We start from the raw sequence: 115,343 nt of genomic DNA on the forward strand, positions 1-115,343 counted from the left end.
TTCAGGCCCGATCCTTGGTCGTGGGCGTACACGGTGCGCACCTTCTTGCCCGCTTGTTCCAGCTTGCGCAGTTCGGCGATCGCGGTCGTCGCGGTCGCATAGTGACGGACGAGCGGTTCGCCCTGCACCCAGATCTGCGTGAGGTGGCGGACGTCGGTGATCGGTTTGCCGGTGACCGCGTCTTTGGCTTTCAACGGCAGCTTGTCGTAGTTCTTCAACTGCCGGTCGTAGTCCAGGCCCGCCTGCTTGAACGCCGTGCGGATGTAGGTATCGTCGATGAAGCTGTCGACGTCGATGTCGGACTCCGTCCGCTTCAGCAGGCGCAGGGTCTCGATCGACGTCTTCACCGCCTGGCGGTATTCCGGCTTCCATGTGAAGTCGCGCGTCTGCAGGCCGAGCGGGCCGTGGAACAGGTAGTTCACTTCTGCCTCGATGCCGGTGACCTTCGCGATCAGCTCACTGTATTTTTCCGGCTCGGCCGCGATCAGGCGGTCCGCCTCGATGGCCGCGCGCAGGTAGGCGACGACGATCTCCGGATACTTCTTCGCATAGTCCGCTTCGACGAGGCTGCCGTGCAGCGTGGGCGCCTGCGCTTGCGAACCGTCGTAGATCTTGCGGGCGAAGCCGCGGTGCGGGAACAGCTCCGCGAACGGGACGAAGTCGGCGTGCGCGTCGACCTTGCTGCCCTGCAGGGCGGAGCCGGCGACTTCCGGCGCCTGCGTCGTGATGTTCACGTCCTTCTCGGGATCCCAGCCCTGCGCCTTCACGGCGCGCAGCAGCATGCCGTGAGCGGTGGACGCGAACGGCACGGAGATCGTCTTGCCCTTCAATTCCGCCAGCGATTGCACGGGCGAGTTCTTCGGCACGACGATGCCGTTGCCGGAACCGAGCACGCTGCCCGACAGGACGCTGATGAAGAGGCTCTTCTTGCCGGCCTTGGCGTGCGCGGCGCCGTTGAAGGAGCCGGGGAAGTCGGCCATCGCACCGAGGTCCAGCTTACCGGCCACCATCTCGTTCGTCAGCGGCGCGCCCGACGTGAAGTTCTTCCACTCGATGTCGTACTTGACGTCCTTGTACTTGCCGTCGTGCGGCAGGTATTTTTCCAGCAGATGCAGCTCGCGGATCAGCAGGCCGCCGGTGGCGCAATTGATGGTCGTGTCCTGCGTGCCGATGGCGACGCGGATCGTCTCCGCGGCGTGCGTGCTGCCGAAGGCGAGCAGCAGGGACAACGTAACGAGTTGATGGTGCAGTTCCAGCAGTTTCATTCCTTTTGTTCTCCAGAGTTAGCGCAGCAGATACGGGATGTCGACGTGGACGGCACCGGTCGGGCAGTCCTTCTCGCACGGCATGCAGTACCAGCATTCGTCGAACTTCATGTAGGCCTTGCCCTTGACCATGTCGATGGCCAGAACGTCCAGCGGGCAGACGTCCACGCACACGGTGCAGCCCTTGTGCGCGATGCATTTGTCCTCGTCGACGGTGACGGGAACGCTGGTGATGTTGATGGTGGTCGGCATGGGTTCTCCTGGTCAGGCCGCGAGGGCCTCGGTCTTGTGTACGCGCAGGCGGCGGTATGCATCCTTCTCGCTGTCGTCGAGCGGGACGATGTATGGCGCGATCGGGCGCGTGAAACAGGTCATCTCGCCGTCCTGCTTTTGAAGCTGCACGTGCACGAACCAGTCGGCATCGTTGCGCTGCGGGTAGTCGACGCGGTTGTGGTACAGACCCCAGCGGCTCTCTGTCCGGTACAGCGAGGCGCGCGCGGCCATCTCGGCACAGTCGCGGATCGCGTGGATTTCCATCGCGCGCATCAACTCGTGCGGATTGCGCGCCTGCAGGCGATCGAGGTCGGCGCGGATCATCTCGAAGCGCTGCAGCCCGATCTCCATCTTGTTCGTGACCTTCGGCGGCTGCAGGTAGTCGTTGACCATGCGGCGCAACTTGTACTCGACCTGGTTCGGCGGCAGCCCGTCCTCGCGCGACAGGGGCGCCCACACGCGGGCGCGCTCGCGCTCGACCTGGGCCTCGTCGACGGCAGGTAGCTCGTGCGCCGCGCAGTAGGCGGCCGCGCTTTCGCCGGCCAGGCGGCCGTAGACGAACGCGCCCAGCATGTAGTTGTGCGGGACGCAGGCGAGGTCGCCGGCCGCGTGCAGGCCCGGCACCGTCGTGCGCGCATGCTCGTCGACCCACACGCCGGACGCCGAGTGGCCGCTGCACAGGCCGATCTCCGAGATGTGCATCTCGACCATCTGCGCGCGGTAATCCGTGCCGCGGCCCTCGTGGAAGCGGCCGCGGCTCGGACGCTCGTTCGTGTGCAGGATCGTCTCGATGGTCTGGATCGTTTCCTCGGCCAGGTGGTTCATCTTGAGGAAGACGGGGCCGTTGCCGCCCTGGAGTTCGTCGTGGAACTCCTGCATCATCTGGCCGCTCCAGTAATCGCATTCGATGAAGCGCTCGCCCTTCGCATTCGTCGTGTGGCCGCCGAATGGGCCCGTCACGTAGGCGCAGGCGGGGCCGTTGTAATCCTTGATCAGCGGGTTGATCTGGAAGCATTCGATGCCGGACAGCTCGGCGCCCGCGTGATAGGCCATGCTGTAGCCGTCGCCCGCATTGGTCGGGTTTTCGTACGTGCCGAACAGGTAACCGGAGGCGGGCAGGCCGAGGCGGCCTGCGGCGCCCGTCGCCAGCACGACGGCCTTCGCGCGGATCACGTGGAAGTCGCCCGTGCGGCAGTCGAACGCCATCGCGCCCGCGATGGAGCCGTCTTCCGCGGTCAGCAGACGCGTGGCGACGAGACGGTTGGTGATCTCGACGCGGGTGCGCTTCAGGCGGCGGTACAGCACTTTCTTGATGTCGTGGCCCTCGGGCATCGGCAGCACGTACGTGCCCATGTAGTGGACCTTGCGCATCGCGTAGTCGCCCGTCTCGTCCTTCTCGAACTTCACGCCCCAGCTGTCCAGCTCCTCGATCATTGCGTAGCTGTTCTGCGCATACGCCATCACGGTGGCCTGGTTGACGATGCCGTCGTTGGCGATGGTGATCTCCTTGACGTACTGCTCGGGCGTCGCGAAGCCCGGCACGATGGCATTGTTGAGGCCATCCATGCCCATCGAGATGGCGCCGCTGCGCTTGACGTTGGCCTTCTCCAGCAGCAGCACGCGCAGCTGCGGGTTCGCTTCCTTGGCTTTGACGGCCGCCATCGGGCCGGCCGTGCCGCCCCCGATCACGAGCACGTCGACGGTTTGAATATGCGTTTCCATATCGGTTCCTGGTTCAAAAAATGTTCAGGGGTGGCGCGGCAGGCGCAGCGCATATTGAAAAGCTTCGCCGCGGACGTACAGGTATTCGAAGTCGAGCGGCACGCCGTCGGCCGTCCACGTCAGGCGCTCGATGCGCAGCAGGGCGGCGCCCCGTTCGACGCACAGCGCGTCGGCCAATGTGGCATCGGCGTTGATCGCGTCGATCCGGACGTCGGCGTGGCCCAGTGCGATGCCGTAGTCGGCTTCCAGGATCAGGAAGATGTCGCGCTCGGCCAGGTTCTCGCCGCGCAGCCGTTCGCCGATCGTCGTCGGCACGTACGTGATCTCGAACGACACGGGCGCATGGTCGAGCCGGCGCACGCGGTGGATTGCCGTTACGGGCGTCCCCGGCGCCAGGCGCAGACGCGCGGCCACGTCGGGCGGCGCGTCCACCTGCACGTGCTTCACGACGCGGTTGACGATCCGGTGGCCTTTGCGTGCCATCGCTTCGCCGAAGCCCTCCAGCCGCGCCAATTCCTGGCTGGGCCGGTTCGTCGCGACGAACGTGCCCTTGCCGGGCACCTTGACGATCACGCCTTCCTTCTGCAGGTCGCCCAGCGCCTGGCGCACGGTGATGCGGCTGACCTTCAGCAGCGCGCCGATCTCGTGCTCCGACGGCAGGCGCGCGTGCGGGGCGTAGGTGCCGTCGACGATGCGTTCGCGCAGGCGCTCGCGCACTTGCGAATACAGCGGGACGGCGGAGGGTTCGATGGCGCGCAATAGAGTCATGGTCTGGTTTCTCCCGTCATGACAAGTCATGATTGCGACGATGGTATCGACGCGTGCCGCCTGCGAGAACGAATGGTTTCGTGCTTGCACATGCGGAAAACGCCTGAGTCGGCGGGCGCATATCGATATGCGCGCGATGCGCTAGACTGTGCGGTTTTCGGAGACTCCTACACACGATGGATCCGCTGATCGTCCTGCTGCACGGCGTAGGCCAGGTACCGGCCGACATGGCGCCGCTGGCCGACATGGTTGCCGCGCGCGACCCGCGTGCGCGCGTGGCGGTGCCCGCCGCGACCGACCGTTGCGACCGCGGCGGCGCCGGCTTCCAGTGGTTTTCCGTGGACGGCATCACGGACGACAACCGGGCGGACCGTCTGCACGCGGCGCTGCCGGCGTTCGTCGCGGCGATCGAGGCGCTGCAGCGCGCGCACGGCGCGGCGCCGGCATCGACGGTGCTGGCCGGCTTTTCGCAGGGCGCCGCGATGGCGCTGGCCGCATGCGAAGAGTGCTTTCTCGCGCGCCACGTCGTCGCCATCGCCGGCCGCTGCGCGCCGCCTCAGGCCTGGACGCACCCCACGTCCGTCACGTTCGTGCACGGCCGCATGGACTGGACCGTGCGCGTGCAGCACAGCGAACGGGCGTTCGAGCGCCTCGCCGCGCTGGGGGCCGACGTGCGGCTCGACGTCGTGCCGCGCGCCGTCCACCTGCTGGCGCCGCCGCTGCTGGAACGTGCGTGCGACGCCGTGTGCGCGCCGCTACCATGACATTCTGGCAATGTTAATGACTTGTACTCATCATTTTCGTTTCCAAGCTGCTCAAGTTCGCGTAAATTAGGGTTCTTGCTGAAGGGGAACCACACATGCACGAGCGCGGCGCCAGTGTGCGCGAACTCATCGCCGAGAACGAGGCCTTGCGCCGCCAGCTGGCCAGCCTGCTGGACCAGGCCGAGGGCAACCACGCCATCATGATGCGGCACCAGGCGTTCGACCTGGAAATCGTCGGCGCGAGCACGTTCCAGGAACTGGTCGGCACGATCTTCCGGCTGCTGCCCGTCGTGTCCGACCTGGACGCCGTCACGCTGTCGCTCGTCGACACGGGCGCCGACATCTACACCGTCATGCACAAGCTGGGCGTGGATTTCGAGGCGTTCCCGAATCTGCTGTTCCACGAGAGCTTTGAAGTGCTCGGGTTCGACGTGTCCGGCACCCGCGCGCCCAAGCCGCGTCTCGTGCCGTTCGACCTAGCCACGCAGCGCCATGCGTTTCCCCATCCGCCCGGGGGTCTCGCCAGCGTGGCGATGGTGCCGCTGCTGCGGAATAAACGGCTGATCGGGAGCCTGAACCTGGGCAGCCGCGATCCGGGCCGTTTCACGCCGCTGCTCGGCACGGACTTCGTCGAGCACATGGCATCGATCATCGCGATCTGCCTGGAAAACGTGATCAGCAACGAGATGCTGAAGTACATCGGCCTGACCGATGCGCTCACGGGCGTCTACAACCGCCGCTACATGGACCGCCGCCTCGTCGAGGAAATCTCGCGGGCGCGGCGCCAGTCGTACCGGCTGTCGTGCATGTACATCGACATCGACTGGTTCAAGCAGGTGAACGACACGTACGGCCACCTGGCCGGCGACGACGTGCTGCGCGAGGTCGCGGCGCGCATCAAGGCGGAGCTGCGCATGACGGACGCGCTGGGCCGCTTCGGCGGCGAGGAGTTCGTCGTGCTGCTGATCGACGCCGACCTGGAGAACGCCAGCATGGTCGCGCAGCGCATCCGCGCCAGCGTGGCCGAGCGGCCGTTCCTGCTGCAGGAGGGGCAGACCCTCGCCGTGTCGGTGTCGATCGGCGTGGCGACGCTCGACGATTTCGAGCGTGACCATGCGATCGAGGGTGTGGCGCAGCAGCTGGTCGCGCAGGCCGACCAGGCGTTATACCAAGCCAAGGAAGGTGGGCGGAACAGAGTCGTGGCGTCGACGTAGGGTGGGCACCCTGTGCCCACGCGGACGCGTGCGTCATGCCGGCCTTCGCGTGGGCTCGGGGAGCCCTCCCTACGAAACTACCGCAATAATCTACCTTCGGCGCGGGTCACGGCGTTCCCGGTCCCGCGCAACACCACCACATCCCCCGCCCGCAGCACCGTCTCCGCCGTCGGCTCGATCCGGTCGTTACCCCGCCGCACGGCCGTGACTTCGGCGCCGACTTCGTCCAGTTCCAGGTCCGCGATGCTGCGCCCGACGGCGCCCGCATCGTCGCGCAGCGACACCGAGTGCAGGCGCACATAGCTGTGTTCCGTGCCGTCGGCGACGTCGCTGGCGCCGTGGAAGAAGCCGCGCAGCGACGCGTAGCGCTCGTCGCGCGCGGCCTGCACGCGGTGGACGACGCGGCGCAGCGGCACGCCCATCACGACGAGCGCGTGCGACGCGAGCATCAGGCTCGATTCCAACGCTTCCGGCACGACCTCGGTGGCGCCGGCCTTCTTCAGCACGTCGAGTTCGCGGTCGTCGTGCGCGCGCACGATCACGGGCAGCTTCGGCGCCAGCTCGTGCACGAGGTGCAGCACCTTGACGGCCAGGCGCGTGTCGGCGAACGTGATCACGAGGGCGCTGGCGCGGTTGATACCGGCCGCGATCAGCGCTTCTCGCCGCGTGCAGTCGCCGTATGACACGTTGATGCCCGCGGTGCGCGCTTCCTGCACGCGCTCGGGGTCGAGGTCGAGCGCGTACCACGGCAGCTTTTCTTCCGACAGCAACGTGGCCAGCGACTGGCCGCTGCGGCCGAAACCGGCGATGATCACGTGCTTCTGCGTGGCCATCGTGCGGCTCGCGATCTGCGTCAGCTGCAGCGACTGCAGCATCCATTCGTTCGCCGCGATCTTCATGACGAACTTGTCCATGTTGGCGATGACGAACGGCGCCGCCAGCATCGACAGCACCATCGACGCGAGTACCAGCTGGATCAGGAACGGGTCGATCAGCTTCGAGCCCGCCGCGAGGTTCAGCAGCACGAAGCCGAATTCGCCGGCCTGCGCGAGCGACAGGCCCGTGCGCATGGCGACGCCGTCGGACGAACCGAATGCCTTCGCCAGCAGGGCGATCAGCACGAATTTCAAGATGACGGGTAGAAGGAGCAGCATCAGCACGAGCGCCCAGTTCGCGAACACGAGCTTCACGTTCAGGAGCATGCCGATCGTGATGAAGAAGAGGCCCAGCAGCACGTCGCGGAACGGCTTGATGTCCTCTTCCACCTGGTGTTTGTACGGCGTCTCGGAGATCAGCATGCCGGCCACGAATGCGCCCAGCGCCAGCGACAGGCCCGCGTGTTCCGTGATCCAGGCGGCGCCCAGGGTCACGAGCAGCAGGTTCAGCATGAAGAGTTCCTGCGAGCGGCGCTTGACGACGACGTTGAACCACTTGCGCATCACCATCTGGCCGAAGAACAGCAGCAGCGCCAGTACGGCCGCCGCCTTGACGCCCGCCCACGCGAGGGTCATCGCCAGTTCCTCGGGCGGCTTGGCCAGCGACGGGATCAGGATCAGCAGGGGAACGACGGCGAGGTCCTGGAACAGCAGGATGCCGATGATGCGGCGACCATGCTCGCTTTCCAGTTCCAGCCGCTCCGTCAGCAGCTTCGAGACGATGGCCGTCGACGACATCGCGAGCGCCCCGCCCAGGCCCAGCGCCGCCTGCCAGCCGATGTGCAGGGGTGGCGGCAGGTAGCGCGTCAGCAGCGACGCCAGCACGGTGATGGCGATCGTGAGCACGACCTGCGCGAGCCCGAGGCCGAACACGATGCGGCGCATGGCGCGCAGCTGGGCCAGCGAGAATTCCAGCCCGATCGAGAACATGAGGAAGACGACGCCGAATTCGGCCAGGCCCTGCGTCGTGGTACCGTTGTCGGCGAGGTTCAGCGCGTTCGGGCCGATCAGCACACCCACCGCCAGGTAGCCCAGCATGGGCGGCAAGTGCAGCATCCGGAACGCGACGACGCCGAGGACGGCGCTGCCCAGCAGGAGGAGGGTGAGTTCGAGGCCTGAGGTCATGCGGAGCGACGGCGAGGTCCCGGAAATATGTTGTTTGTTACGTCTGGCAAGTTTTTTGCTTTCTCAATTCGGATATACTTTGGTTATGAGTGTAACCGATGAAAAAATAATGCTGACAAGTTTTAACGACGCCCAGGCGCGCCGGGCGCTGGAACTGGCCCGCGAGGCGCTGGACGTGGAAGGCGAGGCGATCCGCAAGCTGTCCGCGCGCCTCGACCGCGACGACAGCGTGCCGCGCGCCGTCGCGCTGATGATGGCGTGCAAGGGCCGCGTCGTCGTGTCGGGCATGGGCAAGTCGGGCCACATCGGCCGCAAGATTGCAGCGACGTTGGCATCGACGGGCACCCCCGCGCTGTTCCTGCACCCCGGCGAAGCCGCGCACGGCGACCTCGGCATGGTGACCTCGCAGGACGTCCTGATCGCCATCTCGTATTCGGGCGAGAGCAGCGAACTGGCCATCGTGATCCCGGCCGTCAAGCGGATGGGCGTGCCCGTCATCGCCATCACGGGCAAGCCGGAATCGAGCCTCGCGCTGGCGGCCGACGTGCACCTGGACGTCTCCGTCGAGAAGGAAGCCTGTCCGCTGAACCTGGCGCCCACCGCCAGCACCACGGCCACGCTCGCGCTGGGCGATGCGCTGGCCGTTGCGCTGCTCGAGCTGCGCGGCTTCAAGTCGGACGATTTCGCACGCTCGCACCCGGGCGGCGCGCTCGGGCGGCGCCTGCTCACGCACGTGCGCGACGTGATGCGCAGCGGCGACGCCGTGCCGAAGGTCAAACCCGACGCGCTCCTCACCGACGCGCTGCTGGAAATCTCGCACAAGGGCATGGGCATGACGGCCATCGTCGACGATGGCGGCCGTCCCGTCGGCGTGTTCACGGACGGCGACCTGCGCCGCCTGATCGAGAAAGTCCAGGATTTTTCCAAGCTCGTGATCCGCGACGTGATGCACGCGAACCCGCGCCGCGTCCATCCGGAACAGCTGGCGGTGGATGCCGTCGCCGTGATGGAAGAATTCCGCATCAACCAGATGCTCGTCGTGGACGCCAGCGACGTGCTGGTGGGCGCGCTGCACATCCACGACCTCACGCGCGCCAAGGTGATCTGATGGTGACGCCACTCGCACACATGGAGCGCGCCGCGCGCGTGAAGGTCATGATCTTCGACGTCGACGGCGTCCTCACGGACGGCAGCCTGACGTATGGCCCGGACGGCGAAGTGACGAAGACGTTCTACGTGCTGGACGGCCTCGGCATCCAGCTGCTGAATAAAACGGGCGTGCAGACCGCGATCATCAGCGCGCGCACGTCGCCGATCGTCATCAAGCGCGCCGCCGACCTCGGGATCACGCACGTGTTCCAGGGCCAGCACGACAAGCGCCTCGCGTTCGCCGACCTGCTGGCGAAGACCGGCGTGACGGCGGAGGAGTGCGGCTACATCGGCGACGACGTCATCGACCTGCCGCTGTTCACCCGCGTGGGCTTTGCGGTCACGGTGCCGAGCGGGCATCCGGAAGTGCAGCACCGCGCCCATTACGTGACGAAGAATCCGGGCGGCCGCGGCGCCGTGCGCGAAGTCTGCGACATGGTGATGCGTGCCCGTGGCACCTACGAACAGGCGCTTGCGCCTTACTTCGGATAACAGAGATATGGCTGCCGCAAGCTACAAGCGTACCGCGCACCGCTGGCGCCTGCTCCTGCTGATGCTGTTCGCCGTGTTCTGCGCGTTCGGCAGCTTCTGGCTCGTGCAGGTGATGCAGGGCGACGACAACACGCCGGGCACCGGCGCGGGCAACGAGCCGGACTACATCATCGACAACTTCAGCTGGGTGCGCATGTCGGAAGCGGGCAAGCCGCGCTACGTGATCTCGGGCGACCGCCTGACGCATCGCCCGGCCGACAACACGGCCCTCGTCGACAAGCCGGTCGTGCAGAACCTGACGACCGACCATCCGCCGATGACGATGACGGCCGAGCGCGCGCTCGTCAGCCAGAACCAGAACCAGATCGACCTGACGGGCAACGTCGACATCCAGCGCCCGGCCGGCACCGATTCGCAGCCGCTGCGCATCCGCACGCAGGCGCTGACCGTGCTGCCGGACGAGGACATCGTCAAGACCGACCAGCCGATCGACATGAAGCTGGGCGCGTCGTCCGTCAACGGTGTCGGCATGCTCGCCAATAACGCCACGCAGCAAGTGCACCTGGGCGGACGCGGCCAGATCATCTATCCGCCGCGCGCCTCGCGCTGACGCCCTCAATAACAAGGACGAGATCCATGAAAAAATACCTTGCCGTCGCCATCCTGTCGCTTGCCTCGCTGTCCGCGTGGGCCGAGCGCGCGGATTCGCTGAAGCAGGCCATCATCAAGTTCGACACGCTGGACGTGGACGAGGTCAACCAGACGCGCATCCTGACCGGCAACGTCGTGCTCACGCGCGGCACCCTGACGCTGAAGTCCGACAAGGCCGTGCTGAAGGAATCGCCGGAAGGCTATATGAGCGTCGTGCTGACGGCGAACGCGGGCAAGACCGCGAGCTTCCGCCAGAAGCGCGACGGCGGCCCGGACCTGTGGGTCGAGGGCCAGGCCGAGCGCATCGAATACGACGAGCGCACGGAAATCGTGAAGCTGTTCTCGAACGCCATCGTCAGGCAGCTCGAGAACGGACGCCTGTCGAGCGAAGTCGATGGCGCCTTCATCTCCTACGACAACCGCACCGAGGTCGCGAACGTGCGCAACGACGCCAGCGGCCAGACCAAGCCGGGCCAGGGCCGCAACACCTTGATCATCGCGCCGCGCCGCACGACGGCACCGGCAGCACCCGGCGCCCCTGCTGCGGCCGCCCCTGCCGCCGCCGCACCGGCGGGCAAGCAATGAGGGAGGCCGGCACGATGGACACGAGCACGCAAACCGCGCCCGTCGAATGCGGCGGCAGCACGCTGGTCGTCAAGGGACTGCAGAAGAGCTACGGCAAGCGCCTCGTGGTGCGCGACGTGTCGCTGCAGGTCGCCTGCGGCGAAGTCGTCGGCCTGCTGGGCCCGAACGGCGCCGGCAAGACGACGTCGTTCTACATGATCGTCGGCCTCGTGCCGTCGGACGCGGGCAACATCGACATCAACGGCACCGATGTCACGAGCCTGCCGATCCACCGGCGCGCGCTGCTCGGGCTGTCGTACCTGCCGCAGGAAGCGTCCGTGTTCCGCAAGCTGACGGTCGAAGAAAACATCCGCGCCGTGCTGGAACTGCAGCGCGAAAACGGCAAGCCGCTGACGAAGGCGCGCATCGCCGAGCGCCTCGACGAGCTGCTGGCCGAGCTGCAGATCGAGAAGCTGCGCGAAAACCCCGCGCTGTCGCTGTCGGGCGGCGAGCGCCGGCGCGTGGAGATCGCGCGCGCGCTCGCGACGAACCCGCGCTTCGTGCTGCTGGACGAGCCGTTCGCCGGCGTCGACCCGATCGCCGTGATCGAGATCCAGCGCATCGTGCGCTTCCTGAAGGAGCGCGGCATCGGCGTGCTGATCACGGACCATAACGTGCGCGAGACGCTGGGCATCTGCGACCGCGCCTACATCATCAACCAGGGCGCGGTGCTCGCGTCGGGCCGGCCCGACGACATCATCGCCAACGAATCGGTCCGCCGCGTCTACCTGGGCGAACACTTCCGAATGTAGACATGAAACAGACGCTGCAACTCAAGACTTCACAGCATCTCGCACTGACGCCGCAGCTGCAGCAGTCGATCCGCCTGCTGCAGCTGTCCACGCTCGAGCTGCACCAGGAAATCGAACAGGTGCTGAGCGAGAACCCGCTGCTCGAACGGCTCGACGATCCGCTCGACCGCTCCGTGCGTCTGCTGGCCGACGGCGCCATCAACAGCGCGCCGTCTTCGCAGGCGGGCGAGGCGCCGGCCGCGCAGGGTTCGGGCGAGGAGGGCGGGGCGCCCGCCGAGGGCGGCAATGGCGAGGCCGGTGCCGATGCCGGCGGCGACAGCGGCGCGGAGGGCGGCAGCGAGGGCGACTCGGGCGACTGGGGCGAAGGCAGCCGCAGCAGCGGCAGCGGCGGGGACGACGAGGATGGCCGTCCGCAGCTGGAAGCGAGCCCCGTCACGTTGCGCGAGCATTTGATGGAACAAGTGCGCATGACGTGCTGCGCCGCGCGCGACTGCGCGCTCGTGGAACTGGTCGTCGACGCGCTGGACGACAACGGCTACCTGGAAGAGCCGCTGGAAGACATCCACGCGCGCATGCCGGCCGAGCTGGAGATCGACTTCGAGGAATTGCGTACGGCGCTGGCCCTCGTGCAAAGCATGGACCCGCCCGGCGTCGGCGCGCGCAGCGCGGCCGAATGCCTGGCGCTGCAGATCCGCCGCATGCCCGGCGTGCCGCTCGTCACGCGGCGCATGGCGCTCGTCATCGTCGAGAAATACCTGACGTGGTTCGCGCAGCGCGAGTTCAACAAGCTCAAAAAGGCGCTCGACTGCGACGACGAAGACCTGCGGGAAGCCCAGGCCGTGATCCGCCAATGCAACCCGCATCCGGGCGCGGAGTTCGCGTCGGACGTCTCCGATTTCGTCGTGCCCGACGTGATCGTGCGGCGCGCCAAGGATGGCTGGAGCGTGCAGCTGAATCCGGAAGTGATGCCGCGCCTGCGCGTGAACAGCCTGTATGCGTCGCTGATGAAGCAGGGCAAATCGGAAAGCCAGCTGGGTGCACAGTTGCAGGAAGCTAAGTGGCTTATCAAGAACATGCGCCAGCGCTTCGATACGATCCTGCGTGTGGCCCAGGCAATTGTCGATCGCCAGCGCAACTTTTTTTCCCATGGCGCAGTGGCGATGCGGCCCCTTGTTTTACGTGAGATAGCTGATACACTAGGTCTACACGAGAGCACTATTTCTCGAGTCACAACTCAGAAATACATGCTGACCCCGCACGGCATGTTCGAGTTGAAGTATTTCTTCGGGAGTCACGTTGCCACCGAAGCGGGAGGCGAAGCATCGTCGACGGCAATACGGGCCCTCATCGTACAACTCACAGGAGCAGAAGACCCCAAGAACCCTTTATCCGACAGCAAGATCGCGGAGATGCTAGGGGAACAGGGAATGGTTATCGCGCGGCGCACGGTCGCCAAGTACCGTGAGGCGCTGAAGATCCCTCCCGTCAGTCTCCGCAAATCACTGTAGCAAGCTCTTGCAACAACACTGTCCCAGTGCGCTGCGCGCGCACGGTGGCAATGCATCTTCAAAGGAGTGTGTATGAATCTCACTATCAGCGGACATCATCTCGATGTAACCCCAGCAATTCGAGAGTACGTACAGAACAAGCTTGAACGCATCACCCGCCATTTCGATCAAGTGATCGATTCCCACGTCATCCTCTGCATCGACAATCTCACCGAGAAAGAAAAACGCCAGAAAGCCGAGATCAACCTGCGTCTCGCGGGCAAGATCGTCCATGTCGCCAGTGCCGCGCACGACTTATACGCCGCGATCGACATGTTGATGGACCGCCTGGACCGCCAGGTCGTCAAATACAAGCAAATGCTCAAGGATCATGACAACGCGTGTATCAAGCGTATGTCCGAAGGTGGGGAGGAAGAGCCCGCCGCGGCGTAACGCCACGCGTGCAGTAGCACCAAGGAGTGAAGGGCGCATCGGCGCCCTTTTCGTTTTTCTGGCCGCCCTTTTCTGGCTTATCTACGGGCGTTATACAATGCGGCTCTCATTATTCAAACAACAAGAGACATGACCGACTACGTACGCACGCGGGTTGCCAACCGCACCGGCATCATCGCCCTGGACCGTCCGAAGGCCTTGAACTCGCTGTCGCTGGACATGGTCCGCGCGCTGACGGGCACGCTGCTGGCCTGGCGCGACGACGCGGGCATCGATGCCGTCGTCATCACGAGCACGAGCGAGAAGGCGCTGTGCGCCGGCGGCGACATCCGCTTCTTCCACGAAGCCGGCCGCGCCACGCCGCAGACGGGCAGCCCGCTGCTGGAAGATTTCTTCACCGAAGAATACGCGCTCAATCATCTGATTCATTTTTATCCGAAGCCGTACATCGCGCTGATGGACGGCGTCGTGATGGGCGGCGGCATGGGCATCGCGCAGGGCGGCCCCGGCTGCGGCCTGCGCATCGTGACGGAGCGCTCGAAGATCGCCATGCCCGAGGTGAACATCGGCCTGTTCCCGGACGTGGGCGGCAGCCACTTCCTGTCGCATGCGCCGGGCCGGCTCGGCCACTATCTCGGCGTGACCGGCGTGACGATCGGCGCGGCCGATGCCATCTACGTGGGCCTCGCCGACGTGTTCGTGCCGAGCGCGCACCTGGATGCGCTGCGCGCCCTGATCGATGCGACGCCGGGCGCCGGGCTGCCTGCCGCGATCCGCACGTTCGCGGCGCCGTTCGCGCCCGACGCCGGCGAACTCGCGGCGCAGCGCGAGACGATCGACCGCCACTTCGGCGCGGACTCCGTCGCGGCCGTGATGGCGTCGCTGGAAGCGGATGCGAGCCCGTTCGCGCAAAAGACGCTGGCCACGCTGCGCCAGCGCTCGCCGCTGATGATGTCCGTGACGCGCGAGATGCTCGTGCGCGGCGAAAGCCTCGGCGTGGCGGACTGCCTGCGCATGGAGCGCTCGCTCGTGCGCCGCACGTTCGAGCATGGCGAAGTGCTGGAGGGCGTGCGCGCGCTCGTGATCGACAAGGACAATGCGCCGCGCTGGAATCCGCCGCAGCTGGCCGACGTTACACCGGAAATGGTCGCGTGGTTCTTCGCGCCCGTGTGGCCTGCGCACGCGCATCCGCTGCACGGCCTGCGCGATCCGGCCGGGGCGTGATCACGCCCGCGGCATCACGGCTGCTCGCGATGCCGCACGACGACCCGTTCCGTGTCGCCGAAATACGCGCCAAGGCGCTCCGCCATGTACACGGACCGGTGCTGCCCGCCCGTGCAGCCGACGGCCACCGTGAGGTAGCTGCGGTTGTCCTTCTTGAACGACGGCAGCCACTTGGCGATGAACGCGCGGATGTCGGACAGCAGCTCGGCTGCCTGCGGCTGCGCGTCGAGGAAGGCGATCACGGGGGCGTCCTTGCCGTTCAGCGGGCGCAGCGTCTGGTCGTAATAGGGGTTCGGCACGGCGCGCACGTCGAACACGAAGTCGGCGTCGAGCGGCACGCCGCGCTTGAACGCGAACGATTCGAAGTACAGCGTCAGCGGCGCGTACGTGACCTCGGCCAATTCCTTGACCCACGCGCGCAGCTTGTTGGCCGACAGTTCGGACGTGTCGATCACATGGCCCATCTTTTCGATCTGGCCGAGACGGTCGCGTTCTTCCGAAATGCATTCGATCAGCGTGCGGCGCGACGCCGGATTCTCGCCCGGCCGCAGCTCGTGCGACAGCGGATGGCTGCGCCGCGTCTCGGAAAAGCGTGCGACGAGCGAGTGCGTGCTGGCGGTCAGGAAGATCACCTTGACCTGGTGACCATCCTCGCGCAAGGTGGCCACCGTCGTCGGCAACTCGGCCAGCGATTCGGCGCTGCGCGCGTCGACGGCGACGGCGATGCGCTTGGTCTCGCCGCCGTCCATCGTGCCGACGAGGGCCGGCAGCAGCGCGGGCGGCAGGTTGTCGACGCAGTAGTAGCCTGCGTCTTCGAGGACGTTCAGGGCGACGGATTTACCGGAGCCCGAGATACCGGTGATGAGTAGGATGCGCATGCGCCGATGATAGCACCGGCGCGTATTTGCCGCATCGCACAAGCCGTATGGATGAGGTCTTTGCAACAGCGCGTCAGTCGCTGGACATTGCCTGACGTTGACGTTCCATGAACTCCTGCAGCGTATCGATCCCGCGCAGCTGCAGGATCGTATTGCGCACTGCAGCTTCGAGCAGCACGGCGATGTTGCGGCCGGCCGCGACGGGAATGACGACCTTGCGGATCGGCAGACCCAGCACGTCCTCGGTGGGGAAGTGGAACGGCAGGCGTTCGACTTCTTCGTCCAGCGCGCCGCGCTTGACGAGGTGGACGATCAGTTTTAACCGCATCTTGCGGCGCACCGCCGTCTCGCCGAAGATCGCCTTGATGTCGAGCAGGCCAAGGCCGCGCACTTCCAAGAGGTTCTGCAGCAGGGGCGGGCAGCGGCCCTCGATCATGTTCGGGGCGATGCGCGAAAACTCCACGGCGTCGTCGGCGACGAGGCCGTGCGAGCGCGAGATCAGTTCCAGGCCCAGCTCGCTCTTGCCGAGGCCGGAGTCGCCCGTGATCAGCACGCCCACGCCTAGCACGTCCATGAACACGCCGTGCATGATGACGCGCTGCGCCAGCTTCTTCGACAGGTACACGCGCAGGTAGTCGATCACCTGCGCGGCCGGCAGCGGCGTCGAGAACAGCGGGATGTTCTGCTCGTCGCAGATGGCGAGGATGTCGGGCGGCGTGTCGAGGCCTTGCGCGATGAACAGCGCCGGCGGGCCGCCCGCGATCAGTTCGCTGATCACGTGGCTGCGCGAGCCGGATTTCAAACGCTGGTAGTAATTCAGTTCCTGGTGGCCGAACACCTGCATGCGGCCCGGGTGGATCAGGTTCAGGTGGCCGACCTGGTCCGCGGCGGAGACGGCGTCGCCCGAGATCTGGCGTTCGCCGCCCGGGAATCCGGCAAACCAGCCCAGTTGCAGGCTGTCGCGGTTGTCGTCGTACAGCCGTTGGATGGTCAGCGGGGTTTGCAGCATGTTCGCTTTCGCAGGTCAGCCGAGGGCTTGCAGGCTGGGCTGCCAGTTGATGATGCGTTCGTAGACCGACTTCGGATCGGTGTCCGTCGCCAGCGCCGTGCGGATCGCTTCGTCCGAGAACAGTTCCGCGATCTCCGACAGGATCTCGAGGTGCTGTTGCGTGACGTGGTCCGGGATCAGGAGGAAGAACAGCAGCTTGACCGGCTGTCCGTCCGGCGACTCGAACGGAATCGGCTCGGCCAGGCGCACGAAGGCGGCCAGCGGCGCTTTCAGGCTCTTGCTGCCCTTGATGCGCCCGTGCGGCACGGCGACGCCGTGGCCGAGCCCCGTGGACCCGAGGCGCTCGCGCGCGAACAGATTGTCCGACACGGTGGAGCGGGCGATGCCGCAGTTGTTCTCGAAGATCAGGCCGGCCTGCTCGAATGCGCGCTTCTTGCTCGACACTTCGATGTCGAGTTGCACGTTCTCGAGCGAGAGGATTTTGCTTAGATTAGTCATAACACGCTTCTATTGCGGTGCACCCTGGGGTGCTTGCGAGCGGGAATTATAGGCCGGTTTTATGGCCGTGTAATTCGATTTCGCATGCCGGGGGCGCTCGTCAGATTTCGCCCGCCAATGCGGTGCGACCGGACCGTGCAGCCGGCTGCCAGGCATGCGCAATTTCCGCCACGAAATCCCGGGTTTCACGCATGAAACATCCGCCCGGGGCCTCTTTTGCCGATTTTTCTAGCGCTAAGTGATCGCTTTGCACATCCGGCGGCAGTGCCGCGGATGTCGCCGGAAACGTACAGTGTAGATGGGGACGAACGGCAAAAAATCACCCATCCGCACCATTCATTGACGCGCGGCACGCAAATTCGGCGGTTTGCCCGTGCTGAAATTGGCGCGCCAGGGATTGATGTCCAGGCCGCCGCGACGGGTGTAGCGCGCGTACACGGCCAGCTGGCTCGGCTTGCACTGGCGCAGGATGTCCGTGAAGATGCGCTCGACACATTGCTCGTGGAATTCGTTGTGCTCGCGGAAACCGATCAGGTAGCGCAGCAGGCTTTCCTGGTCGATCTGCGGACCGGCGTAGCGGATCTGCACGCTGCCCCAGTCCGGCTGGCCCGTGACGAGGCAGTTCGATTTGAGCAGGTGCGACACGAGGGTTTCCTCGACCGCCGCTTCGTCGTGGTTGGCCTTGAGCAGTTCCGGCGAGGGATTGTAGTTGTCGATCTCGACGTCGAGGCGGTCGATCAAGAGGCCGTCCAGCTCGCCCATCTTCAGCTTGCCGAAGTCCTCGGGCAACGTGAGCGCCGCATGCACGGGCGCGCCGAACGCGTTCGACAAGTCGTCGCGCAGCAGCGCGAGCAGGGCGTCCGTGTTGGCGAGGCGCGTCTGGTTGAACGAGTTCAGGTACAGCTTGAAGGACTTCGATTCGACGATGTTGGGCGAATCGGCAGGCACGGTGAACGTGGCGATGGCGACTTGCGGCTTGCCGCGCATGTTCAGCCACGACAGCTCGTAGGCATTCCAGATGTCGACCCCGAAGAAGGGCAGGGTGCCCGTCAGGCCGAGTTCGTCGCGCTTTTGCACGCGCGGGATGGGAAACAGCAGCTCCGGTGCGTATTCGGTCTGGTAGGCCGAATTTTTACCGAGAGGCGATTGTTCAGGGGTATTGGTCATGGTGTTTTCTCGATGCCGGCCATGCGACGCGGGGTGGCCGCGTGCATCCCGTGAGGGTGAGTCGATGCCGGTCCGGCGGCGGCAAGGCGGCGTATCGTACACCTTTCCGGGATTGGACGTGTGTCCCGTTAGCGCATGCGTTCAGGGTAGGGTGGACGGGTCTCCCGTCCACGCGGTGATAGTTTGCGCTAGCCGGATCGCGCACGAGAACGGAGCCGCCGTGTATCACCGCGTGGACGGCAAGCCGTCCACCCTACGGATCCGGTTACAGAAACAGCTTGTAGACCGGATTCGCGCTCTCGTCCCAATAGCGATACCCGAGCGTCGCGAGGAACTGGCGGAATTCGTCCATCTCGCCGGACGGCACTTGCAGCCCGACGAGGATGCGGCCCACGTCGCCGCCCTGGTTCCGGTAGTGGAACAGCGAGATGTTCCAGTTCGGCGCCATGCTGTCCAGGAAGCGCATCAGCGCGCCCGGGCGTTCCGGGAATTCGAAGCGGTACAGCAGTTCGTCGTGCGCGAGGCCGCTCTTGCCGCCGACGAGGTGGCGCACGTGCTGCTTCGCGAGCTCGTCGTGCGTGAGGTCGAGCGTGCGGAAGCCATGTTCCTCGAACGTGCGCGCGACGGTGCCCGATTCGCTGCGGCTGCCGATCTGCACGCCGACGAAGACGTGGGCTTCGGCCTCGTCGCTGATGCGGTAGTTGAACTCGGTGACGTTGCGCGGGCCGATCAGCGAGCAGAAACGCCTGAAGCTGCCGCGCTGCTCGGGGATCGTCACGGCGAACACGGCTTCGCGCGCCTCGCCCAGTTCGGCGCGTTCGGCCACGAAGCGCAGGCGGTCGAAGTTCATGTTGGCGCCGCACGCGACGGCGACCAGCGTCTCGCCGCGCACCGGGTTCTTCGTCATCTGCGAACGCTCCACGTACGCCTTCGCGCCCGCGATCGCGAGCGCGCCGGACGGCTCGACGATGCTGCGGGTGTCCGTGAACACGTCCTTGATGGCGGCGCACAGTGCGTCGTTGTCGACGATGATGATTTCGTCGACCAGTTGCTGGCACAGGCGGAACGTCTCGGCGCCGACGAGGCGCACGGCGGTGCCGTCCGCGAACAGGCCGACGTCGGACAGGGTCACGCGCTCGCCCGCCTTCAGGCTGCGCGCCATCGCGTCCGAATCGTTCGTCTGCACGCCGATGATCTTGATGTCGGGACGGATCTGCTTCACGTACGCGGCCACGCCGCTGATCAGGCCACCGCCGCCGATCGCGAGGAAGATCGCGTGGATCGGGCCCGAATGCTGGCGCAGGATCTCGACGCCGATCGTGCCCTGGCCGGCGATGACGTCCGGATCGTCGAACGGATGCACGAACGCGAGCTTCTGTTCCTTCTCCAGCATCTGCGCGTGGTTGAACGCGTCCGTGTACGACTCGCCGTGCAGCACGACTTCCACGTTGCTGCCGCCGAACGCGCGCACCGCATCCACTTTCACGCTGGGCGTCGTGGTCGGCATGACGATCACGGCGCGGCACTTCAGGCGGGCCGCCGACATGGCGACGCCTTGCGCGTGGTTGCCCGCCGAGGCGCAAATGACGCCGCGGTTCAGTTGCGACTCCGACAGGTTCGCCATCTTGTTGTAGGCGCCGCGCAGCTTGAAGCTGAACACGCTCTGCATGTCTTCGCGCTTCAGGTAAATCTTGTTGTCGGTGCGCTTCGACAGGCTGGGAGCGTATTCCAGCGGGGTTTCGACGGCCACGTCGTAGACGCGCGCGGTGAGGATTTTCTTGAGGTAGTCGGTAGTCATGATCGATGCGGGCTGTTCGGGTTCCGGGGCGACGCTGACTGTCCTGCTTGGTGGGTAACCGAGGCGAGCAGTGCGGCAGCTTGGCTTGGTAGAGCCTGGCGTACCGTGTCGGTGCGAGATGTTTCTCCTCATTATAATGTACTCAACTTATCGTTCTGCCGTCCATTCTTTTTGCCGATGATCGAATCCGCCGTCCTGTGGCTGCTGAAATTCCTTGCCGTGCCCACCGTCGGGCTCACGTCGGTATTCCTCATCGCCTTCGTCTCCGCCACCCTGCTGCCGCTCGGCTCGGAACCGGCCGTCTTCGCCGTCGTGAAGGCGAATCCCGCCATGTTCTGGCCCGTGATCCTCGTCGCCACGCTGGGCAACACGCTGGGCGGCGTCGTCGACTACTGGATCGGCTACCGCGCCAAGGTCGCCTTCGCGAAGGAACGCACGTCGCGCTGGTTCCACTGGCTGAAGCGCTACGGCGCGAAGACGATGCTGCTGTCGTGGGTGCCCGGCATCGGCGACCCGCTATGCACCCTGGCGGGCTGGCTGCACCTGCCGTTCTGGCCCAGCGTGATCTATATGGCGATCGGCAAATTCGGGCGCTACGTCTTCATGACCGTGACCTTGCTGTACATCCCGAACGGATGGTGGAAGTGGCTGGGGGAGATGAGCAGCAGGCTGTTCGGCTGAGGGCGCCGCCATCCGGCGTGGATAAGATGCCTCTTCTTTCATCAAGCCGAGCTTTCGGCGGAAAATCTGTCGTTCAGCCAAAACAAATTTGAGCAGAAGCGTCGTTTTCTGTCTGTTTCTGCTTTCCTGGCGTTGCAAAAATTATTCCTTCCCCAGCGTGGTGCATCGCAATAAGCTAGAATAGACAGTCCTACGCGTCTGTACGACAGTCGATCTCTCCATGAACGCTCCTGCCAATATCCACGCCCTGCTCGAAGAAAACGCGCCGATTCGCCTGCGCGAGATCCCTTATAACTACACGTCGTTCTCCGATCGCGAGATCGTGATCCGACTGCTGGGCGAGTCATCGTGGCAGCTGCTGGACGAATTGCGCGGTGCCCGCCAGACGGGGCGCTCGGCGCGCATGCTGTACGAGGTCCTGGGCGACATCTGGGTCGTGCGCCGCAACCCGTACCTGCAGGACGACCTGCTGGACAACCCGAAGCGCCGCGCCAAGCTGATCGAGGCACTGCACCACCGCCTGGCGGAAGTCGACAAGCGCCGCCTCACGGTGGACGCGGGCGAATCCGATCCGGCCACGGCCGCGCGCCGCAGCGCCGCCGTCGAACAGCTGCTCGTCGCCGCCCGCAAGGCCGTCGACGACTTCGGCAGCGAGTTCCGCCAGACGTACGACCTGCGCAAGCGCGCGAAGGCCGTGCTGGGCCGCTACACGGATAAACGCAACATCCGCTTCGACGGCATGCACCGCACGTCGCACGTGACGGACGCCACCGACTGGCGCGTCGAATACCCGTTCCTCGTGCTGCTGCCCGATTCGGAAGACGAGATGGCCGGCCTCGTGAAGGGCTGTATCGAACTCGGGCTGACCATCATTCCGCGCGGCGGTGGCACCGGCTACACGGGCGGCGCGATTCCGCTGTCGCCGATGTCGGCCGTGATCAACACGGAAAAGCTGCTGCAGATGGGCGAGGTCGAGATGACGCGCCTGCCGGGTGTCGACCGCGACTACGCGACGATCTACACGGGCGCCGGCGTCGTCACGCAGCGCGTGTCGCAGGCCGCTGAAAAGGCCGGCTTCGTGTTCGCCGTCGACCCGACCTCCGCCCACGCGTCCTGCATCGGCGGGAACATCGCGATGAACGCGGGCGGCAAGAAGGCCGTCCTGTGGGGCACGGCACTGGATAACTTGGCGTCGTGGCGCATGGTCGACCCGAACGGCGACTGGCTCGACGTCACGCGCATCGACCACAACCTGGGCAAGATCCACGATGCCCCGGTCGCCACGTTCAAGCTCGAATGGACGCACCCGTCCGAGAAGGGCGCGCCGAAAGGGGCGCCGTTCCGCACGGAGACGCTCGCCATCGAAGGCCGCCGCTTCCGCAAGGAAGGCCTCGGCAAGGACGTCACCGACAAATTCCTCGCGGGCCTGCCGGGCATCCAGAAAGAGGGCACCGATGGCCTGATCACGTCGTCGCGCTGGATCCTGCACAAGATGCCGAAGTTCACGCGCACCGTCGCGCTGGAATTCTTCGGCCAGGCGCGCGATGCGATCCCGTCGATCGTCGAGATCAAGGATTACCTGGACAGCCTGCCGAAGAGCGGCAAGCCGGAATTCGAAAGCCTGCGCCTCGCGGGCCTCGAGCACCTCGACGAACGCTATCTGCGCGCCGTCGGCTACGCGACGAAATCGAAACGCGGCACCCTGCCGAAGATGGCGCTGTTCGGCGACATCGTCGGCGACGACGAGAACGCCGTCGCGCTGGCCACGTCGGAAGTCGTGCGCCTCGCGAACACGCGCGTGGGCGAGGGCTTCGTTGCCGTCAGCCCGGAAGCGCGCAAGAAATTCTGGCTCGACCGCTCGCGCACCGCGGCCATCGCGCGCCACACGAACGCCTTCAAGATCAACGAAGACGTCGTGATCCCGCTGAACCGCATGGGCGAGTACACGGACGGCATCGAGCGCATCAACGTCGAACTGTCGATCAAGAACAAGCTGCAGCTCGTCGAGGAACTGCACGCGTACTTCGCGGCCGGGCACCTGGAAGTGACGAAGGCGGACGATGCGACGGGCGAAGGCGTGTCGAAGGAAGAGATCCTCGGCGACCGTCCGCAGCAGGCGGACGACCTGCTGGCACGCGTGTCCGCGCGCTGGACGTGGATCCTGGCGAACCTCGACCAGCCGTTGGGTGACGTGCTCGGTCAACTGGCCGACCATGGCCTCGATGGTTTGAGCGGCACGTTCCAGGCGCGCCTCGCGCAGCAGCCGGACGCGAAACTGTTCGACGTCGTGCAGGACCACACCGTGCGCGTCTCGTGGAAGCAGGAGCTCCGCGCGCCGCTGCGCCACATCTTCAACGGCGCGGCCTACGAACCGATCCTCGCCGAAGCCACCGCGATCCACAAGCGCGTGCTGCGTTCGCGCGTGTTCGTCGCGCTGCACATGCACGCGGGCGACGGCAACGTGCACACGAACCTGCCGGTGAACTCGGACGACTACGCGATGCTGCAGGACGCGCACAAGGCCGTCGAGCGCATCATGAAGCTGGCGCGCTCGCTGGACGGCGTCATCTCGGGCGAACACGGCATCGGCATCACGAAGCTGGAATTCCTCACCGACGACGAGATCCGCGACTTCCGCGACTACAAACAGCGCGTCGATCCGGAAGGCCGCTTCAACAAGGGCAAGCTGCTGAACAGCGACACGGCGTACGCCGACCTGCGCAACGCGTACACGCCGTCGTTCGGCCTGATGGGTCACGAATCGCTGATCATGCAGCAGAGCGACATCGGCGAGATCGCCAACAGCGTCAAGGACTGCCTGCGCTGCGGGAAGTGCAAGCCCGTGTGCACGACGCACGTGCCGCAATCGAATTTGTTGTACTCGCCGCGCGACAAGATCCTCGCGACGTCCGCGCTGATCGAGGCGTTCCTGTACGAAGAGCAGACCCGCCGCGGTGTGTCGATCCGCCACTGGGAAGAATTCGAGGACGTGTCCGACCACTGCACCGTGTGTCACAAGTGCGTGACGCCGTGCCCGGTCAACATCGATTTCGGCGACGTCTCGATGAACATGCGTAACCTGCTGCGCAAGATGGACAAGCGCAGCTTCAAGCCGGCGCAGCGCGCGGGCATGTTCTTCCTGAACGCGACCGACCCGACGACGATCAATGCGATGCGCAAGGGGATGATCGACTGGGGCTACAAGGCGCAGCGCCTGGGCGCGACGGTGTTGAAGGCCGTCGCGAAAGAGCAGACGAAGGCCCCGCCCCCGACGACGGGCAAGGCGCCGATCCGCGAGCAGGTGATCCACTTCGTGAACAAGAAGATGCCGGGCAACCTGCCGAAGAAGACGGCGCGTGCGCTGCTGGACATCGAGGACGACAAGGTCATCCCGATCATCCGCAATCCGAAGGTCACGAACGCCGATACGGAAGCCGTGTTCTATTTCCCGGGCTGCGGCTCCGAGCGCCTGTTCTCGCAAGTGGGCCTGGCCACGCAGGCGATGCTGTGGGAAGTGGGCGTGCAGACCGTGCTGCCGCCGGGCTATCTGTGCTGCGGCTATCCGCAGCGCGGCGCCGGGCAGTACGACAAGGCCGACAAGATGATGACGGATAACCGCGTGCTGTTCCACCGCATGGCCAACACGCTGAACTACCTCGACATCAAGACGGTCGTCGTCTCGTGCGGCACCTGCTACGACCAGCTGGCGACGTACGAGTTCGAGAAGATCTTCCCGGGCTGCCGCATCATCGACATCCACGAGTACCTGATGGAGAAGGGCGTCAAGCTGGAAGGCGTCACCGGTACGCGCTACATGTACCACGAACCTTGCCACAACCCGATGAAGCTGGGCGATTCGATGAAGACCGTGAACGCGCTCGTGCAGACCGTCGACAACGTCAAGATCGAGAAGAACGACCGCTGCTGCGGCGAGTCGGGCACGTTCGCCGTGAGCCGTCCGGACATCTCGACCCAGGTCCGCTTCCGCAAGGAGCAGGAGATGGTCAAAGGTGCCGACAAGCTGCGTGACGACGGCTTCAAGGGCGACGTCAAGATCCTGACGAGCTGCCCGTCCTGCCTGCAGGGCCTGTCGCGCTACAACGACGATTCGGGCACCACGGCCGACTACATCGTCGTCGAGATGGCGCGCCACCTGCTGGGCGAAAACTGGCTGCCGGACTACGTCGCCAACGCCAACAACGGCGGCATCGAGCGGGTCCTCGTATGACGACGCGCGTCGCTGGCTGCGAGCTGTGCGACCTGTCGGCGCCGACCGTCGTCGACAACGACAAGTTCGCCGTCATCCTCGTCGACGATGCGAACTACCCCGGCTTCGCGCGCGTAATCTGGAAGGACCACGTGCGCGAAGTGAGCGACCTCGCGGATGAAGACCGCCTGCTGCTGAACGACGCGGTATGGAAACTGGAGCTTGCGGTGCGCGACGTGATGCAGCCGTTGAAGGTCAACGTGGCGAGCCTGGGCAACGTCGTGCCGCACCTGCACTGGCACGTGATCCCGCGCTACGCCGACGACGCGCACTTCCCCGCGCCCGTGTGGGCGCAGGCCGCGCGCACGACGCCGGACGCGGTGCTGGCCGAGCGCAGGAAGCGCGTGCCGCAACTGGCGGAGGCGATCGCACGCCGCTTCGCGAGCCGTTAGAATAGGCTTTCGCTTACGGATCACGCCATCATGCCGACGCCCACCAACCTCACCATCCGCCAGCAATCGAAGGTACTGGAAATCGCCTTCGACGACGGCGCCGCGTTCTCCATCCCGTTCGAGCTGCTGCGCGTGTACTCGCCGTCGGCCGAAGTGAAGGGCCACGGCCCGGGCCAGGAAGTGCTGCAGGTCGGCAAGCGCGACGTGGGCATCCGCGGCGCGGAACCCGTCGGCAACTACGGCGTCAAGCCGCTGTTCACGGACGGCCACGAGTCCGGCATCTACACGTGGGATTACCTGTACAAGCTGGGTAACGAGCAGGACAGGCTGTGGCAGGACTACCTGGGCCGCCTGCACGCGGCGGGGTATGAAGGCGACAGCGGCCGCGACGCGCAGGCAGTGCCTCCGCCCGGCCGGCACGGCGGTGGTTGCGGCGGCCACTGACCGCGCAACGATGGTTGCGAAAACCGATATCCCATCCGCCAGCGCGGTGCGCGCGCTGCAAGCAAAGGCCGATTACTGGGACGCCTACGAAGTCGAATCCGCAGGCCGTGCGCCCTCGGCGCTGCATGCCTACCTGGCGTTTGCGCAGCGGACGCCGACATGGATCGACTTCCTGATGGCGATCCGTAACGCGGCCGTCCGGCTGCTGGGGCTGAAGAACGTCGGCAACCTGGCGAACGTCCCACCGCCATCGGCCGCGCCCACGCTGAAGCCGGGCGACCGGGTCGGCATCTTCACGATCCGTTCCGTGTGCGACGACGAGGCCATCCTCGAGATCATCGATTCCCATCTCGACGTCGTGCTGTCCGTCTACCGCCACGACGGCATGCCGCAGCGCCTGACCGTCAGCACGCTCGTGTTCTATCACAACCTCGTGGGGCGCTTGTACATGGTGCCCGTGGGTCCCATGCACAGGCTCGTCGTGCGCTCGATCTTGTCCAACCATCCCGTGCAGATGGCCACGTAAAACGAAAAAAGCGCCTGTGCGATACACGGCGCTTTTTTCTTTGCCGGCCGGGTGGGCCTGCTTGATCCGGTCTGTGTCCCGGTCGGGGATTATTGCGGCTGGATGTTCGCCGCCTGCTTGCCTTTCGGGCCGGAGGTGACGTCGAAGCTCACACGCTGGTTTTCAGCCAGCGATTTGAAACCGGCCGAGTTGATGGCCGAGAAGTGTGCGAACAGATCGTCGCCACCATCGTCCGGTTTAATGAAGCCAAAGCCTTTTGCGTCGTTGAACCATTTCACGGTGCCAGTCGCCATGTTTCTCTCTCTCAAGAAATTTTTTTAACAAGTAATGAGGTTTTGCTGGCGGCACATGGTTAAGCGATAAGGCATCCCTGTTCCGAACTGTGCGCAAGCAAAAATCATTATAAGCAGAGTTTTAACAATCGCGATGCACAATTGCTATCGTGTGTGGTAAAGCCGACATCGGTTGTGGACGGGGCGATTTCGTGGCAGAGACGCGCGATTGCGGGCTAACGTTGGCGCTTGCATTGTGCGAGCAGGTGAGGCGATATCGCGGCTTTCTCCTCTGCCGACTTGTCCGCCTCACAGGCCGTCTCGAGCTCGTACGATTCGACCTCGGGATCGAAGTGGATGATCCGGTCCTGCGGTGGGGTGGCCTTCGCCGACGGCACGTAGGCGCCGTGCGCCTTGAAGAACGCATAGACCGCGGCCGCCTTCGACCCGGGCGCCCATTTGTCGAGCGGGCGCAAGGTGTTCTTGCCGGTGTCCCAGGCGAGGATGCGGTAGCCGGGAGACTCGTAGCGCCGCACGTGACGGCTGTACAGGGCGGTGACGATGTAATTGGTGGCGCCGGCCGCGTCATGGATCACGGCCGGTTCCTCGCCGAACAGATAGCGTTCCTGCTCGGCGTCGGCATTGCCGAAACCAAGTTCGTCGGGTTTATTGTCGGGCAGCGTGGCGCCGATGCGCGACCAACCACTGCCTTTGCCCAGGTAGAGCGTATTGATCGTGTCGTCGTCACCGCCTGTCGACATGGGGGCCGATGCATTGACATACCAATCGCACCAGCCGTCGTTGTTCACGTCGATGCGGGCAAAGGCGAATCAGGAATGGATCGATGAACCGTCGATGCGCTCCCAGCCGTTGCCACCGGCGAACTCGTCGTTGCGGGTGACCTGCCGCAACCAGGCGAAATCCGTCCACTTCCTGGCCAGCTTCCCGTATTTCGCCGGCAGTACCGGGCCGTCCGGCATGCGGCACGCGGGAATCTCGGTCGTCAGCCGCATGTCTTCTGCGCGCGTCGTGGCGCAGGCCAGCGCCAGCAGGAGGCAGCTCGTGCGAATGGCGCGGGCGTTCATTGGGCCGGCACCGGTGAGATGCCGGCATCGACGTCGCGCGCCGCGAACTCCAGGGCGCGGATGCGATCGCGTTCGGCCGGCGTCTGCTTGTCGGCCGGCGTGCGCGCTGCCAATTGCGCCGCGAGCGCGCGGTAGAGCTGGCTTCTTCCCTGCTTGACGGGCACCAGCGAATACTGATGGACCATGGTCGGGTCGGTCGTTTTCCACTGGCCGCGCACATAAGCCGTCGGCACGATGCTGCCGATGATGTTGTCGATGTCCGTATCCGGGGCCGTGAGCAGGTACGTCTGGCCGGTGCTCGGCGAGCGGAGGATGTAGGGGACAAGCTCCAGACTGGTTACGAAGGGCACCCATTTGCCGCGGTAGACATGGCGGAAGCTGTGCTCGAGCGTACGCATGCCCGGCGAATCGCTGTCACCGATTCGTTCGACCCACACGTCCATCAGCACGCAGGTGCCGCTGCCGTCCAGGTCGAAGTAGCGACGCCGGACGTTGTATCGTTGTGCGCTTTCCCGGATGGGTGGCGGTGGGGCGACACGGGGTTTCTTGCATGCGTTCGCATCGGCCAGCACGAGGTCGGCGGGGATCGCGTCCGAGGCTTGTGCGGCGCCAGCGCATGCGGCCAGGAGAACAAGGCTGGCTGACAGGTGTTTCGTCATCGGGAATGTCATTGGTCGTCTTGAGCGTTCAAGGATGTTTTGATGCCGGCGCCATCGTGTTCAGCGCGGAGAATGGCTTCGGTGACCCAGGGCGCGCAGACGAAGATTTCGAGCGGATGAGCTGGGTTCGTGACGTCCGGATTCATGAAGTCCTGATTGCTATAGTTTTTCCCGACACAGTAGCTTCGCTGCCAAAACTTCATGACCGTTGCGAATTCGCTGTTGCCGACCTGTTGGGGAGTGTCCGCCTCGCGGTTCCATTTGTACACCTTGTAGGCATCGCCATCCCCCAATACTCGGGGAACGCGCTGGAGAGCCCTGCGAAATACGGCACCGGGTCGTTGCCGGCATAGGCGACCAAGGGCGGTGCCATGCCGGTGGCCCCGTCCGGTATAGCGAGATTGCCTAGTCCTCGCGGATGCTTTTTCCAGTACTGCTTCAGGCGGGCGACGTCTCCAAACGTTCGCGCGTCGCTGGCTGTACCCAGCAGGATCGCGTCGCGCGCACCGTATTCCTGTCCTTGCGTATTCGTCGGATACGGCAATGGCGTAATCCAGTCGCACCAGCCGTCGCCATTCAGATCGATCCTGGTCGAAGGCGTCCCCGCGCTGTCCGCGTGCACGGTGCCCTTGGTTCTCGGGGCAGGGCGCCCCGCACCTTTGCACGCGGCCGGCGGGTGCAGGCTCAGTGTCGACGCATCGAGCGACTGCGCTTGCGCCGGGCCCAGGATAGCGAAGCACGAAAGAAGGATCAGTGCGGTCGTTTTCATCGGCACCCGTGTCGCTAGCGCTTGCACTGGTTCAGCAGATAGGGCGATACCGGATCGTTCGATTCCGGGAACGACCGTTGCGGACTATCGGGATTGCATGCCTGCTCGAGCTCGAACACTTCGATGTCGGGATCGAACCGGAGAATGCGGTCCTCCGCCTTGGTAGCTCTAGCGGAAGGTACATACGCACCATGTTTTTTGAAGAACGCGTAGACCTCAGCGCCTTTCGAGCGTGGTTGCCATTTGTCGAGCAAACGCAGGCTCATCTTATCGGCATCCCAGACGAAAATCCGATAACCTGGTTTGCTGTCGCGTTGCACGTGTCGATTGAAAAACGCAGTGATGAGATAGTTGATGTTGGTGGGGCCATCGTGGACGACGCCCAGCTCCTCCCCAAACAAATAGGGGGCCTGGTTCGCGGTCGTACTGCCGACGCCGAGCTCATCCGGTTCGTCATCCGGCACCTTGGCGCCGATTCTCAGCCACCCATGGTTTTGACCAAGATAGAGCGTATTGATGGAGTCGCGATCGCCACCCGTCGATACAGGCGCGGACGCATTCAGGTACCAATCGCACTGGCCGTCGTTGTTGACATCCAGGCGAAGAAACTCGAGCCAGTCGAACATCGACGAGCCATCGGCGCGTTCCGATCCGTTGCCGCTGATGGCGTCGTCGTTGTGGTTTGCCTTTGCCAACCATCGGTACTGCTTATCCTTTTTCGCCAGTCTTTTGTATTTTTCCGGAATGATGGTCCCTGGCGAGATGGCGCACTTCGGGATCGTGGTGGCCAAACGCATGTCCTGCGCGTGCACCGTGCTCCAGGCCAGCGCCACCACCAGGCAGCTCGCGCGACGGTGGCGCAAGTTCATCGTGCCGACTCTTGGGAGGCGTCCGCGGCCGCGTCGCCCGCCGCGAACTGCAGCGCGCGGATGCGGTTGCGCTCGGCCGGCGTCTGTTTGGCGGCTGGTGTCCGTGCCACCAACTGCGCGGCGAGCGTGCGGTAGATCTGGCTGGCACCCTGGTCGACCGGTACCAGTAAATACGCATGGGCCATGGTCGGGTCGTTCGTATCCCACTGGCCGCGCACGTAAGCGGCCGGCATGACGTTGCCGGCGATGTCGTCGGTCTCAGTGTCCGGAGTGACGACCAGATAAGCCTGACCCGTGCTCGGCGAACGGAGCAGATAGGGGAACAACTGCAGATCGGTTTCGAAGGGTACCCATTTGCCATGGTAGAAGTGCCGGAAGCTGTGCTCGAGCGTACGCGCGCCCCACGAATCGCTGCCGCCTAGCCGTTCGACCCAGAAGTCCATCACGACGCATGTCCCGCTGCCGTCCAGGTCGACGTAGCGGCGCCGGACGTTGTATCGTTTGCCTTCCTCCTTGATGGGCGACGGCCGGGCGATGGCGGGCTTTTTGCAGACCGCCGCATCGGCCAGGGTGAGGTCGGCGGGGACGGCGTCAGGAAGTTGCGTTGCACTCGCGGACATGCAGCCGCTTAGCAGCACGAGTCCGGGAAGTGCACGCGCTATCGCTGCGAAGGTCATACGCTGTCCCGATAATGCACTTAGCGTTTGCATTGCTTCAGGAGGTAGGGCGATACCGGATCGTTCGATTCGGGGAACGACCGTTGCGGACTATCGGGATCGCATGCCTGCTCGAGCTCGAACGCTTCGACGTCGGGATCGAAGGTGAGAATCGTGCCTTCAGCCTTGGTGTCTTTGGTGGAAGGCGAATACGCGCCGTGTCGTTTGAAAAATGCGTACACGTCGGCGGCTTTCGAGCCAGGCTGCCATTTGTCGAGCAAACGCAGGTTTTTTTTGTCCTGGTCCCAGACGAAAATTCGATAGCCCGGCTTGCGGCTGCGTTGGTCGTGGCGGTCGAAAAACGCAGTGACGAGATAATTGGTGTTGCCGGAGGCATCGTGGACGATGCCAGGTTCTTCGCCGAACAGATAGCGCTTCTGGTCCGCAATCGTACTGCCGAAACCGAGTTCATCCGGTTTATCGTCCGGGACGGCTGCACCTATTCTCGACCATCCATTTGGTTGCCCGAGGTAGATCGTGTTGATGGAATCGCTGTCACCGCCCGTTGACAGCGGCGTTGAGGCATTCAGATACCAATCGCACTTGCCGTCGTTGTTGATGTCCAGGCGAAAAAAATCAAGCGTGTCGTACATGGACGAGCCGTCGGCCCGCTCCGACCCATTGCCACTGATTCTGTCATCGTCGACGTTCGTCTTTGCCAGCCATCGGTATCCCTTGTTCTTCGTCGCGAGCTTTTTGTATTTTTCTGGAATGGTTGTCCCCGGGAATGCGCTGCACTTTGGAACTGCAGTGGTCAAGCGCATCGTGTCGGCATGGGCAAGCATATTGGATGACGCCAGTAGTGCAAAATTTAAATAGCAAGTGATCTTTTTCATGTCGAATTAATTTAATTGCAGGGGCTTGAATTCCAGGCCGCCGATACCTTTCCCGTCGGTTCCCTTCTTGACAGTTCTGTTGCCAAAGGTCTCCGTGCATCGCAAAGACTTCCAATCACCTTTGTTCAAGTGATGTGCCGGTGTGCCCAGAAAATTTTTAACGTAATCATATTTGTCGCTGGACGTCAGTTCCTGAAGCGTGCGCTGCCAACGACCGCCATTGTGTGCACGTGCCACCATGGCTGCCAGATATTCTTCGGACGCTGCCGAACTGTACCCCAATGCGGCATTCAGGTTCTTCCGCATCAGAGCATGGCCCATCACGGTGAATTTATCGAAGTCCTTGAATATTCCCATCAAAAAATTCTTCATGCTGGTATCGCTCATGATTGCGCTGGTTACCAATGCTTGTTTCGCGTCGCCAGAAAGATCCGCTCCGGCCGAGTTCCTGGGTGGCTGGGTCTTGATGCGCACCATGTCCGTGTAAGCTCGCTCTCCCAAACCAGTGTCCGCAGTGAACTTCGCCTTTTTCGCGGCCGGCAGGTTGGCCCAAGCTCGATTCGCGTTCGAATAGCTACTCGCGGCGGGCGTGTTCTCCCACCATTCCACCATTTTGTTGCCTCGGGTCTGCGCATCGCGCAGAGGCTGCTTCATCGCCGGAGTCAGACCTAGTTGAGCGGTTTCTTGGGCCGTGAAGGAGTTGTATCCTCCTAGCAGTTCGCCGACTAGCGTACTTCCGATGAATTGCGAGCGCCCAAACGACGGCGTGTAGACGGGCTCGGCAGTTTGCGGTGGCCCGTACGCCAACTGGTCGCGAGGCGAAAAGCATTTCGTCGCGTCGCAGTAGTAACCGATGCCCGGGCAGCCGTCCGCCGAGCAATTGCGGTTGATTCGCGCCGTTTCGTTGACCTCGGCGGCAGCTTCATACTTCGCAACGCGGCGCTGTTCGAGATTGGACGAGGATCCATCGCCACACGCGAGAATGCGTTCCTTGTGCGCGCCGTTCGCCGTCGCATTCGTCACGTCGATATTCGCTTCGCCCGTCGCAAATTTAATCTGTGGTAGCAGGAGCGAGCGCGCCGGACAGGTATTGCCCAGCACTTGGCGGTCGGCAGCGACGTAACTGGCGATGAGCTTCGTCGCATCGTTGTCGTCCATCGTGATGGTGAACTCCGGAATGCTGATCAGATTGCTACCGTAGTGATTGGTAAACATGTCGGCCATGCCGTCGCCCCCGGTCCAGGTAGCGGCAGACTGTCCTGCAGCGAGGAAATTACCGTTCACATCGACCAGCAGGCCGGTACCGTTCCGCGCGTACTCGTTACGTTTTTGGCCGAGCGCGTCGCCACCGATGCCTGCCTGGACGTTATCCACGATGAAGGCCCAGCGCGCGACGGTGTAGCCCTGGTTCGTCCCCAGCGCCGCGCCCTTGGCGCCGCCCACCGTGATCGCGAAATAACGTATCCGCGCCGCCCCGTCGGGATCGAAGAATTCATCGGGCCGCCCGCCCGCATACGCGTACAGGTCCAGCAGCAGCGGGGCGGGCACGCCGCTCGTCGCGTCCGCGATGCCTGCCGGGTCGGGGCTCAGGAAGCGGCCGCTGCCCGGTTCGAAATAGCGGGCGCCGTGGTACGTGAGACCGCTCTCGTCGTCGAAGTACTGGCCGACGTAGCGCAGCGGCTGATGCACGCCCGCGAACGACACGCCGGCAACACGCCGCAGCGGCGGCTCCTGCGCGTTGCGGTCGCGCCAGATCGTCTTGCCGTCCTGCGTCATGTCCGTGACCTTGCCCGCCCGGTCCGTGTGCAGGTGGCGCACCGGCGCGCCGAACAGCCAGCGCCGCAGGGTGCTCCACCACGATCCGTCGCGCAGGTCGAGCTGCGCCAGCGGGCGCCAGCCGAGATAGGCGTACGCGTACTGCATCCGTCCTTGCGCATCCGTTTCGGCGACGAGCTGGTGGTCGTGGTGGAAGAACAGCGTCGCCGCCGCGCGGCCCTGCGCATCCGTCACGATGCGCGCGACGCGCTGGCCCTGCGCGTCGTAGACGTAGTGCGTATTGCCGTCGGCGCGGACCGCGCGCGCCAGGCGTCCGGCCGCGTCCCACGCGAGATGCTGGTCGGCCGTCGCCGTCGTGATCGCGGCGGGGAGGCCGGCGGCGTCGGTGTCGCGGCCGGGCGAGCGGCGATTGAGGCTGCCGTCCCCGATGTCCAGGCTCGCTTCCTGGAACCGCGGCGCGTCCGGCGCTGCCGGGGCGACAGTCACATCGAATGCGTCGACGCTGCCGTCGCCGTGTGCGATACGTCCCGCGAACGGGCCGGTTGGCAAGTCCTTCCAGCCGATGGCGGCGACGACGACGCGGCCCCCGCCCAGTGCGTCCGGCAGCACGCCATGCGTCGCGATGCGCGTCGTGCGGCCTTGCTCGTCGCTGTCTTCGCTCAGCTCGAACGTGGCACCTGCGCCATCGGTGAACGTGCGGGCGACGAGCCGGCCGCGCGCGTCGTAGCGCCAGCCGTGGCGCAGCGTCACCGGTTTCGCCAGCGCGGCCGCGATGCGTGTGGACGGCGTGATTGTCAGCGTTTGCGCGACGAGGCGGCCTTGTGGATCGAACTCGTTGCGGGTGACGCGGGTGCCGTCGGCATCCGCGATGTCCAGCTCGCGCGGCAGCGAACCCGTGTAGCGGTAGGTGACGGTCTGCTCCGCGGCGCTCGCGCCGGGCGCGTAGCGGACGAGCTTCAGCAGGCGTCCGCCCGCATCCCATTCCGCGTGCTGGCGCGCGCCGCGCGGGTCGATGCCGTCGACGATGCGTCCCGCCGCGTCGTGTTGCGCGACCTGCCAACCCTGGTCGGGATTGCGGATTGCGACGACGCGTCCGAAGTCGTCGAGCAGGCGCTCGGCGCGCGCGCTGCCGGCGGTGATGGCGAGCAGCGATGCCTGCGCCGCCGTGCCGGGCGCGCCCCAGTCCGTGCGCACGGCAACAGCGCCGCCCGCGTCATGCCAGGCGACGGGGCGGCTCTCGGGATCGCGGTCGACCGCGATGCCGGTCAGCACCGCATCGAGTGCCGGCTGAATGTCGGGCGCCGACACGCCATCCGCGTCGAGTGGCCGGCCGTTCACGTCGTAGCGATGGCGCACGGGCGACGTGCCGGCGATCTCGACCTGCTCCGGCTGTCCGCGCCAGTTCAATGAGAGCGTCACGGTGCGCACGCGGTCGCCGTCGCTGATGCGCACGACGCGGGGGCGCAGCGCGGCATCCCGTTGCAGCACTTCTTCCATGCGATTGCCGGGGTGGACGATGCGCACGGGGAGCTTCGTGACCGGATCGAAATCGATCCGCGTGATGTCGCTGTTGGACGCCGTCGCGCCGAGCGAAGCGTTGGCCAGCGGACCGTCGATCCGGGCTACTTCGCCGTTGGCAGCGTAGCGATAGTCCACCGTGCGGGTGATGGTCGCGGCGGGACGGTGCGGGTCCGTCGACGGCACGAAGCCGTCTTCGCGGACCGACATCGGCTTGCCCGCGGCCGCACCCGTTTCGGCATAGGTGATGGTGACGATGGCCTGCTTGCCCGCGACGACGCTGGGCCGCAGCACGCGCGCCGGCTGCGTCGCCGCGCCCGCGTACTCGTAGCGCGTCTGCCATTGCGGCGCGCCGGGGCGGCCGCCTTCGTAGTCGATGCGGCTCACCGACGCGGGTCGTCCGCGCGCGTCGAAGTCCGTGCGCATGCCGGCCAGCGGCGTGCCGGCGGCGTCGAGCGTCGTCGTCTCGACCAGCCTGCCCTGCGCATCGTAGCGATAGCGGACGTTCGACGGGCCGCAATTGGCGCAGCCGGGGCCACGAACTTCCAGCAACCGGTATTCGCCCGCGATGACGGCGTGACGGAATACGGTGGCCTGCCCGCGTTCGTTGGTGACGGTCGTTTGTCCGGCCTCGGCGAAATCGAGCGTGACCTGGTCGATGCCCGTGCCCGCGACGAGCCGCGCCGGACGCAGGATCGCGCCGTGCGCGTCGCGCGCGAGCGTGGCGGGCCGCCCGCGCACGGACAGGCTGCCCTTGCCGTTGGCATCGTAGCCGTACGTCGAGACGCGCTGCCACGCCAGATGGTGGCTCGCGTCCGTGGCCAGCTCGCTGATCCCCGTCAGCAGCGTGGGAAAGCGCGCGTCCTCGTAATGGTAGTAGCGGCTCCCGGTAGGCATGTCGACGCGGACGAGGTTCGCCAGCAGCAGCTGCTTGTCGATCTGCGCCCCTTTCGGCATCGGGCTGCCGTAGTGATACGTGAACTTGCCGACCGGGCTCGTGATCGCTTGCACGCCGCGGAACGCATCGCCTGCGCGGGCGCTAGCCTTGTCGAGATAGGTCAGGTTCAGGCTGCGGCCCTGCGGATCGGTGACCTTCACGAGCAGGCCCGCGCTGTCGTGCTGCAGGCTGACGAACTGTCCGCCCGGCGCGAGGATCTGCGTCAGGTGCCCGCGCGTGTCGAAGCGCAGTTCGCGCCCGTTCGTCCAGCGCCACACATACTCGTCGCCATGCGCGCCCTTGACGATGTCGATCGTGCCGTGGGCCGGATCCGCGCTGGCGCACTGGCTCGGGTCGCGCGGATCGCGGCTGAAGATGATGCGCGTGCCGTCCGCCTGCACGACCTGCAAGGTGCGCCCGGTGGCATACAGGTCGGTCTCGTACGACAGCTTCCAGCCGCGCCCCACGAGGTTCGTCGACGCGCCGGGGCGGCTGGACGTGCTGTTGTAGTGCCGGACGATCTCGAGGCCCAGCGTGCCGGGCAGCGGCGCCATGTCCACTTCGCGCTGGTACTTGTTGCCGTTGATGACGTTGATCGGATTGCCCGCGCCGACGTTGACGCCGGTGCCGCTGCCCAGCGTGGCCGGCCCCGCGCCGCCGCACGTCGCGCCGCCGTTGCCCGGGCCGCAGGTGCCGGGTGGCGTCGGTGGCGTGGTCGGCGGCGTCCCCGGTGCGCAGCTGCTGTTGGGCGGGCAGGCCGGGGGCTGCGACGGGAACAGCGGCAGGTCTGCACGGGCGGGACTTGCCATCATCAGGCATGCGAGCACACAGGACAGGGAGGCCAAGCGGGACCATCGGCTGGGCATGAGAACTTCCTTTCTAGTTACCTTGTGGAGGACGTGGGCTGCCGGACTATGCGCAGCACGTACCACACGTTTGCGATGACGAACGGGGCGAACACGAACAGCGCCGTGCCCGGCTGCGCGGCGAGCCGGATGAACTGGTCCCTCGTGTCGACGATCAGGTCGGGGGAGCGGTGCAGATAAAACGGCGTCGTCACCAGCGCCGCGAATCCGTAATGCAGCGCCAGCAAAACGAGGCCCACGCGCCGTCGCCGCGCCAGCGCCGTGTACGCGTACGTGCAGTACAACGCCATCGCGACCAGCGGCGACAGCGCTGCCGCGAACGGCGCGTAGCTGAAGAACAGTGCGCCCACCAGTGCGTTCCCGATGTTGTAGTGGCCTTGCGCGTGCGATGGCGCCGGGATGGCCATGTCGGCCACGAACAGATAGAGCGCGAACGCGGCGCCGGACGATGCGGCAAGCGCTGTGGTGCGGGACGGGCTTGGCGTCGATCGTGCCGTCATAGGTCTTGTGCCGGATCTGCGCCAACGGGTGCCTGCGGGCGGTATGACGTCATCTGCTTTTCTCCCGGTCGTCCACGATCGAGAAATCGCTCTTGTCGTCCCACGCCTTGACGAGGGTCTTGATGCCACGCAGCCGGTTGTTCTCGATCACGACGCCTTTGCTGTCGACCAGCGCGATCGCCGCGGCGGGCGCCTTGCCGAACATCGGGGCGTCGATCACGATGTCGTTGTTGCGAATGATCGTCCCGTCGGCCTGGTGCAGCTTGATGGCGGCTGCGCTTTCGAATGCGGATTGGCCGCGGAAGATGATCGTGTTGTTCTCGATGACGTTGCCCGGGCCGAAAAGATAAATCGCTGCGTGGCCATCCGTGATCTCGATGGTGCTGTTGCGGATGATGTTGTGGCTGCCCTTCATGCCGATGCCGACTGGTCCCCCGACTCCGGACCCGCCCCCGGTGTTCGCGCGCACCTTCATCTTGTCGATGACGTGCTCGGTCAGCGGGTACTGGTCGACCGTAAAGCGCTTCAACTTGGCAACTGCAAAATCGGCAAGCTCCACATCGCCTTGATACATGGTCAGGAAATCCGACAGTAGACTGCCCTCAGAAAATGCGAAGCGGATCGCGCCGTCGGTACGCGCCGCGACTGTCCCGTCGTGTATCGAGATATGCGCAGCAGGGCGTCCTTGTGCATCCAGCGGAAACAGACGAATGCCGCTCATGTCACTGGTGTTCGCAATGATGGAATGCCCCTGCAAGTCGACGTCGGCATTTGATGCCGTGATGTCAAGCACGGGCTGGTCGCTGCCGTGGAGCTCCCCATCGATGCCGTACTGGCGCGGGCTCTCGATATTCTCGGCGAGGCAGTATTTTCCTGGCGTGCCGATGGGTTGGGCCATCGTCAGGTTGATTGCTCCCGGCGGGATTTTCCTGATCTCCCGACAGTCGTCCGAAGCTTGTGCGTGACCGAGGACGCTGCCGAGCAGCCAGATCACGGTGAGTTTGCAACGTCTCACCTTGGACAGGCCGTCGCCGGAAGAATAGTCCCGGGGTAATCTTCTTGCCTGAGACGGTTGCCGTTTTGATCGCATAAGTTGTTTTCCCTGTTCGTGTTACCAATACTTGCACTGTACTGATCCAGGCCTCCAGCGCGCAGGTCGATCTCGCGCGTATTGCCGTTCGCATCGTGTGCTGTGTATTGCCACTGGCTCAGCGTACTGGTGAGCAACGCGAGTTTTCTTCGGAAGTGGTGTTCGTCGCCCTCGTGTTCTGTGATCGCGTTGAATTGTCTGACTTTCTCCTCGACTTTAGCCCAGGTCTGGGCGGTGCCGGAATGCGGCAACGCGCTGAGTTTCTCGAACACTTCCTTTTCCATTTCCAGCGTCCTGTCCGATCGCACAAGCCATAGCCGCGATCTGACGATCGGGTCGTTGCCGGCGTAAACGTCGTCATAGGTGTAATCGGGGTCGGAGCCGGACAGTCCGTGCCCGAAACCGTTGTTGACGCCGTACGGCACGTTGTTCTGGTTCCGGTGCGAGAACGTGTCCTCGAACGCGTGCAGGTACTCGCCGAAAAACTGGAGTTTCGCGCATTGCGTGGGCGCGTTTTCGGAGGCGGCGAACAACTGGTCGAGTTGCGTGCTCTGGTGATGGGTGACGTCGGTGTCACCGCTGAAGACCGCCCGGCCATTGGGCTGCTGTTCCCAGAGGACGAAGTGATACCGTGCCAACTGGTTCTGGTTCCAAAAAGGACTGAGCATCTTGGTCAGTACATTACTTTCATCCAGCGGCCTGGTGACCGGATTATTGTCGACATACTGCGTCGCCAGCGCGATGGTGCGGGCATCCGCATAATCGATACCCGCGGCCATCGCCAGGAAAAAGGTCATGTAGTAATGGATGTCGCTCTGGTACAGGCCCAGCGGGTCGACGTTGGTCAGCGGATTGTCGCCCACGTACAGGTACGGATTGATACCGCCAGCCAGCCCCATCGGGTCCGGCGTCGTGTACCGCCCCAGCGCCGGATCGAAGTCGCGGAAGTAGTTTTGGTGCAGGCCCGTCTCGGCATCGTAGACCTGGCCGGGCAGGCGCAGGTTCATCTCGAATGCGTTGCCGACGTCCGCACGCGCGCTCGCGTGCACGATGCGCGCCTGTCCGAACGGCGAGATCCGGGCCTGCCAGACGATGGCCTGGGCGGCGTCCGTGACGGCTTGCGGTACACCCAGATGGTCGGTGTGGATGGCATAGATCGTGGCCGTGCTGGCGCCGGTGGGTGGCCGGTCCGAGGTCGTGCGGCCGATGGCGCGTACCCATTGCCACAGCGCGCTCAGGAACGAGTCGTCCGGTACCATGTCGATCCTCGCGACGGGCTTGCCGTCGAGGTAGACATAGTGGGCCGTGATGCGGCCGGTGCCGTCCGCTTCGGCGGCAAGGCGCTGGTCGCGGTAGAGGCTATAGGTCGTGGTTGCGCGGCGCCCGTCCACGAGGGACGTGCGCACCAGCCCGCTGGCAGGGACGGTCGAACCGTACACGGTTTTCGCCACCCGCTGGCCCTGCGCGTCGTACACATAGGCCGCTCGCAGGCGGCCATCGGCGTCGTACACCGCGGTCGGACGGTGCGCGCCGTCGTAGACGATGCGGCGCGTCGCCTCAGGCGAAGAAAATCCGATGCGCGCGAACGGCGCGCCGCCGGCCCGGTAAAACCACGCGCTGTCGAATAATTGGCCCACGCTCGCGACGCGGTTTGCGGCCTGGCCAGCGACAGAGTCCAGGCCGGGACGCGTCAGTCCGACCAGGCGGTTGCTGCCCGGCGCGTACAGGTAATGGCGGGTGCCGGTGGCGGCAGACGGCACGTTGGCAACCGTCCGCACCGGCACAGCCTGAACGGTTTCCGCCGTACGGTTGCCGCCCTTGTCGTAGGCGTAGCGGACGGCCGTGCCGTCGCTCGCACCCGCGCCCGTCAGGCGGTCCAGGGCATCGTATTCATAGGTTTCCGAGACGCGCCGCAGCGGCAGCGTTCCGGCCTGCCCCAGTGTGCGCGCGATATCCACGAGGCGTCCGGCCTCGTCGTAGCGGTTGTCCTGAGCATAGACGGTGCGCGTGCCCTGGGTGGTGCCGCCGCCGAACCAGCCACGCATGCGCGCCAGCCAGCCGGGCGTGGGCGCGCCGGCGACTGCGCGCACGGCCGTGATCCGCCCGCGTGCATCGCGTTCGATTTGCTGGCGGACGCCGTTGGCGGTCGCGAACGCGTTCACGCCGGCAGGACCCTGCACGATGCCGTCGACGACCGGCGTGTCGTCGAACAGCACCGTCTGCAGGGCTCCCTTCGCACCGTACCGGTACGTCAAACGGTGGCCGTCGGACAGCAATTGCGTGACGAGCCGCCCGGCTGCGTCGTAGCTGTTCGTGGTCGTGAACGTCAGACCTGTCCTGTCGCCCCGTACGTCCGCGCGTGCGAGCCAGCGCTTTTCCTCAAGCACGTGGCCGAATGCGTCGTAGCGATAGCTGGTGCGCTCCGTCGCATGCGATGCGTCGCCGTCGGGCGTTGCGAGGACTTCCATCAGCCGGCGGCCGACATAGCGATAGCGCGTGAGTTCCGGCGCGGCCGCGGTGCCGACGGCCACCACGTGGTGCTGCAGGTCGTAGCGGTAGCGCGCCTCGTTGCCGCGTCCATCGTACCGTGCCACCACCTGGCCGGACGCATCGTACTGGAACACGGTCACGCCGCGGTCCGGATTCGCCTCCACGACGAGCCGCCCGAAGTCGTCGAAGCGGCGTACCGTCTTCACGCCGTTGGCATCGGTCAGCTTGATCTGGTGGCCATGTACGTCATGGTCGAAGCTGACGGTGGCCTCGTCCGGCGTGCCCGGTGCGCTCGTCCGGCTCGCGAGCATACCGTCCGCGGCATAGTCGAACCGCGTGGCGACGCCGATGGCATTGACGACTTCGGCCACCGCGCCATCCGCGGTGTACGTCGCGTGCGTGACGGCGCCGAGATCGTCGCCGATGCCGGTCATGCGGCCGGCGGCGTCGAACTGATAGCGTGCGGTGCCGAGGCGGCGGTTGTCCGCATCCTGCAGCGTCGCGGCCGTGCGCCTTCCTTCGGTGTCGTAGGCCGTAGCGACCGTACTGCCGTCCGCGAGCGTCCTGCCCGTCGGGCGGCCCGCGGCGTCGTAGGTGAACCGGGTCGTCAGGTCGCCCGGTTCGGTCGAGGCCACGAGTTTCCCGTTCAGGTCATGCACGTAACGCACGGTTTGCGACAGCGCCGGACCGCCATCGGCCGGGGTGCTGTCGATGCGTACCTCCTCGGGCTGCCCGCGCCAGTTGTAGCGCACGCGGACGGTCTGCACGGCCGAGGCGTCGGTCGTCCTCGTGACGGTCGGCCGCAGCGCGGCGTCCCGTTCGAGCACCTCCATGGTCACGCCGCCCGGCGCATCGACGCGCACCGGCAGCTTTGTCCGCGCATCGTGGCGCACCCGCGTGATGTCGCTGTTCTGCGGCCCCGGATCGTTCGCCGCATTCGGCAGCGGACCGTCGATCTCCACGCGCTGGCCGTAGCCGTCGTAGCGATAGCGCAGCGTGCGCGCGATCGTGCCGGCCGCGCCCGTGCCTTCCAGCGTCGGCAGATAGCCTTGTTCCGTGATCTCGGCCGGCAGCCCGGCCAGCGCGCCACCGCCGGCGTACCGGAACGCCGTGACGTAGAAGCGTCCCGGCACGACGCTCGGGCGGACGATCAGCGCGGGGTACACGCCGTCGCCGTCGTATTCGTAGCGCAGCTTCAGGCGCGCGGGCAGGGCTTTGCCGTGCGCGTAGGCCAGCGTGCTGACGGACGCCAGGCGCCCGCGGCGGTCGTATTGCTGGTGTTCGGCCGACAGCGGCTCGCCCGCCGCGGACAGGCGCGTCGTCGTCTCGAGGCGCGCCAGGTTGTCGTAGGTGTAGCGGACATTCGTCTCGCCGCAGGCCGAGCAGCCCGCGCCGCGCACCTCGAGCAGGCGGTATTCGCCGGCCAGCACGGCGTGGCGGTACAGCGTCTTCTGGCCAAGGCTGTTGGTCACAATGGTCTGCCCCGCCCCGAATTCGAGCGTGACCTGGCCGATGCCCGTGCCGGGGACGAGCCGCGCAGGCTGCAGTGGCTTGCCGTCCTTGCCCAGCGCCAGGCGGGCCGGCCGGCCGCGCACGGACACGTTGGCCTTGCCGTCGTGGTCGTACGCGTACGTGCTGACGCGCTGCCACGCGGGCTTGCCGTCCGCGCCCGTGACCAGTTCACTGATCCCGGTGAGGAACGTGGGGAACTCGGCCTGCTCGTAGTGATACGTGCGCGCACCAGCCGGCATCTCGACCTTGACGAGGTTGGCCAGCAGCAGGCGCTTGTCGATGTCGGCGCCGGCCGGCTTCGGGCTGCCGTAGCGGTAGACGAAGCGTCCGACCGGGCTCACGATGCTCTGCACGCCGCGGAAAGCGTCCTGCGCGCGCGCCTGTTCCTTGTCCGGATACACCAGGTCGAGGCTGCGGCCCTGCGGATCGGTCACGCGGGTCAGCAAGCCCGAGGGGCTGTAGCGCAGGCTGACGAACTGCCCGCCCGGCGCGAGGATCTGCGTCAGGTGGCCCTTGCTGTCGAACGTCAGCTCGCGCCCATTGGTCCAGCGCCAGACGTATTCGTCGCCGCGCGCCGTCTTGACGATGCTGACCGTGCCGTTGGCCGGATCGGCGCTCGCGCACAGGCTCGCATCGCGCGGGTCGCGGTTGAAGATGATGCGCGTGCCGTCCGCCTCGATGATTTGCAAGGTGCGGCCGACGGCATACAGCTCGGTCTCGTACGACAGCTTCCAGCCGCGACCGATCAGATTCGTCGACGCGCCAGGGCGGCTGAACGCGCTGTTGTAGTACCGGACGATCTCCAGGCCCAGCGTGCCGGGCAGCGGTGCCATGTCGACTTCGCGCTGGTACTTGTTGCCGTTGATGACGTTGATTGGATTGCCGGCGCCGATGTTGATGCCGCTGCCGTTGCCGTTCGTCGCCGGTCCGCCGCCGCCGCACGTCGAGCCCGCGTGGCCGGGGCCGCAGGTGCCCGGCGGGGTCGGTGGCGTGGTGGGCGGCGTGCCCGGTGCGCAGCTGCTGTTGGGCGGGCAGGGTTGGGGCGGGAACAGCGGCAGGTCGGCGTGGGCGACACTCATCATGCCCATCAGCAGGGCGACAACGGCGGGCAGGGCGGTCAGGCGGAGCGAGCGGCTTTGCATGGGTTTTTTCTTCAGCTGCTGGAAAAGCACGTGCGGATGTGTGATGTGCCGTTACAGGCACTTCGCAACGCCATTGAGGCGAGACAGCTCCTGGTGTTTGTCGACGATCTCGCGAAACGATGCCGGCCGTTCGGCGAGCGATTTCCACGTCCTGTTCAGGAGTTCGGTGCAGAATTCAGCCGACAAAGGCGCCTCTTTGGTGAGGCAGGTTTTGGCAGCATCCACCTGGCGCGACAATTCCGGAACGCCCGACATCATGGCGCCGAGCGGGGTCGTCGCCAGCGCCGGGTGTTGCCTGACGCAGATGACGGATACGGGCGGCATCAGAATGGCGTCTTCCTCCGCGGCCAAAGCGGGGACGAGCGCGCACAGTCCTATGAGGCCGAGCATGATGTGGGGGTATTGCATTCGGATTCTTTTGTTGTGGGTGTCTTGTCGGATCGTCATCGGTTCACGCGTCCAGGTGCCGTCGTTCCCGCCGGAGGGATACGTTCCCAGCCGGGTTCCACGACTTTGCCGTTAAAAATTTGGTCTTCGCGGAAGTCGCCGCCAACCATGTAGTAATGCATGCCGCTGTCGCCGTCACCCGGCTTCCAGCCTTCTACCGACACGTATTTTTCGACATCCCAGCCGACGAGCACGGAGCCGTCGACCACGCGGATTTTCAGCCGCAGCGAGCCTCCGTTTTTGCGCATGTAGTCGAAGACCGCCTGCGGGATGCGCTCGGCCACCGTGGCCGTGTAATCGCCCATGAGGGTTCCGCCCTCCCAGGCGCCCTCGCGGGTGAGGCGATAGTTACCCGTGCGCCAGGTGGCACGGATGAAACGAGGAATGCGCCTTGGACCGCCATGGTCATTTTGAACAATCCTCTTGTTTAACCGCGATGCGGCGGCGATGGCATCACCGTATTCGTTGTAGATCGTGACCCCGGTTTTTTCAGGATTGGCGTCGAGCATGAGCGAGCTGAATCCGGGTAGTCGGTCAGCTGCCTGATCGTTGCTGGCCGGAGGTGCCGCGCAAGCGCTCAGCAGGGGAAGACTGAACAGGCCAAGCAAGCGGAACATCGACCGCAGTGGTCCGTGTATTTTCATCGTAAACATCCTGTCATTGAACGGTCAGATTGATTCGATAACCGTTTTGGTTCAACCATGCAAGGTAAGCCCGCATATCGACACTACCGGTAACAAAGTCAGGCCGCGGATTGCGCACCTGATTCCCGTCGGCGTCCGTCGTGCCGGGCAGGTAAGAAATGAACTGCGTCGTATCGGAGAAGTGCATCTTGATGTCGCCGCCCATATTGCGTTGTGTCGTCGTCGTGCCATCCCGATAGCGCACCTGCCGGTCTTCCTCGTACGCCGCAGGCGCGCCCGTCGGGGTGTACTGGTTGTCGCTCTTGTCGTGCAGTACGGGGTTCGCCGATATCGTACCTGCGGTAGCGTGGATCGGAACGCCAGCATTGACGGCCTGGCCGATCATCCAATCGAGAGCGACATTGGCCAGATCATTTTGACCGGTCGCGAAACCGCCGCCGATATCGGCATGCGAGCCGATGAAACCGCGCTCGATGCGGGTCGTGTTTGCCGGCGTCGGGCGCCCGGCGATCGATTCCAGCGGAAAGGCGCCAAACGAATGCGGCAGGGCACGCAGCGCCGATCCGCGATATTCGTTCAGGGCCACCGCCTGTGCGACGTAGGAAAACTGATCCGGTATGCCAAGTTGGTAGGCGGGACCGGAGCCCCAATCCGTGCTGAGCACGGTATCCCACAAGCCCATGAAGCGAAATCCCACGCGCTGGCATCGGGTGACCGTCGTACCGTTTTCGGTTGCCGAATAGCGGTACCAGCCAGTGTTGGTGTTCGCCACGATCCGGTTGGCAAAATCCCTGGCTTCGGCCGCGCCTCGGCTGAAGCCGATGATGTCCACCATCATCGTATCGTTGTCGTCCGCAGAGTCGGCTTCGAGGTTGAAGTACTGCTGCATCCGCTCGATCCGGGCCCGCCCGGAATAATTGGCCCCCATATCGCCCAGTTCTGCCGTCAAAGGTATGTACCAGGGCACGTAGTCCGACGGATTGATGTCGGGGAATCCATCTGCGTGGTCGACCGTACCGACGCCGGAGACATAGCGCTTTCGGTCCTCATACGCGCTTTCGAACATCGCCACATTCGAGAGCGAACTGCCATGTTGCCGTAGCCATTCAGTGTCTCGTGTATTCCCCGTCCCATCGAACGCAAACAGAACCAGCCCTTCCGGATCCACATTCTTGAGCGGATTGCTGTCGACATAGGCATAGGCATTCGCGGCCGCATGAAGCCCCAGCGGATCCGGGCTCAGATAGCGGCCCGTACGCGGGTCGTAATAGCGGTGGTCGTTGTAGTACAGGCCCGTCTCGTCGTCCTGGTACTGGCCGGGCAGCCGCAGCGGCTGCCGGAATGCCGTGCGCACGCCGTCGTCCGGCAGCAGGCTGCCGAAGGCGGCGTAACGTGCTTTCCAGACCAGTTTGCCGGCCGCATCGGTCGCCGCTTCCGGTGCGCCGAGGTGATTCGTGTGGAGGTAAGTCACGCGCTGGCGCGCGCGCCCGAACCACGCGCCCGCGGCCGTTGCGACGTCGTGCAGCGCCTGCGCGAACGCGGAAGCAGGCGGCGACGCAGACGCAGCGCCATCGTCGCTGTCGATGACCGCGACGGGCCGGCCCGCCAGATACACGTATTCGCGCATCACCCGGCCCGCCGCGTCCAGCTCGGCGGTCACCTTGCGTCCGCTGTAGAGGTAGTAGGTAGCGCCGCCGCGCACCGTCTTGCCGACCCGTTCGCCGCGGTGGTTGTAGCGGTAGGTCGCCAACACCTGGCCACCGTCGCGTACGCCGGCCAGCCTGCCGGCGGCATCCCAATCGTAGGCGCGATCGCCGACGGCACGCGGCTGGCCGCTCGCGTCGTAGCGGGCGGCGCCTGTGTCGTCGGACTGCCCAAGCCAGCGGTTGCTGCGCGGCGCATAGGCCGTCCGCAGCGTTGCGCCTTCCTGGCCGAGGACACGGTTGCCACTATTGTCGTAGAAGTAGCGGGTGTCCGAGCCGTCGTCGAGCGCCGTCTTGCGCAAGCCGTCGCGCAGGTCGCGGCGCGATTCGACGATCAACCGGTCGTGCGCATCGTACGCCTGGTCACGCACGCCGGCCGCATCGGCCAGGCGCAGCAGGTTGCCTTGCACGTCCCACAGATAGCGGTAGTCGAGCACCGCCAGCTTGTCGAACGGGATCGCCAGCGGCGTCGCCGTGTGTTCGACAGTTGCGGCGTGCGCGGGCGCGATACCCAGCAACAGCGCCAGGCTCGCGTTGGCGGCCGTGGACGGGCTGTGCGTGCCGGCCGCCGGCCGGTACACGACGCGCGCCAACGCACCGGCCGCACTGCGCTGGTAACGGGCCTGGATGCCGTTGCCGTAGTCGAACGCGCTGACGTCAACCTGGTCGCGCCGGATGTCCTGGACGAGCGGCTCGGCGGGCAGGAGCCAGCGCAGCCACGGCGTCAGGATGCGCTGCCGTTCCAGGGCGACGACCTGGTTCAGCCCATCGCGGCGTACCTGCAGCAGGCTGCCGTCGGCCAGCGAGACGCTGCTCGGCTGGCCCGCGGCATCGTACTGATAGCGGGTGGTGTTGACGATCGGCGCGGCGCCTTCACGCTGCAGCGTCACCGTCTTCGCGAGCAGGCGGCCCTCGGGGTCGTACGTATAACGTTCGCTTTGCACCGGATGGTCGACCGCGACCAGCAGCCTGCTCGCATACGTCCACGTGGTGACGAGGGGGCGTCCGCCGTCCTTGCCGGTCACGCTCTGGCGTACGATACGTCCCGCCGCGTCGTACCGGTATTCGGTCACGTTGCCGAGTGCGTCGGTGGCGGCGACGAGGCGGTTCGCTTCGTCATAGCGGCGCGTGGTCACGCCGCTGTCCGGGCTGTCGATCGCCAGCACGCGGCCGAAGTCGTCGGTGACGTACCGGGTCTGCGCGCCGTTGGCAGCGATCACCGCCGTCGTCTGGCCGAGCTCGTCGCGTTCGATGTCCGTTGCCTGTGCCTGCCACGTGTTGGCCGCGTCGATCACCTCGGCCAGCTGTCCCGACGCGTCGTAGCGATAGCGTTGCGCACGGCCCAGCGCATCGATGCGGGCTTCGACCCGGTCCGCCGCGTTCCAGGCGATGCGCACCGTGCCGCCGTCGACGTCGTGTATGCTCGTCGGCCGGTTGGCGTCGTCGTACGTGATGCGACGCACGCGCGCCTCCGCGCCCGCGCGCAGGCTGCTCTCGCGCAGGCGGCCTTCGGTGTCGAATAGCTGCTGGCGCAGTTGGCCGGTCGACGTCACGCTCCACGCGTTCAAGCCGCCCAGGTCCGCGCCGTTGCGGCGCAACGCCATATACTTGCCGTCACGGGTGTATCCCGTTTCCGCGATCCGGTCGAGCGCGTCGTAGCGTGTCTGCCAGACGACGTCGCCCGTCGCCACGGTGCTGCGCCGGCCGCGTGCATCGTAGCCATACCGCGTGACGGCACCGCCGTCGCCGCTCACCTGCGCGATGCGCCACTGCGCGTCGTAGTCGATCCGGCTGTGCGCGCCGCCCGGAACGGTCAGCGCGACCGGGGCGTTGCCCTTGGCATCCCATTCGATGTCCGTGACGTCGGAATCGGCCGGTGTCCCGCTCTTGCCGTTGGCGAGCGGCCCGTCGATGCGGGACAACAGGCTGCGGCCGTTGATCGTCCGGTAGACGTAGCGCGTCGTGCGCGTGATCGACACCGGCTTGCCGCCTGCGTCCGGTGCCCAGCCGCTTTCGCTGATGCTGAGCGGCTGCGCCGCGGCGTTGTATTCGATCCGGACCAGCGCTTGCTTGCCCTTCACGACACTCGGCCGGACGATTAGCGTCGGGGTGTCGAACCGGCCGTACTCGTAGCGCGTCACCAACTCGGTTCGACCGGGCCTGCCGTCGACGTAGGCGATCTGCCGGATCGCCAGCGGCCGGCTGCGCGCATCCAGTTCCGTACGCAGCGCCCGCAGCGGCCGGCCATCGCGATCCAGCTTGACGGTCTGGATCAGGCGGCCCACCGCGTCGTAGTCGTAGCGCAGATTGGTTTCCCCGCATTGGCCGCAACCAGGGCCGCGTATCTCGAGCAGGCGGTACTGGCCCGCCAGTACGGCATGGCGATAGACGGTCTTCTGGCCCAGGCTGTTCGTCAGCGTGGTCCGGCCCCCTACGCTGAAGTCGAGGTCGACTTTCTGGCTGTTGCCGGCGTGGCTGGTCGAGATGGCCTTGCCATCGGCATCATAACGATAGGTCGCGTAGCGTTCGGCGCGATTCTGCTCCTTGAGCACGCTGATGCCGGTCAGGTAGGTCGGCCGGAGCGCGTCTTCGTAATGGTAATCGCGTCCGCCGGTACCGTTCGGATAGCGCACACCGACGAGGTTGGCCAGCAGGTCGCGCGCGCCAGCCGACGTGCCGCGAGGTGGCGCGCTGCCGTGCAGGTAAGTGAAGCGCCCAAGAGGGCTGTCGATCGATGCCACGCCGGCAAACGCGGTGCCCGTCCGGCCGCGGTAGTTCAGGCGCAGGCTGCGGCCCTGCGGATCGGTCACGCTCAGCAGCAGCCCGTTCGGGTCGTAGCGCAGCGTGACGAACTCGCCGCCCGGGCTCAGGATCTGTACGAGCTTGCCCTTCGTGTCGAAACTGAGCTTGCGGCCATCGGCCATGGTCCAGAGATACTCGTCGTCACGGCCCCGCGTGACGATTTCGATGGTGCCGTCCGCGGGATCGCCGCTGGCGCACAGGCTCGGATGGCGCGCATCGCGGCTGAAGATGATGCGCGTGCCGTCGGCCTGGATGACTTGCAGCGTCGTGGCCGTCGCATACAGCTCGGTTTCGTAGGAGAGCTTCCAGCCGCGCCCGACCAGATTGGTCGAGTTGTTGCGGCCACTGAACACGCTGTTGTAGTGACGTACGATCTCGAGCCCGAGCACGCCCGGCAGCGCCGGCATGTCGACTTCGCGCTGGTACTTGTTGCCGTTGATGATGTTGATGGGATTGCCGGCGCCGACGTTGATACCTGTCGTGCCACCGCCGGACGCGGGACCACCTGAGCCGCACGTGTTGCCGCCCGGGCCGGGGCCGCAAGTGCCGGGTGTCGTCGGCGGCGTCGTGGGAACACAGCTGGTGTTGGGCGGACAGGCCGGCGGCAGCGGAAACCCCGGAATGGTCTGGGCGCCGGCCGGTACCGCCAGCGGCGCCAGCATCAGCGCGGCCCGCAGCATCGATGTCGTCAACGGTCGAAATAACATGGATGTCGTCGGTTTCAAGTTAAAAATGAGTCAGCCACCCGAGCACACGGGACAATCGCTCCCCGTGCACGGCGTTCCCGGATCGACGGGGTCATGGGGCGTGCAGCCGATGCCGGTGCAGGTCGGCGGCGGGTTCTGGCTCACGGGCGGGTCGCCCGGGTTCGTCGGCGTGCCGTTGTTGCCCGCGCCCGGTGAGCTTTCCGGCGTCTGTTCGATCGCGTCGGACTGCATGTGCATCGTGACGTTGATCGTCAGCGGAATGCGGCCCGCCTGCACGAGGGCCGTGTATTCCGGGTCGTTGCCCGGGTCCATGGCCTTCAGGTAGGCGACGAACACGGTGCTCGCCACCGGAATCTTCGGCAGGTAGCCGTGCAGGATGCGCAGCTTGAGCAGGTTGGCGTCGTAGATCGTCTGGCCGGAAGTGGCCCCGATTCTCTGGTCCTTGGAGCTCAGGTTGGCGTTCGGGATCACGAGCTTGCCGCCCGTGTTGTACTTCACCGCCAGCTTCGGCTCTTTCCAGTCGGCGAAGCTTTCGGCGGTCGGGTTGAGCATCCTGATCCGCGCGACGTTGTTGACGTTGATGTCGGTGGTTGCCTTGGCCAGCGCCGTGGCGATCTCGGTGGGGCTCGTCCCGCCACCGTACATCGGTACCAGCGCCTTCGCGTATTCGGCCTTGATCGTGGCGAGGTTCGCGTGGTCCATGGTCCCCGCGCGCGCCGCCATGAACGTCGCGTGATTCACCTGATTCTTGGCAAAGAAGATCATCGCGTACTGCAGGATGCCCAGCCCGATCAGCGTCAGCATCGGGCCCACCACGATGAATTCGACCATCGCGATACCGCTTTGCGCATGCGCGCGCAGGCGCGGTGCGTCCCTGCGTGCGAGGCCGGGGTGGACGAGGCGGTCGCCCGGACGGATGCCCAGGCGGTCGATGGCGCCGGCCGCCAGTTCGAGCGTGTGGCGCGCGCCGCGCTGCGCGCTCGCGCGCCACGGCTTCAGGCGCGGCACGCACGCGAGGACGATGCCGTTTGCGTCCAGGTACACGACGTCGATGGCCTGGCGCATGAAGGCGCAGTGCACGCTGGCGCAGCGGGTCAGCAGGAGGCCGGCGCTTGGTGCGAGCGGCGGCGCCAGCATCAGGCCGCGCAGGCGCGACCAGAAACCGTCCGCGAGCGCGATGTCGAGCGGGTGCGCGCCGCTGGCCGTGTGAAGGATCGTACGGTCCGTCATGGTCTTACAGTCCCTCCTGCATGAATTTCATCGCGATGGGGAAGAACAGCACGATGAACGTGCATGGAAAAATGAAGGCGATCAGCGGGAACAGCAGCTTGACCGGCGCTTCCATCGCCAGCTTCTCGGCGCGCAGGAAGCGCTCGCTGCGGCGCTGGTCGGCCTGCGCGCGCAGCACGGGGCCCAGGCTCATGCCCATGCTTTCTGCCTGGATCACGGCGCCCGTGAACGTGCTGACGCCCGGTTCGTTGAGGCGCTCGGCCATTGTGCGCAGCGCCTCGGCGCGGCTGCGGCCCGCACGGATGTCGCGCAGCACGCGTTGCAGCTCGTCGCGCAGCATGCCCTTGGGGCCGCGCGCGACGGCCTGGCTCAACGCGCCCTGCAGGTTCAGGCCCGCCTCCACGCACAAGGTGATGATGTCCAGGTAGAACGGGAGGCTCTTGAGCAGTTCGCTGCGGCGCAAGGTGACGCGGTCGCGCAGCCACATCGCCGGATACGCGTAGCCGAACAGCGCCCCGGCCGCGGCGACCTCGAGGTACACCGTCGCGCTGGCGCCGTTGGCGAACATGTCGGGGCGGTCGAACGACCCGAGCACCCACCAGCACAGCAGCGCGACCAGCACGGCGCTGACGAGACGCGCGCCGAGGAACTGGCTGGGCGTCAGCGCGTAATCGAGGCCCGCCTTGCGCAGCCTGGCCAGCGTGTCGCGGTGCGATTTGTCCGACAACAGCGGATCGATGAAGTAGGCGGTCCAGTGGATCGGCCACCATACCGCGCGGAACGCCGGCGGCGGCGGGTCCTTGAAGGCGCGGTCTTCCTGCGGCACGTCGGCCACGGTGCGGCTCAGGAGCCAGCCGGTCAGCGCGGCCGCCAGGCCGATGGCCACGGCCAGCAGCATGAGCACGAAGTCGGGATGCTTGAGCAAAAAGTTCAACATGGCGTCCTCACACGTCGATGGCAACGATCTTGCGGATCACGTAGATGCCCAGGCCCTCGAACACCGCGAGCACGGCGAGCGTGGCCCAGCCGATCCGTTCGTTCCACAGGTGAGACATGGCCTCCGGCTCCATCCGGTTCAGCACGAGCATCAGCGCCACCGGCAGCGCGCCGACGACCCAGGCCTGCAGCTTGCCCTGCGCCGTCAGCGCACGGATCTTGCCTTCCATTTGCAGGCGGCTGCGGATCGTGTTCGCGGTACGTTCGAGCGTCTCGGCCAGGCTGCCGCCCGTCTCGGTGGCGATGCGCATCGCGGACACGACGAGCGTTGTCGTCTGCGTCGGCACGCGGCGCGCGAGGTTCGCGAGGCTCTGTTCCAGCGGCAGGCCGAGGCGCTGCTCGCGCAGCAGCAGCGAGAATTCCTGGCCCAGCGGCGCCGGTGCCTCGGCGACCAGCTGGACCATCGCGGCGTTCAGGCCGATACCGGCGCGCATGCCGCCCGCCAGCATCATGAGGGCGTCCGGCAGCTGTTCCTCGAACTTGTGCATCCGGCGGTTGCGCATCCACGCGTACAGCGCGCGCGGGAAGAGGCCCATCATCAGCAGCACGGGCAGCGCCAGCATCATGCTGCCGGAGGCCATCCACACCAGCAGCGGCACCAGCGCCACGACGGCCATGTTGGCGGCGAACAGCTTGCGCGGGTCGATGAACAGGAAGAACTCGCGAGCCTGGAAGTTGGCGCGCTTGGTGAAGCTGGTGCGGTAGCGCTTCAGCGTCGCGGTGCCCATGTCGATCACGAACCAGGTCAGCACGGCGGCCGCCAGGGCGATCACGAGGCTGAACGACATCAGGACGGTGCTGCTGTTCATCGCCGTGCCTCCGCCTGCAGGTGGGTCACGCGGCCGTCGTCGTCGTCGTCGCGCTCGTCGGGGTGCGGCGTGAACAGGGCCATGTCGAGTTGTGCTCCAGTCGCGCGCAGCTCTTCGTAGAACGTGGGAACCATGCCGCAGCCCGTGAAATAGCCCTGGATGCGGTGCGTGCCGCGGTCGCCGGCATAGCCGCGGCTGACGAAGCGGAACACGTCCTGCAGCTGGATCTTGCCGCTCTCCATGCCGGTGATCTCCGTGATGCACGTGACCTTGCGCGAGCCGCACGAGAAGCGGGTCTGCTGCACGATGATGTCGACGGCCGATGCGATCTGCTCGCGGATGGCGGTCAGCGGCAGGTCCATGCCGGCCATCAGCACCATCGTCTCCAGGCGCGCGAGGCCGTCGCGCGGCGTGTTCGCGTGCAAGGTCGTGAGCGAGCCTTCGTGGCCCGTGTTCATCGCCTGCAGCATGTCGAGCGCCTCGGCGCCGCGGCACTCACCGACGACGATGCGGTCGGGGCGCATCCGCAGCGTGTTGCGAACCAGGTCGCGGATGGCGACCGAGCCCTTGCCCTCCACGTTCGCGGGCCGCGATTCGAGGCTGATCAGGTGGTCGTGGTGCAGCTGCAGCTCGGCCGCATCCTCCACCGTGATGATGCGTTCGCCGTCCGGGATGAAGTTCGACAGGATGTTGAGCAGGGTGGTCTTGCCCGAGCCCGTGCCGCCGGAGACGATGATGTTCTTGCGCGCCTCGACGCACACCTGCAGGAATTCCGCCATCTCCGGGCTGATGGCGCCGAAGTCGACGAGGTCGGACGCGCTCAGCTTGCGCTTCGCGAATTTACGGATCGTGAGCGTCGGGCCTTTCAGCGCAAGCGGCGGGATGATGGCGTTCACGCGCGAACCGTCCTTCAGGCGCGCATCGACCATCGGCGACGATTCGTCGATGCGGCGGCCCAGCGGCGCCACGATGCGCTCGATGACGCCCAGCACGGCGCGGTCGCCCGTGAACGTGAGCGGGTGGCGCTGCAGGCGGCCGTTGCGTTCCACGTAGATCTGGTCGTAGCGGTTCACCATGATCTCGGAAATGCTGTCGTCATCGAGCAGTTCTTCCAGGGGCCCGAGGCCGATGGCTTCGTTCAGCACCTGGCGGCTCAGCAGCGCCGGGTCGAGCTCGCGCGGCAGCTCGCCGGCCAGTTCTTCCATGATGGCGTCGATGAGGGCGCCCGTTTCGCTGCGCAGCTGCGCGTCCGACATCGCCGACACGTCGCGCCGGCGCAGGTCGATGGCGTCGAGCAGCTTGTTGTGGATGCGCTTGCGCCATTCGAATTCCAGTTCCTTGACCGGCGTGGCGGCGACGACGACGGGGAAGCCGTCGGCCGGGCGCTCGTCGGCGCGATTGCGCAGCACTTCTTCCTGCGCCTGCACGGCCTGTTCGCGCGAGGCGCGCAGCGCGTCGCTGGCGTTCTGGTTGCGCTGCGTGGCGGTGCTCGAACGCGAGCCGGGCGCCGCGGCCTGCGCGAAGCCGGCCGGTGCGACTTCGAGCACGCGCAGGCGGTACGGGCCGATGGCGATCACGTCGCTGCCGCGCAAGGGGCCGTGCTGCACGGCGATGCGCGACTCGTTGACGAACACGCCGCCGAACGCGCCCATGTCTTCCAGCAGCACGCCGCCGGGCGTGCGGAACAGGCGCGCGTGCTCGCGGCCGACGCGCCAGCTGTCGAGCCGGACCTCGCTGTCGCGGCCCTTGCCGATGACGCAATCGTCCGGCGCCTGCACGAGGCGGCGCGCGCCGTCCGGGTCGGTGATCTCGATCTGTAGCATGGCTCCTCCTCGCGCTTACTCGGTTGCGGTGTCCGTCTGCGCACGTGCGGCGGGCGGCGCGGGCGGCAGCGCCGGCACGGCCTGGTTGACTCTTTCGGCCGGACGGCCCGGCTGCAGCGGATCGCTCAGGTGCGGCGGCCCGTCGAGCCGCTCGGACAGGCGCTGGTTCGTGCGCTGCACGCGGTCGACGAGGCCGGGCGTGCGTGAATCGACGATGGTCGGGGTCACGAACACGACCAGTTCCGTCTCCTTGTTCTGGTAGCGCTTCGAGCGGAACAGCGGGCCCAGTACGGGCAGGCTGCCGAGGAAGGGCACCTTGTCGACATCGCTGCTGATGTTGCGCTGGAGGAGGCCGGACAGCACAATCGTCTCGCCGTCGTGCGTGTTGAACTCCGTCTTCGTCCGGCGCGTCAGCAGCGCCGGGCCGGCGGCCGTCGTGACGGACGGGTCGATCGAGCTCACTTCCGATTCGATCACGGCGCGGATGACGCCGTCGCGGCCGATCTTCGGTTCGATGTCGAGCTTGATGCCGTACTGCTTGAACAGGATCGTCACGCCCTGCTGTGAGGCGACGGAATACGGGAACTCGCCGCCCGCGAGGAAGCTGGCCTTGAAGCCGCTGCGCGCCGACAGCTGCGGTTCGGCGAGGACGCTCGCGGTGCCTTTCTGTTCCAGCAGGTTGAGTTGGGCCGCCAAGCCCATGTTCACGCCGCTGAGGATGTTCAATGCCGACGGCAGCGTCGCCGTCGTGCCCGCGCCGCCGCCGGGCTGCGAGTCCGTGACGGGCAGGCCGTTGCCGGCGCCGCTGGCGGGGATGTCGATCGTGTACGGACCATCCTTGCCGCGCCGGATCGGGCGCCATACGCCGGCCAGCGCCGCGCCGCCCGTGGACGTCCATTTCATACCGATCTCGCTCAGCTGCGTCTTCGGGAATTCCACGACCTTCACGTCCATCATGACCATCTTTTCCCAGCCGACGGCGCTGGTGAAGTTGACGATCTGCGGATAGCGCTTGGCCAGTTCGGCCACCTTGTCGCGGTCTTCGTCGGACAGCGCGTTGCCCTCGACGATGACCTTGTCGCCGACGACCGACGTCTTGACGTTCGGGATCGTGGCGAGGAAGGTCGCGACTTCGCGCGCGACGCGCGCCATGTCGCCCGGCACGATGTGGACCTTCACGCGCTGGTAGCGGCCGTTGCCGTTCCAGACGAACAGTGTCGTCGTGCCGGGCGCGTTCGCGAACAGGATCACTTCGCGGTCGTCGAGCGCGGACGCGGACAGGATGTTGCCGTTGCCGACTGCGATCCGCGCGAGCCCCGGCGCCGGGAACACGCGCGACTCGCCGACGAACATTTCGACGTCCGGCACCATCGCGTCGTCGGCGCTGTCCGTCTTGCCGATCGGCGCATACGGCACGTCCGCGGCGGCGCCGCGGCGCGCGGCCGGGCGGGCGTGGCTGACGTCGTCCAGCACGTTGCGGCGCGTTTCGGGCGCAGGCGTTGGTGCGGCCGCGGCTGCGGGCGCGGGCACGGCCGCGACGGGGCCGGCCTGGGCGGACGGGATGGACGGGGCAGTGGCGCAGGCGAGGGCCACGCAGGCGGCGAGGACGCCGCGCAGCGGCAGGCGGGTCGATGTCGGTACGGTCGATGTCATAAAGGTTGTGCTGGGAAGTTGGCGCCGCCGCGGTGAGCGGCAGCGGTGAATTCAAAACGCCGGCGGCCTGCGTGTCCGCCGGCGGCAAATCAAATGGGCCTGCGGACGGTCACGGTGCGCCTGCGGCCTGCGCGGCCGCGCTGCCTGGCGCCGGCGCCGGTGCCGGTGCGGACCCGGCGTCCGCCGTGTCGGCACCCGGACGGGGCGCGAGGCGCAGCGCGTCCGGCGGCAGGTTCTTCATGCTGCCGCCGTACAGGACCGGGATCTCGCGCCGGCCGCGGCCGCCGCCACGCACCGGGGCCGCACCGCCGAGGCCCAGCAGGGCGGCCACGTCGTACTTGCCGGCGATCGGCTGCTTGTCCTGCGGGTTGCGCAGCAATGCGGTCATGCGGCCCCCGTCGCGCGCCGCGATCAAGAGGCGCGCTTCCTCCGGGCTCGTGTTGATGGTGACGGTCGAGTACTGGCGCGGCCCGCCGGACTTCGGATCGTCCAGCGAGCGCTGGCCGGTGGCCATCACGGCCACGTTCTGCATGACGGGGAACGTCGATTTCTTCCCCTCGCGCTCGACCGTGACGAGCAGGTCGATCGTGTCGCCCGGTTCCAGCATGCCGGAGATGGAATTGATCTCGTCGACGGGAACCGTCATCGCGCGCCGGCCCGCTTCCACGCGGGCGGAGAACGTGGGCATGCGCTGCGTCTCCATCAGGCCCCACAGGATCATCTCGCCGCTCTTGACGGGATACGCGAGGCGCTGGCCGTCGACGCGCTCGAAGTCGTCGGGCAAGAGCGCGGCCGAGTGCGCGTATTCGGCCGGGATCGGGCGCAGCGCCATGTTTTCGGCGGACAGCGCCGCGCCTTGCGGGATGTCGTGCTTGGCCACGATGACGGTGACGGTCTTGCCTTTCGACGTCGCCTCGATGGCCTGCATCTGGCGCGTGAGGTAGCTGCGCGCGGCCAGTGCGGCGAGCACGCCGATGGTCAGCGCGACGCCCAGCAGGATCCAGGTGCGGTTGGGACGGAATTGGCGGATGCGTGTAACGGTGGCTTTGGCAGTGGAGTTCATGGCATGACTTCTTACGAGGGCAGCGAAAGGGCGTAGCTGAAACGGTCGTAGGCATTACGGAAACCGTCGAGCAGGATCTGGACGGCGGTGCGCGGCGCGCCGGTGCCGCCCGTGTCGCCCAGGCCGGGCAGCGGAACGAACAGCGCCAGCGCCAGCGCGGCGCAGACGACGACGTATTCCATCAACGATTGGCCGCGCTGGCGCGCCGGACGGCGTTTGTAGTTCATTTGATTGCCTCCACGAGGTTGGTGGTCTGGATCACGATGCTGGTGTAGCCCTCTTTGATGGCGGGGCGGATGACGGCCATCGCTTCCTTGTTCTTCCCCTTGAAGAACAAGGTGCGTCCGGCAGCCAGCGTTTCCGGCAGCGAGGGCGCCCGCGCCGTGTCGGGGCGCGCTTCGCGTTCGAGGACATAGCCTTCCGCCTGCAGTTTGTCGACGAGGTAGTCGCGGTTGAGCTGCGGGCTCTGGCCGTTCTCCGCCATGACGTAGGCCGTGGCCTTGCCGCGTTCCGTCGACGTCATCTGGTTCACGAGGCGCGTGCCGTACGGCAGGCGCGCGAGCAGGTGTTCGTTGACGGCGCGCGTCGCGTCGCGGCGGTCGTAGGCCGTCTTCAGGTCCGACACGGTGACCGTGCCGCGCGTGCCGGTGCGTCCGTTCGGCAGCGCTTCCAGCATCACCGACACGTAGTAACCGCCCCTGGCCTGGCCCAGCACCAGCTTGTCCATCACGACGTCCTCGACGAGCGGCTGGCCCAGGCTGCGGCGGAACCATTCGGCCGTCTCGAGCGGCGCCGTGTTCGTCACGAAGCCCTGCAGCCGCATGGGATAGCCGCCGACCGACAGTTGTTCGCCGATCTGGAACGGCTTGGCGCCGGACGGCAGCGCCACGCTCGGCCAGGATGCGGCCGGTGCGGCGGCGCAGGTTGCGCCGGCCAGCAACAGCGCGGCGGCGAGCGCGCACGCGCGGGCGCGGGACGGGCGGTGGAGGGAGGTGGCGTGCGTCATGGTGTCAGTGGACGAGACGGTCGGCCGGCACCTCTTCGCGCCAGTAATCGAGCTGGCCGATCTTCGGGCCGCAAGTCATGCAGACCCCGCCGGGCAATTCCATCAGCCCGACGGCGGGATCGATGATCGGCTTTAACCATCCGAGCGCGGCGCCCGGGTTGACGATCCCGCCATCGATGTGGCTGATGACGTCGTTGGGGTCCCGCGCCGTCCAGGCGTCCGGGACGAGGTCCACGTGGCGCCGGAGCACGAGGTTGATCGCCTTCAGGCCGTCGTAGCTGTGCGTCGGGCCGTTCAGCGTCCCCGGCAGGTTGGCGACCGTCACGCTCACGTTACCGCGGAAGATGCCGCGCGCATTCAGGTCCAGTGCACTGTGGTGGAAGAAGACCGTGTCGTCGGACGCGCCGCGGAATCCGGCGGCGCGGTTCGTGCTCGCGGTCTCGCCGAAGCTGACGCCCACGTCGTTGTCGAAGCTGCGGATCAGCGAATTGTTCAACGGATCGCGCCAGAACAGGTTCTGGTGCGCCTTGAAGTCGCCGGGCACGTCGTTGGTCTTGATGGGCGCGGTCGGATTGCTGAAGAACCGGCGCCGCACCTCGCCCGCGAGCTGGCCGTCCGGCTTCCAGCCGCCGTTCGCGGCGTCGTTGCGGATGGTCGCGTCGAACGCGACGTAGCGCGCGGCCATCTCCGTCGAATGCACCATGTCCTGGTATTTCGCGATCATCGGCAGCAGCAGGAAAATGGGGACCAGGACCAGCGCCAGACCGAGGAATTCGACCAGCGCCTGGCCGCGCGCGACGCGCCGGTGGAGGTGCCGCGGGCTCATTGGTCACGCCCCGACGTGATCGTGTATCCGCCGGACAGGTAAGGCGTGAAGATGGCGGGGTCGACGGGCATGTCGAACTTCACGTCGACGGCCTTGATCTTTTCCGGGCCGAAGATCTCCATCAGCACGACGCCTTCGGTGCCGGCGGCGGGAATGAAGCTGCCTTCCTTGCTGACGCAGGCGCCGGCGCCGCCGGGCGTGGGTTGCACGACTTCGCAGACGTGGCCGGCGATGGTCAGGCGCTCGGCAGCCGCCGCCGCCCCCGGTGCAAGGCCCGTCAACTGGCGCACGGCGTTCATCCGCTCCGTCAGGCGCGGGTCGGCCGCGAGCGCCGCAGTGGTGGCGTCGTACTGCGCGCGCGTGGGGCTGCGCGGGCGGGGCGCGGCGTTCGCATGGCCCCTCGCATCGCATTCGCCTTCGGCCTTTTTGTCGACGAGGTCGATGCGGCACTCGCCTTTGGTGGAACTCAGCACGGCGCTGCGCCGCTCGATTTCGTACAGGCTGCAATCTTCGGCCATTTGCACGCCGTAGCTCACCGAGTAGACGATGTTGCGGTTCGGCGCCGAATAGTCGAAATTATGGACGCGCAGGATCTGGTCCGGGAACGCGGCGGGGGGATGCGCGGGGCGGCCCAGGCGCCGGTTGGCTTCGACGCAAACCGCGACGGCATGCTTGAAGGTCTCCCGCAGGCTGCGGAAGTGCGGGCTGTTCGCATACTCGTCCTTGCGATGGACGTAGTGGACGGTGACCGGCCTTGCGGCGCGTCCCAGCGCCGTGTGGGGCGCGCTGGCGGCGTCGACTTGCCGTTCGACGGCGGTCATGGCGGGTGCCAGCGGCGCGGCGAGCGTGAGGATGAGTGCCGCGCAGGCGCGGGAACGGATGTGATTCATGGTGTTGCGACTCCTTGCAGCGCAGTTGCGGCGGCCACGACGGCGGTGGAGTTGCCGACGAGGTGGACTTGCCAATACGGGTTGAACAGGCTGCCCAGCTCGGTGGCACCGTCCTTTTCTCGCTCGTGGTCGAAATAGACTTCCGACGTCGCGACGGCGGCCAGCACGCCGCCGGCCGCGGCGCCATCGAACATGTGCAGGCGGCCGCCCGGCTTGACGGCCGACGTGCCCGCCGACGTTCTCGTCTGGTTCATGGGACGCGTGACGCGGATGGCGAATTGCAGCCGCGGATCGGGGTGGCTCGACCCCGTCGGCGTGTAGTTGAGCGCCGCGTCGGACAGCTCGTAGAACTCGGGCACGCCGCTGTAGTACCAGGCGCTGCTGGGATTCGACGTCGTCTTGCGATGGCCGTTGCCGAGTGAGTAATTGGCGGTTGTGACGCAACGGAGGCTCAAGCCGCGGAATCTCTTTTTGCGGATCTCGAAGTGGGCCTGGTCGCGGGCTTCCCACGAGTTATAGCCGTTGAGTACGGTGCCGCCGGAGCGGTCCGCGGTGCCGCTCGGGACAGCCGGGTTGCAAGGCCAGGGCGACGATGACGTCCACGACCGGTTATGCACGAAATCGTCGCTATTGACGACGTGGACGATGAGGTCGCGCATGCGCTGGCGCTGGTTCCCCGTATGACGGGAAATGAAGAAGCCGCCGCCCTGGAATGACGTCCAGTCGTCCTTCAGCGGCAACGGCGTGACGGACACGCTCCCGTCGTTGCGGTAGTTGGCGTCCGCGACCTCCTGGACCAGGGCGGTGCGCGCGTACAGGAAACCGGCGAACATGGTCGCCTGCATCGCTTTCAGTTCCGCTTTGGCGACCTCGGCGGCCGCCACGGCGATGGCGCCTCCACCCAAGCCCCCGCCCGTACCGTTGACAATGCTGTCGGCGTAGTTCACCACCGTGTAGCCGGCAGGATAGGACAGCGCATAGCACAGCGGTATATAGGTCGTCGTCGCCAGTGCGACCGGCACCGAATACTGCGAATAGCAGTACAGCGGCGGCACGCCCTGCACATGGCCTTTCGAATACTGCAGCCACGACGAGATGCTGACCATCTGCGCGATCGTCGCCTCGTTGGCAATCAGCGCACGGTTCGTGTAGGCGTCGAAGTTGAGCGCGCGCGCGTGCATGACACCGGCGCTGTACGCCACCGCGTCGGCCGTGTTCACGAGCTTGGTCTTCTCGGCAGTCAATTGTCCGGTGTTAAAAACATAAAACGTCGCGGCGGCCGCGCCCAGCAGGACCGCGATCCCGAAAACCAATGCCTGGCCGCGCTGCCGGAGGGACAGGCGCGGACGGCGGGCGGATGATGTGAAGTCGGGCATGGTTGATGCGGTTGTTACGGGCCGTCATGCCGCCGCCGGAGCGGCGGCGTTCGGGCCGGGTTACGTCGCGATGGGATCGACCGATCAGTTCGTACCGGCGGAACCGGCCGTCTGCTGGTTGCCGTAGGTCGACAGCGAACGTTTCGTTTGCGCGGTGGTCGCTGCCGTCGAACCGGCGGTGGCGGCGCGCGTGACGTCGGCTTGCGCGTCATTACCGCCGACCTCGCTGGCGATCGCGCCCATCTGGGTGCGGACCGTGGTGCCGAACAGCTGGGTCACGGCGATGGCGGCGACGGCGATCAGGGCGACGATGATGATGTATTCGGTCATGCCCTGACCGGATTCTTTACGGTTGCGGCGGTTGAGACGGGTCACAAAATTGTTTCGCATGAGAGCCTCCTTGTTGAGAAAGCGCAAAGACTATCACCCGAAACAATGCTTCTCAATAAAACTTCTTATTCTAAATTTAACTATTTGGTGCAGTGCGGTAACTCCGTTTTCCTAGGGAAAAAGAAAAACACACACGCTCGGCAGTACCCAAACTGTGAAATTTATTGTAGTAAATTGAACAAGTGAAAGTTTCCGGTCGGGTCAGTGTGAAATTTCACACTGATTCAAAAGATTTAAGCAGGACAAGTTTTATTGTTAAATGGATTTCATTCGCGTTTGTAACAACTGTGTGTGATTTGGTGAGAATGGCTGAGTTCGCTCAGTCGGCTTTCTCACCGGCGCGAGGAGGGCGCCTGCGCGGTCGCGAACGGCCCGGAACGGGCCAAAAATCATGCAAAAAAAATTTTCTGGCCTGTGCTATTCATGCAACATAATCGTGTGGTCCTTGCGAGCTCATCCATTTTGTGCTTGGTGCATATTTCGGCTTTCGGAAACGCGCTTGTAGCCGGACGGTAAGGCACCTTTAAGGTGGGTTGCACACCCCCCTTGTATAATGTGGCAACACTCAACGGCTCGCTACTTATGACCAACACCACCCATTTCGGCTACAAGACCGTCTCCGAGGACGAGAAGGTCCACGAGGTCGCCAAGGTATTCCACTCGGTCGCGTCCAAATACGACGTGATGAACGACCTGATGTCCGCCGGCCTGCACCGCGTGTGGAAGGCGTTCACCATTGCCCAGGCCGGCATTCGCCCCGGCTTCAAGGTGCTCGACATCGCGGGCGGCACGGGCGACCTGTCGAAGGCGTTTGCCAAGCAGGCCGGGCCGAGCGGCGAGGTCTGGCTCACGGACATCAACGAGTCGATGCTGCGCGTGGGCCGCGATCGTCTATTGAACAAGGGCCTCGTCACCCCCACCTTGTTGTGTGACGCGGAAAAGCTGCCGTTCCCCGACAATTACTTCGACCGGGTCAGCGTCGCCTTTGGCCTGCGCAACATGACGCACAAGGATGCGGCGCTGGCGGAAATGCGCCGCGTGCTCAAGCCGGGCGGCAAGCTGCTCGTGCTGGAATTCTCGAAAGTCGCGGCGCCGCTGCAAAAGCCGTACGACGTGTATTCGTTCTCGGTGCTGCCTTGGCTGGGCCAGCGCATCGCGGGCGATGCCGACAGCTACCGTTATCTGGCGGAATCGATCCGCATGCACCCGGACCAGGAGACGCTGAAATCGATGATGGAGACGGCGGGCCTGGAACGCGTCCAGTACTACAACCTGACGGCCGGTGTGGCCGCACTGCACACCGGCATCAAACTCTGAGGTGAACTCATGAAGAAGTTTTTGGCCAGCATGTTGATCGCGGTGATGGCGCTGTCCAGCGTCGCCGATGCGCGTCCGCTCGGCGGCAGCCGGTCGTTCGGCCGCCAGTCGCAGTCCGTGAGCCGGATGCGCACGCCGGCACCGCCGCCCGCGCCTTACCAGCAGCCGTCGTACCAGCGTCCTGCGCCGGCGCCTGCCGTACCGGCGCCGCTGCCGGTGAAGCGTCCGAGCATGTGGAAGGGCGTGCTGGGCGGTGCGCTGCTCGGTCTCGGCCTGGGCGCGCTGTTCTCGCACTTCGGCATCGGCGGCGCCATGGCCGGCGCGCTGTCGTCGATGTTGATGATCCTGCTGCTCGTGTTCGCCGTCATGTTCATCGTGCGCATGTTCCGCCGCAAGGATACGCCGGCGAATTCCGCCTTCACGGGCTTCAACCCGAATCCCGTGCCCGCGTCGGCCACGCCGGAAATCGGTTCGGGCCTGAACGGCGGCTACCAGGGCAACGCAGGCGGCTTCCAGCCGGGCTTCTCGAACGGGCCCTCGCTCGACAAGGCGGCCCCCGCGCACCAGCCATGGGGCGTACCGGCCGGCTTCGACACCGACGCGTTCCTGCGCCACGCGAAGGCCTCGTTCATCCGCATGCAGGCCGCCTGGGACCGTAGCGACCTCGCCGATCTGCGCGAGTTCACGTCGCCCGAGGTGTACGCCGAACTGTCGCTGCAGGTCCAGGAACGGGGCGGCCAGCCCGACTTCACGGAAGTCGTCAACATCGATTCCCAGCTGCTGGGCATCGAGACGACGGAGCGCGACTATTTCGCGAGCGTGCAGTTCAACGGCATGATCCGCAATGCGCCGGGCGCGCAGCCGGAACCGTTCGTCGAAGTGTGGAACCTGGCCAAGCCCCTGAACGGCAGCGGCGGCTGGGTCCTGGCGGGCATTCAGCAGATTACTTAAAAATTTTGCAATCTAAAAACTGGTAAGATCGAAACCGCCCGACGATGCCGGGCGGTTTTATTTTGTGAATACGAATCCCTCATGTCTTCGACTTCCTCTTTCCTGTCGCCGCAACGGGGCTTGACGGCCCCGGCCGTGGCGACGATCAACCACTTGCTGGCGCAGGAAGCGTGGGCGCGCGATGCCCTGATGCGCCACGCCGGCAAGACCGCCTGCATCGACACCGGCCATCTCGCCTTGCGCATGCGCGTCGCGCGCGACGGCATGCTCGAGACGGCGGGCGCCGACGACGCGGCCAGCGTCACCATCCACGTCAAGTTGTCCGACGTGCCGCTGATCCTGCAGAACCGCGACCGCGCGTTCTCGTACGTGCGCATCGAGGGCGATGCCGAGTTCGCCAACACGATCTCGCAACTGTCGAAGGGCTTGCGGTGGGATGCCGAGCACGACCTCGAGCGCCTGTTCGGGCCGATCGGCGCCGTGCGCCTCGCGGACGGCGCGCGCTCGGCCGTGACGGGCGCGGCCACGGCCAGCCGCCGCCTGGCGGAGAACGTCACCGAATTCCTGCTGGAAGAACGGCGCGTGCTCGTGCGGCCGGCCGTCGTCGACGAGTTCGCGGACGACGTCGGCCACCTGCGCGACGACGTCGAGCGTACGGCCAAGCGCATCGCCAAACTCGAGCAAAAACTGGCGCAACAAATGGCCCAACAAGCGGAGCGCAGTGCCGCGCCGACGATTCCTGATACACCTTCGGACCACTGATGATCCTGAAATTCCTGCGCCTGCTGAAGATCTTCACCGTCATCGTCAAATACGGCCTGGACGAGATCGCGATTTCCGGCCTCGACGTACCGCGTACCGCCCGCGTGATCAATACCGTCTTCTTCTGGCGCAGCTTCACGTCGCCGCGCGCGATCCGACTGCGGCTGGCGCTGGAAGAGCTGGGCCCCATCTTCGTGAAGTTCGGCCAGGTATTGTCGACGCGGCCCGACCTGATGCCGCCGGACATCGTGGCCGAGCTGTCGCTGCTGCAGGACCGCGTGCCGCCGTTCGATTCCGACCTGGCCGTCGCCCAGATCACGCGCTCGCTCGGCGCGTCGCCGGACATGCTGTTCGCGTCGTTCGATCGCACGCCGATCGCGTCCGCGTCGATCGCGCAGGTGCACTTCGCCACGTTGAAGAACGGCAGGGAAGTCGCGGTAAAAGTGCTTCGTCCGGGGATGAAGTCGACGATCGACGAAGACGTCGCCCTGATGCAGATGGCGGCCGGCGTCATCGAAAAAGTGTGGGCCGACAGCCGCCGGCTGAAACCGCGCGAAGTCGTGGCCGAGTTCGACAAATACCTGCACGACGAACTCGACCTGATGCGCGAGGCGGCCAACGCCAGCCAGCTGCGCCGCAACTTCGCGAATTCCGACTTGCTGCTCGTGCCGGAAATGTACTGGGACTATTGTTCCAGCAGCGTGATCGTGATGGAGCGCATGAACGGCATCCCGATCTCGCAGACGGACCGCCTCGTCGCGGCCGGCGTCGACCTGAAAAAACTGTCCAGCGACGGCGTCGAGATCTTTTTCACGCAGGTGTTCCGTGACGGCTTTTTTCACGCCGACATGCACCCTGGGAATATCCTCGTCTCCATCGATCCGGCCACCTTCGGCCGCTACATCGCGCTGGATTTCGGCATCGTCGGCACCCTGAACGATTTCGACAAGGATTACCTGTCGCAGAACTTCCTCGCGTTCTTCCGGCGCGATTACAAGCGCGTCGCGGAGGCGCACATCGAATCGGGCTGGGCGCCGCGCGACACCCGCGTCGACGAGCTGGAGGCCGCCGTGCGCGCCACCTGCGAGCCGATCTTCGACCGTCCATTGAAGGACATCTCGTTCGGCCAGGTGCTGCTGCGCCTGTTCCAGACGTCGCGCCGCTTCAACGTCGAAGTGCAGCCGCAGCTCGTGCTGTTGCAGAAGACCATGCTGAACATCGAGGGCCTGGGCCGCCAGCTCGACCCGGACCTCGACTTGTGGAAGACGGCGAAACCGTACCTGGAGCGCTGGATGGCGGAGCAGGTCGGCTGGCGCGGCCTGGCCGAGCGCCTGAAGGCCGAGGCGCCGCGCTTCGGCCAGATCTTCCCGCAGTTGCCGCGCCTGATGCACCAGGTCTTGCACAAGCGCGCGTACAGCGACCTTGACTTGGGCGACCTGGTGGCGAGCATGCTGGTCGAGACGCGCCGCGCCACGCGGCTGCTCGTCTTCGTCGCGTGCGCGACGGGCGTCATCGCCGTGCTCGTCGCCGGCATGTTCGCGTCCGGGCATCTGCACTGGACCCCGTGATGGCCGCGCCGCCGGCGTTCTCCAGCCGCGATCCGCTGTCGCCGCAATTCTGGGACGAGCGTTTCGAGCGCGCGTTCACACCGTGGGAGCGGGGCGGGGTGTCGATGGCGTTGCGGCGGTTCGTCGCAGCTGCCACGCGCCCGCTCGTTGCGCTGGCGCCGGGCTGCGGCACCGCGCACGAACTGGCCTTGATGTGCGAAGCCGGCTGGGACGCCACCGCCATCGATTTCTCGCCCGAGGCCGTCGCGCGCGCCCGCGCGCTGGCGGGGCCGTGGGCCGACCGCATCGTGCAGGCCGATTTTTTCACGTATGCACCGGCGCGGCCGCTGGACCTCGTCTACGAACAGGCGTTCCTGTGCGCCATGCCCCGCGAGCGTTGGGATGCCGTCGCGCGGCGCTGGGACGCGCTGCTGGCGCCGGGTGGCGTGCTGGCCGGCTATTTCTACTTCGACGATGCGGCGAAAGGGCCGCCGTTCGGCATCTCCCGTGCGCGGCTGGACGAGCTGTTGCACAACGGGTTCGAGTGCATCGCGGATGAGGCGGTCGAGGATTCCATTCCCGTGTTCAAGGCGAAGGAACGGTGGATGGTGTGGCGCAAGCGCCAGCGTATGCGCTGACCGACCCGCGGCGTCAATCCGCTTCCATCTGCAGTACGACCTTGCCTTTGGCGCGACCTTGCTCCAGGTAGGCAAGACCCGCTTTCGCCTGGGTGAACGGAAACACCTTATCGATCACCGGCCTGATGCGCCCGGCTTTCAATAGTTCGCCGATACTCGCGAGCTGGCTGCCGTCGGGACGGACGAACATGAAGCTGTAGGTTGCGCCACGTCGTTTGGCAAGACGCCGGATTTTGGCACTCAGCAAACCAAACACGAGTTTCATCACGAAGTTCATGCCGCGTGCCCGCGCAAATGCCGCATCGGGCGGACCGATCAAGGAAACGACTTTGCCGCGTGGGCGCAGGATGTCCAGCGCCGTTTCCAATCCATCGCCCCGTGTCGTTCCCAGCACGGCGTCGTAGTCGTGCAGCACGTCTTGGACGTCCTGTTTTTTGTAGTCGACCACTTCATCTGCACCGAGCGTGCGTACCAACTCGATATTGGCCGTGCTGGTGGTCGTACCCACGGTCGCCCCCAGGTGCTTTGCCAGTTGGATCGCAAAGGTGCCGATGCCGCCGGAACCAGCGGGTATGAAGATTTTTTGGCCGGGCTTGAGTTGCATGTGCTCTTTGAACGATTGCCACACGGTCAAACCAACCATGGGGATCGATGCGGCCTCGATAAAGCTCAGGTTCGCCGGCTTCAGCGCTGCCGCGTGTTCAGGCACCGCGACGAATTCCGCGAAGCTGCCGTTGCCAAGGTCGAACACGCTGCCGTACACCGCATCGCCTGGCCGGAAGCGGCTTACGCGGCTTCCGACCTCAACCACCACGCCCGCGAAATCACTGCCCATCGTTGCGGGCAGTTGAAATTTGAGGATGGGTTTGAACATCCCCTTCGGGATCATGTTGTCGATTGGATTCAGGCCAGCGGCGCGTACCTTGACCAGGATGTCGTCGGGCCCGATCGTTGGACGAGCGACGTCGGCGAATGCGAGCGGCTCCGCTCCGCCATATCGTTTCAAAACGAGTGCTTTCATGTCATGTTCTCAGTAGGGGAGGGCCGGTCAGGACAGGCGCAAATCCTTGCGCAAGCCCGCATCCATCACGCCGGCCGGGGCAAACCTGCGCAGCAGGCGCAAACGTCCCGCCAGTCCGCCTGCCGTGTAACGCAGCTTCGGGCTGGCGGCTTGCGCGGCCTTGAGCACCGTTCGCGCGACCACCGCCGGACCTTCGGCCGACTCCATCACTTCGGATACGCGTTTGGTCACCGCCACGCGTATGTCGCGATAATCCTCGACCATGGCATCCGCCTGCAGAAGGTTGGCGTCGAACGGTGTTTTCGTGTAGGCAGGCTCGACCACCACGGAGCGAATTCCCCAGTTGCGCAATTCGTGATCCAGGGATTCCGAATAGCCTTCAATTGCATGCTTGGTCGCGGCGTACAAGGCGCCATATGGCATCGGAAGGAAGCCGAGTACCGAGCCCATATGGATGATACGTCCGGAACCCCGGCTGCGCATGTGCGGCAGCACCGCACGCGTCATGCGTACGACGCCAAAGAAGTTGGTATCGAAAATCGCTTGCGCCTGTTCGATCGAGCTTTCTTCGGCGCCGGCGGGTGCCACGCCGAACCCCGCGTTGTTGACGAGCAGATCGATACGGCCTTCCTTTCGCAAGACGGTATCGATGGCTTCACGCACCGAGACATCGCTGGTCACGTCGAGCGCGATCATGTCGAAGGGACGCGTCTTGCCGGGCTTGATGCTGCGGCTCGTGCCGTAGACCTTATAGCCGGCCTCGGCCAACTGCGTGGCAGTGGCTTCTCCGATGCCGGACGAAGCGCCGGTCACCAGTGCGATCTTGATTTCCATGAGATTTCCTTTTTTATAAACAAAGTTCGTACGCTACGAGGGGCGCAAATATGACGAACGTCATATTTGTGTGCAAAAAAAAGCCCGTGACGCATCAATCACGGGCTGGCAGCAGATACTTGAGCGAGGCCGCGCGCAACGCTTCCGACAATGTCGGGTCGTCCACGGCTCGGGCAACCACCGCGGTACCGACGAGGCCGCATACGAGCATCATCGCCTGCTCATGCGTCTCGCGCTGGCCCCAGCCCGGCATCTGACGCGCGAATAAATCGATCATTTCCTTGATATGGACAGTCGCGGCGCGACGTACTTCAGGCGCCTGGCGGGGCATTTCCGAGCCCAGCGCCGAGACCGGACACCCGGTCTCGATGCCGGCCATGTGCTCATCCGACAAGTACGCCTGCATCATTCGCTGCAACGCTTGGCCCGGCGGCGCAGTCGCCGCAACGCGCGCCGCCAGCGCGACGGATTCGGCACCCGCACGGTCTCCCGCTTCCGCAAGCAATGCGTCGCGCGACGCAAAGTGCGCGTAGAAGCCGCCATGCGTCAAGCCGGCTTCTTTCATGATGTCGGCCACGCCCGTCCCGTCATAACCGCTGCGCCGGATCGCGCGCGCAGCGACTTCCACGATACGGTCATGCGTGGCTTCCTTGCGGCTTTTGGTGGCGACGTTGTTGGTTTTCCTGGACATGACGTTCATCATATCAGCGTTTTGCGTGCGCTGCAGGGCTTGGCGTCGCGCCAAAAGAAAAGGGCCCGCAAGCGGGCCCCGATTTGAAGTGTTTTTCTTCGGTATTGCGGCGTGCCGGAACCGGTCGCGCAAACTTCTGTTTCTTAAACCTTCGTGCAGCTATTGCTGCTGAGAATGCTATTAAAACAGTTAAGTTGATAATCGGCAAACGAAACCCATCCGTGCGGTGACGAAAAACAACACTGTTTCCACGCTGCAGCAACTTGTCGGGAAGGTCATAAGCCCCCTCGATGGCCGCCAGAGTCAAAGTCTCCCGCAAAAGCTTTATAATTCAGGGTTTTGATGATTTTTGCGGAGTATTCAGATGCCGATTTACGCCTACCGCTGCGATGAATGCGGTTTTGCCAAGGATGTACTGCAAAAAGTTTCCGATCCGGTTCTGACCGTATGCCCGTCGTGCGGCAAGTCATCGTTCAAGAAGCAAGTCACCGCCGCCGGTTTCCAGTTGAAGGGTACCGGCTGGTACGTGACCGACTTCCGCGGTGGCAGCGCCCCGGCGACCGGCGCGGCGCCGGCAGCGTCGACGCCGGCGTCGTCCGACGGCGGACCGACCACGGAAGCAGCGGCCGCGCCGGCCCCGGCCGCCGCGCCGGCGAAAGACAGCAGCAGTAACTGACAAACGGCGCCGGCCCTGCGCGGCCGGCGCATAATGTGCACCCGACACTTTCATCGGACGAGACCCGTCACGACTAACGATGCGTAAATATTTCATCACAGGCGCGCTGGTGCTGGTTCCCCTGGCGATCACGGCCTGGGTGCTGAACTTCGTGATCAGCACGCTGGACCAGTCGCTCGTCCTCGTGCCGAGCGAGTGGCAGCCGCGCACCTACATCCCGGGCCTGGGCGCCATCATCACCCTGGCCATCGTGTTCGTGACCGGCGTGCTGACCAATAACCTGGTCGGCAAGTGGTTCGTCCGGATGTGGGAGCGGCTGCTGCAGCGCATCCCCGTCGTGAACTCGGTGTACGGCAGCGTCAAGCAAGTGTCCGACACGCTGTTCTCGTCGTCGGGCAACGCGTTCCGCAAGGCCGTCCTGATTCCGTACCCGCACGAGAATTCGTACACGATCGCCTTTCTCACCGGCGTGCCGGGCGGCGACGTCAAGAACCACCTGGTGGGCGACTACGTGAGCGTGTACGTGCCGACCACCCCCAATCCGACGTCCGGCTTCTTCCTGATGATGGAGCGCAGCCGGGTCGTCGAGCTGGACATGACGGTCGACGCGGCCCTCAAGTACATCGTCTCGATGGGCGTCGTGGCGCCCCCGCCGCCGCTCGACGCCGCGCCCGACACGCACGTCGCCATCGCGGCGGAATAGAACAAGGCAGCAAAGAATCCAGGGCCAGCCAAGAGCCGGCCCACCGAATCAACCAACCAGGATCGAAAAACTATGTCCTCCATGCGTACTCACTACTGCGGCCTCGTGACCGAAGAGCTGCTGGGCCAAACCGTCAGCCTGTGCGGCTGGGTGCACCGTCGTCGCGACCACGGCGGCGTGATCTTCATCGACCTGCGCGACCGCGAAGGTCTCGTGCAGGTCGTCTGCCACCCCGACAATGCCGACGTGTTCAAGGTCGCCGAGCACGTGCGCAACGAGTACTGCCTGCGCGTGACGGGCACCGTCGTGAACCGCCTGGAAGGTACTGCCAACGCCAACCTGAAGTCGGGCAAGATCGAGATCAACACCACCAAGCTGGAAGTGCTGAACGCGTCCGTGCCGGTGCCGTTCCAGCTGGACGACGACAACCTGTCGGAAACGACGCGCCTGACGCACCGCGTGCTCGACCTGCGTCGCCAGCAGATGCAGCACAACCTGCGCCTGCGCTACAAGGTGTCGATGGAAGTGCGCAAATACCTGGACAACCTGGGCTTCATCGACATCGAGACCCCGATGCTGACCAAGTCCACGCCGGAAGGCGCGCGCGACTACCTGGTGCCGTCGCGCGTCAACCCGGGCAACTTCTTCGCGCTGCCGCAGTCGCCGCAGCTGTTCAAGCAGCTGCTGATGGTCGCCAACTTCGACCGTTACTACCAGATCACCAAGTGCTTCCGCGACGAAGACCTGCGCGCCGACCGCCAGCCGGAATTCACCCAGATCGACTGCGAGACGTCGTTCCTGACCGAGCAGGAAATCCGTGACCTGTTCGAAGACATGATGCGCGTCGTCTTCAAGAACGCCGCCGGCATCGACCTGCCGAACCCGTTCCCCGTGATGGACTTCGCCACCGCGATGGGCCTCTACGGTTCCGACAAGCCGGATATGCGGGTAAAACTGCAGTTCACCGAACTGACGGAGCTGATGAAGACCGTCGAATTCAAGGTCTTCAACAACGCCGCCAACATGGTGGGCGGCCGCGTCGTCGGCATGCGCGTGCCGCAGGGCGGTTCGATGCCGCGTTCGGAAATCGACGCGTACACGCAATTCGTCGGCATCTACGGCGCCAAGGGCCTCGCCTACATCAAGGTCAACGAAAAGGCCAAGGGCCGCGATGGCCTGCAGTCGCCGATCGTCAAGAACATCTCGGACGACGTGCTGGCCAAGGTGCTGGAACTGACGGGCGCCGAAGACGGCGACCTGATCTTCTTCGGTGCCGATAAAGCCAAGGTCGTGAACGACTCGATCGGCGCGCTGCGCGTGAAGATCGGCCACTCGGAATTCGGCAAGAAGGCCGGCCTGTTCGAGGAGGTCTGGGCACCGCTGTGGGTCATCGACTTCCCGATGTTCGAGTACGACGAGGAAGGCGACCGCTGGAACGCCACGCACCACCCGTTCACGGCGCCGAAGGACGGCCACGAAGACATGCTCGAGACGAATCCGGGCGCCTGCGTCGCCAAGGCTTACGACATGGTGCTGAACGGCTGGGAACTGGGCGGCGGCTCGATCCGTATCCACCGCGAGGAAGTCCAGAGCAAGGTGTTCCGCGCACTGAAGATCGACGCGGAAGAAGCGCAGCTGAAGTTCGGCTTCCTGCTCGACGCGCTGCAGTACGGCGCGCCGCCGCACGGCGGCCTGGCGTTCGGCCTCGACCGCCTCATCACCTTGATGACGGGCTCCGAGTCGATCCGCGATGTGATCGCGTTCCCGAAAACCCAGCGCGCGCAGGACCTGCTCACCAACGCGCCGTCGGAAGTCGACGAGAAGCAGCTGCGCGAGCTGCATATCCGCCTGCGCAACGAGCCAAAGGTCGCGTAAGGCATGCGTTTGGTGGGCACGGGGTGCCCACCCTACGTCAAGCCCCCGCTTTCGCGGGGGCGACGTTTTTTGGGTACGCTACAATAATCCCATGCCCCACAAGATTCCCGAATCCGTCCTCGTCGTCATCCACACCGCCGACCTCGAGGTGTTGCTGATCGAACGCGCCGACCGACCCGGCTTCTGGCAATCCGTCACCGGTTCCCTCGACCGCCCCGACGAACCGCTGCTGGAAACGGCGACCCGCGAATTGTTCGAGGAAACGGGCATCGCCGCCGATGGCGAGCGCATCGTCCTGCACGATTGGCACCTGTCGAACATCTACGAGATCTACGAGACCTGGCGCCACCGCTACGCGCCCGGCGTCACGCACAACACGGAACACGTGTTCTCCGTCTGCGTGCCGCGCGACATCGCGATCACGCTCGCGCCGCGCGAGCACGTGCAGTACGCGTGGCTGCCGTTGCTGGCCGCGGCCGACCGCTGCTTTTCCAGCTCGAACGCGGAAGCCATCCTGCAATTGCGGCATCACTTTCCCCCGGCGTAAGCGAATTGCCACGCCCGCATTACCGAATCGTGTATTTCAATCGTGCGCCAGGCAATCCATGCTATGTTGCCTTGCCCTATAGCAATTGTATTTCGATCGACATCGCATGCGCCGTGCAACACACCTCGGATTCGTCGCCGCCGCCGTCTTCACCGTCATGGTGCTGGTGGCGGCCGTGCCGTTCTGGCTGAACCGTTCCGTCAACGTCATGCTGGCGCAGGCGCGCGCCGAGCTGCTCGCGCAGCAGCGCCTGGACGACATCCTGACCAGCGTGCGCGACGCCGAGACGGCGCAGCGCGGCTTCATCGTCACCGGTAACGACGCCTTCCTCGAACCGTACGAGCAGGCGCGGCGCACGCTGCCCGGCGCGCTGCACGAGGCGAAGGAAAAGGCGCGCACGGATGCCGAGCGGGCCACCGTGTGGCGCATCTCGCGCCTGGTGGATCTCAAGCTGGCCGAACTCGACGAAACCATCCAGCTGCGCCGCCATGCAGGTTTCGAGGCGGCCGAGCGCGTGGTCAGCTCGCTGCGCGGCAAGCTGTACATGGACGAGCTGCGCCGCATCGTGGCGGCGGAACAGGTGCGCGGCAAGGCCCGGCGCGACGCGCTGCGCGCCGATCTGCTGGCGCGCTCGGAAAAGTCGTTCTACGTGAGCGTCGCGGCGACGGCCGCCAATATCCTCGTGCTGGGCGTCCTGCTGCTGGTCGTGACGCGGGTGCTGCGCGAGCGCCGCGCCGCCGCCGCGCAACTCGAGGCCCAGGCCGGCGAGCTCGCGCAGGCGGTCGCCCTGACGACGCGCCACAACCGCGAGTTGACGGTGGTCGCCGAATTGCTGCGTGCCGTCGACGCCGTGCCGTCGGTCGCCGCGGCCGGCCTCGTGCTCGCGCGCGCGATGCCCAAGCTGTTGCCCGGCGTGGCCGGCACGCTGTTCCTGCTGCGCGACGACGACAACCAGCTGGACCGCGAGGCGCAGTGGGGCACGCCGTCCGACCAGCCCCCCGTCATCGACATCGACGCCTGCTGGGCACTGCGCCACCGGGCGCGCTACCGGACGGCGGGCCACGGCGAGCCGGCCTGCGCCCATTACCGCACCCCGGTGGACGATGCGCCGGGCCGCCTGTGCATCCCGCTCGTCACGCACGACGACTTGCTCGGCATGCTGCACCTGGAGGGACTGGCGACGGGCCCCGGGCAGGACGAGCAGGAACGCGTCGCGGTGACGATCGCGGAGCAGTTCGCGCTGGCGCTGGGGAGTGCGCGCCTGCGCGAGTCGTTGCGCCGCCAGTCCGTGCTCGATCCGCTCACGGGCCTGTTCAACCGGCGCCACTTCGACGCGGCGCTGAAGCGCGAGCTGGCGCGGGCGCGGCGCAAGAACGTGCCGGTGAGCCTCGTGCTCGTCGATATCGACCATTTCAAGCGCGTCAACGATGACTACGGCCACGCCGTCGGCGACGCCGTGCTGCGCACCATCGCCCAGCAGCTGCGCCAGGGCATCCGCGAAGGCGACGTCGCCTGCCGCTATGGCGGCGAGGAGATGGTTCTGCTGCTGCCGGAATGCGCGGCCGCGGATGCGCGCGCGCGCGCGGAGGCGATCCGCGTCGCGCTGGCGACCGTCACGCCGAACCCCGAAGGCGAGGGACCGGAACGGATCACCGCGTCGTTCGGCGTCGCGTCGTATCCCGTCCATGCGCAGGATGCCGAGTCGTTGTTCTGGGCGGCCGACAAGGCGCTGTACCGCGCCAAGCAGGAAGGCCGCAACCGCGTGCTGATGGGCGCGTGAACCAACCGCCGCCCGCCGCCGGGGTTGCCTTACCGCCAACGCCACGCGCGACACTGCGCGGCACTGTTGCAAGCACCCAACCGGTAGAATATTGGTTGTCGCCCTAAGCGCGTGTCACAAATTCCACATGGAAACAAATGTTTCTTGACCGAAATGGGTGGGAGTTGATACTTTCGGTCTTGAAGACTCCACCGCAAGTGTCCACGTTCCGAGGCTCATCATGGCCGACACGCTCACCATTCCAATCGACCAAGTCCAGATCGGCCTGTATATCCACCTCGACCTGAAGTGGTTCCAGCACCCGTTCGCATTCAGCCATTTCAAGGTCAAGACCGAGGACCAGCTGCGCACCTTGCGCGGCCTCGGGATCGACACCGTCCGCGTCGATCCCGCGCTCAGCGACGTGCCCGTGCCGTCCGCCGCGCCGGAGCAGCCCGCGCCGCCACCACAGCCTGCCGCGTCGGCGGAAGCGCGTGCCGAGTCGCCCGTCATGGCGGCGAAGCGGGAAATGATGGAACGCATCCGCGAACAGCGCGAGAATGCCGGCCGCGTCGAGCAGGCGTTCGTGAACACGGCGCGTGCGATCCGCGACATCGACCGCAACCTGTTTTCCCAGCCGGCCGAGACCGTGCGCGTGGCCGGCAAGCTGATCGGCCAGATCACGGAATCGATCCTGTCCGCGCCCGAGCTCGCGATCAACCTGATGGGCGACAAGCTGGGCGGCGAGGAAGTCTACGTCCACTCGCTGAACGTCACGATGCTGTCGATGATGATCGCGCGCGACATCAAGCTGCCGCACGAGCTGGCCAACGTGCTGGGCATGGGCGCGCTGCTGCACGACATCGGCACGAAGAACATCCCGGACAAGGTGTTGAACAAGCTCGACGCCTACAACCACGCGGAGCAGGCGCTCATGGAGACGCATTGCGAGGGCGGCTTCGAGATCGGCCGGAAGCTGGGCCTGGCGGCGCCGGCGCTGGGCATCATCCGCGACCACCACGAGATGTTCGACGGCACCGGCTACCCGCGCCACCTGCAGGGCGAGGCGACCAGCGTCCTGGCCCGCATCGTCTCGATCGCGAACCATTATGACGAGTTATGCAATCCGCGTAACCCGGCCGAGTCGCTCACGCCGCACGAGGCGCTGTCGCTGATGTTCGCCAAGATGCGCAGCCGCTTCGATCCGAAGCTGCTGCAGGTGTTCATCCGCTGCCTCGGCGTCTACCCGCCGGGCACGATCGTCCAGTTCGCGAACGGCGTCGTCGGCATGGTCGTCAACGTCAATACGGCGAAGCCGACGCGGCCCCAGGTCATGATCTACGAGGCCAGCGTGCCGCGCGAGGAAGCGATCGTCGTCGACCTCGAGCAGCAGCCCGACCTGAACATCGTGAAGTCGATCCGCCCGTCCCAGGTGCCGAAGGACATCTATAACTACCTCAGCCCGCGCAAGCGCGTCAGCTATTATTTCGACGCCCGCGACCCGGGCCGCAGGAGCCAGTCATGAGCCTGCACCAGCTGATGGTCGACCACAGCCCGTACATGGCGATGGTGGTCGACCCGGCGGATTTGCGCATCCTCGTCGCCAGCCGCATGGTCGAGCAGGTGCTCGGCTATTCGCGCGAGCAGTTGCAGGGGATGGTGATCACCGATATCGAAAGCTCCCTGCAGGACGTGTTCTATTGGGAGGACGTGCGCGCAGGCCAGTATCTCGACGTCGAGGCGCAGGAAGGCGAGTATTTATGCGCCGACGCCTCGCTGCTGACGGTGATGAAGTCGGTGCGCGTGATCGACGACGCCGGCCGGCGGCTGCTGCTCGTGCGTGCGCGCGACCGCCGCCACGAGCGCCAGGTCGAGGCGTTGCTCGAGCAGACCCTCGCGCAGCTGCGCACGACGCTCGAGTCCACGGCCGACGGCATCCTCGTCATCGACTGGCACGGCAAGATCACGAGCATGAACCGGCTGTTCTCCGCGATGTGGGACATCCCCGCCGTGCTGCTGCAGGCGGGCGAGGACGACGGCATCATCGAATACATCGCGGGCCAGGTCGAAGAGAGCGACGTGATCCGCAGCCGCCTGCGCCAGGTGGCCGACACGGCCGAGACGCAAGACCTGTTTCGCCTGAAGAACGGCCGCTTCTTCGAGTGCCGCTCGCGACCGCAGTTCCTGGGCGAGCGCGTGATCGGCCGCGTGTTCGGCTATACCGACGTGACCGAGCGCCATCGCGCCGAGGAAGCGCTGCGCGAGTCGCGCGACCAGCTGGAATCGAAAGTGCGCGAACGCACGCGCGACCTGCGCGAGGCGAACGCCACGCTGGAGCAGGAAAAGGCGCGCCAGGCGGACCTGATCAAGAAACTGGGCGAGGCCCAGAGCCAGCTGCTGCAGGCGGAAAAGATGGCCTCCATCGGCGTGCTGGCGGCCGGCGTCGCCCACGAGATCAACAACCCGATCGGCTTCGTCAACTCGAACCTGGGCAGCCTGCAGCGGTATGCCCAGGCGATGCTCAAGCTGCTCGACAGTTACGAGGCGCTGGAAAGCTCGCTCAGTCCGGACGACCGCGCCTCGATCGCGCGCCTGAAGAAGGAAGTCGACGCCGACTACCTGCGCGAAGACCTGGAGCCGCTGCTGCGCGAATCGATGGACGGCATCGACCGCGTGCGCCGGATCGTGCAGGACATGAAGGATTTCTCGCACGTCGACGGCGGCGGCCTGCAGTACGCCGACCTCGAGGCGGGCCTGAACAGCACGCTGAACGTCGTCTGGAACGAGGTCAAATACAAGGCCGAGGTGACCAAGGAGTACGCGAACCTGCCGCAGATCGAATGCTATCCGTCGCAGCTGAACCAGGTGTTCATGAACCTTCTGGTCAATGCCGCGCACGCGATCGAGAAGACCGGGCGCATCACGCTGCGCACTGGCTACGACGAGCGCCAGGTATGGATCGAGGTCGAGGACACGGGGACCGGCATCGCGCCGGACAAGCTGGGGCGCATCTTCGAACCGTTCTTCACGACCAAGCCGGTGGGCAAGGGCACGGGCCTGGGCCTGTCGCTGTCGTACGGCATCGTGCAAAAGCATGGCGGCCGCTTCGACGTGCACAGCGAAGTGGGCAAGGGCACGCGCTTCCGCGTCGTGCTGCCGCGGTTCCGCCCGGTGCCCGAAGCGGGCGTCGTCATCTGATCTCCGGCCGGGACAGCCCGGCATCTCACACGGCACAGCCGGCCGGAACTTCCTGAGCCCGGCCGAGTCCAAAATACCATCAACACCATGCCGGACGCGCGGCGGCGAAATGCGCCGCTGCGGTTAAAATGTTAACTAATTTTTAATTGAACAGAGTTGATCGGCGTGATAATGCGTGATTTTTTCGTTGATCAATGTTGCGTGATTCCTGTCACAGGGGATAAATCCCCCTAGGAATTCGGAATTAAATTCGGAAGAGATCGCGGCGCACGATACATTAGGCGGTTTGACAGGGTTAATCGATTTCATTAAGGTCAACCGGTCGTTTCTGGCGACTTAACACTTTAGCAATGTCCAACAAAGGGAGGAATTATGAGCGAACGCAGACACGAGCAGAAGGTCAAGGACGTTGGCGTCGATAACGATTACCTGTGCATCGAGCTGTTGAGCGGTCTTCGCCTGATAGGTCCGCTGCGCACGAATCCGGTTTACCGCGACCCCGTCACCCCACCCCAAGCGCGTCCTCTGCCGACCGGCGACTACAGACACGCCGCCGTCGCACCCTGAGCATTACCCTACGCCTTTTCCGGCCATGAGCCGGGAAGGGCTCCCCCCGCGCACGATTGCGCTTCCCGCCTCGCAAAGGCACGGACTGATGGGGTTACAATGTTCCCATGAAAATCCGTGTTGCGACCTACAACATTCACAAAGGCGTCTCTTCCTTTCGTAGTACGCCGCGCGTGTTGGCGCTGAAAAAAGCCATCGGTGCCTTCGATGCGGACGTCGTGTTCCTGCAGGAAGTGCAGGGGCGGCACGACCGCTACCAGGCGCGCTACGGCGAAAAGATCCGCAGCCCCCATCATCACTGGCCCGAGAAGGCCCAGCACGAATTCTTCGCCGGCGAAAACCTGCACGCGGCCTATGGCATGAACGCCGTGTACGACCACGGCCACCACGGCAACGCGCTGCTGTCCGGCTTTCCGATCGCGAACCAGAACAACCACGACGTGTCCGACCACGCTTACGAACAGCGGGGCATCCTGCACTGCGTGCTCGAGACGGCGTCCGGCAACGTGCATTGCTACGTCGTGCACCTGGGCCTGTTCGAAGGCAGCCGCCGGCGCCAGACGGACTTGCTGATCAACTGCGTGCAGGATTCCGCGCGCGACGGCGAGCCCGTCATCATCGCCGGCGACTTCAACGACTGGCGCAACACCCTCAGCGACTGCCTGCGCGCGAAGCTGGGCGTCGTCGAGGTGTTCGACGAACTGGAGCGGCCGTCGCGGCTCGGCGTGAGGATCGGCGACATGGTGCGCAGTGCGGCCGGGCGCGAAAAACGCCTCGTCCCGGCGCGGACGTTTCCTGCTGCGCTGCCCTGGTTCCGGCTCGACCGGATCTATGTGCGCGGCTTCCAGGTCGAGCATGCCGAAGTGCTGCACGGCCCGCAGTGGGCGCGCCTGTCGGACCATGCACCGATCGTGGCCAACCTGCAGCTGACCTAGCGATGCGCACCGTCACGTATGTAGCCAACAACGACGTTACCCTCCTCGAAAGCGGCAGCACCTATTTCCCGGCGCTGCTGGCGGCCATCGATGCGGCCCGGCAGGAGATCCTGTACGAGACCTATATCTATGCCGAGGATGACACCGCGCGTGCCGTCACCGCCGCGCTGATCCGCGCCGCACAGCGCGGCGTCAAGGTGCGCGTGCTGGCCGACTGGTTCGGCACGGGCAACCGCACCGCATGCCGCCTGAAAGAAGAGTTCTGCGGCGCCGGGGTGCACTACCGCATGTTCAACCCATGGTTCAAGCGGGGCGCCGCGCGCAGCCATCGCAAGATTGCCGTGATGGACCGCGAGGTCGCGTTTGTCGGCGGCATCAACACGAACGACGACAACCTGCACGACTACGAACCGCACGCGCCGCTGCCGGCGCCCCGCTGGGATTTCGCCGTGCGCGTACGCGGGCCGCTCGTGGCGGAGATCCACCGCGAAGCGCAGGCGCAGTGGGCGCGGGCGGGTCACCTGCCGCTCGTCCGCCGCATCAACCTGTTCCGCGAGATGCGCAAGCAGCCGGCCGCGCTGGGCGACCATCCGATGCGCGCCGCGTTCGTCGTGCGCGACAACCTGCGCAACCGCCGCACGATCCAGCGCGCCTACCTGCAGGCGATCGGCCGTGCGCGCAAGCGCGTGCTGATGGCCACGCCGTATTTCGCGCCGCACCGCAAGTTCCGCGACGCGCTGTGCCAGGCCGCGCGGCGTGGCGTCGACGTGTGCCTGATGATCGGCGTGGGCGAGTTTCGCATGCAGGATGCCGTCGCGTCGTCGTTTTATCCGCAGCTGCTCGCGGCCGGCGTGCGCATCTTCGAATACCGCAAGACGCAGCTGCATGCCAAAGTGGCGGTCGTGGACGACAACTGGGCGACGGTCGGGTCCAGCAATTGCGACGGGCTGTCGCTGTTCGTCAACCAGGAGGCGAACGTCGTCGTGCGCGATGCCCGGTTCGCGATGACGCTCGCGCGCCAGATCGAGCGCGGCGTCGCCGACGGCGTGCAGGTATGCATGGATGATCTGCGGCAACTGGGTTGGGTGCGCCGCTGCGGCCACGAAATGGCCTATTTTCTCTATAAAATGACGATGCGGGTCGTGGCGATCGGCTACGCCTGAGTGGAACTGTGATGACGGACAACGACAACGTAAGAATCGACAAATGGCTGTGGGCCGCGCGCTTTTTCAAGACGCGCTCGCTGGCCGCGGATGCCGTCGACCGCGGGCGCGTGCGCATTGGCGGCGAACCTGTGAAACCCGCCCGTTCCGTCAAGGTCGATGATAAGATTTTCATCGACAACGGTTCGAACCGGTGGGAAGTGGTCGTGCTGGGGCTGTCCGACAAGCGCGGCCCCGCACCCGTCGCCCAGGCGCTGTACCGCGAGACGGAAGAGAGCCTCGTGCGCCGCGAAAACGACCAGGAAGCACGCCGTTTGTTCCCCGAACCGGGCAGCACGATCAAGGGCCGCCCGACCAAGCGCGACCGCCGCGCCCTGACCCGCGCCGGCGGCTGACACCTCGCCGCGTGTTGTGGCCAAGGCACTAGAACGGCGCCTCTAAGTTCCCGTTTGACATTTATCGGCTGGTAGATAATAGTACGAGCGTTCGGATTTTTTCGGTCAGAGAAAATCCTTCCTTACGCGAGGCATATTATTAACACGACAGCTAAATCGATGAGCATGCGCAAAGGCGAGATGACGCGGGCCGCCATCCTCGATGTTGCGCTCGAGCTCGCCAGCCGCGACGGTCTCGAAGGCTTGACGATCGGCCTGCTGGCCGACCGCATGAGCATGAGCAAATCAGGCGTCTTCGCGCACTTCGGTTCGCGCGAAGACTTGCAGATCGACGTGCTCAAGCTGTACCACCGCCGTTTCGAGCAGGAAGTCTTCTTCCCCAGCCTGAAGGAACCCCGCGGCCTGCCGCGCCTGGAGGCGATGTTCAATCACTGGCTCAAGCGCGTGTCGGTCGAGATCGCGTCCGGCTGCATCTATATCAGTGGCGCCGTCGAATACGACGACCGTCCGGGCCCGATCCGCGAAGAACTCGTCGCCATGGTCCGCACGTGGCAGGGCGCCCTGCTGCGCTGCGCGCAACAGGCCATCGAATGCGGCGACCTCAAGCCGGGCACCGATCCCGAGCAGCTCGTGTACGAGATGTACGGCCTCGTGCTGGCGGTGCACCACGATGCGCGCTTCCTGCGCCTGCCGGGCGCCGTCGACCGCGCGCACCGCGGCTTCGCGCGCCTCATCGCAGATTACCGCAACCCCAACAAGCAAGACAGCCAGGCAGCTACGGCCGGCGCTCAGTAATTCAACACACAATATCCACCTGTCAGGAGAACAACATGGGTCAGTACGTCGCGCCACTTCGGGATATGCAGTTCGTTCTGCACGAGTTCCTCAACGTCACCGAAGAATTCAAGAACCTGCCGGCGTACCAGGAGATCGACGCCGACATCATCAACCAGGTGCTGGAAGAAGGCGCGAAATTCACGCAGGAAGTGCTGTTCCCGCTGAACCACAGCGGCGACCGCGAAGGCTGCCACTACGACGCCGCCACCAAGACCGTCACCACGCCGAAGGGCTTCAAGGAAGCCTATAAACAGTACGTGGAAGGCGGCTGGGCCGCGCTGGCCTGCGATCCGGAATACGGCGGCCAGGGCCTGCCGGTCTCGCTGAACAACTCGTTCTACGAGATGCTGAACTCGTCGAACCAGGCATGGACCATGTACCCGGGCCTGTCGCACGGCGCGTACGAGTGCCTGAAGGAACACGGCACCGACGACCAGAAGAAGTTCTACCTGCCGAAACTCGTGTCGGGTGAATGGACCGGCACGATGTGCCTGACCGAAGCGCACTGCGGCACCGACCTGGGCCTGCTGCGCACGAAGGCCGAACCGCAAGCCGACGGCACGTACAGCATCACCGGCTCGAAGATCTTCATCTCGGCCGGCGAGCACGACATGTCGGAAAACATCGTCCACCTCGTGCTGGCCCGCCTGCCGGACGCACCGGAAGGCTCGAAAGGCATCTCGCTGTTCCTCGTGCCGAAATTCCTGCCGAACGCGGACGGTACCGTCGGCAAGCGCAACGGCATCACCTGCGGCGCCATCGAAGAGAAGATGGGCATCCACGGCAACTCGACCTGCCAGATGAACCTGGACGGCGCGATCGGCACGCTGATCGGCCAGCCGCACAAGGGCCTGAACGCGATGTTCGTGTTCATGAACGCCGCGCGCCTGGGCGTCGGCATGCAGTCGCTGGGCCTGACCGAAGTCGCGTACCAGAACGCACTCGTCTACGCAAAAGACCGTATCCAGATGCGCAGCCTGTCGGGCCCGAAGGCACCGGACAAGCCGGCCGACCCGATCATCGTCCACCCGGACGTGCGCCGCATGCTGCTGACGGCGAAAGCCTACGCGGAAGGCGCGCGCGCGCTGACGTCGTACGTCGCGCTGCAGATCGACCGCGAACTGAACCACCCGGACGAAGAAGTCCGCAAGGAAGCCGCCGGCGAAGTCGCGCTGCTGACCCCGATCGTGAAGGCCTTCATCACCGACAACGGCTGGATCGCCACGTCGGAAGCGATGCAGGTGTACGGCGGCCACGGCTACATCAGCGAGTGGGGCATGGAGCAGTACGTGCGCGACGCCCGCATCAACATGATCTACGAAGGCACGAACACCGTGCAGTCGCTCGACCTGCTGGGCCGTAAGATCCTGATGGACAACGGCGCCAAGCTGCGCGCGTTCGGCGAGAAGGTCAAGGCGTTCGTCGAAGAGAACGGCCTGGACGAGCAGATGGCCGAATTCGTCAGCCCGCTGGGCGAACTGGGCGAGAAGGTTGGCAAGCTGACGATGGAAATCGGCATGAAGGCCTTCCAGAACCAGGACGAAGTGGGCGCCGCCGCCGTGCCTTACCTGCGCGTCGTGGGCCACATGGTGTTCTCGTACTTCTTCGCGCAGATGGCGAAGATCGCGCTGGCCAAGAAGGATTCGGGCGACAAGTTCTACGAATCGAAACTGGCGACCGCACGCTTCTACTTCGCCCGCCTGTACCCGGAAACCGCGACGCTGATCCGCCAGGCACGTTCGGGTTCTTCGAACCTGATGGCGCTGGACGCAGACCTGTTCTAAATCGCACCATCACCAAAACACTGAGGATTACGAGAGATGTCTAATTTCATCGTCAAGAAAGTCGCCGTGCTGGGCGCCGGCGTGATGGGCGCGCAGATCGCTGCGCACTGCGTCAACGCCAAGGTCCCGGTCGTGCTGTTCGACCTGCCCGCGAAGCCGGAGCAAAGCTCCGGCGGTAACAAGAACGGCATCGTCCTGAAGGCCATCGAGAACCTGAAAAAACTGTCGCCGGCCCCGCTGGGCAACAAGGAAGACGCGGCGCTGATCGAAGTCGCCAACTACGAGGACAACCTCGACGTGCTGGCCGGCTGCGACCTGATCATCGAAGCCATCGCCGAGCGCATGGACTGGAAGCACGACCTGTACAAGAAGGTCGCCCCACACATCGGCGCGAACGCCATCTTCGCATCGAACACGTCGGGCCTGTCGATCGAGAAGCTGGCCGAAGGCTTCGACGCCGAACTGAAATCGCGCTTCTGCGGCGTGCACTTCTTCAACCCGCCGCGCTACATGCACCTGGTCGAGCTGATCCCGACCGCCGCAACGAAGCCGGCAATCCTCGACCAGCTCGAGACCTTCCTGACGTCCGTGCTGGGCAAGGGCGTCGTGCGTGCAAAAGACACGCCGAACTTCATCGCCAACCGCGTCGGCATCTTCGGCATGCTGGCCACGATCCACGAAGCCGAGAAGTTCGGCCTGTCCGTGGACGTCGTCGACGACCTGACCGGCGCCAAGCTGGGCCGCGCCAAGTCGGGCACGTTCCGCACGGCGGACGTCGTCGGCCTGGACACGATGGGCCACGTCATCAAGACGATGCAGGACAACCTGCAGGACGACCCGTTCTTCAGCGTGTACAAGACGCCGGACGTGCTGGCGAAGCTGATCGAAAAAGGCGCGCTGGGCCAGAAGACGGGTGCCGGCTTCTATAAAAAGGTCGGCAAGGAGATCATGCGCCTGGATACCGCGACCGGCGAATACGTGCCGGGTGGCGCGAAGGCTGCCGACATCGTCGCACGCATCCTGAAAGAAAAGGACCCGGTCAAGAAATTCAAGGCGATGCGCGAGTCGACGAACCCGCAGGCGCAGTTCCTGTGGGCGATCTTCCGCGACGCCTTCCACTACATCGCCTTCCACCTCGACTCGATCGCCGACAACGCGCGCGACGTCGACTTCGCGATGCGCTGGGGCTTCGGCTGGAGCGTCGGCCCGTTCGAGACGTGGCAGGCCGCCGGCTGGAACACCATCGCCCAGTGGGTCAAGGAAGACATCGAAGCGGGCAAGGCCCTGACCGATGCACCGCTGCCGGCATGGGTGTTCAGCGCACCGGTCGCCGAGAAGGGTGTGCACACGCCGGAAGGTTCGTACTCCGTCACCAAGAACGCCTACGTGCCGCGCTCGGACCTGCCGGTCTATGAGCGCCAGCAGTTCCGCGCACCGGTCGTAGGCGCGGGCGGCGACGATCCGAAGACCGCCGGCACCACCGTGTTCGAAGACGATTCCGTGCGCCTGTGGCACTCGGGCGACGAAGTCCTCGTCATCTCGCTGAAGACGAAGATGCACGTGATCGGCGACGGCGTCATCAAGGGCATCCAGCGCGCGCTGGCCGAAGCCGAGAAGGGCTTCAAGGGCATCGTGATCTGGAATACCGATGCGGCCGACGGCGGCGCGTTCTCGGCCGGCGCCGATCTGCAATCGGCCCTGCCGGCCTTCATGGCGGGCGGCGCGAAAGCGATGGACCCGATCGTCAAGGAACTGCAGGACACGTTCATGGCGATGAAATACTCGAACATCCCGGTCGTGGCCGCGGTGGCGGGTCTCGCCCTGGGCGGCGGCTGCGAAATGGCGCTGCACGCATCGAAGCGCGTCGCGTCGATCGAGTCGTACATCGGCCTCGTGGAAGTGGGCGTCGGCCTGGTGCCGGCCGGCGGCGGCCTGAAGGAAGCGGCAGTGCGCGCGGCCAATGACGCCAAGGGCAACGACATCCTGCAATTCCTGAAGACCGGTTTCACCAACGCGGCCACCGCGCAGGTGTCGAAGTCGGCCCTCGAAGCGAAGGCGATGGGTTACCTGAAGGACGACGACGTCATCGTCTTCAACCCGTACGAGCTGCTGCACGTGGCGAAAGTCACCGCGCGCTCGATGTTCGACGCCGGCTACCGCGCACCGCTGCGCCGCCCGGTGACCGTCACCGGCCGTTATGGCTGGGGCACGATCCGCGGCCAGCTGGTCAACATGCGCGACGGCGGCTTCATCTCGGCGTACGACTACCAGCTGGGCGACACGATCGCGGAGATCGTCTCCGGTGGCGACATCGACCAGGGCAGCGTCGTGTCCGAGCAGTGGCTGCTCGACATGGAGCGCAAGGCATTCGTCTCGCTGCTGAACAATCCGAAAACCCAGGAACGCATCATGGGCATGATGCAAAACGGTAAACCGGTACGTAACTGATCGCGGCGCGACACTAAGGACTACTGACATGAGCAAACAACTTCAAGACGCATACATCGTCGCAGCGACCCGCACCCCGATCGGCAAGGCGCCGCGCGGCTTCTTCAACAAGACCCGTCCGGACGACCTGCTGGTGGCCGCCATCCGCGGCGCGATGGCCGCCGTGCCGAACCTGGACCCGGCACTGATCGTCGACGCCATCGTCGGCTGCTCGTTCCCGGAAGCGGAGCAGGGCTTCAACGTCGCCCGTAACGCCGTCGTGCTGGCAGGCCTGCCGAACACGGTCGGCGGCGTGACCGTCAACCGCTACTGCGCCTCGGGCATCACCGCCCTGGCGATGGCTGCGGACCGCATCCGCGTCGGCGAGGCCGACGTGATGATCGCCGGCGGCGTCGAATCGATGTCGATGGTGCCGATGATGGGCCACCACCCGTCGATCAACATGGAGACGTTCAAGGACGAGAACGTGGGCCTCGCGTACGGCATGGGTCTGACGGCGGAGAAGGTCGCCGCCCAGTGGAAGGTGAGCCGCGAAGACCAGGACGCATTCGGCCTGGAATCGCACCGCAAGGCCATCGCCGCCCAGCAGGCCGGCCTGTTCAAGGACGAGATCACCCCGGTGGAAATCGTCACCCGCACGCCGGACCTGGCGAGCGGCGAGATCAAGGTCAAGCGCCGTACCGTGGACCTGGACGAAGGCCCGCGCGCCGACGCCAGCATGGAAGGCATGGCGAAGCTGAAGCCCGTCTTCGCCGCCAAGGGCAGCGTGACGGCAGCGACGTCGTCGCAGATGTCGGACGGCGCCGGTGCGCTGATCGTCGTCAGCGAAAAGATCCTGCGTGAACACAACCTGACCCCGCTGGCCAAGTTCTCGTCGTTCGCCGTGCGCGGCGTGCCGCCGGAGATCATGGGCATCGGCCCGAAGGTCGCGATCCCCGCAGCGCTGGCCGCCGCCGGCATCACGCAGGACCAGCTGGACTGGATCGAACTGAACGAAGCCTTCGCCGCACAGGCACTGGCCGTGATCCGCGACCTGAACCTGGACACGAGCAAGGTCAACCCGATGGGCGGCGCGATCGCCCTGGGCCACCCGCTGGGCGCGACCGGTGCGATCCGCGCCGCGACCGTCGTCCACGCCCTGCGCCGCAACAACCTGAAGTACGGCATGGTCACCATGTGCGTCGGCGCCGGCATGGGCGCGGCGGGCATCATCGAACGCGTGTAATCCACACGACGTGAACGGAAGGGGCGCTGTGGCACAACCGCAGCGCCCTTTTTTATCGTAGGGTGGACGGCTCCGCCGTCCACGCGTCCAGCTAATGCATGAATGGACGCGCTACAACAACATCCGGAGACCCAATGGACATCCAAACCACCACCGCCGACGGCATCCTCACCCTCGAATTCAACCGCCCGGAACGCAAGAACGCCATCACGGGCGCCATGTACACGATCCTCGCGGACGCGCTGCGCGCCGCCGACACCGACCCGCAGGTCCGCGCCATCCTCATCACGGGCAAGCCCGAGATCTTCACGGCCGGTAACGACCTGGAAGACTTCCTGCACAATGCGGGCGAAGGCGCGATGACGGAATCGCGGCCCGTGTTCCAGTTCATGAAGGCGCTGGAAGGCTGCTCCAAGCCCGTGGTCGCGGCCGTCGCCGGCGCCGCCGTCGGCATCGGCACGACGCTGCTGATGCACTGCGACCTCGTCTACTGCGCCGACAACGCGAAATTCTCGATGCCGTTCTCGCAGCTGGGCCTGTGCCCGGAATTCGCGTCGTCGCTGCTCGTCGCGCAATCGGCCGGCTACACGCGCGCGGCGGAAAAACTGATGCTGGGCGAAGCGTTCGGCGCGCAGGAAGCGTTCGAGATGGGTATCGTGGCGCGTGTGCTGCCGGCCGCCGAGCTGCTGTCGTTCGCGCAGGGCCAGGCGGCCAAGCTGGTGAAGCTGCCGGCAGCATCGATCCGCACGACCAAGGCGCTGATGAAGCGTTCGCGCGCCGCGCTGGTGAAGGACACGATCGCCGCCGAGAACGAGCGGTTCAGCGCGATGCTCGTCGGGGCTGAGGCGAAGGAGGCGTTCACCGCGTTCTTCCAGAAGCGCAAGCCGGACTTCAGCAAGTTCGACTAAGTTTCCGGCATCCTCCCGTTTGCCGCGCCGGTTGCCAAGCCGGCGCAAACGCGCGCACAATCGCGGGCGCGACAGGCAACGACGAGGATGAGCATGAACACAGCAAGTAACACCCCGGACGCCCCCCTGAAGGGCGTGCGCGTCATCGAAATGGGCCAGCTGATCGCCGGCCCCTTCGCCGGCAAGACGCTGGGCGATTTCGGCGCGGACGTCATCAAGATCGAGGCGCCCGACGGCGGTGACCCGCTGCGCAACTGGCGGATGATCAAGGAAGGCACTTCCGTCTGGTGGCAGGTCCAGTCGCGCAACAAGCGCTCGCTCGCGCTCGACCTGCGCAGCAGCGAAGGGCAGGACATCGCGCGCAAGCTCGTCGCCGAGGCTGACGTGCTGATCGAGAACTTCCGTCCCGGCACGCTGGAAGGCTGGGGCATGGGTTGGGACGTATTGTCGCAACTGAACCCGGGCCTCGTCATGCTGCGCATCTCCGGTTACGGCCAGACGGGCCCGTACCGCGACCTCCCGGGGTTCGGCATGATCGGCGAGGCGATGGGCGGCCTGCGCCACCTCACCGGCGAGCCGGGGCGGGTGCCCGTGCGCTGCGGCGTGTCGATCGGCGATACGCTCGCGGCGCTGCACGGCGTGATCGGCATCCTCACCGCGCTGTACCACCGCAAGGTCAACGGCGGGCAGGGACAGGTGATCGACGTCGCACTGCACGAAGCCGTGTTCAACGTGATGGAAAGCCTGATCCCCGAATACAGCGCGTTCGGCGCTGTGCGCGAGCCGGGCGGCAGCGCCTTGCCGGGCATCGCACCGTCGAACGCCTACCCTTGCCGCGACGGCGTCGTGCTCGTCGCGGGCAATGGCGACAGCATTTTCAAACGCCTCATGCACGCCATCGGCCGGCCCGACCTGGCCGACGCGCCGGACCTCGCGAACAACGCGGGCCGCGTCGCGCGCGTGGACGAGATCGACGGCGCCATCGGCGCGTGGACGGCCGGGCGTGGCGTCGCCGAGGTGCTCGATGCGCTGTCGCAGGCGCGCGTCCCGGCCGGCAAGGTCTATACGGCGCGCGACATCGCCGAGGATCCGCACTACCGGGCGCGCGACATGATCCTGAAGCAGGCCACGCGCGACGGCTACGAGGTCGAGGTGCCGGGCATCGTCCCCAAGCTGATGGGTACGCCGGGCGGCATCCGCTCGGCCGCGCCGCACCTCGGCGAGGACACCGATGCCGTGCTGCGCGAAGTCGGCCTCAGCGCCGAGCAGATCGCGGCGCTGCGCGCACGCGGCATCGTCGCCTGACAGATGCGGCGAGGAATCATTACATTGTGCCGGCGGACGGGGACGCGTGTGTCGGCACCACCGTCGATGCGCTACAGTGACAGGATGTCATGACAGGAGCGATCATGGAGTGCGAAATCAAACTGGCGGTGGACGCGGCCAGTGCCGCCCAGCTCAAGAAATCGGCCGTGCTGCGCGAGCATGCCGTATCCAAACCAAGCGAAGAGGAACACGTCGATCGTTATTTCGACACCGGCGCCTTCGACTTGTGGAAGCATGGTTTCGCCCTGCGCGTGCGCAGCGCCGGCGAGCGCCACGTGCAGACCTTGAAGGGCGGCGGCAGCGCCGTGGCGGGCCTGCACCGGCGCACGGAACTGGAGGCCGAGATCCCGTCCGAGACGCCCGACCCCGACCTGTTCTGCAAGCAGCTGCGCGTGGCGCTGCCCGATCTGGCGCACAGCGTCGACGGCAGCACGCTCGGCACGGAACCCGTCTTCGTCAACCGCACGAAGCGCACGACGTGGATGCTCGCGCTGCCGGACGGTACCCACGTCGAATGCGCGCTCGACGTCGGCGAACTGCAGCGCGGCGAACGCACGACACCCGTGCGCGAGCTGGAGCTCGAGGTCAAGGATGGTGACCCCGCCTGCCTGTACGACCTGGCGCGGCGGGTGCACGAGGCGACGCCCGTGCGCATCGAGAACGTCAGCAAGGCCGAGCGCGGTTATGCGCTGGCCACCGAGGACAAGGCGCATGCCGTCAAGGCCACGCCCGTGAAGGTGAAACGCAAGGCGACATTGGGCGATGCGCTGGGCGACATCCTGCTCAACTGCCTGCAGCAGATGCAGGCCAACGAGCCGGGCGTCATGGCGGGCGACGTCGAAAGCCTGCACCAGATGCGCGTGGGCCTGCGCCGCCTGCGCGCGGCCCAGGCGATGGTGCGCGACGTCGTGCAGTTGCCGCAGCCGCTCGTCGACGACATCGAATGGCTCGGGCACGAACTGGGCGATGCGCGCAACTGGGACGTCTTCGTCGACACGGTGCTTCCCGGCCTGCCGCTGACGGAGGCGCAGAAACCGTCGCTGGCACGCGTGGAGGTCGCGGCGCGCGAGGAGGCGGAGCGCCACCGGGCACGCGTGCGGTCGGCCGTCGGCAGTCCGCGCTACACCACCTTGATGCTGGCGCTGGGCGGCTGGATCGCTGGCAAGGGCTGGCAGCACACGACGTTGCCGGCCGATCCGCTCGATGGCAAGGTCGCCAAGGCCGCGTCGAAGCTCGTGCGCGAGGCCAGTGCGCGCGTGCGCAAGCGCGCCCGCGGCTACGACCTGAAGCGGCCGGAATGCCTGCACAAGATACGCATCGCGGCCAAGAAGGAACGCTATGCACGCGAGTTCTTCACCGCGCTGTCGCACGACCGCAAGACGACGCAGCGCCACGATATGCTGGCCGACATGCAGGACGAGCTGGGCGAGATCAACGACGCCTTCGTCGCGCGCGACCTGGTCGCGCAACTGCGTGACAAGGTGCCGCAGGAGGCCGGACTGCTCGGCTTCATCGAAGGCGTGCTGGCCGCGCGCGCGGAGAATGCGATGCCCCGTGCGCGCAAGCACGTGAAGGCCAGGCTGCGCGCCAGGGCAGGTTTCTGACTCAGGCTTTCACGGCCAGGAACTCGCCTTTCCCCACCGGCACGAGGCTCGTCGTGAAGCCGGCGTCGGCGCGCACGGCGGCCGTGAACGCGGCCATCTCCTGCGCGTGCGACGTCGCGTTGTCGACGACGAGCAGGCCGCCCGGACGCAGCACGCGCCGGATGTCCGGCCACCAGTCCAGGTAGGCGCTGCGCTTCGAATCGAGGAACAGCAGGTCGAACGAGGCGTCGAACAGGCTGTCCAGCATGGCGCCGGCATCGCCTTCGAGCAGCGTGATGCGTGTGTCCAGGCCCGCGCGCGCGAAATTGGCGCGGGCCATTTCGATTTTGTCGTGCGCCAGTTCGATGGTCGTGACAGCACCGTCGACGGGCGCGGCGGCGTCGGCCAGCCACAGGGTCGAATAGCCGTTCGACGTGCCGATTTCGAGGATGCGGCGCGCGCCCGTCGCCTTGACCAGCACGGCGAGGAATTCCCCCGTGTCGGGCGTGATGTTGAGCATGCGCGTGGCGGCGTTGGCGGGGTCGCCGTCGTGCGCGTCGCCGAAGGCGGCCAGTTCGTCGAGCAGCGTCGTGAGATGCGGGTTCAAAACAATCTCCTGTCGTGGGCGGTCGTGATGGGGCTCGCGGGATATCGTGCCACAACGGCGCCGTGTCTGCTGGCCGGCGACGCGAGGCACGAAAAAACGCCGTTCCCGCGCGGGCGGAAACGGCGTTTCGAATTGGTGCCGGTATGTTTCCCGACCGCCGGCGCCGGTAGGGCGGCCGTGCCGCCATGTGCTCTTTCCCTGGGAGCGCTGCGTATTCTGACGGCCGAATATGACGCCGGTTTGACGGCCGTGTGACGGCTCGGTTACGGCGCGCCGGTGGCCACCGCAGCGCCGCTCCACCGGCGCAGCAGCCCCGCGAGTGTTGACGTGCGCTTGTGTGCGGGCGTGAGGACGGCGACGGCGGTCTGCAACGCCTTGTCGGCGCGGGTGCCGAACGTACGCGTCGATTCCGCCGGCGTGCGCGCATCGGCTGGCGTATCGGCAGGCTGCGTCGCGGGCAGGTGCCGCGCCAGGTCGGCCTCACGCAGCAGCAGGTCGTCGTTGGCGGCGGCCGCCGGCGCCACGACGATGTCGGGTGTGATGCCGCGCGCCTGGATCTCGTGGCCTGCCGGCGTGAAGTAGCGGGCCACGGTGAACTTGGCGCCGGTGTCCGTATCGAGCGGGACGACGGACTGGATCGATCCCTTGCCGAACGTGCGTGTGCCGATCACCGTGGCGCGGTGCTGGTCCTGCAGCGCGCCTGTGACCAGTTCCGCGGCCGAGGCGGACGAGCCGTTCACGAGCACCGTCAGCGGCACCGTGCGTGTCCACGCGGGCAGACCGGCCAATACGTCGGGCTGGTCCGGCTCGCGGTAGTAGCGCGCGTCGACGGTGACGGTGGCATTGGCGCCTCCTGCGCGTCCGCGCGCCGAGAACAGCATGGTGCCCGGCGGCAGGAAGGCGCCTGCGACGGCCACGCCCGCCGCCACCAGGCCACCCGGATCGTTGCGCAAGTCGAGGATCAGGCCGCGGGGCGCGTCCTTGCCGTCCAGGTGCTTCAGCGCCGCGGCCAGGTCGGCCGCCGTGGCGCCGCCGAATTCCGCGATGCGGATCCACGCGATGCCTGGCGCAGCCATGCGCACGTGCACCGTGTCGTTGTGGAGTTCCGCGCGCGTGATGCGCAGCGTCTCGACCGTGTCGTGGCGAGCGATGCCGATGGCGACGATGGTGCCCGACGCGCCGTGCATGCGCCGCGCGACGTCGTCGGTCGCGAGTCCGGCGACCGGCGTGCCGTCGACGGACGCGATCACGTCGCCCGGCCGGACGCCGGCCCGCTCGGCCGGGCTGCCTTCGCTGGCCGCCACGACGCGGAGCCGGTCGCGGTCGCCCTCGACTTCGATGCCGATGCCCACGTACTCGCCGCTGTTCTCGCGGACGACGTCGCGCATGGCGTCCTTGTCCAGGTAGCGCGAGTGCGCGTCCAGCGCGGCCAGCATGCCGGACAGGGCACCATCGAACAAGACCTTGTCGTCCACCTCGCCCACGTAGTTCTGCTTGACGATGGCGTAGGCCGCCAGCAGCCGTTCCATGTCGGCCTGCGGCACTTTTAGCGCTGGCGCGGCGGCCGCAGCGTCGGCGGCGCGCACGACGGGCATGCAGGTGAGAGTCAATGCGCCGAAGAGGGCGAGTGCAGCGCGTTTCATGGGATCCTTTCGTGATGCGTCCACGGCATTCTGGCTTGCCGGCGTGTTAAGCGCGGTTAAACGGGGGTAAATCGGCGTTAAGAGTTGTAAGCAGCCGTATTGACGGGCGTTCTTCTTTTCCTAATGGCAAAAAGGGCTGATAATTGGCGCTTTGAATCGGAGGCTTTGCGGCCGCCGGCCGCCACGGGAGAACGCCATGCAGGACCACGACGACGATCGCGCATACGACCAGGACGACCAGCCCGCCAGTCCCGCGCGCCGCCGCATCTTCCAGGCCGCGGCGGCCGTGGGCCTGTCGGCGTCGGTGGCGCCGCCGCTGCCGGCCGCCGCGGCGACCCCGAAGGCGAAGAAGCCGGTGGCCGGCTCGCTGGACGCCAAGCTGAAGGCGCACGTGAAGAACGTCGTCGTCATCTACCTGGAGAACCGCAGCTTCAACAACCTGTTCGCGGATTTCCCGGGCCTCGCCCAGCCGCTGTCCGCGCTGGCGCCCGAGGCGGCCCGCCAGAAGGACCGCGACGGCAGCGTGCTGCCGGAACTGCCGAAGATCTGGGGCGGCATGGTGCCGGCGCGCCAGAACATCGGCGGCAAGGATTACCTGATCAAGGAAGACGACATCCAGCACCTGCCGAACGCGCCGTTCAAGCTGACGGATGCGGCGGGCCAGCCGCTGCCGGAAGCGATCATCACGCGCGACCTGTGGCATCTGTTCTACCAGAACCAGATGCAGATCAACGGCGGCAAGAACGACGGCTTCGCCGCGTGGGCCGACAGCGGCGCGCTGACGATGGGGCGCTACGGCGAGACGTCGAAGAACCTCGGACTGTGGCAGATCGCGCGCGCATTCACGCTGTGCGACAACTTTTTCATGGGCGCGTTCGGCGGCTCGTATTTGAACCACCAGTTCCTGATCAGCGGCCGCGTGCCGGAGTTCTTCGATGCGGCATCCACGCCGGCCGCGACGAAGATCGCCGTGCTGGAAGACGGCCCGACGGGAACCCGCCTCGCGGTCGCGCCGGATTCGCCCAAGTCGGCGCTGGACGGCAAGCCGAAGTTCGTCAACAACGGCACCATCACACCGGACGGCTACGCGGTCAACACGATGGCGCCGCCGTACCAGCCGAGCTGGGTGAAGCCGGCGCCGGGCGGCGACGCGCAGCTGGCCGACCCGCAGGATCCCGTCGTGCTGCCGCCGCAGACGTATCGCACGATCGGCGACCTGCTGTCCGAGAAGGGTGTCAGCTGGGCGTGGTATGCGGGCGCGTGGCAGGCGGCGCTGGACGGCCGCGGCGAGGGCGCGCGCCCGAACTTCCAGTTCCATCACCAGCCCTTCAACTACTTCGAGCAGTACGGACCGGGCACCGCAGCGCGCGCCGCGCACCTGCGCGACGGCGGCCTCGGTGACAGCCCGATCTCGAACAAATTCATCGCCGACGCCATCGCGGGCAAGCTGCCGGCCGTGACGTTTTACAAGCCGCAGGGGAATTTGAACCTGCACGCGGGTTATTCGGACGTGGAATCGGGCGACGCGCACGTGGCCAACGTGATCGAACACCTCAAGAAGTCGCCGCAGTGGAAGGACATGGTCGTCGTCATCGCGTTCGACGAGAACGGCGGCTGGTGGGACCACGTGGCGCCGCCGCAGGGCGACCGCTGGGGCCCGGGCTCGCGCATTCCGGCCATCGTCGTGTCGCCGTACGCGAAGAAGGGCGCCGTCGACCACAATTTCTACGACACGACATCGATCCTGCGCTTCATCACGCGCCTGCACGGCCTGCCGCTGCTGGAAGGCCTGGCCGCGCGCAACGCGGCGTTCGCGGCGCGCGGCGCGCGTCCGCCGGGCGATCTGACGGGGGCGCTGAGCTTCCGCTGACGGCGGCGCACGCACTTTTTTCGCATATCGACAAAACTTTCCTGCTGGCTAACGCGCGCTGTTCAAGAAATCGCGGCGATACACTGTGCCTCGGCCGTTGTCATTTGAACACGAGCTTGCGCACGGCTGATCCCGCCAGGCGTCTATCCATAACAGCAATCAGGAGAGCGAAACATGCAGAACAAAAAAGTCTTGAAAGGGCTGCTGGCCGTTTCGGCGGTGGCAGCCATGTTCAGTGCCGTCGGCGTGCAGGCCCAGACGTCGCTCAGCTCGAACCCGAGCCAGACGGGCACCAGCAGCCCCGCCAAGCCGAACACGTCCGGCAAGACCACGCATGAAGGCACCATCGACAACAGCAACAGCACGGGCATGGAGAACCGCGCCAAGCAGACGGGCGGCACGGGTTCCTCGGGCATGGCCGGCCACAACGCATCCGGCATGGCCGACCAGTCGGCCAAGACCGGCAGCGCGAGCATGGGCGCCAGCGGTGCCGGCCAGGCGGCGGCAGGTGCGGCCACCGGCGCCAAGCTGAGCGCGTCCGACGAAAAAATCCTCAAAGACATGGCGATGGCCGACATGGCCGAAGTCGAGGGCGGCAAGCTCGCGCAGAGCAAGAGCCAGAACAGCGACGTGAAATCGTTCGCCCAGCAGATGATCGACGACCACTCGGCGAACCTGAAGGACGTGCAGACCCTCGCGCAGGCGCGCGGCGTGACCTTGCCGACCGAGCCCGACGCCAAGCACAAGGCCATGGCCGCGAAGCTGGAAAAGATGAGCGGCGATGCCTTCGACAAGGCCTATATGAAGGGCGCCGGCGTGCAGGATCACAAGACCGTCCACGCCAAGCTGATGGCCGCCGCGAAGAAAGCCAAGGACCCGGAACTGAAGGCCCTCGTCGAGAAGACGGAACCCGTCGTCGCGCAACACCTGAAATCGGCCGAGCAGATGCCGAAGGCAAAGGCGGGCACGACGTCCGGCAAGTGACACGAGCCCGCGCTTGACCACCCGTGCGGCGCCGTGCCGCGCGCGCGGCGCTGCCGTTATCCCATCGCAGCCAGCACCCGCGCCCTGTCTTCGGGCGTGCGGTTCTGGCTCATCTTGAATTTCGCCTCGAGCCTGTCGATGGCGATCTCGATGCCGACCGTCGTCCGCACGATTTTGTCGATGAATTCGCGCGGCGCGTCCTCCACCTTCCATCCGGCCTGCGCGTCTTCATGGCGCCCCGTCAGCCGCGTCATCTGGGCCAGGATCCACGCCGGATCGTCGATCGCGCGCAGCCTTCCGTGCGCATGGACGACCGTGTAGTTCCACGTCGGCACGACGCGCCCGCCGGCCGCCTCGACGTCGTACAGCAGCGGCGACACATAGCGCGACGCGCCCTGGAACAGCACGAGCACCTGCGCATCCTCCGCCTGCCAGACGGGATTCGCGCGGCCCGCGTGCGCACGCAGCAGGCCGCACGGCGCGTCGGCGGACGGCGGCACCAGCTCGAACGGGATGTGGTCCGCCTGCAAGCCGTCGGCACCCAGGCGCACGAGCGCACCCAGTGGATGCTCGGTCATCAGGTGGAACATGTCGGCCTGCGAGGCGGCGGCGAACTGCGTCGGCGCGTACATTATTCGAAACCCTCCACGACGATCTCTCCTTTCAATGAATTGGCGATGTAGCAGCGCGCATGTGCCTCGTGGTGCAGCTCGGCCAGCGCGGCATGGTCGGGCTGGCGCGTGCCGCCGAAGACGATGGCCGGGCGCAGCACAACGCGTGTCATCGCCAGGCGGCCGTCGACGTCCGTGTCGAGCGTGCCGACGGCATGGTCGTCGTAGCGGTCGACGACGTAGCCGCGCGCGGCCGCCAGCGACAGGAAGAACAGCATGTGGCAACTGGCGGCGGCCGCGACGAGGGCTTCTTCCGGATCGACGGCGGCCGGATCGGACAGCGGCACCGGCACGGACAGCGGCGACGACGACGCCGGCACGTCCAGGCCGCCGTCGAAGCGCCAGCGGTGCGCGCGGCTGTAGCGCTGGTCCGTGAAGGCCTGGTCACCGCGCTGCCAGGCCAGGGTGGCTTCGAATGTTTTCATCGTATCCCCATTGCGAATGAGCGTTCATCTTAGGCGAGCCAATGGCTTGCTAAAATGACCAATTAACACCAAGATGGGCATACCAATCCATTCCATCGCCATGCACGTCCACGACATCCTCGCCGCCGTCACGCTCGAACGCGACAGCGCGACGCCGCTGTTCCGCCAGCTGTACGTCCACCTGAAGACGGCGATCCTCGACGGCCGTATCGGCGCGGGCGTGCGCCTGCCCGCGACGCGCACCCTGTGCGGCCTGCTGCGGGTGTCGCGCCAGACCGTGCTCGCCGCGTACGAGCAGTTGATGGCCGAGGGCTATCTCACGGGGACGGTGGGGAAGGGCACGTTCGTCAGCGCGTCGCTGCCGGCCGGCGCGTGCGCGCGCGCGGACGCGGTGGCGCCGATGGTGCGGCCGCTGTCGGCACGCGGGGAACTCATCGCGGGCGGCATGGCGCGCGTGCTGCACCACGCGGGTCCGCTGCGCGCCTTCCGCCCCAGCATGCCGGGCCTCGACCTGTTCCCGTTCGACGTGTGGCGCCGGCTCGAAGCGCGCCACTGGCGCCATTCGACGTCCCAACTCGGCTATGCGGCCGCGGCCGGCCATGCGCCGCTGCGCGAACTGCTGTGCGCCTACCTGAAGGCGTCGCGCGGCGTGCAGTGCGCGCCGGACCAGATCGTGATCACGTCCGGCTCGCAGCAGGCGCTGTACCTGCTGGCCCAGCTGCTGCTCGCGCCGGGGGACGCCATGTGGATCGAATCGCCCGGCTACCAGGGCGCGGTGGCGCCGTTCACGGTGGCGGGCGCGCGCGTGTGCCCGGTGCCCGTCGACGCCGAAGGCATGGACGTGGCCTACGCGGCGCGCCGCTATCCCGATGCGCGCCTCGCGTTCGCGACGCCGTCGCACCAACTGCCGCTGGGCGTGACGATGAGCTTGCGGCGCCGCCTCGAACTGCTGCGCTGGGCCGAGGCCAACCGCGCGTGGATCGTCGAGGACGACTACGACAGCGAATACCGCCACACGGGGCCGCCGCTGGCGTCGCTGCAAAGCCTGGACCGCGCGGGTTGCGTGATCTACGTCGGTACGCTGTCGAAGGTGCTGTTTCCGGCACTGCGCCTCGGGTACGTCGTGGCCCCGCCGGCGCTGGCCGCAGCGCTGGCGCGGGCGAAGGCCGTCGTCGACCGCCACAGCCCCATCGTGCCGCAGGCCACGCTCGCGGACTTCATCGCGGGCGGCCACTTCGCGCGCCACATCCGGCGCACGCGCGACGCGTACGGCGAACGCAGGCAGGCCCTCATCGACGCGCTCGACGCGCGCCTGGGCTCACGCGTGCGCCAGGGGCCGTCCGACGCGGGCCTCGACCTGTGCGTGCATTTCACGGAACCGCTGGCCGAGGAGGCGGTCGCGCAGCACGCGCGCGACCTCGGCGTCGACGTGCGCACGCTGGGCTATTACACGAACCCGCAGGCCGGCGCCGATTGCGCCATCGCGCCCGGGCTGCTGCTGGGCTTTTCCGCGTTCGCGCCCGACGTGCTGCGCGCCGGCGTGGACGACCTGGCGCGCGCCATCGAGCGCGCGGCCCGGGGCGGCCCGCATGTCGGCAGATGATGAGCATCGGCGCATTCGTGCCGAAAAGCCTTTGGCTCAGTTTCCAATGTAAAAAATTACGTTCTTGCTAACGATGGCGCCATGAATTGGCGTATAGTGCGCGATCGTGTGGGCAATATTCCCACGAAAAAACTAACAGACCGCGCGCGGCCAAGGTGCAGCGACGACGCGTCGAACACGTCCAACACTAGTTACAACGCGCACAATCATGAGTATTGTCGACGTCGATGTCCTGCTCGAGTATGACGCCGCACGCCTGGAGCGTTAGCAGAGTGCGCTCGACATGCCGGAAGTCCAGTACGGGGACATCCTCGCCCCCGCCGTTTCCCCTGAATGGAAGCACGTCAAGAAGCAGACCCTCGACCTGCTCGCGCGCACGCGCGATCCAGTGCTGCATCCGGCCAAGGCGCCGAACGGTTCGTTGTTCTGACGCCGGCCACATGGAATTCAATCAGGAGAACACATCATGAAACTTTCGATCGCCGCCAAATTCAACCTGGTGTTCCTGTCGATCTTCGCCGCCGGTTTCCTCGCTGCCGGCGTCGTCGCGGACCGCCTGCTCAAGGAGAGCGCGCGCGAGGAAACCTTGCAGAACGCACGCCTGCTGCTGGAAGCGGCCAAGAGCGTGCGCGGGTACACGGCGAGCCAGATCCAGCCGCTGCTGAAGGAACAGATGAAACTCGAGTTCCACCCGCAGTCGGTGCCGTCGTATTCGGCCGTCGAGAACCTCAACGTGATCCTCAAGTCCTACCCCGACTTCGCGTACAAGGAAGCGACGCTGAACCCGACGAATCTGCGCGACAAGGCGTCGGATTGGGAAGTCGACGTCATCCAGACCTTGCGCAACAAGCCGGACATGAAGGAATTCGTCGGCGAGCGCGACACCGCGACCGGCCACAGCCTGTACATCGCGCGGCCGTTGCAGATCCAGGACCCCGTCTGCCTGGGCTGCCACACGACGGCCGCCGAGGCGCCGAAGACGATGGTCGACATCTACGGCGCGAACAACGGCTTCGGCTGGAAGCTGAACGAGGTCGTGGGCGCGCAGGTGATCTCGGTGCCGATGGCCGTCCCGATGGCGCGCGCGAACGCGATCTTCCAGACCTTCATGCTGTCGCTGTTCGGCGTGTTCGTCGCCGTCTTCATCGCGCTGAACGTGATGGTGCACCTGTTCGTCACGCGCCGCATCAAGCGCCTGGCGCACGTCGCCGACGACGTCAGCATGGGCAAGTTCGAGGCGGACGAATTCGACGTCAAGGGCAATGACGAGATCAGCGGCCTGGGTCGCTCGTTCAACCGCATGCGCACGAGCCTGAACAGTGCATTGAAGATGCTCGAGGAATGAAGCAGGACAGCACATGGCAACAATCGACAGGATAGGTAAATTTCGCATCGACGGCATGCTGGGCAGCGGCGCCATGGGTGTGGTCTACAAGGCGTTCGACGCCGACATCGCGCGCATGGTCGCGCTCAAGACGATCCGGCACGATCTGCTGGACGGCATGCGGGAAGCGGACATCGTCGCCCGCTTCCGCAACGAGGCGCAGGCGTCGGGGCGCCTCGTGCACCCGAACATCGTCGCCGTGTACGACTTCGGCGCGTACGGCGACACGACGTACATCGCGATGGAATACGTGGACGGCACGCCGCTGAACACGTTCCTCGTGAAGGACGTGCCGATGGACCTCGCGGCCAGCATCACCTGCATCACGCAGCTGCTGCGCGCGCTCGACTACGCGCACGCGCGCGGCGTCGTCCACCGCGACATCAAGCCCGCGAACATCCTCATCACGGCCGACGCCCAGGTCAAGATCACGGACTTCGGCATCGCCAAGATTGAGTCGTCGACCCTGACGCAGGTGGGCGCCGTGATCGGCACGCCCAGCTACATGTCTCCCGAACAGTTCAAGGGCGAGACGGTGGACGGCCGCTCCGACCTGTTCGCCGTCGGCATCGTGCTGTACCAGATGCTGACGGGGGTGCGGCCGTTCAGCGGCCCGGCGTCGACCGTCATGCACCAGATTATCCACGAGACGCCGTCGCGGCCCAGCGAGCGCCAGCCGGCGCTGCATCCGTCGTTCGATGCCGTGCTCGCGAAGGTGATGGCCAAGCGCGTCGAGGACCGCTACCCGACCGCGCAGGCCTTCCTGGACGCCCTGAACGCAGCGCACATGCTGCAGACGGGCGGCGTGCCGTTGACGGACGAGGACAACGAGCGCACCGTGCTCGCGTTCCAGCGCCCCGCGACGCCCGAGCCAGCGCGGCCCGTGCACCCCGCGGCCGCGTCGCAAAGCGGCAGCATGCCCGCGAGGACGGGCAGCGCGTCCGGCCTCACCGGTGTCGCGCCCGATTGGCTGCAGGCGCTCGCCGCCGACCTGCAGACGGCGTTGTCGACGCAGATCGGCCCCGTCGCGAAACTGCTGTTGAAGAACGCCGCGCGCGATGCCGTCGACCTGGACGACTTGTGCGGCAAGCTGCTGCCGCACATCGGTTCGGATGCGGGCCGCGCGCAATTCCAGGACAGCGTCCGCGAGATCAAGAAGAAGCACGGACTGTCCACCTTGGCGACGATGAGCGGCCGCAGCCAGCCGGGCGCGTCGAAGACGGCCACGCAACCGACGCAGACGGGCAGCCCCACGTTGCCGCAACTGAGCCCCGAGCTGATGGAGGCGGCGCAGATGAAGCTTGCCGTGTACGTCGGCCCCATCGCGAAAGTGCTGGCGAAGCGCGCCGCGAAGATGACGGGGAATGCCGACGAGTTCTATCGCCTGCTGGCCGAGAACCTGCCGGACCCGCAGGAGCGGGCACGCTTCCTGAAGGACGTGGGGCGTGGCTGAGCCCTCGGGCGCTGACGACGCGCGACGCCAATGCCCATCCCCCTGAGCGTCTACACGTACCGCAACGCCGCGCCCGGACAGGCGCTGGCGCGGCGCTTCGACCGCATGGGCGGTGCCATCGGCCGCGCGCCCGGCAATGACCTCGTGCTCGACGATCCCGGCAAATACATCTCGCGCCTGCGTGCGCGCGTCGAGTACCGCGACGAGGCGTTCTGGCTCGTCGACGTCGGCAGCAGTCCGCGATCAACCTCGTCTTAAAGAATGACATCAACCGTAGCGGCTGAATAAAGCGCGGCCCTGTGCGGGCGCAGCCGTGCACGGCCGGATCAGGAGACGAGGTTATACTCCGCCACGCTGGAGGTATCCCGAGCGAGACGGCGCGCGTTCTTCTGCGTGGCAACGGGACCTTCGTTCGAACAACGGTTGAATGCAATCCAGGAACCGAAAGGAGAACCGCGTGGCACGACGCCCAGGAATTTTTCCCACGTTCTTTTTGTCCGGCTTCGAATGCTCCACGTTCTTGTGGGGCGATGAAAAACGCCGCCGCAACCTGGTCGCGGAAACGGGTCATGATCGCCATGCCGCCGACGATTACCGGTTCCTGAGCCGCCTCGGCATCGCCGTGGCGCGCGAGGGCATTCCGTGGCCGATGGTGGACCGTGACGGCGGCTACGATTTTTCGTCCATCGATCCGTTCATCGCCGCGATGAACGAGGCGAAGGTCATTCCGATCTGGGACCTCTGCCATTACGGCTACCCGGACGATCTCGATCCGTTTTCCGATGCGTTCGTGGACCGCTTCGCGCGCTATTGCCGCGCCGCGGCAGAGTATGTTGTGCCCAGGGTGCGCGGTCCGCACTTCTTCACGCCCATCAACGAGATCACCTTCTTTTCCTATTGCGCCGGCGAGTGGGGCTGGGCCGCGCCGTTTCACTGCGACCGTGACGACCGGATGCGCCTGCGGCTTGCGCTGTGCCGGGCCGCGATCGCGGGCGTGAAGGCGATACGCGCAGTCGATGCGGAGGCGCGCATGGTGCACGTCGATCCGCTCGTGCGTGTGGTGGCGCCGCGCGATCGGCCGGACCAGGCCGAGGCTGCGCGCAATGAGACGGAAGTCGACACGTTCCTCGCCTGGGACATCATCTGCGGCAAGAAGCATCCCGAATTCGGCGGCGCGCCCGACGTCATGGACATCGTCGGCGCGAACGTGTATTCGTTCGGGCAGATGGAGTACCGCGAGCACGGGCCGCATGCGCCGCTGCCGCCGGGCGACGATCGCATCGCGCCGCTGTGCGACATGCTGGAGACGGTGTGGAAGCGTTATCGGCGGCCGCTGATCATCGGTGAAACGAGCGGCCTTGGCCACGGCCGCACCGGCTGGCTCAATGACGTGATGCAGGAATCGCTGGCGGCCGTGGAGCGCGGCATCGACCTGCAGGCGATCTGCCTGTTCCCCGCGGTCGACATGCCGGACTGGCACAGCGGCGCATGGGTCCACAACGGCATCTGCGACCTGACCGACGACAATGGCGACCTCAAACGCGTGCCGGACCAGGAATACATTGACGAATTGCGGCGCTGGCAAAAGGAGTTGAACCGGGTCACCCGGCTGGACGAGGACCCGTTCAGCGATCCGGTGGAACTGCAGGACGTGATCGATGCGGCGCACCGGCTCCACATGAAGCCGGACAAGAACTGGTGCTGACAGGCCGGCGCGATTCAATCGCTTGACACCTGACATACACACAACCTAGATTGGTCGTCTTCCATCTCAAGCGGGAGCGCCATGCGTATCCTCGTCGTCGTTCTTCTCGCCGGCCTGGCCGGCACTGCAGCGGCCTCGCCGGCCCCCACCGTGTTTGCGCCCGGCGTCATCTCGGGTCCGGCCGACGATGCAGACCCGGCGTTCAGCGCCGACGGTCGCACGGTGGTCTTTGCCCGCAACAGTACGTTGATGATCTCGATGCAGCAGGGCGGCACCTGGTCCACGCCGGTCATCGCGCCGTTTTCCGGGCAGTGGATGGACCAGCAGCCGACCATGTCGCCGGACGGCCGCTTCCTCGTGTTCGTGTCCAACCGCCCGATCCATGCGGGCGAGGCAAAGGGCCCGGCCGGCAATTTGTGGCGCGTGGACCGGCAGGGCGACGGCTGGGGCCAGCCCGTCCACCTGCCCGCCACGGTCAACCGCACGGCCAGCACGTGGGCACCGAGCGTCGCGGGCGACGGCAGCCTGTACTTCATCGAGCGCAGTGCGCCGGATGCGCCGTTCCGCCTGCGCCGCGCCCAGTACCGGGACGGCGGCTACCTGGCGTCCACGCCGGTCGATTTCGGCGACGCGACGACGCAGGACGTCGACCCCGCGGTGGCGCCGGACGAATCGTTCATCGTGTTCGGCTCGATGCATCCGGGGCCGGATGCGCACGAGCGCTTGTACATTGCCATGCGCGGCGGCGCGGGCTGGCGCAAGCCCGTCGATCTCGGCGACGTCGTGAACGGCGACGGGTCGACCGATACCAACGAGGCGCGCCTCGGCCCCGACCATCGCACACTGTACTTCAGCACGGACCGGGCGAGCCGTCCGCATTACCCGCGCACCGCCGCGCAGGCGCAGGCGGACCAGGCGCGCGCGGCTGCGTGGGACAACGGCCGCCAGAACATCTGGAGCGTGCCGTTGGACGAGTGGTTGCGCGACCGGCCCTCGCAGGCCACGCGTTAAGGCCGCGGCAGTTCCCGAATCTCCACCGTGCCACCCGCCTCGTAGACCGGATTCCCGACCAGGAATCGCCGCGCCGCGTCCGCGTTCTCGGCACGAACGCGGAGATAGCCCGAGATGACGGTCGCCGCGGCCGTGTCGGCACGGCCCTTCCTGAAAACCGTGCCGGTTCCGATCGAACTGCCGCCGTCGAATCGACCGGACGCGTGCAGAGATGCCATGTATTGCGCCCACAGATTGTGGTCGGTGGCGATGGCGGTATCCACCGCATCGTCGTGCATGAACAAGATGAATTCGGCCATGTCGTAAAGATTGCCCGGAGGGCGCGACAACGATAACATTCCTTTAATAACACCGATAGCGCTAACTGCGCCACAACAAATGGAGACTACATGACCCACCCGTTTACCCGGCTGGCGGCCGTGCTTCAATTTTCCGTATCGATGTCGGTGGCCTGCGCCGCGCATGCCGCTCCCGTTGACGTCCAGCTGGCCGGACAGCCATCGAAGGCGGCGCAGGCCAGCAGCCTCATGACGCCGACACAGAACATCTACGGCCGCAGCCACGTGAGCCTGGACGGCCGCTGGAGCTACATCATCGACCCGTACGAGAACGGCTATTACGACTACCGCCACACGCCGTTCGACCAGTCGGAAAGCGGCAAGGGCGGCTTCTACGACGACCGCAAGCCGAAGGACAGGACGGAGTGGGTCGAATACGATTTCGATCGCGCGCCGACGATGACGGTGCCGGGCGACTGGAACTCGCAGGCCGAGAAGCTGCAGCTGTACGAAGGCACCGTGTGGCTGCGCCAGGTGTTCCAAGCCGACCCGAAGCCGGGCAAGCATTACGCGCTGTATTTCGGCGCCGTGAACTACGAGGCGCACGTCTACCTGAACGGCAAAAAACTCGGGATGCACAAGGGCGGCTTCACGCCGTTCCAGTTCGACGTGACGGACAAGCTGGCGAAGGGGCGCAACGTCGTCGTCGTCAAGGCGGACAACACGCGGCACCAGGACGAGATCCCGACCGTGAACACGGACTGGTGGAACTACGGCGGCATCACGCGCGACGTGCTGCTGGCCGAACTGCCCGCCACGTACATCGCCGACTACAAGGTGCAGCTGGCGAAGGGCGACGCGCACCGCATCGAGGGTTTCATCCAGATGGCGGGCGAAGCGAAGGCGCAGCAGGTGACGGTGGCGATTCCCGAAGCGGGCATCAAGACCACCGTGCGCACCGATGCGAACGGCCGCGCGGCACTCAGCGTCCCCGTCGACAAGCTCGTGCTCTGGTCGCCGGAACAGCCCAAGCTGTACACGGTGGAACTCAGCGGCGGTGGCGACAAGGTCGTCGACCGCATCGGCTTTCGCACCATCGAGACGCGCGGCCGCGACATCCTCCTGAACGGCAAATCCGTGTTCCTGCGCGGGATCTCGCTGCACGAGGAGAACCCGTTGATTCCGGGCCGTCCGCGCGGTGCGGGCGACATGCGCATGCTGCTGCAGTGGGCCAAGGAGATGAACTGCAATTACGTGCGGCTCGCGCACTATCCGCACAGCGAAGAGATGATCCGCCTGGCCGACGAGATGGGCCTGATGGTGTGGGCCGAAGTGCCCGTGTACTGGACGATCTCGTGGACGAATCCGGACACGTACGCGAACGCGCACGCCCAGCTGACGGACCTCGTCACGCGCGACAAGAACCGCGCGAGCGTCGTCGTCTGGTCGGTGGGGAACGAGACGCCCGTGAGCGCCCCGCGCAATGCGTTCATGGGCAACCTGGCGAAGACGGCACGCGCGCTGGACGACACGCGCCTCGTCGCGGCCGCGCTGGAGATCCACCGCAAGGGCAGCGACATCACGGTGGAGGACCCGCTCGCGGATTTCCTCGACCTTGCGAGCTTCAACGAATACGCCGGCTGGTACTGGGCCAGCAATGCGGAGATGCTGAATTACCGCTTCGACGTCCGCTACAACAAGCCCGTGGTGATCTCGGAATTCGGCGCGGAGGCGCTCGCCGGCTACCACGCCGACGCCGATACACGCTGGAGCGAGGAGTACCAGGACACGCTGTACCGCAACCAGTTCCGCATGCTGTCGGCGATCCCGGGCTTGCGCGGGATGACGCCGTGGGTGCTGGTCGACTTCCGCTCGCCGCGCCGCCAGCATCCGTACTTCCAGGACTTCTGGAACCGCAAGGGGCTCATTTCGAACGGCGGCCAGAAGAAGCTCGCGTTCTGGACCCTGAAGCAGTATTACGACGACGTGCAGCGCCGCTACGAGGGCAAGGCCGCGCGCTGATTCGGCCCGTCAATCGCGGTCCGGCGCGCCCAGCGGGAACAGGGGCCGGTACTGCCGTGCCTCGTCCACCGCGCGCGCGAACGACGGGCGCGCGAGCAGGCGTGCGCGATAGGCGCGCAGGACGGGGTAGCGGTCGGCGATCGGATGCGTCCAGTCGGCGTAGAACAGCGCGGGCGCGGCGGCGCAGTCCGCGAGGGAGAAGGTCTCGCCCGCGGCCCACGTCTTGCCGGCCAGGGCGCCCTCCAGCCAGGCGTAGGCGAGGTCCAGTTTTTCCGCCGCCAGCGCGAGGCCGTCGGCGCGCTTGGTGGCGTCGCCCGTCAGCGCACCGTCCACCGCGCGCTGCACCATGGTCATCACGTGCAGGTCGAAGAAGCGGTCCATGAAGCGGACGTCGAGCGCGGCCAGCGGGTCGTCCGGCAGCAGGCGCACGGGCCCCGGATGCGTCAGCTGCAGGTATTCGATGATGACGCTCGTCTCGACCACGTTGCGCTCGCCGTCCACGAGGAGCGGGAATTTGCGCAGTGGCCAGCGCTGCAGCCATTCCGCCGCGTGTTGCGGCGTGTCCGGCCCGAGGCTGCGGAATTCGAACGGGGTGTCGTTCTCGTACAGTGCGACGAGGACTTTTTGCGTGTACGACGAGAAGGGATGACCGTAGAGTACGAGAGACATGGAGGGCTCGCTTTCGGGTGGGTGGTGGAAGAAACTGCTTGCATTGGGCGATTGGTTCAATGTGCGTCTTGCACAGGCGGTGCGGCGCGCCGCTTGGCTTTAAAAAACGACCACGCTTCCTCGGAGGTATCGAGATCGTGATTCATTGCCCCGACCAGCTTGCGCGCCAACCACGGGAACGTGGCGTTTTTGGACGCTTCGATATGTCCGCCGCCATCGATCCGCAGGAATTCGACCTGTATGCCCCTGGGGTCCTTTCCCCAGACCGAGCGTGTCGCGGACGTCGGATCATCCGGGTGAAGGTGGGGAAAACGGTAGGTGACCGGCGTGTCGGATAGACCATCCAGCTTGCGCCAGGACGCGACGGATTGCTCGACGCCGAGCGTGGCGCCGCGCCCGCGCAGGAACCAGCTGCCGGTCTTGCCGCCGGCGTAAGGCACGATCTCGTCGGCCGTGCCGTGTTCGATGAATACGGACAGCGGCACCGATGGGGCGCGACACGCATTCTGTGCCGCCACCGGGGCGCTTTGCACGCCGATCGCGGCGAGGCGGGAGCCAAGTTCGATACCGGCCCGGTATGCCATCGCGCCGCCGTGCGACACGCCGAACACGTAGATGCGCTCCGGGTCCGCATCGAATCGGGCGATGGCGTCGTCGATCAGCGACGCGAGGAATCCGACGTCGTCCACCGTCGTGTTGGTGGAGGCATCGGCGCGGCAATCGTTCCATCCCTTCTTGCCGTCGCTGCCAGTCATGCCATCGGGCGCGAGCAGCAGCACGTTGTCGCGGGCCGCCAACGTGGACCATGCGTCGGTCTTGTAGCTGCCGACCGATGCCTGTCCAACCATGATGGCCGCACTGCCGCCGTGACCGTGCAGCACGATGAGCACGGGGCGCTTCGCTTTCGGTACACCTTCGGCCTCGACGGCGATGTAGTGCCGCGGCCCTTCGGGGCGCGCCAGCGTGTGATCCGTGATCGTCACGGCTCGCGCGGAAGGCGCCAAGAAGGCGGCGGCGACACAACAAGACCAGACACTTCGGAGAATCACGCGTTGCCTCTTCTATTTGTCATCCGTTCTGACGGTCGGCCGCCATGTTCCCACACTGCCGACAAGCGCAAGGTAAAGCGCGACGATCAGCCACAATGCCTCGGGCCAACCGATATGCGGGAAGTCGTAGTCGTGAAGATATTTGCCGTTGATCGACCAGATGACATAAGCAGACAGCGCAAATAGCACCAGTAAAACGATCCCGGCGCCCCCTACGATGGCTCGTGCGGCATACCCGAGTCTTCGGTTCTTTTTATCCATTCTCTATGTCTCGTTATGACAGACCGCGCCTGATGTTAACGTGGAACTCAAAACGTCATCACAAACCTTGCCCCGCCCGCCAGCCCGCGCGCATATCGCACCCTGCCGCCGTTGCGATGCACGAGCTGCCGCACCATGGCAAGCCCGATGCCGCTGCCGTTCGCGTGCGTCGTGAAGAAGGGCGTGAAGATCTGGCGGACGAGTTCATCGGGCACGCCCGGACCGTTATCCGTCACCTCGATGCGCAGCTGGGCACCGCGCGCCAGGCGGGCGCTGAACGTCAGTTGCGGGCGGGCCAGGCCTGCGGTCGCATCCAGCGCATTGTTCGCCAGGTTCACCAGTGCCTGTTCCAGCTGACCCGCATCGGCCACCAGTTCGAGGTTCGCCGGTTCCACCGTGAAGCGCGCTTCGCCACCGCGTTCGGCCCACGCCCCGCCCACCATCGCCTGCAGCCGCATGAACAGGTCGTGCACGCGGATGCGCTCGGGGCGCGGCTCGGGCACGCTCGCCAGTGAACGGTAGCCGGTAACGAAGGCCGCGAGGCTCGTCGCACGGCGGCCGATCGCGTCCAGCGCCGTGTCGAGATCGGCGGCGGTGTCCGGCGCGAGGCCGGGGGCGTCCTGCACGAGATCGCGCGCCGTCTGCGACAGCGACGCGACCGGCGTCAGCGAATTCATGATTTCATGGGTCAGCACGTGGACGAGCTTTTGCCAGGCCTGCATGGCTTCCGCTTCCAGCTCGTTCTCGACGGGACTCACGGCGACGAGGCGCTGCGGCCGGCCTTCCAAGGTCAGGTCGACCGCGCCCGCGAGCGCCCGTTCGATGCCATGTTCCGTGTCGATCGCCAGCACCGTGCGCCGGTCCGCGGCGAGGTCCCCCAACTGCCGGCCGAAGCCGTCGCGGTCGACGATGCGGCCCGGCGCCAGCAGGCGCCGGGCGGCCGTGTTCAGCGGGTGCGGCGCGCCAGCCGCGTTCGGCGTGTCCAGCGTGAACAGGGCAACCGGTGCGAACTCGAGCCATGTGTCGAGACGGTCCGCGCGTGCCGTGTCGGGCGGCGCTGGCAGAAGCGCCTCCAGCGGCGCGGCGGGCGTCGCGCATGCGCGCGCGGCGCGCCACGCGAGGCCCGCGCCGCCGATCAGCGCGGCCCCGGCGCACGCCCAGGCCCAGGCCGCGTCCGCGCCTCGCGCGAGCCACCCGGCGCCGACCAGCAGCGCGGCCGCGAGCGCGAGCCTCCACCGTGGCGCCGGGTCAGAGTCCATGTTTGTCGAGCTTGCGGTACAAGGCCGCGCGGCTGACGCCCAGCAGGCGCGCGGCGCGGCTGATGTTGCCCTGCACCTGGTCCAGCGCGGCGGCCACCGCGTCGCGCTCCAGCGTGTCCAGCTTGAGCGACGCTGGTTCCGCAGGCGGCGCGAGGGTGGGCGCGGCGTGCGGCGCCAGGCCGAAATCGTCGGCGATGTACTGGTCGCCCTGGGCCAGGATCACGGCGCGCTCGCACGCATGGCGCAGGGCGCGCACGTTGCCGGGCCAGTCGTGGTGCTGCAGCCGGTCGAGTGCCGCGTCGGCCAGCGGCCGTGGCGCCCGGCCGTACTGGCGCTGGTAGTGCGCGAGGTAGTGGGCGAGCAGCAGGGGGATGTCGCCGCGCCGTTCGCGCAGCGGCGGCACGTTGATCACGATGGTATTCAGCCGGAACAGGAGGTCGGGACGGAACACGGCGGGATCGTGCAGGGCCTCGTCGGCGAGATTGGTTGCGCTGACGATGCGCACGTCGATGGCCTGAGCGCGGTCGGCGCCGAGCGGCGTGACTTCGCGCCGCTCCAGCGCCGTCAACAGCTTGGCCTGGGCGGGCAGCGGGAGGTTGCCGATCTCGTCGAGGAACAGCGTACCGCCGGACGCCGCCTGGAAGCGTCCGGCCCGTTCGTGGCGCGCATCCGTGAACGCGCCCTTGCGGTGGCCGAACAACTCGCTCTCCAGCGTGGCCTCGGGCAGGGCGCCCATGTCGAGGGCGAGGAACGGATGCGCCGCGCGCCGCGACTGGCGGTGCAGGGCACGTGCGACGAGCTCCTTGCCGACGCCGTTCTCGCCCAGCACCATCACGTTCGCCTCGGTCGGCGCGACGTGGGCGATCAGGCTGCGCAGGTGGCGCATCGATGGCGCGTCGCCCATCAGCGCGTGTTCGTCGTTCGGGACGGCAGGCGCGGAATCCGCACGCCGCGTGCACGCCTGGTCGACGGTCGCCAGCAGGCGTGCGTTGTCCCAGGGCTTGGTGAGGAAGTCGCACGCGCCGGCCTTCATCGCTTCCACCGCCAGCGCCACGTCCGCATAGGCGGTCAGCGCGATCACGGCGGGCGGCTGCGGCAACGCCCGCAACTCGCGCAGCGCGGCGAGTCCCGCGGCGCCATCCGTCTGGCCGGGTGCGAAATTAAAGTCGAGCAGTACGACGTCCGGGACGGCGCCCTGCAGGTAGCGCGGCAGGTCGGCCGGATGCGCCAGGCTGTCCACACGTGCCACGTGCCGGCGCAGCAGCAGCGTGGCCGCGTAGACCACGTCGGCGTCGTCGTCGAGGACGAGGATGTGCGCTGCGCTGGGCGACATGGGGGAACCAGGAATGAATGTGCGCCGATTCTAGCAGCCGCCGCGCGTGCGGCCCAGCGTTCCGGGCGGCGTGGCGGCAAAGTGTCCGGAAGCGGACACCTTGCTTGTCCGTTCGCGGACGATGCGCGCGCCGGGAGCGTCCGTCACGGCCTGAATCGCCGTGGCACGGATGTTGCGAACAGTGGCGTCATGCTCTCCAACCTGCACGATGATTTGCCCGCACCCGATGCCGACGGTGCAGCCATGGACACCCCGCTGCCCGCACGCCGCGGACGCCGCCTTGCCGCGCTGTGCGCCGGCGTGCTGTTCGTCGCCGGCGCCGGCATGCTGCTGTGGCGCGCGATGCCGCGGGGCTTGTCGGTCGATGCCGCCAACGTGCGCGTGGCCACCGTCGCCCGCGCGACGTTCCACGACGACGTGCTCGTGCGCGCCAGCGCCGCGCCGCTGCGCTCCGTGTTGCTGGACGCGGTCGAATCGGGCCGCGTCGAGGAAGTGCTGGCGCGCGACGGGGCGCTCGTCGCGCAGGGTGAGGTGCTGTTTCGCCTGTCGAACGCGCAGCGGCGCCTGGAACTGCTGCAGCGCGAGTCGGAACGGGCGCAGCAGATTTCGAATGCGATGAACATGCGGATCGCGCTCGAGGCCAGCCGCGCCGACCGGCGCCGCCGCCTGGCAGACCTCGAGTTCGCGGCGCGCGAGGCGGACAAGCAGTATCGCCGCAGCCTCGCGCTGTCCGGGCAGGGCTTCGTGTCGGCGGCTGCCCTGCAGGACGCGGCCGACCGCAGCGCACAGCAACGGCGGCTGCTGGCCGCCGAGCAGGGCGACGCGCGTACGGAAGAACGCATCCAGGCGAACGCGCTGCAGCAGATGGACAAGGCCGGCACGCGCCTGGAAACGGGCCTGCGCCTGGTCAGCGAGACCGTCGCGGCGCTGGAAGTGCGGGCGCCCGTCGCGGGACGCCTGACGGACTTCCGGCTGCAGGTCGGCGAAACGGTCAAGCTCGACCAGCACCTGGGCCGCATCGACGATCCGGTCCGCTTCAAGCTGGCGGCGCAACTCGACGAGTATTACCTGAACCGCATGGCGCCGGGCCTCGCGGCGCACGCCGTGGTGAACGGAGGATCGTACGCCCTGGCGGTCAGCCGGCTGTCTCCGCAGATCCGCGACGGCAGGTTCGCGCTCGAACTCGCGTTCGGGGAGGGCGCCGCGCCCGTCCTCCAGCCGGGCCAGAGCCTCGACGTGGCGATCACGCTCGGCGCGCCCGCGCCCGCGCTGGTGCTGCCGATGGATGCGTGGATCGCCGACGGCGGCGGCGCCAGCGTCTATGTGCTTGCGGCCGACGGGCGCAGCGCGCTGCGGCGACCGGTCCGCATGGGGCGCCGCAACGACAGCCAGGTCGAAGTGCTGGCGGGCCTCGCGCCCGGCGAGCGCGTGATCGTCTCTTCCACGGCCGCCTACGGCCAGGCCGCGCGCCTCGCCTTCGCGCAGCCGGCCGGCCTTTCAGCCCAACCCAAGGACATGACACAATGAAGCTCGACGATCATCCACCCACATCCACCGGAGACGCCATGCTGAAGCTCGTCAACGTGACCAAGACGTATCGCGGCGGCGACGTGCGCACGCGCGCGCTCGACGGCATCAACCTCGAGATCGAGGCGGGCGAATACGTGGCCGTGACGGGGCCGTCGGGCTGCGGCAAGTCCACGCTGCTCGCGATGCTCGGCCTGCTCGACACGCCGGACAGCGGCGACTACTGGATCGACGGGCAGCAGGCGGCCGGCCTGGACGAGGCGCGCCTGAACCGGCTGCGGCGCGGCCGCATCGGCTTCATCTTCCAGAACTTCAACCTGATCGAAGCGCTGACCGTGCAGGAGAACGTCGAGATGGCATTGCAGTACCTGGGCGTCTCCGCGGCGGAGCGGCGCCGGCGCACGAGCGCGATGCTGGACAAGCTGGGCGTGGCGCACCGCGCGCGCCATCGTCCCTCGCAGCTCTCCGGCGGCCAGCAGCAGCGCGTGGCGATCGCACGCGCCCTGGTCCCGAATCCGGCCGTGCTGCTGGCCGACGAGCCGACCGGCAACCTGGATACGGCGCGCGGCGAGGAAGTCATGCGCCTGCTCCGCCAGATCAACGCCGAGGGCACGACGATCGTGATGGTCACGCACTCGCCGGCGCACGCGGCCCAGGCCTCGCGCACCGTGCGCCTGCTCGACGGACGCATCGTGGTCGATGCGCTCCATGCGGCGTGAGGGGGCTGCGATGACCCGACAAGATTTCACGATCGGCTGGCGCACGCTGGTCGCCGACCCTGTGTATTCGCTGGTGGTCGTGCTGGGGCTGGCGATCGGCTTCGGCAGCTGCCTGCTGCTGCTCGGCTTCGTGCGCTATTCGTGGCAGTACAACGCCCATGTGCCGCACGTCGAGCAGGTCTACGTCGTCAAGCAGCGCGACAACCGCCAGCCGACGGCGCCCTGGTTCGACCAGGTACCATTGCTGCTGCACGCGGTTGCGCTGAAGGCGCCCGGCGTGGACAGCGCGGCCGCGTGGCTGCCCACCCGCCCGCAGCAGCTGACGGCGCGCGTCGGCGGCCGCCTGCACCGCCACGACAGCCTGACCGTCACGCCCGAATTCGCGCGTACGCTGGGCCTCGTTGCCGTGCGGGGTGACCTCGATGCGGCGCTGCGCCGGCCCGACAGCTTCGCCGTCACGGAAGCGGGCGCGCTGGCGATGTTCGGCAGCGCCGACGTGGTCGGCCGCGCCATCGAGGTCGACGGCCAGTCCGTGCGCGTGGGCGCGGTCGTGCGCACGCCGCCCGCCAACACGACGATTCCGTTCGAGACCGTGTTCGGTCCCGCGTCCAGCCTGGCGCCGCCCGAGATCCGCGACGAACTGGTGACCGGCAGCCGTGGATGGTGGGGCAGGATGCTCGTGCGCGTGCGGCCCGGCGCGACCGTCGGGCCGATCCGCGCCGCGCTGCAGGACGCCGTCGACCATGCCGCCGTGCTGCAGAAGATCCCGGCTGCGACCCGCGCGCGCCTGGGCGGGCGCAAGGTGCTCGACATCGAACTGGTGCCGCTCGGCGAAGCGTATTTCGACCGCGACGTCGCCGCCAACAACCTGGCGCGGCCGGGCCCGCGCGGCGACCGCACGGTGGTGGCGGGCCTGGGCGCCATCGCGTTGCTGATCCTGCTGCTCGCCGCGATCAACTACGTCAACCTGGCGACGGCGCGCGTCGTGCGGTGCCAGCGCGAGATCGCGATGCGCAAGGTGCTGGGCGCGAGCCCGCGCCGGATCGCCATGCAGTTCATCGCCGAGGCCTTGCTGGTGGCGCTCCTGGCGACGAGCCTCGGCCTGCTGTTCGCATGGCTGGCGCTGCCGCTGTTCGCCGAGCTGGTGGCGCGCGACCTGGGCGGCCTGCTGGCGCTCTCGAACGTGGCGGCGGCGCTGGTGCTGGGCATCGTCGTGGGCC

At 66.2% G+C, this 115,343-nt stretch carries 101 protein-coding genes (2 of these 101 only partly in view); 51 read left to right on the forward strand and 50 right to left on the reverse strand.

All coding sequences use genetic code 11. The annotated features are described in order from the left end of the window. The 4 genes in view from NX784_RS05485 to NX784_RS05500 are tightly spaced (at most 24 nt apart) and all read right to left on the reverse strand, a layout consistent with a single transcriptional unit that may run on beyond the window. On the reverse strand, nt 1–1,265 hold the 5' portion of the coding sequence (locus tag NX784_RS05485) for an ABC transporter substrate-binding protein (protein WP_258815658.1). 151 nt of this gene lie to the left of the window's left edge; the window shows 1,265 of its 1,416 coding nt (coding positions 1–1,265); it begins with the start codon at nt 1,263–1,265; its stop codon lies beyond the left edge, outside the window. Nucleotides 1,266–1,283: 18 nt separating this feature from the next. Further along, nucleotides 1,284–1,517 carry a 4Fe-4S dicluster domain-containing protein gene (locus NX784_RS05490; protein WP_036238885.1) on the reverse strand — a complete coding sequence of 78 codons (234 nt, stop codon included), beginning with the start codon at nt 1,515–1,517 and terminating at the stop codon, nt 1,284–1,286. Between the two features lie 12 nt (nt 1,518–1,529). Next, nucleotides 1,530–3,260 (reverse strand): fumarate reductase/succinate dehydrogenase flavoprotein subunit, encoded by a 1,731-nt coding sequence (locus NX784_RS05495; protein WP_258815659.1) that lies wholly within the window; start codon nt 3,258–3,260, stop codon nt 1,530–1,532. A 24-nt stretch (nt 3,261–3,284) separates the two neighbouring features. Then, the gene (locus NX784_RS05500; protein ID WP_258815660.1) at nt 3,285–4,028 is read right to left on the reverse strand and encodes a GntR family transcriptional regulator; all 744 of its coding nucleotides are present in this window, start codon (nt 4,026–4,028) and stop codon (nt 3,285–3,287) included. A gap of 176 nt (nt 4,029–4,204) precedes the next feature. Here NX784_RS05500 and NX784_RS05505 point away from each other — a divergent pair, with 176 nt between their 5' ends. Together NX784_RS05505 and NX784_RS05510 are read left to right on the forward strand one after the other, a co-directional pair. Then, nucleotides 4,205–4,792: an alpha/beta hydrolase family protein gene (locus NX784_RS05505; RefSeq protein ID WP_258815661.1), complete on the forward strand. Its 588-nt coding sequence runs from the start codon at nt 4,205–4,207 to the stop codon at nt 4,790–4,792. Nucleotides 4,793–4,887: 95 nt separating this feature from the next. Then, nucleotides 4,888–6,006 carry a GGDEF domain-containing protein gene (locus NX784_RS05510; RefSeq protein ID WP_258815662.1) on the forward strand — a complete coding sequence of 373 codons (1,119 nt, stop codon included), beginning with the start codon at nt 4,888–4,890 and terminating at the stop codon, nt 6,004–6,006. Between the two features lie 77 nt (nt 6,007–6,083). Here the strand turns inward: NX784_RS05510 and NX784_RS05515 are convergent, their stop codons facing one another. Continuing rightward, on the reverse strand, nt 6,084–8,066 hold the full coding sequence (locus NX784_RS05515) for a monovalent cation:proton antiporter family protein (protein ID WP_258815663.1): 1,983 nt from the start codon (nt 8,064–8,066) through the stop codon (nt 6,084–6,086). Nucleotides 8,067–8,151: 85 nt separating this feature from the next. Here NX784_RS05515 and NX784_RS05520 point away from each other — a divergent pair, with 85 nt between their 5' ends. The 8 genes from NX784_RS05520 (at nt 8,152) to NX784_RS05555 (ending at nt 14,898) form a co-directional block, all read left to right on the forward strand. Continuing rightward, a complete protein-coding gene (locus NX784_RS05520; protein ID WP_370662911.1) occupies nt 8,152–9,174 on the forward strand; it encodes a KpsF/GutQ family sugar-phosphate isomerase in 1,023 nt (340 codons plus the stop codon). Further along, nucleotides 9,174–9,707 carry a KdsC family phosphatase gene (locus NX784_RS05525; RefSeq protein ID WP_258815665.1) on the forward strand — a complete coding sequence of 178 codons (534 nt, stop codon included), beginning with the start codon at nt 9,174–9,176 and terminating at the stop codon, nt 9,705–9,707. Before NX784_RS05520 ends, NX784_RS05525 begins: the two co-directional genes overlap by 1 nt. A 7-nt stretch (nt 9,708–9,714) precedes the next feature. Next, nucleotides 9,715–10,317, forward strand: a complete 603-nt coding sequence (lptC, locus tag NX784_RS05530) for an LPS export ABC transporter periplasmic protein LptC (RefSeq protein ID WP_258815666.1) — start codon at nt 9,715–9,717, stop codon at nt 10,315–10,317. A gap of 26 nt (nt 10,318–10,343) precedes the next feature. Continuing rightward, entirely contained in the window at nt 10,344–10,943 is a 600-nt protein-coding gene (lptA, locus tag NX784_RS05535) for a lipopolysaccharide transport periplasmic protein LptA (RefSeq protein ID WP_258815667.1), read from the forward strand. Nucleotides 10,944–10,957: 14 nt separating this feature from the next. Continuing rightward, nucleotides 10,958–11,734: an LPS export ABC transporter ATP-binding protein gene (gene lptB / locus NX784_RS05540; RefSeq protein WP_258815668.1), complete on the forward strand. Its 777-nt coding sequence runs from the start codon at nt 10,958–10,960 to the stop codon at nt 11,732–11,734. 2 nt (nt 11,735–11,736) lie between these two features. Further along, the gene (locus tag NX784_RS05545) at nt 11,737–13,242 is read left to right on the forward strand and encodes an RNA polymerase factor sigma-54 (protein ID WP_258815669.1); all 1,506 of its coding nucleotides are present in this window, start codon (nt 11,737–11,739) and stop codon (nt 13,240–13,242) included. A gap of 72 nt (nt 13,243–13,314) precedes the next feature. After that, on the forward strand, nt 13,315–13,674 hold the full coding sequence (gene hpf, locus NX784_RS05550) for a ribosome hibernation-promoting factor, HPF/YfiA family (RefSeq protein ID WP_036238902.1): 360 nt from the start codon (nt 13,315–13,317) through the stop codon (nt 13,672–13,674). Nucleotides 13,675–13,803: 129 nt separating this feature from the next. Continuing rightward, nucleotides 13,804–14,898, forward strand: coding sequence for an enoyl-CoA hydratase/isomerase family protein (locus NX784_RS05555; protein ID WP_258815670.1), 1,095 nt, complete (start codon nt 13,804–13,806; stop codon nt 14,896–14,898). Between the two features lie 14 nt (nt 14,899–14,912). Here NX784_RS05555 and rapZ read toward each other — a convergent pair whose 3' ends face one another. The 5 genes from rapZ to ilvA all read right to left on the reverse strand — a co-directional run bounded on the left by rapZ (nt 14,913) and on the right by ilvA (nt 20,380). After that, a complete protein-coding gene (rapZ, locus tag NX784_RS05560) occupies nt 14,913–15,776 on the reverse strand; it encodes an RNase adapter RapZ (RefSeq protein ID WP_258815671.1) in 864 nt (287 codons plus the stop codon). A 73-nt stretch (nt 15,777–15,849) separates the two neighbouring features. Beyond that, nucleotides 15,850–16,785 (reverse strand): HPr(Ser) kinase/phosphatase, encoded by a 936-nt coding sequence (gene hprK / locus NX784_RS05565; protein WP_166859448.1) that lies wholly within the window; start codon nt 16,783–16,785, stop codon nt 15,850–15,852. 15 nt (nt 16,786–16,800) lie between these two features. Continuing rightward, nucleotides 16,801–17,283: a PTS sugar transporter subunit IIA gene (locus NX784_RS05570; RefSeq protein ID WP_258815672.1), complete on the reverse strand. Its 483-nt coding sequence runs from the start codon at nt 17,281–17,283 to the stop codon at nt 16,801–16,803. Nucleotides 17,284–17,619: 336 nt separating this feature from the next. Beyond that, a complete protein-coding gene (gene queF, locus NX784_RS05575; protein ID WP_258815673.1) occupies nt 17,620–18,450 on the reverse strand; it encodes an NADPH-dependent 7-cyano-7-deazaguanine reductase QueF in 831 nt (276 codons plus the stop codon). 265 nt (nt 18,451–18,715) lie between these two features. Then, the gene (gene ilvA, locus NX784_RS05580) at nt 18,716–20,380 is read right to left on the reverse strand and encodes a threonine ammonia-lyase, biosynthetic (protein WP_258815674.1); all 1,665 of its coding nucleotides are present in this window, start codon (nt 20,378–20,380) and stop codon (nt 18,716–18,718) included. 45 nt (nt 20,381–20,425) lie between these two features. Here ilvA and NX784_RS05585 point away from each other — a divergent pair, with 45 nt between their 5' ends. From NX784_RS05585 to NX784_RS05605, 5 genes are all read left to right on the forward strand, one after another. Beyond that, nucleotides 20,426–20,929, forward strand: a complete 504-nt coding sequence (locus tag NX784_RS05585) for a YqaA family protein (RefSeq protein WP_258815675.1) — start codon at nt 20,426–20,428, stop codon at nt 20,927–20,929. A 220-nt stretch (nt 20,930–21,149) separates the two neighbouring features. Further along, nucleotides 21,150–25,157: a DUF3683 domain-containing protein gene (locus NX784_RS05590; RefSeq protein WP_258815676.1), complete on the forward strand. Its 4,008-nt coding sequence runs from the start codon at nt 21,150–21,152 to the stop codon at nt 25,155–25,157. Then, nucleotides 25,154–25,588: an HIT family protein gene (locus tag NX784_RS05595; protein WP_258815677.1), complete on the forward strand. Its 435-nt coding sequence runs from the start codon at nt 25,154–25,156 to the stop codon at nt 25,586–25,588. Before NX784_RS05590 ends, NX784_RS05595 begins: the two co-directional genes overlap by 4 nt. 30 nt (nt 25,589–25,618) lie before the next feature. Continuing rightward, entirely contained in the window at nt 25,619–26,032 is a 414-nt protein-coding gene (locus NX784_RS05600) for a gamma-butyrobetaine hydroxylase family protein (protein WP_258815678.1), read from the forward strand. A gap of 10 nt (nt 26,033–26,042) precedes the next feature. Then, complete coding sequence (locus tag NX784_RS05605) at nt 26,043–26,558, forward strand: DUF2867 domain-containing protein (protein WP_258815679.1); 516 nt, start codon at nt 26,043–26,045, stop codon at nt 26,556–26,558. An 89-nt stretch (nt 26,559–26,647) separates the two neighbouring features. Here the strand turns inward: NX784_RS05605 and NX784_RS05610 are convergent, their stop codons facing one another. The 27 genes from NX784_RS05610 to NX784_RS05740 all read right to left on the reverse strand — a co-directional run bounded on the left by NX784_RS05610 (nt 26,648) and on the right by NX784_RS05740 (nt 61,960). Further along, on the reverse strand, nt 26,648–26,851 hold the full coding sequence (locus NX784_RS05610; RefSeq protein ID WP_056448893.1) for a cold-shock protein: 204 nt from the start codon (nt 26,849–26,851) through the stop codon (nt 26,648–26,650). A 215-nt stretch (nt 26,852–27,066) separates the two neighbouring features. Then, the gene (locus NX784_RS05615) at nt 27,067–27,639 is read right to left on the reverse strand and encodes a hypothetical protein (RefSeq protein WP_258815680.1); all 573 of its coding nucleotides are present in this window, start codon (nt 27,637–27,639) and stop codon (nt 27,067–27,069) included. Nucleotides 27,640–27,660: 21 nt separating this feature from the next. Further along, on the reverse strand, nt 27,661–27,915 hold the full coding sequence (locus NX784_RS05620; protein WP_258815681.1) for a hypothetical protein: 255 nt from the start codon (nt 27,913–27,915) through the stop codon (nt 27,661–27,663). Beyond that, nucleotides 27,912–28,574 carry a hypothetical protein gene (locus NX784_RS05625; protein ID WP_258815682.1) on the reverse strand — a complete coding sequence of 221 codons (663 nt, stop codon included), beginning with the start codon at nt 28,572–28,574 and terminating at the stop codon, nt 27,912–27,914. Before NX784_RS05625 ends, NX784_RS05620 begins: the two co-directional genes overlap by 4 nt. A gap of 8 nt (nt 28,575–28,582) precedes the next feature. Then, complete coding sequence (locus NX784_RS05630) at nt 28,583–28,843, reverse strand: hypothetical protein (RefSeq protein ID WP_258815683.1); 261 nt, start codon at nt 28,841–28,843, stop codon at nt 28,583–28,585. Nucleotides 28,844–29,357: 514 nt separating this feature from the next. Continuing rightward, complete coding sequence (locus NX784_RS05635) at nt 29,358–30,212, reverse strand: hypothetical protein (protein WP_258815684.1); 855 nt, start codon at nt 30,210–30,212, stop codon at nt 29,358–29,360. Further along, nucleotides 30,209–30,889 (reverse strand): hypothetical protein, encoded by a 681-nt coding sequence (locus NX784_RS05640; RefSeq protein ID WP_258815685.1) that lies wholly within the window; start codon nt 30,887–30,889, stop codon nt 30,209–30,211. Before NX784_RS05640 ends, NX784_RS05635 begins: the two co-directional genes overlap by 4 nt. A 20-nt stretch (nt 30,890–30,909) precedes the next feature. Next, entirely contained in the window at nt 30,910–31,764 is an 855-nt protein-coding gene (locus NX784_RS05645) for a hypothetical protein (protein ID WP_258815686.1), read from the reverse strand. Nucleotides 31,765–31,770: 6 nt separating this feature from the next. Continuing rightward, on the reverse strand, nt 31,771–36,807 hold the full coding sequence (locus NX784_RS05650) for an RHS repeat-associated core domain-containing protein (RefSeq protein ID WP_258815687.1): 5,037 nt from the start codon (nt 36,805–36,807) through the stop codon (nt 31,771–31,773). Between the two features lie 71 nt (nt 36,808–36,878). Continuing rightward, entirely contained in the window at nt 36,879–37,361 is a 483-nt protein-coding gene (locus tag NX784_RS05655) for a hypothetical protein (protein ID WP_258815688.1), read from the reverse strand. A gap of 49 nt (nt 37,362–37,410) precedes the next feature. Beyond that, nucleotides 37,411–38,355 (reverse strand): right-handed parallel beta-helix repeat-containing protein, encoded by a 945-nt coding sequence (locus NX784_RS05660; RefSeq protein ID WP_258815689.1) that lies wholly within the window; start codon nt 38,353–38,355, stop codon nt 37,411–37,413. A gap of 17 nt (nt 38,356–38,372) precedes the next feature. Next, a complete protein-coding gene (locus NX784_RS05665) occupies nt 38,373–43,595 on the reverse strand; it encodes a DUF6765 family protein (protein ID WP_258815690.1) in 5,223 nt (1,740 codons plus the stop codon). 51 nt (nt 43,596–43,646) lie between these two features. Continuing rightward, a complete protein-coding gene (locus NX784_RS05670; protein WP_258815691.1) occupies nt 43,647–44,003 on the reverse strand; it encodes a hypothetical protein in 357 nt (118 codons plus the stop codon). 35 nt (nt 44,004–44,038) lie between these two features. Then, entirely contained in the window at nt 44,039–44,686 is a 648-nt protein-coding gene (locus tag NX784_RS05675; protein WP_258815692.1) for a hypothetical protein, read from the reverse strand. Between the two features lie 13 nt (nt 44,687–44,699). Further along, the gene (locus tag NX784_RS05680) at nt 44,700–49,898 is read right to left on the reverse strand and encodes an RHS repeat-associated core domain-containing protein (protein ID WP_258815693.1); all 5,199 of its coding nucleotides are present in this window, start codon (nt 49,896–49,898) and stop codon (nt 44,700–44,702) included. 30 nt (nt 49,899–49,928) lie between these two features. After that, the gene (locus NX784_RS05685) at nt 49,929–51,128 is read right to left on the reverse strand and encodes a DUF192 domain-containing protein (RefSeq protein WP_258815694.1); all 1,200 of its coding nucleotides are present in this window, start codon (nt 51,126–51,128) and stop codon (nt 49,929–49,931) included. 4 nt (nt 51,129–51,132) lie between these two features. Beyond that, entirely contained in the window at nt 51,133–52,065 is a 933-nt protein-coding gene (locus NX784_RS05690; RefSeq protein WP_258815695.1) for a type II secretion system F family protein, read from the reverse strand. Between the two features lie 7 nt (nt 52,066–52,072). Beyond that, nucleotides 52,073–52,933, reverse strand: a complete 861-nt coding sequence (locus NX784_RS05695; RefSeq protein WP_258815696.1) for a type II secretion system F family protein — start codon at nt 52,931–52,933, stop codon at nt 52,073–52,075. Further along, nucleotides 52,930–54,756 carry a TadA family conjugal transfer-associated ATPase gene (locus tag NX784_RS05700; RefSeq protein WP_258815697.1) on the reverse strand — a complete coding sequence of 609 codons (1,827 nt, stop codon included), beginning with the start codon at nt 54,754–54,756 and terminating at the stop codon, nt 52,930–52,932. The genes NX784_RS05695 and NX784_RS05700 overlap by 4 nt, the downstream gene beginning before the upstream one ends. 15 nt (nt 54,757–54,771) lie before the next feature. Beyond that, the gene (locus NX784_RS05705) at nt 54,772–56,409 is read right to left on the reverse strand and encodes a type II and III secretion system protein family protein (RefSeq protein WP_258815698.1); all 1,638 of its coding nucleotides are present in this window, start codon (nt 56,407–56,409) and stop codon (nt 54,772–54,774) included. 109 nt (nt 56,410–56,518) lie between these two features. Further along, nucleotides 56,519–57,472: a Flp pilus assembly protein CpaB gene (gene cpaB / locus NX784_RS05710; RefSeq protein WP_258815699.1), complete on the reverse strand. Its 954-nt coding sequence runs from the start codon at nt 57,470–57,472 to the stop codon at nt 56,519–56,521. An 11-nt stretch (nt 57,473–57,483) separates the two neighbouring features. Then, a complete protein-coding gene (locus NX784_RS05715) occupies nt 57,484–57,699 on the reverse strand; it encodes a type II secretion system protein (protein WP_258815700.1) in 216 nt (71 codons plus the stop codon). Beyond that, nucleotides 57,696–58,478, reverse strand: a complete 783-nt coding sequence (locus NX784_RS05720; protein ID WP_258815701.1) for a hypothetical protein — start codon at nt 58,476–58,478, stop codon at nt 57,696–57,698. The genes NX784_RS05715 and NX784_RS05720 overlap by 4 nt, the downstream gene beginning before the upstream one ends. A gap of 4 nt (nt 58,479–58,482) precedes the next feature. Next, nucleotides 58,483–59,304: a hypothetical protein gene (locus NX784_RS05725; RefSeq protein WP_258815702.1), complete on the reverse strand. Its 822-nt coding sequence runs from the start codon at nt 59,302–59,304 to the stop codon at nt 58,483–58,485. Continuing rightward, nucleotides 59,301–60,194 (reverse strand): hypothetical protein, encoded by an 894-nt coding sequence (locus NX784_RS05730; RefSeq protein WP_258815703.1) that lies wholly within the window; start codon nt 60,192–60,194, stop codon nt 59,301–59,303. Before NX784_RS05730 ends, NX784_RS05725 begins: the two co-directional genes overlap by 4 nt. After that, complete coding sequence (locus NX784_RS05735) at nt 60,191–61,570, reverse strand: pilus assembly protein TadG-related protein (protein ID WP_258815704.1); 1,380 nt, start codon at nt 61,568–61,570, stop codon at nt 60,191–60,193. The genes NX784_RS05730 and NX784_RS05735 overlap by 4 nt, the downstream gene beginning before the upstream one ends. Nucleotides 61,571–61,654: 84 nt before the next feature. Further along, entirely contained in the window at nt 61,655–61,960 is a 306-nt protein-coding gene (locus tag NX784_RS05740; RefSeq protein ID WP_258815705.1) for a pilus assembly protein, read from the reverse strand. Between the two features lie 582 nt (nt 61,961–62,542). On the opposite strand from NX784_RS05740, the gene ubiE reads away from it, so the two are divergent. From ubiE to NX784_RS05765, 5 genes are all read left to right on the forward strand, one after another. After that, nucleotides 62,543–63,277 (forward strand): bifunctional demethylmenaquinone methyltransferase/2-methoxy-6-polyprenyl-1,4-benzoquinol methylase UbiE, encoded by a 735-nt coding sequence (ubiE, locus tag NX784_RS05745; RefSeq protein WP_166859477.1) that lies wholly within the window; start codon nt 62,543–62,545, stop codon nt 63,275–63,277. Between the two features lie 9 nt (nt 63,278–63,286). After that, nucleotides 63,287–64,228, forward strand: coding sequence for a Tim44 domain-containing protein (locus NX784_RS05750; protein WP_258815706.1), 942 nt, complete (start codon nt 63,287–63,289; stop codon nt 64,226–64,228). Between the two features lie 81 nt (nt 64,229–64,309). Further along, nucleotides 64,310–64,990 carry a ubiquinone biosynthesis accessory factor UbiJ gene (locus NX784_RS05755; protein ID WP_258815707.1) on the forward strand — a complete coding sequence of 227 codons (681 nt, stop codon included), beginning with the start codon at nt 64,310–64,312 and terminating at the stop codon, nt 64,988–64,990. Further along, on the forward strand, nt 64,990–66,558 hold the full coding sequence (gene ubiB, locus NX784_RS05760) for a ubiquinone biosynthesis regulatory protein kinase UbiB (RefSeq protein ID WP_258815708.1): 1,569 nt from the start codon (nt 64,990–64,992) through the stop codon (nt 66,556–66,558). The genes NX784_RS05755 and ubiB overlap by 1 nt, the downstream gene beginning before the upstream one ends. Then, nucleotides 66,558–67,175 carry a methyltransferase domain-containing protein gene (locus tag NX784_RS05765; RefSeq protein ID WP_258815709.1) on the forward strand — a complete coding sequence of 206 codons (618 nt, stop codon included), beginning with the start codon at nt 66,558–66,560 and terminating at the stop codon, nt 67,173–67,175. The genes ubiB and NX784_RS05765 overlap by 1 nt, the downstream gene beginning before the upstream one ends. Before the next feature lie 13 nt (nt 67,176–67,188). Here the strand turns inward: NX784_RS05765 and NX784_RS05770 are convergent, their stop codons facing one another. From NX784_RS05770 to NX784_RS05780, 3 genes are all read right to left on the reverse strand, one after another. Beyond that, entirely contained in the window at nt 67,189–68,196 is a 1,008-nt protein-coding gene (locus tag NX784_RS05770; protein ID WP_258815710.1) for an NADP-dependent oxidoreductase, read from the reverse strand. Between the two features lie 27 nt (nt 68,197–68,223). Then, a complete protein-coding gene (locus NX784_RS05775; RefSeq protein WP_258815711.1) occupies nt 68,224–69,030 on the reverse strand; it encodes an oxidoreductase in 807 nt (268 codons plus the stop codon). Between the two features lie 94 nt (nt 69,031–69,124). Next, nucleotides 69,125–69,733, reverse strand: coding sequence for a TetR/AcrR family transcriptional regulator (locus NX784_RS05780; RefSeq protein ID WP_258815712.1), 609 nt, complete (start codon nt 69,731–69,733; stop codon nt 69,125–69,127). A 352-nt stretch (nt 69,734–70,085) separates the two neighbouring features. Between NX784_RS05780 and NX784_RS05785 the strand changes: the two genes are divergently transcribed. From NX784_RS05785 to NX784_RS05870, 18 genes are all read left to right on the forward strand, one after another. Continuing rightward, nucleotides 70,086–70,397 carry an FmdB family zinc ribbon protein gene (locus NX784_RS05785; RefSeq protein ID WP_258815713.1) on the forward strand — a complete coding sequence of 104 codons (312 nt, stop codon included), beginning with the start codon at nt 70,086–70,088 and terminating at the stop codon, nt 70,395–70,397. A gap of 79 nt (nt 70,398–70,476) precedes the next feature. Further along, a complete protein-coding gene (locus NX784_RS05790; protein WP_258815714.1) occupies nt 70,477–71,100 on the forward strand; it encodes a DUF502 domain-containing protein in 624 nt (207 codons plus the stop codon). 81 nt (nt 71,101–71,181) lie between these two features. Beyond that, the gene (gene aspS / locus NX784_RS05795; RefSeq protein ID WP_258815715.1) at nt 71,182–72,975 is read left to right on the forward strand and encodes an aspartate--tRNA ligase; all 1,794 of its coding nucleotides are present in this window, start codon (nt 71,182–71,184) and stop codon (nt 72,973–72,975) included. A gap of 91 nt (nt 72,976–73,066) precedes the next feature. Then, nucleotides 73,067–73,522 carry a dihydroneopterin triphosphate diphosphatase gene (nudB, locus tag NX784_RS05800; RefSeq protein WP_258815716.1) on the forward strand — a complete coding sequence of 152 codons (456 nt, stop codon included), beginning with the start codon at nt 73,067–73,069 and terminating at the stop codon, nt 73,520–73,522. Between the two features lie 106 nt (nt 73,523–73,628). Next, nucleotides 73,629–75,302 (forward strand): diguanylate cyclase, encoded by a 1,674-nt coding sequence (locus NX784_RS05805; protein WP_258815717.1) that lies wholly within the window; start codon nt 73,629–73,631, stop codon nt 75,300–75,302. 220 nt (nt 75,303–75,522) lie between these two features. After that, on the forward strand, nt 75,523–76,806 hold the full coding sequence (locus tag NX784_RS05810; protein ID WP_258815718.1) for an HD-GYP domain-containing protein: 1,284 nt from the start codon (nt 75,523–75,525) through the stop codon (nt 76,804–76,806). After that, on the forward strand, nt 76,803–78,479 hold the full coding sequence (locus NX784_RS05815; RefSeq protein WP_258815719.1) for a PAS domain-containing sensor histidine kinase: 1,677 nt from the start codon (nt 76,803–76,805) through the stop codon (nt 78,477–78,479). The genes NX784_RS05810 and NX784_RS05815 overlap by 4 nt, the downstream gene beginning before the upstream one ends. Nucleotides 78,480–78,851: 372 nt before the next feature. After that, nucleotides 78,852–79,046, forward strand: coding sequence for a hypothetical protein (locus NX784_RS05820; RefSeq protein ID WP_166859492.1), 195 nt, complete (start codon nt 78,852–78,854; stop codon nt 79,044–79,046). A 107-nt stretch (nt 79,047–79,153) separates the two neighbouring features. Then, nucleotides 79,154–79,981, forward strand: a complete 828-nt coding sequence (locus NX784_RS05825) for an endonuclease/exonuclease/phosphatase family protein (RefSeq protein ID WP_258815720.1) — start codon at nt 79,154–79,156, stop codon at nt 79,979–79,981. A gap of 2 nt (nt 79,982–79,983) precedes the next feature. Next, the gene (clsB, locus tag NX784_RS05830) at nt 79,984–81,144 is read left to right on the forward strand and encodes a cardiolipin synthase ClsB (protein WP_258815721.1); all 1,161 of its coding nucleotides are present in this window, start codon (nt 79,984–79,986) and stop codon (nt 81,142–81,144) included. Nucleotides 81,145–81,155: 11 nt separating this feature from the next. Continuing rightward, on the forward strand, nt 81,156–81,539 hold the full coding sequence (locus NX784_RS05835; protein WP_258815722.1) for an RNA-binding S4 domain-containing protein: 384 nt from the start codon (nt 81,156–81,158) through the stop codon (nt 81,537–81,539). A 165-nt stretch (nt 81,540–81,704) separates the two neighbouring features. Then, on the forward strand, nt 81,705–82,334 hold the full coding sequence (locus NX784_RS05840; protein WP_166859682.1) for a TetR/AcrR family transcriptional regulator: 630 nt from the start codon (nt 81,705–81,707) through the stop codon (nt 82,332–82,334). A gap of 35 nt (nt 82,335–82,369) precedes the next feature. Then, entirely contained in the window at nt 82,370–84,160 is a 1,791-nt protein-coding gene (locus tag NX784_RS05845) for an acyl-CoA dehydrogenase C-terminal domain-containing protein (protein ID WP_258815723.1), read from the forward strand. Between the two features lie 36 nt (nt 84,161–84,196). After that, nucleotides 84,197–86,608: a 3-hydroxyacyl-CoA dehydrogenase/enoyl-CoA hydratase family protein gene (locus tag NX784_RS05850; protein ID WP_258815724.1), complete on the forward strand. Its 2,412-nt coding sequence runs from the start codon at nt 84,197–84,199 to the stop codon at nt 86,606–86,608. A 28-nt stretch (nt 86,609–86,636) separates the two neighbouring features. After that, nucleotides 86,637–87,833 (forward strand): acetyl-CoA C-acyltransferase, encoded by a 1,197-nt coding sequence (locus NX784_RS05855; protein ID WP_258815725.1) that lies wholly within the window; start codon nt 86,637–86,639, stop codon nt 87,831–87,833. Nucleotides 87,834–87,967: 134 nt separating this feature from the next. Then, complete coding sequence (locus NX784_RS05860) at nt 87,968–88,741, forward strand: enoyl-CoA hydratase (RefSeq protein WP_258815726.1); 774 nt, start codon at nt 87,968–87,970, stop codon at nt 88,739–88,741. A gap of 93 nt (nt 88,742–88,834) precedes the next feature. Further along, nucleotides 88,835–90,046 (forward strand): CaiB/BaiF CoA transferase family protein, encoded by a 1,212-nt coding sequence (locus NX784_RS05865; RefSeq protein ID WP_258815727.1) that lies wholly within the window; start codon nt 88,835–88,837, stop codon nt 90,044–90,046. A gap of 104 nt (nt 90,047–90,150) precedes the next feature. Continuing rightward, the gene (locus NX784_RS05870; RefSeq protein WP_258815728.1) at nt 90,151–91,671 is read left to right on the forward strand and encodes a CYTH and CHAD domain-containing protein; all 1,521 of its coding nucleotides are present in this window, start codon (nt 90,151–90,153) and stop codon (nt 91,669–91,671) included. 1 nt (nt 91,672) lies between these two features. Here the strand turns inward: NX784_RS05870 and NX784_RS05875 are convergent, their stop codons facing one another. Continuing rightward, complete coding sequence (locus NX784_RS05875) at nt 91,673–92,257, reverse strand: O-methyltransferase (RefSeq protein WP_258815729.1); 585 nt, start codon at nt 92,255–92,257, stop codon at nt 91,673–91,675. Between the two features lie 263 nt (nt 92,258–92,520). Beyond that, nucleotides 92,521–93,900, reverse strand: coding sequence for a S41 family peptidase (locus NX784_RS05880; RefSeq protein ID WP_258815730.1), 1,380 nt, complete (start codon nt 93,898–93,900; stop codon nt 92,521–92,523). 196 nt (nt 93,901–94,096) lie between these two features. On the opposite strand from NX784_RS05880, the gene NX784_RS05885 reads away from it, so the two are divergent. Both NX784_RS05885 and NX784_RS05890 read left to right on the forward strand, forming a co-directional pair. Continuing rightward, on the forward strand, nt 94,097–95,770 hold the full coding sequence (locus NX784_RS05885; protein ID WP_258815731.1) for an acid phosphatase: 1,674 nt from the start codon (nt 94,097–94,099) through the stop codon (nt 95,768–95,770). 174 nt (nt 95,771–95,944) lie between these two features. After that, a complete protein-coding gene (locus NX784_RS05890; protein ID WP_258815732.1) occupies nt 95,945–96,754 on the forward strand; it encodes a DUF4142 domain-containing protein in 810 nt (269 codons plus the stop codon). Between the two features lie 56 nt (nt 96,755–96,810). Here NX784_RS05890 and NX784_RS05895 read toward each other — a convergent pair whose 3' ends face one another. Together NX784_RS05895 and NX784_RS05900 are read right to left on the reverse strand one after the other, a co-directional pair. Beyond that, the gene (locus NX784_RS05895) at nt 96,811–97,386 is read right to left on the reverse strand and encodes an FMN-binding negative transcriptional regulator (protein WP_258815733.1); all 576 of its coding nucleotides are present in this window, start codon (nt 97,384–97,386) and stop codon (nt 96,811–96,813) included. Continuing rightward, the gene (locus NX784_RS05900; RefSeq protein ID WP_258815734.1) at nt 97,386–97,850 is read right to left on the reverse strand and encodes an OsmC family protein; all 465 of its coding nucleotides are present in this window, start codon (nt 97,848–97,850) and stop codon (nt 97,386–97,388) included. Before NX784_RS05900 ends, NX784_RS05895 begins: the two co-directional genes overlap by 1 nt. Nucleotides 97,851–97,923: 73 nt before the next feature. On the opposite strand from NX784_RS05900, the gene pdxR reads away from it, so the two are divergent. The 7 genes from pdxR to NX784_RS05935 all read left to right on the forward strand — a co-directional run bounded on the left by pdxR (nt 97,924) and on the right by NX784_RS05935 (nt 105,006). After that, nucleotides 97,924–99,453: a MocR-like pyridoxine biosynthesis transcription factor PdxR gene (gene pdxR, locus NX784_RS05905; protein ID WP_258815735.1), complete on the forward strand. Its 1,530-nt coding sequence runs from the start codon at nt 97,924–97,926 to the stop codon at nt 99,451–99,453. Between the two features lie 283 nt (nt 99,454–99,736). Continuing rightward, nucleotides 99,737–99,883: a hypothetical protein gene (locus tag NX784_RS05910; protein ID WP_258815736.1), complete on the forward strand. Its 147-nt coding sequence runs from the start codon at nt 99,737–99,739 to the stop codon at nt 99,881–99,883. Between the two features lie 36 nt (nt 99,884–99,919). Further along, nucleotides 99,920–100,798 carry a c-type heme family protein gene (locus NX784_RS05915; RefSeq protein WP_258815737.1) on the forward strand — a complete coding sequence of 293 codons (879 nt, stop codon included), beginning with the start codon at nt 99,920–99,922 and terminating at the stop codon, nt 100,796–100,798. Nucleotides 100,799–100,811: 13 nt separating this feature from the next. Further along, the gene (locus tag NX784_RS05920; protein WP_258815738.1) at nt 100,812–102,290 is read left to right on the forward strand and encodes a serine/threonine-protein kinase; all 1,479 of its coding nucleotides are present in this window, start codon (nt 100,812–100,814) and stop codon (nt 102,288–102,290) included. Between the two features lie 30 nt (nt 102,291–102,320). Next, nucleotides 102,321–102,548, forward strand: a complete 228-nt coding sequence (locus tag NX784_RS05925; RefSeq protein WP_258815739.1) for an FHA domain-containing protein — start codon at nt 102,321–102,323, stop codon at nt 102,546–102,548. A gap of 199 nt (nt 102,549–102,747) precedes the next feature. Further along, nucleotides 102,748–103,995 (forward strand): glycoside hydrolase family 1 protein, encoded by a 1,248-nt coding sequence (locus NX784_RS05930; RefSeq protein WP_258815740.1) that lies wholly within the window; start codon nt 102,748–102,750, stop codon nt 103,993–103,995. A gap of 81 nt (nt 103,996–104,076) precedes the next feature. Next, nucleotides 104,077–105,006, forward strand: coding sequence for a TolB family protein (locus NX784_RS05935; RefSeq protein ID WP_258815741.1), 930 nt, complete (start codon nt 104,077–104,079; stop codon nt 105,004–105,006). Here NX784_RS05935 and NX784_RS05940 read toward each other — a convergent pair. After that, complete coding sequence (locus NX784_RS05940) at nt 105,003–105,305, reverse strand: YciI family protein (protein WP_258815742.1); 303 nt, start codon at nt 105,303–105,305, stop codon at nt 105,003–105,005. The genes NX784_RS05935 and NX784_RS05940 overlap by 4 nt on opposite strands. A 90-nt stretch (nt 105,306–105,395) precedes the next feature. Between NX784_RS05940 and NX784_RS05945 the strand changes: the two genes are divergently transcribed. Then, complete coding sequence (locus NX784_RS05945; protein ID WP_258815743.1) at nt 105,396–107,306, forward strand: glycoside hydrolase family 2 protein; 1,911 nt, start codon at nt 105,396–105,398, stop codon at nt 107,304–107,306. A 9-nt stretch (nt 107,307–107,315) separates the two neighbouring features. On the opposite strand, the gene NX784_RS05950 is transcribed toward NX784_RS05945, so the two are convergent. The 5 genes from NX784_RS05950 to NX784_RS05970 form a co-directional block, all read right to left on the reverse strand. Then, nucleotides 107,316–107,975, reverse strand: a complete 660-nt coding sequence (locus tag NX784_RS05950; RefSeq protein ID WP_258815744.1) for a glutathione S-transferase family protein — start codon at nt 107,973–107,975, stop codon at nt 107,316–107,318. A gap of 56 nt (nt 107,976–108,031) precedes the next feature. Next, the gene (locus NX784_RS05955; RefSeq protein ID WP_258815745.1) at nt 108,032–108,958 is read right to left on the reverse strand and encodes a CE1 family esterase; all 927 of its coding nucleotides are present in this window, start codon (nt 108,956–108,958) and stop codon (nt 108,032–108,034) included. A 78-nt stretch (nt 108,959–109,036) separates the two neighbouring features. After that, a complete protein-coding gene (locus NX784_RS05960) occupies nt 109,037–109,285 on the reverse strand; it encodes a hypothetical protein (RefSeq protein WP_258815746.1) in 249 nt (82 codons plus the stop codon). Nucleotides 109,286–109,332: 47 nt separating this feature from the next. After that, the gene (locus tag NX784_RS05965; RefSeq protein ID WP_258815747.1) at nt 109,333–110,544 is read right to left on the reverse strand and encodes a sensor histidine kinase; all 1,212 of its coding nucleotides are present in this window, start codon (nt 110,542–110,544) and stop codon (nt 109,333–109,335) included. Then, entirely contained in the window at nt 110,534–111,877 is a 1,344-nt protein-coding gene (locus NX784_RS05970) for a sigma-54-dependent transcriptional regulator (protein WP_258815748.1), read from the reverse strand. Before NX784_RS05970 ends, NX784_RS05965 begins: the two co-directional genes overlap by 11 nt. 243 nt (nt 111,878–112,120) lie before the next feature. Here NX784_RS05970 and NX784_RS05975 point away from each other — a divergent pair, with 243 nt between their 5' ends. The 3 genes in view from NX784_RS05975 to NX784_RS05985 are tightly spaced (at most 38 nt apart) and all read left to right on the forward strand, a layout consistent with a single transcriptional unit that may run on beyond the window. Beyond that, nucleotides 112,121–113,404 (forward strand): efflux RND transporter periplasmic adaptor subunit, encoded by a 1,284-nt coding sequence (locus NX784_RS05975; RefSeq protein ID WP_258815749.1) that lies wholly within the window; start codon nt 112,121–112,123, stop codon nt 113,402–113,404. Nucleotides 113,405–113,442: 38 nt separating this feature from the next. Next, complete coding sequence (locus NX784_RS05980; RefSeq protein WP_258815750.1) at nt 113,443–114,123, forward strand: ABC transporter ATP-binding protein; 681 nt, start codon at nt 113,443–113,445, stop codon at nt 114,121–114,123. A gap of 10 nt (nt 114,124–114,133) precedes the next feature. Continuing rightward, on the forward strand, nt 114,134–115,343 hold the 5' end (the start) of the coding sequence (locus NX784_RS05985; RefSeq protein WP_258815751.1) for an FtsX-like permease family protein. Its footprint extends 1,232 nt past the window's final position; 1,210 of the gene's 2,442 nt are visible here — the first part of the coding sequence; it begins with the start codon at nt 114,134–114,136; its stop codon lies beyond the right edge, outside the window.

It is taken from the genome of Massilia pinisoli (assembly GCF_024753285.1).
GTDB lineage: Bacteria > Pseudomonadota > Gammaproteobacteria > Burkholderiales > Burkholderiaceae_D > Telluria > Telluria pinisoli.

Excerpts from the sequence above, each read along its gene's own strand:
- NX784_RS05520 (WP_370662911.1), top strand. The coding sequence starts at position 8,152 with ATGAGTGTAACCGATGAAAAAATAATGCTGACAAGTTTTAACGACGCC.
- NX784_RS05850 (WP_258815724.1), top strand. The coding sequence starts at position 84,197 with ATGTCTAATTTCATCGTCAAGAAAGTCGCCGTGCTGGGCGCCGGCGTG.
- NX784_RS05950 (WP_258815744.1), bottom strand. The coding sequence starts at position 107,975 with ATGTCTCTCGTACTCTACGGTCATCCCTTCTCGTCGTACACGCAAAAA.
- NX784_RS05700 (WP_258815697.1), bottom strand. The coding sequence starts at position 54,756 with ATGCTACAGATCGAGATCACCGACCCGGACGGCGCGCGCCGCCTCGTG.
- NX784_RS05625 (WP_258815682.1), bottom strand. The coding sequence starts at position 28,574 with ATGACGAAACACCTGTCAGCCAGCCTTGTTCTCCTGGCCGCATGCGCT.
- NX784_RS05965 (WP_258815747.1), bottom strand. The coding sequence starts at position 110,544 with ATGGACTCTGACCCGGCGCCACGGTGGAGGCTCGCGCTCGCGGCCGCG.
- NX784_RS05980 (WP_258815750.1), top strand. The coding sequence starts at position 113,443 with ATGCTGAAGCTCGTCAACGTGACCAAGACGTATCGCGGCGGCGACGTG.
- NX784_RS05895 (WP_258815733.1), bottom strand. The coding sequence starts at position 97,386 with ATGTACGCGCCGACGCAGTTCGCCGCCGCCTCGCAGGCCGACATGTTC.
- NX784_RS05525 (WP_258815665.1), top strand. The coding sequence starts at position 9,174 with ATGGTGACGCCACTCGCACACATGGAGCGCGCCGCGCGCGTGAAGGTC.
- NX784_RS05665 (WP_258815690.1), bottom strand. The coding sequence starts at position 43,595 with ATGCAAAGCCGCTCGCTCCGCCTGACCGCCCTGCCCGCCGTTGTCGCC.
- NX784_RS05780 (WP_258815712.1), bottom strand. The coding sequence starts at position 69,733 with ATGATGAACGTCATGTCCAGGAAAACCAACAACGTCGCCACCAAAAGC.
- NX784_RS05975 (WP_258815749.1), top strand. The coding sequence starts at position 112,121 with ATGGACACCCCGCTGCCCGCACGCCGCGGACGCCGCCTTGCCGCGCTG.
- NX784_RS05705 (WP_258815698.1), bottom strand. The coding sequence starts at position 56,409 with ATGACATCGACCGTACCGACATCGACCCGCCTGCCGCTGCGCGGCGTC.
- NX784_RS05675 (WP_258815692.1), bottom strand. The coding sequence starts at position 44,686 with ATGAAAATACACGGACCACTGCGGTCGATGTTCCGCTTGCTTGGCCTG.
- NX784_RS05940 (WP_258815742.1), bottom strand. The coding sequence starts at position 105,305 with ATGGCCGAATTCATCTTGTTCATGCACGACGATGCGGTGGATACCGCC.
- NX784_RS05620 (WP_258815681.1), bottom strand. The coding sequence starts at position 27,915 with ATGAACGCCCGCGCCATTCGCACGAGCTGCCTCCTGCTGGCGCTGGCC.
- clsB (WP_258815721.1), top strand. The coding sequence starts at position 79,984 with ATGCGCACCGTCACGTATGTAGCCAACAACGACGTTACCCTCCTCGAA.
- ubiE (WP_166859477.1), top strand. The coding sequence starts at position 62,543 with ATGACCAACACCACCCATTTCGGCTACAAGACCGTCTCCGAGGACGAG.
- NX784_RS05825 (WP_258815720.1), top strand. The coding sequence starts at position 79,154 with ATGAAAATCCGTGTTGCGACCTACAACATTCACAAAGGCGTCTCTTCC.
- hpf (WP_036238902.1), top strand. The coding sequence starts at position 13,315 with ATGAATCTCACTATCAGCGGACATCATCTCGATGTAACCCCAGCAATT.
- NX784_RS05510 (WP_258815662.1), top strand. The coding sequence starts at position 4,888 with ATGCACGAGCGCGGCGCCAGTGTGCGCGAACTCATCGCCGAGAACGAG.
- NX784_RS05885 (WP_258815731.1), top strand. The coding sequence starts at position 94,097 with ATGCAGGACCACGACGACGATCGCGCATACGACCAGGACGACCAGCCC.
- NX784_RS05500 (WP_258815660.1), bottom strand. The coding sequence starts at position 4,028 with ATGACTCTATTGCGCGCCATCGAACCCTCCGCCGTCCCGCTGTATTCG.
- NX784_RS05725 (WP_258815702.1), bottom strand. The coding sequence starts at position 59,304 with ATGAGCCCGCGGCACCTCCACCGGCGCGTCGCGCGCGGCCAGGCGCTG.
- NX784_RS05770 (WP_258815710.1), bottom strand. The coding sequence starts at position 68,196 with ATGAAAGCACTCGTTTTGAAACGATATGGCGGAGCGGAGCCGCTCGCA.
- lptC (WP_258815666.1), top strand. The coding sequence starts at position 9,715 with ATGGCTGCCGCAAGCTACAAGCGTACCGCGCACCGCTGGCGCCTGCTC.
- NX784_RS05925 (WP_258815739.1), top strand. The coding sequence starts at position 102,321 with ATGCCCATCCCCCTGAGCGTCTACACGTACCGCAACGCCGCGCCCGGA.
- ilvA (WP_258815674.1), bottom strand. The coding sequence starts at position 20,380 with ATGAGGAGAAACATCTCGCACCGACACGGTACGCCAGGCTCTACCAAG.
- NX784_RS05750 (WP_258815706.1), top strand. The coding sequence starts at position 63,287 with ATGAAGAAGTTTTTGGCCAGCATGTTGATCGCGGTGATGGCGCTGTCC.
- NX784_RS05915 (WP_258815737.1), top strand. The coding sequence starts at position 99,920 with ATGAAACTTTCGATCGCCGCCAAATTCAACCTGGTGTTCCTGTCGATC.
- lptB (WP_258815668.1), top strand. The coding sequence starts at position 10,958 with ATGGACACGAGCACGCAAACCGCGCCCGTCGAATGCGGCGGCAGCACG.
- NX784_RS05815 (WP_258815719.1), top strand. The coding sequence starts at position 76,803 with ATGAGCCTGCACCAGCTGATGGTCGACCACAGCCCGTACATGGCGATG.
- NX784_RS05735 (WP_258815704.1), bottom strand. The coding sequence starts at position 61,570 with ATGCCCGACTTCACATCATCCGCCCGCCGTCCGCGCCTGTCCCTCCGG.
- NX784_RS05590 (WP_258815676.1), top strand. The coding sequence starts at position 21,150 with ATGAACGCTCCTGCCAATATCCACGCCCTGCTCGAAGAAAACGCGCCG.
- NX784_RS05640 (WP_258815685.1), bottom strand. The coding sequence starts at position 30,889 with ATGACCTTCGCAGCGATAGCGCGTGCACTTCCCGGACTCGTGCTGCTA.
- NX784_RS05610 (WP_056448893.1), bottom strand. The coding sequence starts at position 26,851 with ATGGCGACTGGCACCGTGAAATGGTTCAACGACGCAAAAGGCTTTGGC.
- ubiB (WP_258815708.1), top strand. The coding sequence starts at position 64,990 with ATGATCCTGAAATTCCTGCGCCTGCTGAAGATCTTCACCGTCATCGTC.
- pdxR (WP_258815735.1), top strand. The coding sequence starts at position 97,924 with ATGGGCATACCAATCCATTCCATCGCCATGCACGTCCACGACATCCTC.
- NX784_RS05585 (WP_258815675.1), top strand. The coding sequence starts at position 20,426 with ATGATCGAATCCGCCGTCCTGTGGCTGCTGAAATTCCTTGCCGTGCCC.
- NX784_RS05790 (WP_258815714.1), top strand. The coding sequence starts at position 70,477 with ATGCGTAAATATTTCATCACAGGCGCGCTGGTGCTGGTTCCCCTGGCG.
- NX784_RS05860 (WP_258815726.1), top strand. The coding sequence starts at position 87,968 with ATGGACATCCAAACCACCACCGCCGACGGCATCCTCACCCTCGAATTC.
- nudB (WP_258815716.1), top strand. The coding sequence starts at position 73,067 with ATGCCCCACAAGATTCCCGAATCCGTCCTCGTCGTCATCCACACCGCC.
- NX784_RS05870 (WP_258815728.1), top strand. The coding sequence starts at position 90,151 with ATGGAGTGCGAAATCAAACTGGCGGTGGACGCGGCCAGTGCCGCCCAG.
- NX784_RS05570 (WP_258815672.1), bottom strand. The coding sequence starts at position 17,283 with ATGACTAATCTAAGCAAAATCCTCTCGCTCGAGAACGTGCAACTCGAC.
- NX784_RS05690 (WP_258815695.1), bottom strand. The coding sequence starts at position 52,065 with ATGTTGAACTTTTTGCTCAAGCATCCCGACTTCGTGCTCATGCTGCTG.
- NX784_RS05595 (WP_258815677.1), top strand. The coding sequence starts at position 25,154 with ATGACGACGCGCGTCGCTGGCTGCGAGCTGTGCGACCTGTCGGCGCCG.
- NX784_RS05695 (WP_258815696.1), bottom strand. The coding sequence starts at position 52,933 with ATGAACAGCAGCACCGTCCTGATGTCGTTCAGCCTCGTGATCGCCCTG.
- NX784_RS05555 (WP_258815670.1), top strand. The coding sequence starts at position 13,804 with ATGACCGACTACGTACGCACGCGGGTTGCCAACCGCACCGGCATCATC.
- NX784_RS05865 (WP_258815727.1), top strand. The coding sequence starts at position 88,835 with ATGAACACAGCAAGTAACACCCCGGACGCCCCCCTGAAGGGCGTGCGC.
- NX784_RS05515 (WP_258815663.1), bottom strand. The coding sequence starts at position 8,066 with ATGACCTCAGGCCTCGAACTCACCCTCCTCCTGCTGGGCAGCGCCGTC.
- NX784_RS05650 (WP_258815687.1), bottom strand. The coding sequence starts at position 36,807 with ATGATGGCAAGTCCCGCCCGTGCAGACCTGCCGCTGTTCCCGTCGCAG.
- NX784_RS05680 (WP_258815693.1), bottom strand. The coding sequence starts at position 49,898 with ATGTTATTTCGACCGTTGACGACATCGATGCTGCGGGCCGCGCTGATG.
- NX784_RS05810 (WP_258815718.1), top strand. The coding sequence starts at position 75,523 with ATGGCCGACACGCTCACCATTCCAATCGACCAAGTCCAGATCGGCCTG.
- NX784_RS05845 (WP_258815723.1), top strand. The coding sequence starts at position 82,370 with ATGGGTCAGTACGTCGCGCCACTTCGGGATATGCAGTTCGTTCTGCAC.
- NX784_RS05645 (WP_258815686.1), bottom strand. The coding sequence starts at position 31,764 with ATGAAAAAGATCACTTGCTATTTAAATTTTGCACTACTGGCGTCATCC.
- NX784_RS05805 (WP_258815717.1), top strand. The coding sequence starts at position 73,629 with ATGCGCCGTGCAACACACCTCGGATTCGTCGCCGCCGCCGTCTTCACC.
- NX784_RS05960 (WP_258815746.1), bottom strand. The coding sequence starts at position 109,285 with ATGGATAAAAAGAACCGAAGACTCGGGTATGCCGCACGAGCCATCGTA.
- NX784_RS05970 (WP_258815748.1), bottom strand. The coding sequence starts at position 111,877 with ATGTCGCCCAGCGCAGCGCACATCCTCGTCCTCGACGACGACGCCGAC.
- NX784_RS05685 (WP_258815694.1), bottom strand. The coding sequence starts at position 51,128 with ATGACGGACCGTACGATCCTTCACACGGCCAGCGGCGCGCACCCGCTC.
- NX784_RS05605 (WP_258815679.1), top strand. The coding sequence starts at position 26,043 with ATGGTTGCGAAAACCGATATCCCATCCGCCAGCGCGGTGCGCGCGCTG.
- queF (WP_258815673.1), bottom strand. The coding sequence starts at position 18,450 with ATGACCAATACCCCTGAACAATCGCCTCTCGGTAAAAATTCGGCCTAC.
- rapZ (WP_258815671.1), bottom strand. The coding sequence starts at position 15,776 with ATGCGCATCCTACTCATCACCGGTATCTCGGGCTCCGGTAAATCCGTC.
- NX784_RS05880 (WP_258815730.1), bottom strand. The coding sequence starts at position 93,900 with ATGAAACGCGCTGCACTCGCCCTCTTCGGCGCATTGACTCTCACCTGC.
- NX784_RS05765 (WP_258815709.1), top strand. The coding sequence starts at position 66,558 with ATGGCCGCGCCGCCGGCGTTCTCCAGCCGCGATCCGCTGTCGCCGCAA.
- NX784_RS05730 (WP_258815703.1), bottom strand. The coding sequence starts at position 60,194 with ATGAATCACATCCGTTCCCGCGCCTGCGCGGCACTCATCCTCACGCTC.
- NX784_RS05600 (WP_258815678.1), top strand. The coding sequence starts at position 25,619 with ATGCCGACGCCCACCAACCTCACCATCCGCCAGCAATCGAAGGTACTG.
- NX784_RS05820 (WP_166859492.1), top strand. The coding sequence starts at position 78,852 with ATGAGCGAACGCAGACACGAGCAGAAGGTCAAGGACGTTGGCGTCGAT.
- NX784_RS05835 (WP_258815722.1), top strand. The coding sequence starts at position 81,156 with ATGACGGACAACGACAACGTAAGAATCGACAAATGGCTGTGGGCCGCG.
- NX784_RS05490 (WP_036238885.1), bottom strand. The coding sequence starts at position 1,517 with ATGCCGACCACCATCAACATCACCAGCGTTCCCGTCACCGTCGACGAG.
- NX784_RS05890 (WP_258815732.1), top strand. The coding sequence starts at position 95,945 with ATGCAGAACAAAAAAGTCTTGAAAGGGCTGCTGGCCGTTTCGGCGGTG.
- NX784_RS05655 (WP_258815688.1), bottom strand. The coding sequence starts at position 37,361 with ATGACGGCACGATCGACGCCAAGCCCGTCCCGCACCACAGCGCTTGCC.
- NX784_RS05945 (WP_258815743.1), top strand. The coding sequence starts at position 105,396 with ATGACCCACCCGTTTACCCGGCTGGCGGCCGTGCTTCAATTTTCCGTA.
- NX784_RS05775 (WP_258815711.1), bottom strand. The coding sequence starts at position 69,030 with ATGGAAATCAAGATCGCACTGGTGACCGGCGCTTCGTCCGGCATCGGA.
- NX784_RS05670 (WP_258815691.1), bottom strand. The coding sequence starts at position 44,003 with ATGCAATACCCCCACATCATGCTCGGCCTCATAGGACTGTGCGCGCTC.
- NX784_RS05505 (WP_258815661.1), top strand. The coding sequence starts at position 4,205 with ATGGATCCGCTGATCGTCCTGCTGCACGGCGTAGGCCAGGTACCGGCC.
- NX784_RS05900 (WP_258815734.1), bottom strand. The coding sequence starts at position 97,850 with ATGAAAACATTCGAAGCCACCCTGGCCTGGCAGCGCGGTGACCAGGCC.
- NX784_RS05935 (WP_258815741.1), top strand. The coding sequence starts at position 104,077 with ATGCGTATCCTCGTCGTCGTTCTTCTCGCCGGCCTGGCCGGCACTGCA.
- aspS (WP_258815715.1), top strand. The coding sequence starts at position 71,182 with ATGCGTACTCACTACTGCGGCCTCGTGACCGAAGAGCTGCTGGGCCAA.
- cpaB (WP_258815699.1), bottom strand. The coding sequence starts at position 57,472 with ATGAACTCCACTGCCAAAGCCACCGTTACACGCATCCGCCAATTCCGT.
- NX784_RS05755 (WP_258815707.1), top strand. The coding sequence starts at position 64,310 with ATGTCTTCGACTTCCTCTTTCCTGTCGCCGCAACGGGGCTTGACGGCC.
- NX784_RS05840 (WP_166859682.1), top strand. The coding sequence starts at position 81,705 with ATGCGCAAAGGCGAGATGACGCGGGCCGCCATCCTCGATGTTGCGCTC.
- NX784_RS05495 (WP_258815659.1), bottom strand. The coding sequence starts at position 3,260 with ATGGAAACGCATATTCAAACCGTCGACGTGCTCGTGATCGGGGGCGGC.
- NX784_RS05720 (WP_258815701.1), bottom strand. The coding sequence starts at position 58,478 with ATGACGCACGCCACCTCCCTCCACCGCCCGTCCCGCGCCCGCGCGTGC.
- hprK (WP_166859448.1), bottom strand. The coding sequence starts at position 16,785 with ATGCTGCAAACCCCGCTGACCATCCAACGGCTGTACGACGACAACCGC.
- NX784_RS05715 (WP_258815700.1), bottom strand. The coding sequence starts at position 57,699 with ATGAACTACAAACGCCGTCCGGCGCGCCAGCGCGGCCAATCGTTGATG.
- NX784_RS05635 (WP_258815684.1), bottom strand. The coding sequence starts at position 30,212 with ATGAACTTGCGCCACCGTCGCGCGAGCTGCCTGGTGGTGGCGCTGGCC.
- NX784_RS05785 (WP_258815713.1), top strand. The coding sequence starts at position 70,086 with ATGCCGATTTACGCCTACCGCTGCGATGAATGCGGTTTTGCCAAGGAT.
- lptA (WP_258815667.1), top strand. The coding sequence starts at position 10,344 with ATGAAAAAATACCTTGCCGTCGCCATCCTGTCGCTTGCCTCGCTGTCC.
- NX784_RS05910 (WP_258815736.1), top strand. The coding sequence starts at position 99,737 with ATGCCGGAAGTCCAGTACGGGGACATCCTCGCCCCCGCCGTTTCCCCT.
- NX784_RS05920 (WP_258815738.1), top strand. The coding sequence starts at position 100,812 with ATGGCAACAATCGACAGGATAGGTAAATTTCGCATCGACGGCATGCTG.
- NX784_RS05855 (WP_258815725.1), top strand. The coding sequence starts at position 86,637 with ATGAGCAAACAACTTCAAGACGCATACATCGTCGCAGCGACCCGCACC.
- NX784_RS05545 (WP_258815669.1), top strand. The coding sequence starts at position 11,737 with ATGAAACAGACGCTGCAACTCAAGACTTCACAGCATCTCGCACTGACG.
- NX784_RS05740 (WP_258815705.1), bottom strand. The coding sequence starts at position 61,960 with ATGCGAAACAATTTTGTGACCCGTCTCAACCGCCGCAACCGTAAAGAA.